Source organism: Streptomyces sp. NPDC002676, from assembly GCF_053592455.1.
This window is the reverse complement of record NZ_JBSFVT010000002.1, coordinates 282,798-392,873: the sequence shown is the minus strand read 5'-3', so window position 1 is coordinate 392,873 and position 110,076 is coordinate 282,798. Positions and strand designations below refer to the sequence as shown.

The following is a 110,076-nucleotide window of genomic DNA, read 5'->3' as shown; positions in this document are numbered from 1 at the left end:
CGCCCGCCGTGTCGGGGACGTTGGCCTTGTGCGGTGCGTGGGTCATGGCCGGGCCCCCTCGGTGGCGTCCGTGGGCAGGATGCGCGGCAGCGCGTCGACCAGAGCGGTGAAGTCACGGACGACCGACTGCGGCCGGTCCGCCGACAACAGGCACAGGCCCGCCATGGTGTTGGCCCCGGCGGCAGGCTCGTAGACCGGCACGGGGGCCCCGTCCGGCAGAGAGCTCTCGCGGACGACGGACAGCGTGCTGCCGGCGCCGACCGGCGCCGAGCGGACGACCGCCGAGGCGTCCCATCGATGACGGCGGGGCCAAGGGGTGCCGTCGCCCTGCACGGCGAGGACCACCAGCGATCCGGCCGCGCCCGTGGCGTCCTCGGGCGTCAACGCCCGTGCGGGCCAGGCGGGTGAGCCGCCGAGCAGCTGGTGGGTGAACATGCCGACGAGATCCAGGCCGAAGACCTCCTCGATCTGCGGCACCGTCATCGCCCCGCCGAACCGCGCGGCCGTCTCGATGACCCACATACGGCCTTCCCTGCCCAGCTTGATCTCTGTGTGGGTGCCGCAGTTCTCCAGTCCCAGGGCGTCCACGGCGCGCCGGGCGAGGTCCACGATGACGCGCTGCGCCTCGCGTCCCACGGCGGCCGGGGTGATAGCGGCGCGTTCGGTGAAGGGCGTCACCGTCGGCATCCGACCGCTCAGGCAGACCGGGCGGAAGACTCCGTCGACGACCACGCCCTCGACGCTGACGTAGTCACCCCAGCCCGGGCCGTCGAACCACTCCTCGGCACATCCGCTGACGATCTCCTCGACGATGAAGTCCTCCGAGGCGCCGGGCACGTGCAGTTCCGCGAACCCGAGCAGTGCGGACTCGGCCATCACCGCGCGCGACCGCTGCCAGGCGTCCAGCGCGTCCGCGGGCCGCTCGATGATCTGGTGTGCGGTCGAACCGGCGCTCCAGGCCGCCTTTAACAGAAGTGGACATGACAACTCGATGGTCGCGCGCTCCAGTTCGGCCGCGCTGGTGACGGCGCGGAACCGTGGCTGCGGTATGTCGCGGCGCTTCCATGCGGCGCGCATCAGGCGTTTGTCGCGGGCGAGGGCGGCGGCGGGCCCGGCACCCCTCAGCCCGAGCTGCCGGGACGCCTCGGCGACCGCGACCACCGCGTACTCCGAGAAGGTGAGAACAGCGTCCGCCCCCACCTCGCGGGCTCGGGCGGTGATGAGTTCGACCAGGTCGCCACCGCGGGCGTCGAGGGGTGTGACGACCGACGCGTACAGCTGCGCCGCGTCATGGGCCACGGGGGCGGGCAGCTCGCTGAGGGCCAGTAGGTGCACCGCGGACCTCGCGGCCACCCGTGGCAGGGCATGGCCCACCGGAGGACCGCCCTTGGCATGCACGTACAGCACCTTGCTCACGGAACTCCAACTCCTTTGATGTCGTGGGGCGGCCAGGGGGCCGCGCCAGTGTGTGGTCCGCGGCTGCGTCGGTACATCGACCACTGTCACGCCGTCTCCTTCAAGCGAACCAGCACCCGTCCGCGTCCGAGGCGCCGAGATTCCCGAACCACTCAGGCAAATGCCTTACTGCCGCCACCGATCCGCGCCTAGTGAAGGTGTGGTCATGCGCTAGCGCCGCCGACGCCACGGTGCGTCTTCCTTGCTCGCATGCCCCATCCCTTACGGGATACGCATGAGGTATCACCCAAAGTGATGTGGTGCAGGGTTGAAGGAGTTGAACGTGGACGAAGCCGATTTCAAGGCGCTGCTCGCGCCTCTTGCGGTGTCATGGTGGGAAGCCGACAGCGGCCTGAGCGTGGTCGACAGCGGGGGCGCCGCGTTCGACGACCGGCGCGCCACCCGCCGCTTCCTCGAGGCCCTCCACGCGGACGGCGGCGGCCCGTCCAGCGCGTCCGGCTGCGGCCCGTACCGCGCGTATTTCGAGGGCAGAACCTTCCACGTCCACTGGCCGGAACTCGGCGGCGGCCCGGAACGGCACGGCAGCAGGGGAGTGGCGATCGAGGTGGTCGACCGGCCGGACGACGACCCGTACGCCACGTTCGCCGACCTCGCCCCGGCCGCGGCATTCGTACGCGACGCCACAGGCCGTTACCTGTGGGCCAACCACGCCTATGCCCACCTGTACGGCACCACGCGCGACGCCGTGATCGGCCGTCACCTCGCCGACGTCGACGAAGCCGGTGACATCGCCCGGTTCCTCGCCCTCGACCAGCAGGTCCTGACGCGCGGCCGGCCGGTGCGGCACACTCTCACCTACCGGCGTGTCGACGGTTGCCCGGGTCGTGCGGCGGGATACCGCTTCCCCGTCCGCTGGGGCGCGGTCCGGTGTGTCGCGGGCATCTACGTCGACGTCACCGACTACGCCCAGGTTTTGGACCAAAGACACCGGGCCGAGGCCGACTTACAGGCCCTGCGCGACCACAGCGGACTGCTCTGCGTCCGCCTGGATCCGGATGGCCGGGTCAGCGAGGCCGGCACCGCGGTCGCCGATGTCCTGCGCATCCGGCTCTCCGACCTGATCGGCCTGCCGGCCGACACCTTGCTCGCCAGGACACCCGAACGGAGCACCCTGCACCGGATCTGGGACGACCTGATCAGCGGCCGGTGCCGAAGCGCCCGCACATGTGCCGTACTCGTCGACCGGGACGGCTGGCAGCGCCGGGCCCGAATCCATCTGAGCACCGTGTGTGGTACGACACCCGGTGTGTCGGGCGTGTGGGCCGTCGGCACTCACCTCGGCCTGCGTCATCAGGCCCGACCGGATCTGACGGCCGCCCAGGTCCGCATACTCGCCCTGCTGGCGGCCGGGCACAGCAACGCGGACATCGCAGCGACGCTGCGCCTGTCCCGGCAGACGCTGGACTACCACCTGAGCCGCCTGCGCGCCCTGCTCGACGCCGCCACCCGCCCGGCGCTGGTCGCCCGAGCCTATGTGCTCGGCATCCTCTCATCACAGACCTGGCCGCCCCGGTCCTCGACAGCGGCGAACCCCGCAAGCCCGGTCTGAACGCTGCGCTGCCGTCCGGGCACCGCCCCAAGTAACGTACGGGCCCGATCCGTCGATGTCGGCGTGTCGCCGAGCAGCACCACGGCGTCGCCTCCCAGGGGAGCGATGGTGGGGCAGACCTGCTGACGGGCGGTCGGGAGCGGTCGTCGGCGTGCAGTTGCTGCGAGGCGGCAGTTTCAGCTCTGCACTGTGGTCGAGCGGCGACCGGAGGAGGTGCGCTGGGAGTGGCGGAGCCGTTGCTTGGGGTGCCATGTGCGCCGCTTCCTGGTGCGCGGTGGTGGTCCGGCAAGCAGCCCGACCCGTAAATGATGCTCGCGATCCACCGAGAACGGCTGCCGGACCTGGGGGCGCTGAGCCTCGCGGGGCGTGGATGGTGGTGCCGGACACGGTAAGCAATCGTCGCAAGGTGATCGGCGCCCTGGGCGTGTTGGGGCTGGGCGCACTCGCGCCTACCTGCTCGGGCAGGGCGGCGTCACCCCAGTCGTCTATGCCGCGGCCGGAACTCTCCTCGTCAGTAAAGTCAGCATTGGGTCAGCATTCGTCCGGCCAAAGTTGCCCTTAGATGCCCAGACCTTGGAAACGCGGACAGCCTCGGAGGAGCCCGTGCGGCAGCATCCAAGGGCCCGCGTCACCAGGGGTCCTCGTGGCCGGACAGGCGTAGAAGCGGTCTCGAACTCCCTGGAGGGGAGAATTGGGTTTTCCCAGGTCAGCGCACCCTTCCGCGTGGCTTCAACGGCACCGACGGCAGCTCGGGTGCGGGCAGCGGACCCCCGGCGTAGCCCTTCACCTCACCGAAACGTGCCCCCTTCATCCAGTCCTCGCGAGCCTGAACGATGTCGTCTTGCGAACGCCCGATGAAGTTCCACCACATCACGATCTCCTCGCCGAACGGCGTTCCGCCGAGCAGCACGACGCGCGCCATGACGTCCGACTCGTTGACGAGCACGAGGGTGTCGCTGCCGTCCGGTACGTAGCCCAGCTCTGCCGGTTGCAGCGACGTACCGGCGACGGTGACCCGGCCCTGGTCGACGAGGACGCCGTGTTCGAAGCCGGGGTCGACCGTCAGGGCGAGGGACGCGCGCGGTTCCAGGGTGATCTCCGCGCCGAGCAGGGGCGTGAAGGTCGGCACGGGGGAGACTGCTCCGGCGAGGGAGCCGAGGAAGACGCGCAGGACGGCGCCGTCGAGCCGCACGGGCTCCGGGACGTGATGCCGGAAGTCCGGGGCGGTGTGCCGGTGCTCCTCGGGCAGCGCGACCCACAGCTGGACGCCGTGCAGCACCGTGGTCCCGGGCGTGGAGACCTCGGAGTGGGCGATGCCGTGCCCGCTCGTCATGAGGTTCACCTCGCCGGGCCGCACGAACGCGTGGCTGCCCAGGGTGTCCCGGTGCTCGATCTCGCCGCTGAACAACCAGCTCACCGTCTGCAGCCCGGTGTGGGGATGCGGGGCGACGTCCATGCCGCCGGTGCGGCTGACGTCGTCCGGGCCGTAGTGGTCCGCGAAGCACCAGGCGCCGATCAGGGTGCGGGCCCGCTGCGGCAGGGTGCGCCGTACCGGCATGGCGCGGGGCCCGCCGAGCGGCACGTCGCGCGGCGTGAGCACCTCGACCCGGGGTGTGCCGGCGGACCGGTGCTCGTCGGCGGGGGAGCCGCACACCATCTCGACGGGCCGCGTTTCGGTATTGCTCATCAGGCCCACCTCCCATCATGATAGTTTTAAGTTCAACAATCATGGCGATCATAGACCCAATGGCGGCGCCGCGCACGCGAAACGGTACGCGGGCCGCCCGCGGGATCCGGAGGAGGCAAGGGTGACCAGTTCCGTACCGGCCGGCGACGCGCAGCGGATCTTCATCGACAAGCAGAGCCCGAAGGCCTACCACGCGCTGGTGCAGACGTCCGAGGCCGTCCGTACCGTCGCCGCGGAGGCGGGCCTCGACCGCACTCTGGTGGAACTGGTCAACCTCCGCGTGTCGCAGCTCAACGGCTGCGCCTACTGCCTGCACGTGCACACCCGGGCCGCGCTGCGGGCGGGCGACACCCCGCAGCGGCTCGGCGTGCTCGCCGCCTGGCGGGAGACCGAGGTGTTCACCGAGGCCGAGCGCGCCGCCCTCGCCCTGGCCGAGGCGACCACCGATGCCGCCGACACCGCCGCGCAGGACACCGCCTACGAGGCCGCGCGCGAGGTCCTCACCGACGACCAGATATCCGCGGTGATCTGGGTGGCCGTCACCATCAACGCGTTCAACCGCGTCTCGATCATGAGCCGGCATCCGGTACGGCCGGAGGCGTGACCCCGTTGCGATCGAATTCCGGGAGCGAACGAAGATCGCGGATGGACGTGTTCGGTGCTGCTCGCATAGCGTTCGGTACATGACAGAACGGCGCGCGATCCTCAGCGGCTCGACGTTCGAGGAGCAGATCGGTTATGCCCGCGCCGTGGTCGACGGCGACTGGGTGCATGTGTCCGGCACGACCGGTTTCGACTACACCACGATGACGATCTCGGACGACGTGGTGGAGCAGGCCGAGCAGTGCCTGCGCAACATAGAGGCCGCCCTGGCCGAGGCGAAGTGCACCTTCGCCGACGTCGTGCGCGTCCGCTATCTGCTGCCCGACCGGGCGGACTTCGAGCCTTGCTGGCCCGTCCTGCGCCGCTGCTTCGGCGAAGTCCGCCCGGCGGCCACGATGATGATGTGCGGCCTGGCCGACCCCCGTATGAAGATCGAGATCGAGGTGTACGCCCGCCGCAGCGAGGGCTGAACCTCACATCCCGCCACTCATGCCGCGACGGGCTGTGCGGTGGGCACGGCCAGCCGGCCGGTACGGGAGAGGCAGCCCACGCAGGCCGCGCAGGCGAGGCCCGTCAGGGCCAGGGCCGACCACGCGAGCCAGCGGACGTCGTGCTGTCCGGAGAAGCCCCACAGGGCCCCGGTGCCGAGGTTGCCCACGGTGATGCCGATGCCGGAGACGGTGTTGTAGAAGCCGTAGTGGGTGGCGACCAGGCGATCGCCGGACAGCGTCACCACGGTGTCCATCTCGAAGGGGTAGACGATCGCGCCGCCCACCGCGAGCAGGACGACGGAGAGCAGCAGCGCGGCCAGCGCCTCCGGTGCCCGACCCGCCGGGACGAGGGCCGGCGGGACGAAGGCGAGGCCCATCGCCGCCAGCCCGCGTACCAGGGCCTGGGCCGGTCGCCAGCGCTGTTCGGCCCAGCCGGTGAGCCGCAGCTGCCCGACGGCGGACACCGCCGCGGAGACGACGAACAGCCCGCTCGTCACCGCCGTACCACCGGACCCGAGAACATCGGAAGCCGCCAGGGGCAGCGCCAGATAGACCTGGAAGGTCAGGACGTACGAACCGGTCATCGCGGCGGCGAAGAGCAGGAAGGGCCGGTTGGACACGACCGTACGCCAGTCGGACAGCACGCCCGCCCGGCCGGTGGCGGCCCCTGCCCGCTCGGCGCGGCGCGTGGGCAGGCAGCGCCACTGCAGCGCCGTGAGGAGCGCGAAGACGGCCGCCGCCACCCCGCACACCAGACGGAAGTCGGCGGCCAGCAGCGCGAGTCCGACCGGCGGGCCCAGCAGCATTCCCGCCTGGTAGTAGACGTTGAAAAGGGCGAACGCGTCTACCCGGCGGGGCCCGGCCTCCACGGCGACATACGCGCGCACCGCCGGATTGAACAGCGCGCCCGCGAAACCGGTCGCGGCGGAGGCGGCGACCAGCGTCGGCAGGTCGCCGACCCAGCCGAGCAGGCCGAAGCCGACGGTCCGCAGGAGAAGGCCGGCCATGATGGGAATCTTGTAGCCGAGGCGGTCGGCGAGCGTGCCGCCGATGAGGAACATCCCCTGCTGCGAGAAGTTGCGCACCCCGAGCACCAGCCCCACCGCCCAGGCGGCGAGCCCGAGTTCGCCCGCCAGATGGGCGGCGAGGTACGGCATCAGCATGTAGAAGGCCAGATTGATGAGGAACTGGTTGGCCATCAGCAGCCGTACGGCCGGCGGGAAGGAGAGCGTCTGCCGCCACAGGTGCCTCATCGGGTGACTCCCGTCAGCTCGTGCGCCGCGCGCCCGGCGGCCAGCGGGTCGACCACATGGGTGCAGCGGGTCCAGCGGGTGACGGTCCGCTCGGCGGGGTGGGCGATCCGGTCCGGTTCGTCCGCGGGCGGGTGCCCGAGCAGGCCGTGCCGGGCGCAGAAGGTGTCGTCGAAGACCGTGCCGACGTAGCGCTGCGGGCCGTCGGGGAAGACGGCGACGATCCGGTTCCCGGCGGGCAGGGTGCGCGCCAGCCAGCGGGCGACCAGGGCGACGGCGCCCACGCTCCAGCCACCGGTGGCATAGTGCGCCCGGGCCAGGTGCCGCGCGGCCCACACGGCCTCCGCCGCGGCGACCCAGTGGACCTCGTCGAACAGGGCGTGCACGACGTTGCGGGGGTGGATGCCCGACCCCAGGCCCCGCATGAGGCGGTCCCCTGGAGGCTGCCCGAAGATCGTGGACCCGGTCGTGTCCACGCCCACGACCCGCAGCCGCGGGAAGTGCGCGCGCAGTACGGAGGCGATGCCGGCGGAGTGGCCCCCGGTGCCGACGGAGACCACGAGGGTGTCGATCCGGTCGAGCTGGACGAGGAGTTCGCGGGCGAGGGGAGCGTACGCGGCGATGTTGTCGGGGTTGTCGTACTGGTCGGGACACCACGCGTCCGGGTGGACGGCGAGCAGCTCCGCCACCCGCAGGCGGCGGGCCCCCTGCCAGCCGCCCTCCGGATGCGGAGCGGCGACCACCTCGATCTCGGCGCCGTAGGCGGTGAGCAGACCGGTCATCAGCGGCTCCATGCCGGGGTCGGTGACCACGGTGAGCGGATGTCCGTGGATGATCCCGGCGAGGGCCAGACCGAGGCCGAGGGTGCCGGACGTCGACTCCACGATCCGGGCACCCGGCGCCAACTGCCCGCGCTCACGGGCGAGGCGGACCATGTACAGGGCGCTGCGGTCCTTGATGCCGCCGGGGTTGTGGCCTTCGAGCTTCGCCCAGAAACCGCGGCCGTCGGCGGTGAAGGGCTCCCCGATCCACAGCACGGGGGTGTCGCCGACGAGCCCTGCAGGGGTGAGCGTCCGGCTCGTGGCGTACGCCGGTGACTCGGCGAGGCGGACGGAGAGGGGCGTGGGGGTGGGGTGTTTCATGGCGTGCTTCTCCTACGGCCGGCGCTGTGCGCGGCGGCCGGGCGTTCGCGGTGCGGGAAGTGTGAGGCTGAGCCGAACGGACGCCGCGCGCACGCCGGATGCGTGCGCGCGACGTGGTCCGCTCAGGACCGCCAGACGCCGAGAAGCGCGCGTGAGGGACCGTCGGAGGAGGCCCCGGCGGGGAACGGCGATCCGCGACGCTGCGCGGGGCCTACGCCCGTGGGAGCGCCCGGGTCATCGGCCTGCGGGACGACGTGGAGGGGCGGGGAGGCCAGGTCCTTGTGACGACGGGGGGCCTGGAGAGCAGCCTCGCCCGAGCCGGGACAGCAGTGCGCGCCGTCATGGCCGTCGGGATCGGCGTCGAAGGAGGACGGCGTTCCCGCCACGGCCGCGACAGGCGCCGAGGGCGTGCGCGGAAAGGCATCGATGCGTTCGGCGGCGCCGACCGCCGGTCCGTGGGCGCAGGCCAGCACGTGCAGGAGTGCGGCCAGCAGCAGCGCGAACACCGCCCCGGTCCCCGACCGGGAGCGGCACCGTCGCAAGACCGCACCGGACCACATGAACGCACACAGTAATCAGGCGACTTCACGAGTTCCGTCCGATATCGGCCTCTTTTGCCTGGACCGGTCACACATGATCACCGCATCAGGTGAATCGGATGCGCTGAACGGCCCGGCTCAGTACGAAAACGCCGACCACGATCAGCAGGGCACCGAGCACCTCGGGCACCAGCCACCAGCCCGTGCGGATCCGCTCCCCGAACAGGGTGATGCCCAGGGTCAGGCTCACCACCGCGTCGCCGATCGTCAGCGCGGGCTGCGCCGCGGCGAGCGGGCCCGCCTGGAGCGCGTTCTCCAGCAGGATCACGGAGGCCACGCCGGCCAGCGCGAAGCCGTACGTCTGCCAGGAGCGGAGGAAGGCGAGGAAACCCTCGTCGGCGAAGGTGCCCGTCGCCGACTTCAGCAGGGCGGCGGTCAGCGCGTTCCCGGTCGCGGACGCGGCGGCCAGCAGCGCGGCGCGCCGGGCGGGCCGAGCGCCCGGGCCCCGGCCGGCCAGCAGGACGGCCGCCGCCATCCCGCCCGCGCACAGGCACAGCGCCGGGATCCAGCGCGCGAGCGGCGCCTGGTGGGTGACTCCGTGCGGGGCGGCGGCGAGCAGCAGTGCCGCCAGGCCCGCCACACAGCCGCCGACACCCCACCAGCCCCAGCGGGGCAGCCGACGGTGCATCAGCGGGGCGGCGACGAGCAGGGCGAAGGGCAGCTCCAGGATGAACAGCGGCTGCACCAGCGCGAGCGGCCCGTTGAGCAGGGCCAGGCTCTGGAACAGGGCGGCGCCGATCACGCCCGCCATGCCGAGCAGCCAGAACCGCCGGCGCACCAGTTCCGCCAGCAGCCGGATCCCGCCGCGGCTGCTGGCGGACGCCGCCTTGCGCTGGAACGCCGTGCCCACGGCGTTGCTCGCCGCTCCCGCGACCGCGAACGCCGCGGCCAGTTCGATCACGGCCTCAGCCTAGCGGCGATCACGTTCACCGCAGGTGCCTGCTGCAGCCTGGTCATGTTGTTGAAGATCCAGATGGGAGCCCCCCGGTCAGGGACCCGACTTGATCGTCTTCATGGTCAGGTGCGAGTCGATGCGCAGCACGCAGGGATGGTTGCTGAGCTTCTCGACGAGGAAGGCCTCGTAGGCGGCGTGGTCGGCAACGGCCACGCGCACGAAATAGTCCGGGCGGCCGTACATGCGCCGGAACTCGACGACCTCCTCGTAGGCCGCCACGAGCTCCTCGAACTCCAGGAACGTCGTGCGGTCGTTCGCGCTGACCTCGATGTCGATGAGGACCTCCAGACCGCGGCCCAGCGCCTCGGGATCCACCACGGCCCGGTACCCGGCGATGACACCGGCCTCCTCCAGCCGCTTGACCCGGCGCAGACAGGGCGGCGGCGTCAGGCCCACCCGCTGGGCCAGCTCCACGTTGGTCAGCCGCCCGTCCTGACGCAGGTGAAACAGAATGTCCCGATCGACGCCGTCAAGCCTTATTTCATTGCGCACAGGACCATCGTAGAGACATTTTCCGCAACCATATGACGTGCGATTCTTCCTAAAATGTCGCCATGCCCATATCTCCCGCCGTCGCCGACGGCCTCCCTCGGCCTGCGCCCCCGCCCGCACCCCGGATGTCTTCCGAGGCGCGGGCCGCGTTCGCGGACTCCGCCTCCGTGGGCCTCGGCTTCGTCCCGCTCGGCATCGCCTTCGGGGTGCTCGTCGCGCACTCCGGGGTCGACTGGTGGTGGGCGAGCCTGTCCAGCGCGCTGGCCTACGGCGGGTCGTTCGAGTTCCTGCTGATCGGCATGGTCACCGCCGCTGCGCCGCTGGTGTCCGTCGCCGTGTCGGCGTTCCTGGTGAATGCACGACACGTCTTCTACGCGTTGTCCTTCCCGCTGCACCGGATCGACGGCCGTCTCGGCAAGGCGTACGGCACGTTCGCGCTGTGCGACGAGGCCTACGCGCTCACCTCCGGGGAGCAGGCCCGTGGCTGGTCCGGCCGGCGCATCCTGTGGCTCCAGCTCTTCATGCACCTGTACTGGGCGGGAGGCGCCACCGCAGGAGCGCTGCTCGGCTCGCTCGTCCCCAGCGGGGTCACCGGCCTGGACTTCGCGCTCACCGCGCTGTTCACCGTGCTCGCCCTCGACGCCGTCCGCGGGCTGCGGGCCGACCCGCCCACGCCCCTGCTCGCCCTGCTGAGCGCCCTCGTTGCCCGGCTGCTGTGCCCGGGGCAGCTGCTCCCGGTCGCCTTCGCCCTGTTCACCGCGGCACTGCTGGTCCGCCACCGCTCGACGCGCCGGGAGCCGCGCCATGCCTGACACGACCTACCTCGTCGCGGCGGTCCTCGTCGCCGCCGCCGTCACCTGGGCGCTGCGCGCCCTGCCCTTCGCCGCGCTCGCGCCCCTGCGGGCGAGCGGCACCGTCAGGTACCTGAGCACCCGGATGCCCGCCGGGATCATGGTGATCCTCGTCGTCTACTGCCTGCGCGACCTGCCCGTGACCCACGCCCGCGTCCTCGCCCCGCTCGCGGCCCTCGCCGTCACCGTCGGCCTTCACCTGTGGCGCCGCAACGCCCTGCTGAGCATCCTCGGCGGCACCGTCGTGCACGTCGTGCTGGCCAGCACGGTCTTCGCCCGCTGAGGACGGGCACGGGCGGCGGACATGGATGTGCCCCCGGGGGCTGCCCGGGGGCGGATCAAGGCGCTGGGATCGGCGCCGGTATCAGGTGCCGCTATCAGGCCGAGAGGCGCTGCGCGAGCTCCTTGGCCTTGACGGCAGCCTCCTCGAGGGCGCGCTCACGGGAGGCCTCGTACAGCGGGACCAGCTCGGCCATCGCCGGGTTGGTCGGGGCCATCGTCAGCTCGGGGACGATGAAGTCGACGTCCATGCCGAGCATGTCGGTGAGGATCGCGTTCAGGTAGTTCTGCACGTACTCGTACGCCTCACGCGGGGTGCCCGGACCGTACGCGCCGCCCCGGCTGGCGACGACGGTCACCGGGATGCCCTTGGTGGAGGGGTTCTCACCCGCGGTGCGGCCGAACAGGATCACGTTGTCCAGCCACGCCTTCAGCGTGGAGGGGATCGCGAAGTTGTACATAGGGGCGCCGATCAGTACGGCGTCGGCCTGCTCCAGCTCCTCGATCAGGCGCTCGCGCTCGGCGAACGCGGCGGCTTGGGCCGGCGTGCGGGACGCCGCGTCGGCGAAACCGGCCAGGTGCGCGTCAGCGGTGATGTGCGGGACAGGCTCGGCCGCCAGGTCGTGGTGGACGACCTTGCCGTCCGGGTGCTGCTCCTGCCAGTGCTTGCGGAACTCCTCCGTCACGGCACGCGAGGCCGACCCCATGAGGGGGAAGACGGACGAATCGATGTGCAGCAAGGTGGCCATGGGTGTCTCCAGGCAAACGAAGGGGGTAGCCCAACGCCGTAGGCGCGGGCTGATGTTTCGTACTCAACTATTGATAACACAGGGACTTACTTTTTTTCATCCCCGTACGGCCGGGTAGTACGATGTGCGCATGGGGGCTCACCGAAACCACGACAGCGCAGCGTGCAAGCGCGTGGACGAGGACATCACCCGCGTCTTCCAGTTGCTGGGCAAGCGCTGGAACGGCCAGATCGTGGCCGTCCTGATGGAGCAGGCTGCGTACTTCGCCGACTTGCGCCGGGCGATTCCCGGCATCAGCGAGCGCATGCTGTCCGACCGGCTCGCCGAGCTCGGCGCGGTGGGCCTCGTGCTGCGCGAGGTGGACGAGGGGCCACCGCTGCGCGTGTCGTACCGGCTGACCGAGGCGGGCGCCGCGCTGGAGCCCGCGATGCGGAAGCTGGGGGAGTGGGCGATGACGTACCTGCCGGGCGCAGGTCCCTGTCCTGGCGTGGAGCCGGACCGGAGTGCCGCCTCGACGTAGCCCGCCCGCCTCATTCGTGTAAGGCGGCGTGTACGCGCCGCCCGGGTCACGCTCCTCGCCTATCGTCGGCCAGACACCGACATCCGGAGCGATGATGGAAAAAACGGATGAACTGGTTGGCGTGGCGGAGGGTGCGGCAGAGGGTGTAGCCCTTCTCTCCGCAGACCCGGCTCCGCACCCGTCCCCGGCCTCGCCCCTGCGTCGCCTCAGGCCCTGGCCGTACGGTGCCGCGATCACGGTCGCAGCCGGTGCGGCGGCCGTGTTCCTGCTCGCGGGCACCGAGTGGCTGAACCAGCCGGCCGTTCAGGCCTGGCGCACCGTCTGCCTGGCCATCACCGTCCAGGCGCTCCCGTTCCTTCTCCTGGGTACCGCCCTGTCCGGCGCCATCAACGCCTTCGTGCCGGCGGACCTGTTCACGAAAGTCCTGCCGAAGCGGCCAGCGCTCGCCGTGCCGGTGGCAGGGGCGGCCGGAGCGGTCCTGCCGGGCTGCGAGTGCGCCTCCGTACCCGTGGCGAACAGCCTGATCCGCCGGGGCGTCACCCCGGCCGCCGCCTTCGCCTTCCTGCTCTCCGCCCCCGCCATCAACCCCGTCGTGCTGACCGCCACCGCCGTCGCCTTCCCGGGCAACCCCGCGATGGTCGCCGCCCGGCTGCTCGCCTCGCTCGGCACAGCCGCAGCGATGGGCTGGCTGTGGCTCTGGCTCGGCCAAGAGAAGTGGCTGCGCCCCGTCGTACGGCAGCGGCACGCCGGCCACCAGCACGGACACAGCCGCTGGACCGAGTTCCGGCTCGGCTGCCAGCACGACTTCCTGCACGCCGGCGGCTTCCTCGTACTCGGCGCCATGGCCGCCGCCACCTTCAACGTCACCGTGCCGCGCTCCGTGCTCGACACCTTCTCCGGCTCGCCCTGGCTGTCGGTACTCTTCCTGACCGCCCTCGCCGTGCTGCTGGCGGTCTGCTCGGAGGCCGACGCGTTCGTGGCGGCCTCGCTCACCGGCTTCTCGCCGACCGCCCGGCTCGCGTTCGTGGTGGTCGGCCCCATGGTCGACCTGAAGCTGATCGCCCTCCAGGCGGGCACGTTCGGGCGCGCCTTCGCCTGGCGCTTCTGCGCGGCGACCACCGTCGTGGCCGTCGCCGCGAGCGTCCTGATCGGAGGCGCACTGCTGTGAGACGCCCGGTACAGGCGCTGCTTCTGCTGCTGACCGGCAGCGGCCTGCTGCACGCCGCCCTCTTCACCGACACCTACCTGCGCTACGTCAAGCCCGGACTGCGCCCCCCGCTCATCGCCTCCGGCGCCGTGCTGCTCGTGCTCGGTGCGGTGGGGGCGGCCGGGGTGGCGAGGGCGGCTCGGGTACGGCAGAGGCAGGCGACTCCTGCCCCCGGCGATCACGGAGAGGACGGTCACGCGCATGGCCACGACCACTCCACCGCCCCGCATATCGCCTGGCTGCTGTTCCTCCCGGCGCTGAGTCTGCTCTTCTACGCCCCGCCCGCACTGGGCGCGTTCACCGCGGCTCGCTCGAACAGCAAGGCGGTCGCGGTGCAGAAAGGATTCGCCGCACTGCCCGCCACCTCACCCCTGCCGATGACCCTCACGGGCTTCACCTCGCGGGTCCAGCAGGACCGCAGCCGGGCCATCAAGGGCCGCAGCGTCCAGCTGACCGGCTTCGTCACCCCGGCCGGCCAGGGCGGTGGCTGGTACCTGACGCGGATCATCTTCACCTGCTGCGCGGCGGACTCACAGTCCGTCAAGGTCCGCATGTACGGCACCGACGCGCCGCCCGCCGACACCTGGCTGTCGGTGACCGGCACCTGGCACGCCAAGGGCGGGCTCGGCACGAAGACCGCGGAGGCCGCCCTCGACGTCACAGCCGCCCGCCCCATGTCGCCGCCGGTCAACGCCTACTCGGACGACCTGCCGCTCACACCTTCGTAGGAGACCTGCCGTAGGACTTACTGCGGCGCGTCGTCCCCGACCAGCTCCGCGAGCGTGAAACGGGTGCTGAACGACTGCCAGGCACCGTCGCTGACCAGCAGAAAACCGTCGCCGTGCCGGAAGAGCCGACGGCGCTTGGGCATCCTGGGGTGCTCCGGTACGTAGTTCCGGGCACGCGTCTCCAGTTCGCGCAGCGCCTCCTCGCGCGTGCCCTCCATGTGCGTCAGCACGTAGGTCTCGATGTGCTTGCGGTCCGACGCGCCGACGGTCGTCTCGACGATCAGTCCCCAGGTCGCCATGTGTTCCCCTCCCATGTTGATCACGGCACAGCATAGGAGGCCGAGTTGAGGGGTGTGCGGGTGGCATGTGGGTGCGTCCGCACGGGCCGCCCGTGCCCTGTCAGCCGGCGCGCCAGCCGGGCACCGTCGGCAGGACCTTCTGGGCGATGCGGAACAAGGCCGCGTCGTCCGGCGGCACGTCGTCCTGCCGCCAGATGGAGATCGCGAAGGAGCCGCCGCCGTCCTTCGCGCCCTTGGCCACCAGCAGGCTGCGGGCGATACCGCCGGGCCCGGCGCCGACCTTGCCGCGGTTGACCGTGAAGCCGATGGTCCGGTCCGAGTGGAGAACCGCCGGGTGCCCCAGCACCGTTCTCGACTCGGCGTCCTTGCCGAGCAGGCGGGCCGTCTCGCCGACCGAGAGACCGTCGTAGGAGTCCGAGAGCTTCACGGAGTACGTCTCGAACGTGACCGTCGCCTCCGGGGCGGCGATCTTGGTGCCGTCGGCGAGGGTGATCCAGCCCCCGGACGGGTCCGCGCTCTCCGCTTGCTCATCCGGCGTACCGAGGAGTGCCGGCAGGTCGGAACGGTTCAGCGCCGCGCAGAGCTTGGCTCCGGACACGTACTTCGACGGCAGCGCGTGATGCGCCTGAGACGAGCACGCGGCCGGCCGCCGGTCATCGGACTGGTCGGGCAGCGCCTCCGCCAGCCCCCACGCGCCGCCCACCGCGCCCGCGACCATGACCACCGCCGCCACGGCCTGAACCCCCGCTCTCGGCGCCTTCTTGGACGCGACGTCGTCGCTCATGCCCCCACCCCCGTTGATCGCCCCCGATGCGAGCGGGAGCATAACCGGTGCTCATCCTGCGGGGAAACGCCATTCCAAGAGCCTGTTCGAGGTGTGGCCCCGAGGTTCATTTCGGCGGCAGCGTCGCCGCGAACGCACGCCCCTCGTCGATCCACGAGGTCACTTCGGCGTCCTCAGCGACGGCCTCGGCCGCGACGACGATCCAGCCGCGCATCGGGCGGCCGGTCATGTCGAAGAGCCGTGCCCCCGGCCGGGCGAGCGCCGCGTCCGTGGCATCCGGGCCGACCCGGACCATGAGATCACTGCCGGTCACCCCCATGGCCATGTTTGCCCTGGTACAGGAAGGCGAGGCCGCCGAACATCCCGGCGCGCGGCCCCGGAGGCCCAGCATGCCCGGGGTCGGCGCGCGCCGCAGACGCACCCCGGTACAGCGGTCGCCCACCCTGGAGACACAGTGCTAGAAAAGGGACATGCGCGGACGTCCCCGCCGGCCTTGGGCGAAAGCGGCGCCGCCGCTCAGCGCGGGGCCGCCATCCGATCGGTCCCCTCGCCCCGGGCCCCGGCCGGCACCAGGACGCCGCTTCGCGCCGTACCTGAGGGTTCGCACCCTCGCCGCGCAGGTCTTCCTGCTCCAGGCCCTCATCATGCTGGTCCTCGTGGCCGTGGGGACGACGGCCCTGGTCGTGCAGGGCTGGTACAACGGCGAGCGCGACGCCAGGAACCGTTCGCTGGCCGCGGCCGAGGCCTTCGCCCACGCACCCGGCACGGCGACGGCGCTCGCGTCGCCGGAGGCGACGGCCCGCCTCCAGCAGGCCACCGAGCGGGCAAGCAGCGGATCCGGCGTCGACTTCATCACCGTGCTGAACAAGCAGGGCGTGCGGGTCGCCGACTCCGACCCCAAGCTGATCGGCACCAAGGCCGAGGGCGTGGAGCGGGCGGCGGCGGGGGAGGCGTTCACCGAGACGTTCCACGGCAAGCCGACCGACGCCGTGCGCGCGGTGGTACCCGTGACGGACGCGAGCCGGCGGGTGATCGGCATGGTCGGCGCCGGGGTCAGGTTCGAGACCCTCGGCCGGGTGCTGAACCAGCAGCTGCCGATCGTGGTGGGCGCCGCGGTGGTCGCGCTCGCCCTCGCCACCGCGGGCACCGCCCTGGTCAGCCGGAGGCTGCTGCGCCAGACCCACGGACTCGGCCCGGCCGAGATGACCCGGATGTACGAGCACCACGACGCCGTCCTGCACGCGGTGCGCGAGGGAGTCGTCATCGTCGGCGACGGAAGGATCCTGCTCGCCAACGACGAGGCGCGCCGCCTGCTGGACCTCCCCGCCGACGCCGACCAGCGGCAGGTCACCGACCTGGGCCTCGGCCCTCGGCTCACGCGGCTGCTGGCATCGGGCGAGACCACGTCCGACGAGGTCGTCGCGGCCGGCGACCGCCTGCTGGCGGTGAACACCCGGCTCACCGCGCCCCGCAGCGACGCACCGGGCCTGGTCGCCACCTTCCGGGACACCACCGAACTGCGCGCCCTGACCGGCCAGGCCGAGGTGGCCCGCGGCCGGCTGACCTTCCTCTACGAGGCCGGCGTACGCATCGGCACCACGCTCGACGTACGGCGTACGGCGGAGGAGCTGGCCGAGGTGGCTGTCCCCCGGCTGGCGGACATCGTCACCGTGGAACTCCTCGACTCCGTGCTGCGGGGCGAGGAACCCACCGGTGCCGTCAACCGGATGCGGCGCACTGCACTGAGCGAGGCACGGGCCGGGCACCCGCTGCAGCCGGTCGGTGACCTCATCCGGTTCGTGGTGGCCGACACCCCGATGGTGGCGGCCCTGCACCGCGGCAAGGCCGTGCTCGTACCCGACCTGCACACCGCCGAGGACTGGCGGGCCCAGGATCCGGAAGGAGCGCGGCAGGCGCTGGCGTACGGCATCCACTCGCTGATCACGGTCCCACTGCGCGCCCGCGACGTCGTCCTCGGCATGGTCAACTTCTGGCGGATCACCGGCTCCCCGCGCTTCGAGGAGGAGGACGTCGCCGTCGCCGAGGAACTGGTGGCCCGCGCGGCCGTCGCGATCGACAACGCCCGCCGCTATTCCCGCGAGCACGCCCTCGCCGTGACCCTCCAGCGCAGTCTGCTGCCCCAGGACCTCCCGGAGCAGGACGCGCTGGAGATCGCCACCCGCTATCTGCCCGCGCAGTCCGGCGTCGGCGGCGACTGGTTCGACGTCATCCCGCTGCCCGGCTTCCGGGTCGCCCTGATCGTCGGCGACATCGTGGGCCACGGCCTGCATGCCGCGGTCACCATGGGGCGGCTGCGCACCGCCGTCCTCAACTTCTCCTCGCTGGACCTCGCCCCGGACGAACTGCTCACCCACCTGGACGAGATGGTGATGCGCCTGGACACCCAGACGGACACCGCCGACGGCGACCGTGCCCCGCTCACCGGCGCGACCTGCCTCTACGCCGTGTACGACCCGGTCGGCGGGCTCTGCACCCTCGCCCGCGCCGGTCACGTCGCCCCGGCCGTGGTCGACCCCGAGGACAGGGTGACGTTCCCCGACATCCCCGTCGCGCCGCCGCTGGGCGTCGGCGGCCACCCCTTCGAGGCGGGCGAGCTGCACCTGCAGGAGGGCAGCCGGCTCATCCTCTTCACCGACGGGCTCATCGAGGCCCACGGGCGGGACATCGACCAGGGCCTGGAACTGCTCGCGACGACCGTCGCCCACGCGGGCCAGACCCCGGAACAGACCTGCCAGGCGCTGGTGGAGACGATGCTGCCCGAGCACCCCGGCGACGACGTGGCCCTCCTGGTCGCCCGCACCCGGCTGCTCGACCCGAGCCGGGTCGCGGCCTGGGACGTGGCGTTCGACCCGATGGCCGTGTCCCAGGCCCGCGCGGAGGTCAGCCGCCAACTCGAGGAGTGGGGCCTGGAGGAGTCGGCGTTCACCATGGAACTGATCCTCAGCGAACTGCTCACCAACGCGATCCGCTACGGCGCTCCGCCCATACGCGTCAGGGTCATGCTGGGCCGCACCCTGGTCTGCGAGGTGTCGGACGGCAGCAACACCTCACCCCGTCTGCGGCGCGCGGCCACCACCGACGAAGGGGGCCGCGGCCTGTTCCTGGTCTCGCAGTACGCGGACCGGTGGGGCACGCGCTATGCCGCGAAGGGCAAGGTGATCTGGGCCGAAGTGTCGCCGGGCGAGCCGGCAGAGCTCGACGCGAACGCCCTGATCGAGCAACTGGCCTTGTGAAGCTGTTCAGGCCAAATTCCGACTGTCCGAGCCGCGCCATACCCTATCGGGGTATGCTCGGCGAGAGCTGCGTGCAGAGCACGCAGAGGCACCGGAAGGGTACAACAGGCTGTGGACGGCGGACTGGCAGGCAGGCGGGGCGTCGCCCGGCTGCTGACGCTGTGCGCGGTCCTGCTGGGCCTGTTCCTCATGCACGGCGCCCCGAGCGCCGCCGCCGCGGGCTGCCACGGCGCGATGGCGGCCATGGACGCGCCGATGCCGGACGGGGACCACTCCACGACGCTCCACGGGGACCACTCCGCGACCGGGCGGACCATGGCCCGCGCCGGTACGACCTCCCACACGGCCCACGCCGGTACGACGACTCCGGTCGCCGAGGCCGTGGACGCGTCGGGGATGCCCGGCGAGCTGTGCGTGTCGACCCCGGCGCACGAGCGCATCCCCGTCCCGGCCCCGGCTCTGTTCGCCGTGGCCGCCGCAGCCGCCCTCGTCCTGTGGTCCCCGACGCTGCTGCGGTCGGGCCGGACCATGCGGCGCGGGCCGCCTCCCGCCGGACGGACCCTACTGCTCCAGGTGTGCGTCGCGCGGACGTGACAGGCACCCTGCCGGACCGGCCGCAGGCCGGGACCCGGCGCCGTGTCCTGCCCTTCCGCGCACCACCGGTGTGGTGCGCCCACCCGGAAAGACCAACAGACAGATGTTCACCTCCAAGCGTTTCACCGGCCGCACCCTTGCCGTGGCCGGCACCGCCGCCGCCCTCGCGCTGACCCTGGCCGCCTGCGGCTCCTCCCACGACTCCATGTCCGGCATGGACCACGACAAGAAGACGTCCATGCCCGGCATGGGCCACGGCGGCAAGTCCGCCACGCCGTCGGCCGGCAGCTCCTCGATGGAGGACATGCCCGGCATGGACCACATGGCCTCCGGCAAGGGCCTGTCCGACAAGGAGGACGGCTACAGCCTCACCTCGAAGGACCAGCAGCTCGCCGCCGGCAAGCAGGCCGCGTACCGCTTCACGGTCACCGGCCCGGACGGAAAGCCGGTCACCGGCTTCGCGGTCGACCAGACCAAGCAGATGCACTTCTACGCCGTCCGCTCGGACCTGACCGGCTTCCAGCACGTGCACCCCACCATGGCCTCCGACGGCACCTGGACGGCCCCGCTGACCCCGCTCGCCTCCGGCTCGTGGCGGGTGTTCGCCTCCTTCACCCCCGACGCCGGAGCCGGCAAGGGCGAGGACTTCGTCCTCAGCCGTTCCGTCACTGTCCCCGGCAAGTCCGCCAGGACCGCGCTCCCGGCTGCGTCCGCCACCGCCGAGGTCGACGGTTACCAGGTCACCGTCAAGGGCGAGCTGATGGCGGGGATGGCGCATCCGCTGACCGTCTCGCTCTCCAAGGACGGCAAGCCCGTCAAGGACCTCCAGCCGTACCTGAACACCTACGCCCATCTGACCGCGTTCCACGAGGGGGACCTTGCGTTCGCCCACCTCCACCCGACCACCGAGGTCACCGGTGACAACGGCGGTCCGGACCTGTCCTTCCACGCCGAGCTGCCCGACGCCGGCAACTGGCGGTTGTTCCTGCAGTTCCGGACCGGAGGCAAGCTCCACACCGCCGCGCTGACGCTGCGCGCGAGCTGACAGCGGGCGGGGCGCCGCACCACGAGCGGCGCCCCGCGGCCGTACCGACACGCTCGGGCGCCGAGCCCGTGTCGTGCGAGGGTGCGCGGCAACCGGACGGGAAGGCTGCACAGATGCACGCCGTACTGCACGCCCTGTCCATCACCGGATCCATGACCTGGGAGATCACCTGGGCGCTGATCCTGGGCTTCGCCCTGTCCGCCGTGGTCCAGGCCCTGGTCCCCAAGTCCACGATCGTCTCCCTCCTCGGCGACGACCGTCCGCGCACCCTCGCCACCGCCGCCGCCCTCGGCGCCGCCTCCTCGTCGTGCTCGTACGCCGCGGTCGCCCTGGCGCGCTCGCTGTTCCGCAAGGGCGCGGACTTCACGGCGGCGATGGCTTTCGAGATCGCCTCCACCAACCTCGTCGTGGAGCTGGGCGTGATCCTCGCGCTGCTGATGGGCTGGCAGTTCACAGCCGCCGAGTTCATCGGCGGCCCCGTCATGATCGTCCTGCTGGCCCTCCTGTTCCGTCTGTTCCTCCGGGACGAGCTGCTGCGCCAGGCGCGCGAGCAGGCCGAGCGGGGGCTGGCGGGATCGATGGAGGGCCATGCGGCGATGGACATGTCCATCCGGCGCGGGGGCTCCTTCGCCGGCCGGCTGCTCTCCCGGCAGGGCTTCACCGCCACGGCGCACGTCTTCGTCATGGAGTGGGCGGCGATCCTGCGCGACCTGGTCCTCGGCCTGCTCATCGCGGGCGCCATCGCCGCCTGGGTCCCCGACTCCTTCTGGCAAGCCTTCTTCTTCGACGGCCACCCGCTCGCGGCCCGGCTGTGGGGTCCCCTCGTCGGCCCGTTGGTGTCGATCTTGTCGTTCGTGTGCTCGATCGGCAACGTGCCGCTGGCGGTCGTGCTGTGGAAGGGCGGCATCAGCTTCGGCGGTGTCGTGGCGTTCATCTTCGCCGACCTGCTGATCGTGCCGATCCTCGTCATCTACCGGAAGTACTACGGCGCCAGGATGGCGCTCTTCCTCCTCGGCACCTTCTACGTCGCCATGGTCATCGCCGGATACGTCGTGGAGTTCGCCTTCGGCGGCCTGGGCCTCGTCCCCGACCGGGGCCACGCGCGGATCCCCATGGGGGGCATCTCCTGGAACTACACCACCTTCCTCAACATCGCCTTCCTTCTCCTGGCCGCGACCCTGGTCGTCCGCTTCTTCCGCACCGGGGGGCTGTCCATGCTCCGCATGATGGGCGGATCCCCCGAGCCCGGCAGCGGCCACGATCATGGCCACGATCACACCCACCACCCGGCCGGTCCGTGAGCCGGCGCCGTGGCCCGCACGGCCGGTCGTCACAGACCCAGGGCAATGGCCATGCGCGTCAGCTCGGCGGTGTTGTTGATGTTGAGCTTGGCCCGGATGCGGCGCAGATAGGCGTCGACCGTGTGCTGGGAGAGTCCCATGTGGCGGGCGGTCTGGAGATAGGTGCGCCCGGCGGCGATGTGCCGGAGCGTCTCCCGCTCGCGCGGAGCCAGCGCGGGGGCGGGGGCTTCGACGTGCTCCGTGGTGAGGGAGAGGCTCATGGGATTCTCCGGCTGATCTGTGGGCTTATGCCCGTTTCAGGTGCTTTGCCTGATTTCAGACTGCTCGCCGGATTTCATGGCCGTGTCAGCCGACTGTCACAGGCGCGTCACAGCCCCCGGGCCGGAGTTTGACGTGACCTTGGTGCCGTCCGGCATGAGGGCGAGGAGCTGCTTGGCGTGGCCGGGCAGCTCCACCTCCGCGAGGCCCGTGAGGAGGTCCCTCAGTGGCAGCGGCTGATCGACCAGGAGCGTGTCGTGGGACAGCAGCCGCGTGGGTACCGGTGTGTCCAGCTCGGCCTCGCTCAGTGCCGGTCCACCGAGCGTGCAGAGGGCGTCCCCCTGGACCCGGATGCGCTCCCGGAGCCCCGCGTTGCCGCCGGCGAGCGCGATGAGCCGCTCGATCGTCCAGGTGTCGAGGGCGAGGCGGTTGTCGTACGTCGTATGGGCTCCCGAGGTGACACGGGAGACGGCGGCGACGGTGGCCGCGGTGACGAGGGAGACGTGCGCCAGGATCTGGTCGGCGTTCCATTCGCCGGCCGGCGGGACGAGGTCGCCGTCGCCGGAGCCGTCCACCGTTGCGGCTGCGTCGAGCAGGGTGCGGTAGGCGTCGCGCAGCGGGGTGGTGTCCATCGTGTCCTCTCCTCTTCCTCTCTCTTTTCTCGGTTCGCTCTGCTCGTGTACTGCCGTCTCAGGCGTGCGCGTTGCCCATCTCCCACGGGGCCTGCGGGAGGACGTCGCCGGTCTCCAGCAGCGACTTGAGGTTCGCCAGCACGGCGGGCCAGCCCTGTGAAATGCCGTTGAACATGTCCAGGTTGGGGAGGTTCTCGTGCGTCACGGTGAGCCGGACGATGTCCTTGTGCGGTTCGATGGCGAAGGTGACGACCGACGGCTCACGCGGCTCTTCGGCGTCGGGGGTGTCCTCGAAGGTGATGACCAGGCGGGTCGGCGGCTCCGTCTCGATCACCCTGCCGACGACATCGACCTTGCCTGAACCGTCGACGCGCCGGTGCTCCCAGGCCGAACCCGGCTGCCAGTCCGAGACGTTGGCGTGTCCCCAGTACTGCGCCGTCAGGTCTGCGTCCGTCAGTGCGTGCCACACCTGCTCCGCGCTCGCGCGGATATAGGTGACGTAGACATAAGTCGGCACGGAAACAGGTGCGTTGCTCATGGCGTACTCCTCTGCCTTGTGCTTGATGGCACTGATCGCCTGCAGGCGGGGTCGGTCGAAACCGGAGATCCAGCGTTCCTCGATCTCGTGGATCGGCGCCGGGTTGAGGTAGTGCAGCCGCTCCCGTCCGCGCCGTACGACGGTGACGAGGCCGGCGTCGACGAGAACGTCGAGGTGCTGCGTCACCGACTGGCGCGCCATGGCGAGCTGCTCGCACAGCTCCCGGAGCGTCTGCCCGTTCTGCTCCCGCAGACGGTCGAGCAGCAGCCGCCGGGTGGGGTCGGCCAGCGCCTTGAAGACGGGGTCCATCACGGTTGCCTCATCGCTCACACCAGCATTATGCAGGTATCTACCTGCATAACGTCAACCGGAGCCCGGGATCATTGCGTATGTGCGGCCGTGCCGGACAGGATCACGGGCCAGTCCTGGCCAGTGGCCCAGTCGGCGAAGCTGTGCCAGCCGACCTCGGGGTGGTCGCGGCGCAGCGCGGCGATGTCGACGTCGAGGCCGGTGGTGCAGAAGTACTCGAACATCGCTGCCAGGTCGGCGGAACGGGTGCGTACGGCGTGCAGGGGTACCTGCCGGTGTTCGATCGGGCCGCCGGTGGCCGTGGCGAGGATCGCCGCGATCTCGGCCGGCGTGCGCTCGTCGGAGGCGATGTCGATGCGGTGGCCGGTGAACGCCTCACGGTGCTGGAGGACCAGTGCGGCGAACGCGCCGATGTCGGTGGCGGGTATGAGGGTGAGCGGCCGGTCGGCGGGCATCGGCCAGGCGAAGGTGCCCGCGCGCAGCCCGTCGAGGGTCCAGCCGCTGGTGTAGTTGTCCATGAAGGCGGCCGGTGCGATCACCGTCCAGGGCACGCCGCCGGCGCGCAGGTGCCGCTCTATCAGGTGCTTGCTCTCGTAGTGCGGGATGCCGGTGCCGCGGTCGGCGTGGGCGGCCGAGGTGAACACGATGTGCCCGACGTGCGCGGCTGCCGCCGCGTCGACCAGGGCGATGCCGTGCCGCGTCTCGGTGTTGGTGTCGGTGCCGAACGGGGTGGTGACGGCGAAGAGGGAATCGGCTCCGGCGAGCGCGGCGTCGAGGGAGGCGCGGTCGTCGAAGTCGGCGTGGCGCACGTCGGCTCCGAGGTGGCGGAGGGTCTCGGCGGCGGGGGAGTGCGGGTGGCGGGTGAGCGCCCGCACCCGATGGCCGGCCGCCAGGAGGGCGCGGGCGGTGGCCCCGCCCTGGGCTCCGGTGGCTCCGGTGACGGCGATGGTGAGCATGGGGTCTCCAAAGAGAGTAGTCTGCTGCGTGACGCATTGACTGCGTCACGCAGCAGACTAGCGGAGTCAATGCTGCGCCGCGCAGCGAATTAGGGTGTGATCCAGATGGCGAACCCACGTCGGGCCCGGCTCTACGACGAGATGTCGATGACCTCCCGCCGCTACCTGGCGGCGTACACGCTCCTCAACCAGGCCATCGCCGACCACCTCGGCCTCCACCCGACCGACGTCCAGTTCCTGAGCCTGCTGACCGCCGAACCGAACCCCCTGACGGTCAGGCAGATCGCCGACATGACCGGCCTGACCACCGGCTCGGCCACCCGCCTCGTGGACCGGCTCGAGCGCGAGGGCTACGTGTCCCGCACGGCCGACCCGCACGACCGCCGCCGGGTACTGGTCGCACCCGTACCGGAGCGCATCGCCCGCGTCACCGCGGTCTGGGACGACCTCGGCGAGGCGTGGCAGGCGCTGCTCGACGAGCACACCGAGGACGAACTCGAGGTGATCACCCGTCACATGCGGCGCGCGCACGACCTCAGTCACGACCAGATGCGCCGCCTGCGCTCCCGGCCGAAACCGGCCTGAGGCGGGCAGCCGCGATCAGTTCATTCGGGCCGCGGTACCAGGCGGTGCAGGCCCTTGCGGTCGTAGTAGCGGGTCATCGCGAAGCCGAAGACGAGGGAGACCGCGAACCCGATCGCGATCATCGTCCAGCCTCGGGTCAGGCCTGCGTCCGCCCGCGCGTCGAAGTACAGGATCGCCCGCACCCCGCCGACGACCTGGCGCATGGGCTCGAAGACCCCGAGGAAACGGTAGAAACCCGGAACTGCCTCCAGCGGCACCGTGGCCCCCGACGACGGCAGCGCCAGCGCGATGAAGACGAACATGGCGACCAGCTGGCCGATGCCGCCGAAAGCGGCGTTGATGGCCTGGACGCCGAGGCCGACCGTGAGGGTCGCGCAGTAGGAGAACACCCACAGCAGCACGAGGTGAGGCGCATTCATGCCGAGGACGGCGATGGTCGCGACCATGATCAGAGTGGTCGTCAGGACGGACAGCCCCGCGGTCATGCCCATTTTCACCAGCAGGGTCTGGGTGCGGTCGATGGGCAGGGTGGGGCGGCGGGTGTGCCAGGGGCCGATCTCGCTGTCCGCGTAACCGAGCGAGGTGTCCACGCCGCTGTGGACGAAGTTCGCGCTGAGGAACCCGGCGAGCACCAGCAGCAGGGTGTAGTAGAAGGCGCTCAGTCCGAGCCCGCTGTGGCTGCCGATCGGGTGCCCCACCTGCGTCCGGACCGCGACCGGGTCGGCGAGCAGGACGCGGGTGGTGGCGCTCGCGTGCGCCAGGGCCGGTGAAGCTGTCAACTGCTTGCCGATGGACGACGACGCCTGATGGGCCGCCTTCTGGGTGATCTGGCTCGCCAGCGAGGAGCCCAGACTTCCCAGCCCCGGGTTGGTCAGGACGGTCAGCGTCGGCCGGACGGTGGCCTGAACGGTCGTCAGCCGCCCGACGTCGGCGGTGAAGCCGGCGGGGATCACCAGGGCGCCGTATACCTTGCCGGACGACAGCTGGTCCTGGGCCTGCGCGCGGCTCAGGCGCCGCCACTGCACCCGCTCGGGCGGGGTGGAGGCGACGATGGCGGCGCTGATCTGCGTCCCCAGGTTGGTGCTCCGGCCCGGCAGCGGCGGGCTGGTGTCCGCGTTCACCAGGGCGATGGGCAGGCGGTGCAGGCTGCCGCTGGGAGTGAGGATGCCGCCCATGTAGAGCAGCGAGAGCAGCAGGGCGATCAGGGCACTCAGCACACCCGGAGCGAGCCACAGTTTCCAGCGGCGCAGTACACGGCCGGCCGATGCCGGCGGACCGGGGATGCGCGAGGGGATCCCGGATGCCATACCACTCCACGAGAGTTGCGCCGACGGCGGTCCCGTCGACCATAGGGCGATCGCGGGCAATGCGGGCGACACGACACCTGCTTGCGCCACGGAGGCCAGGTGCGGCACCCCTCCGCTGTGGGTAGTCGACCGGAGAAGGGGAGAGAAGACGGCAGGGTGGAGGGAGGGCCGAGTCATGACACTGGATCAGGCTGCCACGGGCGTAGTGCAGGCGGTCGTCGCGTACGACGGACGGCTGCTGCTGGTGGCGCAACACGACCGCTGGGGGCTGCCATCCGGTACGCCGCAACCGGCCGAGTCTGCGGAGGCCGCCGCGGGGCGCATCGTCTACGAACTCACCGGTTACCTCGTGGACGGCTCCCAGGAGCTACAGCCCTCGGAGGCAGGGCAGGCGGACGCGGTGTCAGCCGTGGTGTGTCAACTGCTGAGCGAGAGCCCGTCGGAGGGTGGCAGCCTCGCCCCGGAGGAACTGCGCTGGGCTCCGTTCGCGCAGACCGCTGACGCCGACCTGCCCGACGTCGTGCGTGCGTATCTCCAGGGGCACACACCGGTGTGACCCGGAGCCAAAGTGGCCTGCGCTCGCCTATCCGACCGCCGGGTCGCGTACCGCCGCCAGGAACCGCTGCCGGTCCACGACCGTCCGGTCGATCTCGCCGGTCGCGACCAGTTCGCCCGAGCCGTCGACGGCCCGCACCAGGAAGGAGAGGCGCCGGCCCGTCGCGACGGGTGAGGGTTCGGTGGCCTCGGCGGTCACCTCCACCGAACCGCCCACACCCGTGGCGCGCAGGTGCCGGACGCGGACCGCGGTGCCCACCGTCGTCTGACCCGTCCCGGTGAAGGGCGCGGCAGCCCGCACGGTCGCCGCCTCCATCCACGCGATGAGCCGGGGCGTGGCGAGCACGGGAACATCGCCGCTGCCGACCGCAACCGCGGTGTCGGCATCGGTCACCTGATGACGCATCACACCACGCTAGCCCCACGCACCCCCGGGCGACAGGGCCCGGCGTCGGTCAATTTCCCGAGGAATTCAAGGCGGGACGGACGATGAGGGGATAGGCGGTGGTTATCGGCCGCGCGAGATAAGCGGCGCCTATCGAGTCATCGGCATCACCTCTTTGACATTTCTTGAGGGGTGGGAAGAAGCTGCCCCGCGGCGGGATTGCGATATCGCGGAAAGAGGCAGAACGGAATATGAGGAGCATCGAGGACCCGGGCGACGAGCTCTCGGTCACCGCGCCGAAGCGGTGGGCGACGGGCGTGCCCGGGGTGACGCATGCACTGGAGTACTCCCTCGGCCAGACTTCCGTACGGCGCACCGCGTTGACGTTGCTGAACATCAACCAGGTCAAGGGATTCGACTGCCCCGGTTGCGCCTGGCCGGAGCCCGCGCCGGGCAAGCGGCACCTCAACGAGTACTGCGAGAACGGCGCCAAGCACATCAACGACGAGGCGACCTTGCGCAGGGTCACCGCCGATTTCTTCCGCCGTCACTCGATCGCCGAGCTGGACCAGAAGTCCGACTACTGGCTCAACCAGCAGGGCCGGCTGACCGAGCCCATGGTCAAGCGGCCCGGCGCCGAGCACTACGAGCCGATCGGCTGGGACGAGGCGCTCGACCTGCTCGCCGGGGAACTGCGCCGCCTGGAATCCCCCGACGAAGCCCTCTTCTACACCTCCGGCAGGCTCAACAACGAAGCCGCCTTCCTCCTCCAGCTCTTCGCCCGCGCCTACGGCACCAACAACCTGCCGGACTGCTCCAACCTGTGCCACGAGTCCAGCGGGAGCGCGATGAAGGAGACCCTGGGCATCGGCAAGGGGAGCGTCTCCCTGGACGACATCCATAACGCCGACCTGATCTTCGTCGTCGGCCAGAACCCGGGCACCAACCACCCGCGCATGCTCTCCGCCCTGGAGGACACCAAGCGCAACGGCGGACAGATCGTGGCGGTGAACCCGCTGCCCGAGGCCGGACTGATCCGCTTCAAGAACCCGCAGAAGGCCCGCGGAGTGATCGGCCGGGGCACGCAGATCGCCGACCAGTTCCTGCAGATCCGGCCCGGCGGCGACCTCGCCCTCTTCCAGGCGCTCAACCTCATGCTGCTGCAGGCCGAGGACCTCGCGCCGGGCACCGTGCTCGACCACACCTTCATCGACACCCACACCACCGGCTTCGCCGACTTCGCCGAACACGCGCGGAAGGTCTCCTGGGACGACATCCTCACCGCGACCGGGCTGACCCGCGAGGAGATCGAAGGCGTCCTCGAGCGGGTCCTGGCGAGCAAGAAGATCATCGTCTGCTGGGCCATGGGCCTGACCCAGCACAAGCACGGCGTTCCCACCATCCGGGAAGTCGTCAACTTCCTGATGCTGCGCGGCAACATCGGCAGGCCCGGCGCGGGCGTCTGCCCGGTACGCGGCCACAGCAACGTCCAGGGCGACCGCACCATGGGGGTGTGGGAGCGGATGCCCCAGACGTTCCTCGACGCCCTGGGCGGTGAGTTCGGCTTCACCCCGCCCACCCGGCACGGTCTCGACTCGGTCGACGGCATCAGGGCCATGCGCGACGGCACCGCGAAGCTCTTCGTCGGCGTGGCCGGCAACTTCGTACGGGCCACGCCCGACAGCCGGGTCACCGAAGAGGCGATGCGGAGCTGCCGGCTCACCGCGCACATCTCCACCAAGCTCAACCGCTCGCACACGGTCTGCGGCGAGATTGCCCTGATCCTGCCCACCCTCGGCCGCAGCGACCGGGACGTCCAGGCCGGCGGCGAACAGTTCATCACCGTCGAGGACTCCATGAGCGAGGTGCACGCCTCCCGCGGACGCCTGGCACCGGCCTCCCCGCACCTGCTCAGCGAGGTCGCGATCATCGCCCGGCTGGCCCGCAGGACCCTGGGCGACACCCCGGCCATCCCCTGGGAGGAGTTCGAGGCGGACTACGGCACCATCCGCGACCGGATCGCCCGGGTCGTGCCGGGCTTCGAGGACTTCAACGCCCGCGTCGCCGAGCCCGGCGGTTTCAGGCTGCCCAACCCGGTCAACCAGGGAGTCTTCCCCACCCCCAGCGGCAAGGCCGTGTTCACGTGCAACGAGTTCACGATGCCGCACATACCCGAGGGGCATCTGCTGCTCCAGACGCTGCGCTCCCACGATCAGTGGAACACCGTTCCGTACGCGATGAACGACCGCTACCGCGGCATCCACAACGCCCGCAGGGTCGTACTCGCCAACCCCGACGACCTCGCCGCCCTCGGATACGCCGACGGTGACGCCGTGGACCTGGTCACCGTCTGGCACGACGGCCTGGAACGCCGCGCGGAGAACTTCCGCGTCGTCGCCTACCCGACCAGTCGAGGTTCGGCGGCCTCCTACTACCCCGAGACCAACGTACTCGTACCGCTGGACAGCGTCGCCGACATCAGCAACACCCCGACCTCCAAGAGCGTCCTGGTCCGCCTGGAACCCGCCCGCGCCGCCGCGGAAGGCTGAAACCCACAACAGGAAGGCAGGACAGGACCATGGGACGAGTGACGGCGCGGCGGCGCGTGCTGCGCATCCGCGACGGGGTGCCGACGCACCGCCCTGACACCCTCGCGGCCGAGGAGCCGATGGAGATCCGGGTCGGCGGGCGCCCGCTCACCGTGACCATGCGCACCCCCGGCGACGACTTCGACCTCGCGGCCGGGTTCCTGGTCAGCGAGGGCGTGGTGCACACCGCCGACGACGTGGCCGGTATCCGCTACTGCGCCGGCGCCACCGCGGACGGCGGCAACACCTACAACGTGGTGGACGTCGTCCTGGGCCCAGGGGTGTCCGCCCCCGACGCCTCACTGGAGCGGAACTTCTACACCACCTCCTCCTGCGGCCTGTGCGGCAAGGCCAGCCTGGACGCGGTGCGCACCACGGCGGCCTGGTCCGTGGCCGAGGACCGTCTGACCGTCGGCCCCGACCTGCTCGTGGCGCTCCCCGACCAGCTCCGGGCGGCGCAAAGGGTGTTCGACAGCACCGGCGGCCTGCACGCCGCCGGACTGTTCACGGCGCAGGGGGAACTGCTGTGCCTGCGTGAGGACGTGGGCCGGCACAACGCCGTGGACAAGGTCGTCGGACACGCCCTGCGGTCCGGGCTGCTTCCGCTGCGCGGGACCGTCCTGATGGTCAGCGGCCGGGCCTCCTTCGAACTGGTGCAGAAGGCGGTGATGGCCGGCATCCCGATGCTGGCGGCGGTCTCCGCCCCGTCCTCATTGGCCGTGGACCTCGCCGCCGAGAGCGGACTGACCCTGGTCGGCTTCCTTCGGGGCACCTCGATGAACGTCTACACCGGCGCCGAGCGCCTGCAACCCCAGCCCGTCGGCTGACGTGCCCTGACCGGGCGAAGCTGCCGGCAATCCCTGCAGGCCGCTCCGGTACAGGCCACTGACCGCCTCCGCCGCGTCCGCGACCGCGGCACGCAGCCCGGGCGGCGCCAGCACCTCCACGTGGGGGCCGAGGGAGAGCAGCCGCGTCGCGAGCCTGTCGTCGTGGCGCAGGCCTGCCATGACGTGGCCGTCGGAGTCCGGATCGTCCATGGAGGTGAGGAGTGCGGCCAGCTCTGCGTCGGCCCGGAGGAGTTCCGGGCCGGGCCCCGTCAGCCGGATCCGCGCCCACTCCGGTCCGCCGTCGGGTGAGGGTGCCGTACTGCCCGAACGCTGTGCCCACCACAGACGCAGCTGGAAGCCGCTGACGTGGTGGAAGGGCCCTCCGGCCGGCTCGACGGCGTGAATCCCGGCGACCGGGCGGCTGGTCACAGCCTCTCCGTCATGGGCGACGAGGTACCAGGCGCCGGCCTCAAGGACGAGGCCCAGCGGGGACAGGAGCCTGCCGTCACCCGCTTCCGCGTCATCGCCTCCCTGCCGGATGCGGACCGCTTGATCGTCCTTGATGGCCTGTGTGAGTGCCGGCAGGTGGGCGGAGCCCGGGGTGTCCCGCCGCCAGGAACTCGCGTCCAGCAGGAAGCGCGAGCCGATCCGCGCCGCATGCTCGCCCACCGTGGCGGGCAGCGCCGCGGCGACCTTGAGCTGCGCGCTGGCGAGGTAGGACCCCAGCCCGAGCTCGGCCACAGGACCGGCCGGACCGGCCGGCCCCGAGTCCGGGGCCAGGAACAGTGATTCCGCCTCGCAGCTGGTCAGCCCGGTGAGCCTGGTGCGGTAGCCGTCGAGCAACTGGTAGCCGCCGTCCCGGCCGCCCTCGCCGTACACGGGAACACCGGACGCGGACAGGGCCTCGACGTCCCGGTACACCGTACGGACCGACACCTCCAGCTCCTTCGCGAGTTCGCGGGCGGTCAGCCTGCCCCTGTTCTGCAGCAGCAGGACGATCGACATCAGTCGGCTGGCGCGCATCCCCATCCCCCTTCGGACCGACTGACACAGGGTGTCAGTCGGTCCAACCTACGGTCCACGCATGGCGTTTCGAGACAAGCACCTGCGCGGGCATGCGCCCCTGACCATCGACCACTGGCAGCTCAAGGCCTACCACGTCCTGCGCGACCCGGACCGGCCGCTGACACCCGAGATCGTCGCCGCGGCGTACGACACCGCCCGCTCGATGCTGCCCGAGCCCGACCACGAAATGCCGGCAGCCGGGTGGCTGGTGCTGCACGAGGGCGGCAACGGTGCGATGTACCTGTGCGTCTACACATGGGTGTGGGGCAACGTCGTCCACGCGAGGACGGCAGCCGCGGGCGAACCGTTCGTCGGCTGCCCCGACGACGACCCGACGCACTACGTCATCAATGAGACGCCGTACGCCGGCTGCGTCTGGGAGCTGCCGACGCTCGCCCATGAGCGCACCGCTTGGGTCCGCCACATGCTGGCACCGGACGTACCCGATGTGACCTCCTACCTCGCTGACACCCTGCCGGACGGCCCGATCGGAGGTTTCCAGGGACTGTCGTCGGCGGTCACCGGATCCGGGGTGGTGTGACTACGGGCTGTTCGGCAAGAATCACGGATTGCAGGTTCGCACCGGTACCGAATCCCAGGGCGGGGAGGGCAGCTGTCATGGACGGTCTGTACGAGGTGAGTGCCAAGCTGGACGAACACGCGCGTGAGCGTCTGCTGGCCCCCAACTTCTGGCACCTGGCCACGGTCGGCCCGGACGGGATGCCGCAGGTGTCGCCCATGTGGGCGGACCTGGAAGGCGAGTACGTCATGGTCAACACGTCCATCGGGCGGGTGAAGGAGCGGAACCTGCGGCGCAACCCGTGGGTGTCGCTCTCGCACCACGACACCGCGAACCCCTACGACCGGGTGGAGATCCGGGGGCGGGCGGTGCGCTTCGTGGAGGGGGAGGAGGCGGGGCGGGCGATGGACCGGCTGACCCGGAAGTACATCGGCGAGGAACGGTATCCGTGGCTGCTGCCGGGGGAGCGGCGGGTGATGGTGCTGATCGAGCCGGTTCGGGTGCGCAGGGTGGTGGGGGTGGAGCCGTTCAGCCCGTGAGGTTCGGTGTGTCGGACGAGCCAGGCGTCCAGGGCTCAGTGTCCTACGGCAGTCCCGGGTCGCCGGGCAGGCGTTCCAGGGCGGCGGCGACGTCGGTGTTCCGGGCGATGTCCGTCAGCGCGCGTGCCATGATCGACCCCGGTTGCCGGGCGGTCGTGACCAGGCCGACCGGGACCGACCACTCGGGTTCGACCAGCGGCACCGCGCGCATGCCGTGCGGGACGCCGAAGACATGGAGCCAGGCGTGCGCCACGATGCTGGCCCACCGGCCTGTCCTGACATGGGCGAACAGTGCGGCCACGGAGTCGGTCTCGACCCGGGGCGAGGGTCGCGTGCCCGCCTTCGCGAAGATCTCGTCGAGCACCCGGCGCCCGTGCATCGCCTGGGTCAGCAGGCACAGCGGCAGCCGTGACGCCTCCGCCCAGGTGGCCGTCGTCCGCAGGGCCAGCCCGTCGGCAGCCGTCGTCAGCAGTACGTATCGCTCCTCGTACAGCGGAACGGTATGGAAATTCTCCGCCAGATCCTCATGCAGATAGCTGATCGCGGCATCGATCTCGAAATTCTGCAACTGGCGGAGAATGTCCGTCGCCTGGAGGTCCGCTATCACCTCGACGGTGACCAGCGGATGCGCCGTGCAGAAGGGGCCGGTCAGCAGGGAGACCGCGCCGGACGCGGTGGGGACCGAGCCGATCCGCATCCGGCCGCTCAGCCCGCTGCGCAGGGCGCCGACCTCGTCCTTGAGGGCATCGCGGTCGGCCAGGATCCGCTGCGCCCAGATGACGATGCGCTCGCCCTCCGGCGTGAGGCCCTCGTACTTGCGGCCACGCCGGACGAGCGGCACGTCCAGCTCCTCCTCCAGCTTGCGGATCGCCTCCGACAGTGCGGGCTGGGAGACGTGGCAGGCCTGGGCGGCGCGGGCGAAATGACGCTCCCGGGAGAGGGCCACCAGGTACTCGAGTTGGCGAAACAGCACGTCATGGGTCTACCCGACAGTTCCGAGGAACGCGAATCCGGGCCACGTGTCGCCTGTGCAGCCTGCGGTGGATGTCTGGAATGTCCGGAGGTACCGTGTCTAGGCGATCTATGTGAGGAGGCCCGCATGTCCTCGAAGCGACGCCGTAAGAAGAAGTCCCGCCGTAACCACGCGGCGAACCACGGAAAGCGGCCTCAGTGCTGAGCTGGAGCCGTGTGGTTCAGCCGGTCTTGCGCGCCACGCCTGCGTAGAACCCGATCTCCTGCATCACCGTGCTGCTCCTCAGGTTCGACCCCAAGGTCATTGTCAGTGGCTGCTCGTACGGTTCAGGCAGTGGGACCCGCCGGAACGGCCGAGGGTCCGTCCTGGGGAGGGGTGTGTCATGGCTGTCGGGGCTGCGGTGTCGACGACGTATCTGGAGCTGTCGGAAGACGGCGGCGGCGCGCACAAGTTCTACGAGGTGAGTGTCGCCGGCCAGGTGGTGACCGTGCGGTACGGGCGCATAGGTGCCGCCGGGCAGACGCAGACGACGACGTTCCCCAGTGTGGAGAAGGCGCAGGCCGCTGCCGCGAAGAAGCTGGGGGAGAAGGTTCGTAAGGGGTACGCCCCGGCCGTCCAGGGGCAGCGCGCGCCCCGGGCGGTGACCCGCCGTCAGGTGGCCTCGGCGCCCTCCACCGCCCGGGCCGTGGCACCCGTGCTGTGGCGGTTCCGCACCGGCTCCGCGGCGTTCGGCATCCACATCGACGAGGACCGCTGCTGGGTGGGCAACCAGGCCGGTGACGTCTTCACCCTGGACCACGAGGGCGCCGTACTGGCCCGGTTCAGCCTGCCGGACGGTGTGAAGTGCCTGGTGGCCGACGACTTCTGGATCTACGCGGGCTGCGACGACGGCAGGGTCTACGACCTCTCCGCCAAACTGCCGTTCGCCGCCTACGACATCGCCGCCGACGTCGACATCTTCTGGCTGGACATCCACGAGGGCGTCCTCAACGTCTCGGACCGCGCGGGCAGGCTCACCGTCATCGACCACGAGGACGAGTACCAGTGGGCGCGCCACAGCCAGGGTGAGCACGCCTGGATGGTCCGCGCCGACGACCGTGCCGTCTACCACGGCCACCTCGGGGGCGTCACCGCCTACGCGCCCGACGGCGGCGGCGAGTTGTGGCACACGCCCACCCGGGGCGGGGTGCTGTTCGGGTGGCAGGAGGACGAGGCCGTGTACGCGGGCACCGCGCACCGCGTGGTCCAGCGGCTGTCGAAGACGAGCGGCGCGATCGAGGCGACGTACGCCTGTGACAGCGCCGTGTACTCGTGCGCGACCTCGCCGAACGGCCGGTTCGTCTTCGCCGGTGACGCTTCGTCGTCCGTCTACTGCTTCGACCAGGACGGTACGCGGCTGTGGAAGCTCGGCACGGGCGGTGGCTCGGCCTTGTCGATGCAGTACCGGGACGAGCGGCTCTACTTGGTGACCACCGACGGACTGCTGGTGTGCATCGACGCGAGCGCCACGGCCGTCTCCGCGGCCCAGCAGGGCTCGGTGCCGGTCGTTCGGGACGTCAAGCTCGCGGCGGCCCTGCCGACGTACGCGCCGGCCACGGCCGCGACGGCGGTGGCCACCGTGGCGCAGGCTCCCGTCGGAGCGGTCGTGGTCGAGTGCGTGCAGCAGGCCGGCCGGCTGCGGATGCACGTGGTCTCCGAGGGCTACGACGCCTCCTGGAACGTCCAGTTCCCGCGCGCGATACGCGAGCCAGGAGCGCGCTACGTCGTGGACGCCCTGCACCCGGCGGCCGGTGGCTTCTACCGGGTGCGGGGCGACATCCGACGGCTGCTGTGACCGGCAGACCGGGCCACGGACCGGGCCCGGTCGCCCGGGGTCACACCGGCATGGCCGCCGCCCGGTCCAGCAGGCGCCGGGCGGCTTCGACCGTCTCGGCGCGGTCCGAGGCGACGAGGCCGATGCGGGTGCGGCGGTCCAGGAGATCCGACTCGTCCAGCGCGCCCTCGTGCAGCGCCGCCCACAGGAGTTCGGCGCCGGTGGCCGGGTGGCCCGGCAGCACCGGTTCCGCGAGGACGGGGTCCTGCGCCGCGAGGGCGTGGACGGCCACGGCCTCGGTGCCGTAGCGGCGGATCAGGTGGCGCGGCGCGGGCAGGCTGCGCAGCTGCTCGGGTGACGCGGCGCCGACCAACGGCAGCGCGGCCGTGGTCGAGGGGCCCGCGTGCAGGCCCCGGGCCGCGACCGCCGCGTCCACGGCGTCCTGCGCCATCCGCCGGTAGGTGGTGAGCTTGCCGCCGACCACCGTGGTCACGCCGTCGGGCGAGGTCAGCACCGCGTGCCGGCGCGAGATGTCGGCGGTGCGGGTCGGTGCGGTGTCCGGGCCGGCGGGCGCGGAGGTGTCCAGCAGGGGGCGCAGTCCGGCGAAGGCGCCGACGACCTCGTCCCGGGCCACGGGTGTGTCCAGGACGGAGCCCAGGACATCCAGCAGGAAGCCGATGTCCGTCTCGGGCACCTCCGGTACGTCCGGGATCGTGCCCTCGACCGGCTCGTCGGTGAGACCGACGTAGACCCGGCCGTCGCCCTGGGGCAGGACCAGGACGAAGCGGTTGGTCTCCCCGGGGACGGGGATGTGCAGGCCGGCCGACAGAGCGCCGAGCCGCTCCGAGCGCAGGACCAGATGGGTGCCGCGCGAGGGACGGATCCGGATGCCCTTGACGAGGTCACCCGCCCACACTCCGGTGGCGTTGATCACGGCCCGCGCGCGGATCTCGCCCTCCTCGCCGGTGAGTTCGTCCCGGATCCGGGCGCCCGTCCCGGTCGCCTCCAGCACCCGGACCCGGGTCAGCACCCGTGCGCCCTGCGCGGCGGCCGTCCGGGCCAGCGCGGTCACCAGGCGGGCATCGTCGGTCACCTTGCCGTCCCAGGACAGCAGCCCGCCGCGCAGCCCGGCCGCGCGCACCGGGGGTGCCAGGTGCCGCGCCTCCGTGGCCGACAGCCGGCGCGGGGCGGGCAGGACCTGCCGCGGGGTGCGGGCGGCCAGGCGCAGCATGTCACCGGCCCGGAACCCGGCCCAGGACAGCGCCGTCTGGGCCCTCGACACCATCGGGGTCAGCGGCAGCACGAACGGCTGGGCGGCGACCAGGTGGGGCGCGGTGCGGGTCATCAGCACACCGCGTTCGACCGCGCTCTCGTGCGCGACGTCGAACTGCGCCGAGGCCAGATAGCGCAGCCCGCCGTGGATCAGCTTGGAACTCCAGCGGGAGGTGCCGAAGGCCAGGTCGTGGGCGTCCACCGCGACGACGTTCAGCCCGCGGGCGGCGGCGTCCAGGGCGACTCCGGCCCCGGTGGCCCCGAGGCCGACGACCAGGACGTCCGCCACCCTTCCGTCCGTGGCCTCGGCCAGTTCCCGGAGGCGCCGGGGCGCGCTGAGGGACGAGTCGGGTACGGCCCTGGTGTGGCTCATGGCGTCAGGGTCCTCTCCAAAAGGGTGCGCAACTCGGCGAGGAACGCGGCGGAGTCCAGCTCCGGGTCGTCCTCGTCGGTCATCGTGCGCAGGGACAGGGTGAAGGACTGCACGGTCAACAGCACGACGCGGGCCTGCCGTTGGGTGTGGCCGGTGCGCACCGAACCGTCCGCGTGGCCCTCTTCGATCGCGTCGGCCAGCAGCGCCAGCAACGCCTCCTGGCTCGCTCCGCGCCGGTCGAGCACGTAGGGGAGCAGCAGTTCCGGATCGACGTCGACGATCTTGCGGAAGAGCGGGTGCGCGCGGAACGCCTCGACCCCCGTGACAAGCCCCTCCACGATCCGGGTGCGCGTGCTGATGCCGGGGGTGCGTCCGGGGATGGCCCGCGTGGCCACGTCGATCCACTCGCGGGTCATCAGATCGCCCACCAGCGTCTGCAGGTCCGGCCAGCGCCGGTACAGCGTCATCCGGGAGACCCCGGCGCGGCGGGCCACGTCGGCGAGGGTCGTACGGCGCATTCCGACGGCCAGCACGCAGTCCCGTACGGCGTCGAGAACCGGGTCGCTGTCCGAACCGTTGTGACGAATAGGCGTCATGTGTCACAGTGTAACGCCCCGGGGGCCGGGCGGAGACGCCGCATCGCGAACCGAGCACACCGATCTGTGAGGACGACCCTTCGATGGACATGCTGTGGAACGGCTGGGGCGACCCGGCCAAGGCGGCACCGCTGCCCGACACGGTGACCGGACTGCTGCGCGACCTGCTCGGCGTGAAACCGCGCACCGCACCGGCGCCGGCCCTGGAGGACATCCGCCTGCCCGAGACCACGGCGGAGCCCGCTGCCCTGGCGGCGCTCGCCGAGGCGGTCGGCGGGGCGGAGCACGTCCGCACGGATTCCGAGAGCCGGATCCGCCACACCCGCGGCAAGTCCACCCCCGACCTGCTGCGCATCCGCGCCGGTGACTTCTCCGACGTCCCCCAGGCCGTGGTCCTGCCCGCCTCCCACGAGGAGGTCCTCGCCGTACTGCGGGCCTGCGCGGCCCACGGCCTGGCCGCCGTCCCCTTCGGTGGCGGCACCTCCGTCGTCGGCGGACTCGCCCCCGAGCGGCGCGCCTTCGTCGTCCTCGACCTGCGGCGCATGAACGGCCTGCTCGACCTGGACCCGGTCTCCCGCACGGCCGTCCTGCAGCCCGGCCTGCGCGCCCCGGAGGCCGAAGCCCTCCTCGCCGGGCGGGGATTCACGCTCGGACACTTCCCGCAGTCCTTCGAGTGGGCCACCATCGGCGGCTTCGCCGCCGCCCGCTCCAGCGGTCAGGCGTCCGCCGGGTACGGGCGCTTCGACGAGATGGTCCTCGGCCTCACCCTCGCCACCCCCGAGGGCACCGTCGAGACCGGCCGCGCCCCCCGCTCGGCCGCCGGCCCCGACCTGCGCCAGCTGTTCCTCGGCTCCGAGGGCGCCTTCGGCGTGATCACCTCCGTCACTGTACGGATCCGCCCGCTGCCCGAGGTGCGCGTCTACGAGGGCTGGCGCTTCGCCTCCTTCGAGGAAGGGTCCGCCGCACTGCGCCGGCTCGCCCAGGACGGACCGCGGCCCACGGTGCTGCGCCTGTCCGACGAGACCGAGACGCTCATCGGCCTGGCCCAGCCCGACGCGATCGGCGCCGGACTGGACAACAGCGGCGCCGGATGCCTCGCGATCACCGGCTACGAGGGCACCCCTGAGGACACCGCCCAGCGCCGCGAGCAGGCGGCGGCCGTGCTGCGCGCCTGCGGCGGCACCCTCGTCGGAGCCGAGCCCGGCGACCGCTGGGCCCACGGCCGCTACTCCGCGCCCTACCTGCGCGACTCCCTGCTCGACGTGGGAGCCTTCGCCGAAACCCTGGAGACGGCCGCCTTCTGGTCGCGCATCCCCGAGCTGTACACGGCCGTCCGCACCGCGCTCACCGACACCCTCACGCAGGCCGGCACCCCGCCCCTGGTGATGTGCCACATCTCCCACGTGTACGAGAACGGCGCCTCGCTGTACTTCACCGTCGTCAGCGCCCAGGGCGAGGACCCGGTGGCACACTGGGCGCCCGCCAAGCACGCGGCCAACGAGGCCATCCTGGCCGCCGGCGGCACCATCTCCCACCACCACGGGGTCGGCACCGACCACCGGGACTGGTACGTCCGCGAAGCCGGCCCGCTCGGCATCGAGGCCCTGCGCGCGGTGAAGCACCGGCTCGACCCCGAGGGCCTGCTCAACCCCGGGGTCCTGCTGCCCATCGACCAGCCGTGACCGGCCAGGCGTAGTCGGGCGGTCAGCCGTATTCCGTCGGCTGACCGCCACCCCGTAGGTTCTTCTCCCCACCCAACCGTCCCCGCCCCAACCTTCCAGCGCCCCGGAGGCACACCGATGCGACAGTTCACCGCCGTCGTCAACCCGACCGCGGGCGGCTCGACCGGGGCGGCGACGCTGCTCCAGGTGGCCCGGCTGCTGCGCGAGGCAGGTGCCACGCTGGACACCGAGTACAGCCAGAGCCTTGCCCACGCGCAGGAACTCGCCCGCCGGGCCGGGGAGCGGGGCCGTGTGGTGCTGGCGGTCGGCGGCGACGGCATCGTCGGCGGCATCGGCGGCGCGCTCAGCGGCACCGACACCGTCTTCGGCCTCGTCCCCGCCGGCCGCGGCAACGACTTCGCGCGGGCGCTGGAGCTGCCGCACGAGCCCGAGGCCCTCGCCCGCATCCTGCTGCACGCAGAGCCGCGGCGCGTCGACACCATCGAGGTGGAATCGGCGGTCCACCAGCGCACGGTGGTCCTGGGCAGCGTCTACGCCGGCGTCGACGCGCTGGCCAACAAGCACGCCAACCAGGCGCGGCTGCTGCGCGGTTCCGCCTCCTACTACGCGGGCGGCCTGCGCGCGGTGACCAGCTGGCGCCCGGCGGACTACCGCATCACCCTCGACGGCGAGGAGCACGAGCACCGCGGCTATACGGTGGTCGCCGCCAACTCCCCTTATTACGGCTCCGGCCGCCTCATCGCCCCCGCCGCCCGGGTCGACGACGGCCTGCTCGACATCGTCATGATCCGCGAGGCACCCAGGCACCTCTTCTTCACGCTCATGAACGAGCTCAAGACGGGCGCCCATGTGCACCGCCCGGAAGTCCGCGTCCTGCGCGGCCGGGAACTGCGCATCGAGGCCTCCCGCCCCGTCCCGTACGGCGCCGACGGCGAAGTGGACGCCACCCTGCCGGTGACGGTGCGGGTACGGCCGGGCGACCTTGCGATGCTGTACTGACCCGAAGGCGGAAATTTCGGTTTCCGCTTCGGAGCCGACGCGGACAACGACTTCACCGGTGGCGACTCCGGGTCGGCCAAGGCTCAGGCTCCGATCGAGAAGCACTTCGCCGAGCGGCAAGGGGACACGCCGACCCTCGCGATCAAGGCGGAGAATGGGATCGACGACCCCACCGCTCGGCAGAAGATCGAGAAGGTCATCGCCGGCCTGGACGCCCGTACGACTGGCACTGGCCGGTGTGGTCCTCGCCGCGCCGGCCATGGCCCGCTCCCGTCGCGCCGTCGCCTGCCCCGGTCTCACGAACGACGACGGCAACGACGACCAGTGTGCTCTCGACCACGACGGCGGCTCCGCCTGGCTGACGCTCTCCGTCACACACGGCACGGGCGGCCCGATGCCGGGGCTGCACCCGAGGCCCTTCGACCTCGTGCCCACCGGATACGACAGCAACCTGCTGTTCCGCGACCCGGTCTGGGGCTGGCAGGCCAACCAGGGGAAGACCGACCCCGACGGCTACTACTTCAAGCAGTGCGCCGGGCCCGAGCCCTGCACCGACCAGGCCATCGACGAGGACCGTATCGGCTGGGACCTGTTCGAGATCTTCGGCCTCTGCGGCGGTGATCCGCCCACCGGCCACCGCAACTGGTTCCCCACGCTCCTCGGGCAGCCCAGGACCACCAAAGCGACCGTGACCTGCACGGACGCGGACCGGCACACCTGCACATGGTCGGTGCCGCCGCCACCGGGGATCGGTACGTACAAGGTGACCATGACCGCGACCGACCGCGCCGGCAACAAGGAGACGGCCGGCAACGGCATCCACATCACCGTCGGCCGGCTGCTCCTGTAGCCGGCGGCTCTGCCCCCGCCGTGTAGGCGGGGGCATTTCATCTGCTGATCAGGGGCGCCGCGTCAGGAGTGCGGCGTCCCGCGCAGGGTGTGGAAGAAGGCCCGGATGTCGCCGGTCAGCAGGTCAGGTTCCTCCATCGCGGCGAAGTGGCCGCCCCGGTCGAACTCCGTCCAACGGACGATGTTGTAGGTGCGTTCGGCGATGTGGCGCAGGGCGATGAAGTTCTCCTCCGGGAACACGGCCAGCGCGGTCGGCGTCGTCGACGGCTCGGGCGGGGCACCCCAGTACGCCGCGTGGGCGCGCTCGTAGTAGATGCGCGCGGAGGAACCGGCGGTCCCGGTCAGCCAGTACAGCATCACGTTGGTCAGCAGATGGTCGCGGTCGACGGCCTCCTCGGGGCTGTCGCAGGAGTCCGTCCATTCCTTGAACTTCTCGGCGATCCAGGCGAGTTGCCCGACCGGTGAGTCGGTGAGCGCGTAGGCGAGGGTCTGCGGACGGGTGGACTGGAGGTCGGCGTAGCCCTGCTTGTCGCGCAGCCACGCCCGCGTCCGTTCCCAGGAGGCCCGGGTGCGCTCCCGCTCCGCGGGGCTGAGCGCGGCGAGTTCCTCCTCGGTCGGTTCGGCCGATGCCCCGGCGCCGGGGATCAGGTTCACGTGGACGCCGATGACCTGCTCCGGGCGGATGCGGCCGAGTTCGATGGAGACGGCCGAGCCCCAGTCGCCGCCCTGGACTCCGTAGCGGTCGTAGCCCAGGCGGCGCATCAGCTCGGCGAAGGCGGCGGCGACGCGGCGGTACTCCCAGCCGGTCTCGCGGGTGGGGCCGGAGAAACCGAAGCCGGGGATGCTCGGCAGGACCAGGTGGAAGGCGTCCGCGGGGTCGGCGCCGTGGGCCCGGGGGTCGGTGAGCGGCCCGACGATCCGCTCGAACTCGACGATCGAGCCGGGCCAGCCGTGCGTGACGATCAGCGGTGTGGCATCCGGTTCGGGGGAGCGGATGTGCGCGAAGTGGATGTCCGCGCCGTCGATCGTGGTGATGAACTGAGGCCACTCGTTGAGCCGTGCCTCCGCGGCCCGCCAGTCGTACTCGTGGCGCCAGTACTGCGCGAGTTCCTTCAGGTAGTTCAGCGGGATGCCGTAGTCCCAGCCGACACCTGGCAGTTCGTCCGGCCAGCGGGTGCGGTCGAGGCGGTGGTACAGGTCTTCCAGCTCGCTGTCGGGGATCTGGATGTGGAAGGGCCGGAGGCTGTCGTCAGGCGTTGTCGTCACATCGGCGCAGCTTAGATGTCCAGGCCCGATCCCGGATCAGGTGAGGCTGAGGTCGTCCGCGTAGACGGCGCCCTGGCCGTACCAGCCGTGGACGTACACCGTGACCGTGCCCGAGGCACCCGTGGTGGAGGGCACCGTCAGCTTCGACAGAGCGAGCCCCGCGGAGGCGGCCAGGGTGGCCACGCCGGTCAGCAGGGCGCGTATGGATCTCAGACGTGTCATCGGGTACTCCCGGATAGCGAACGGCAGGAGATCGAGCGGGGTTTCGCATGTGAGCCCGGCCCGGGCTATTGGTCTGGATCAGGCGCCGGTCAAGGTGTCGGGCAGTCTTTTGCGCGTTCGTGGGGGAGTGGGTCAAGCGCCGGTGCGCCTGGGGTGACGCTCTGTTCGGCCTCCTGGGCCGGACGCCGGCGGCAGGCAGTCCCTGGCTAGGCCGGTTCGCTCGGCTCGTCAGGTGGCATGACGATGCGTCGGGTGATGCCGTTCCGGGAAGGTGCGGCCTCGGGCAGCGCAGGCGCGCCCTCGGGGCGTAGTCCGTGGAGGTAGACGGCGAGATGGCGGGCCGCGAAGGCCGCGCTCGCCTCGGGCGGCAGGTGCGGCATCGGGCGGCAGGCCATGGCAGCCGCGATGACCAGGTCCTCCGCGGTCACGTCCGCCCGCAGGACACCGGTGGCCCTGCCGTCCGCGAGGAGCTGCTCGGCGGCGTCGAGGATGGCGTACTGGAGTTCCTGGACCCGCTCGTCGCGCACGGTGGGGCCGCCGAGCATCGGGAGCACGAGGCGTTCGCGCTGCTCGACGATGCGCCGGAAGAAGCGCGCCAACGCCTGGGCCGGATCGGTTACTTCCTGGCGCGCCGCAGTCAGTGCCGAGAGGCAGATCTCGAAGCTGTCGACCATGACCTGCCGGATCAGCGCGTCCCGGTCGGGGAACCGGCGGTACAGCGTGCCCGGGCCCACTCCGGCGCGGCGTGCGATGTCGTCCAGGGGCACCGCGGTGCCGCGCTCACGGAAGAGTTCGCAGGCCGCGGCGAGGATGCGCTCGCGGTTGCGCTGGGCGTCGGCGCGCAGGGGTGGCTCGGTGGTCATGGGGTGATGCTAGGCGACCTCCAATAACCGGAGAATTTTCTCCGGTAAGCGCGTAGGGTTGGTCAGGCCATCCGGCGTCATGCGACCCGCGAGGAGGACTCACCCATGTCCATTCACCGCTTCTTTCTGCTGGAGCCCGGAGAGACCCGGCCGACCCGGGTCCCGTTGCCGCCCGGCCTCGGTGTCAAGGTCGGTACCGCCGACAGCGACGGCCGGCTGTCCGCCATGGAGAACCAGTTGGACATCGACATCCCGCCCCATGTGCACGAGCGGACAGACGAGTTCGTCTATGTGCTGGAGGGGGAGATGGAACTCGACCTCGGGGGCGAGACCCACCGGCTGACGGCCGGCGTGTGCGCACTGCTGCCGCGCGGCGTCCCGCACGCCCTGCGCAACCGCTCCCAGCCCCCGGCCCGGGCCCTGCAGGTCTCCACACCGGGTGGCTGGGACCAGTTCGTGGGAGACCTCTTCGCGGCCGGACCCGCCATCAGGACCGCCGACGGCGCGATGGACCTGGAGAAGGTGAACGTGATCGGCGAGAAGTACGGCATGCGCTACACCAAGGGCACACTGGTCGTCGACTGACCGGTCGAAGGTTGTCGAGGGGGTGTCGAGCGGTTGGTGACGGCGATGACGAGTGCGGCTGTACGTATCCGTCGCGTTGTCGAGTTTGTCGAGACGTCTTCCCGTCACGAGCCACCATCAGGCCGAACCCGCGCTGCAGCCTCCCCTGGCCCGGCACGTGTCACGGCACGCCCGGCGCGCCCTCCCACCTGCCTCACGGGTAGCGGGGCGCAGCACGAGCACCACACGAGTGTGGCCGGATCCGTCATCTGACGCGTGTGCGAGCACGGCGATACTCAGGTCTGGGCAATCCGCCCCAATTCCTATGTCCGGAGGCCATCCATGCCCCAGACCCACGTGTCCCACACCGCCGTGCTCGAAGCCTGGCTGTCGGGCGCCGAGAGCGCGTTCGGCCAGTCCAATCCGGCCGGGCCTCTGTACGTCGGCGGCAGCGCCGCCGAGGCCGCGCTCACCGACCCGAGCGACTCCCTCTACGGCTTCTGCTCCAGCCCGTCCGGTTCGCGCGGCAGTTGGTGCTGCTGACCGTCTCTCCGCCGGAACGCGCTTCCTGAGTGCGCTCCGGCGGAGAGCGGAGTGAGGTTCCACGAACAGGGGCGTGAGGGATCGTTTCACCAGCCTGGTGGAACGATCCCTCACGCCCCACCTCAGGCGCCCTGAAGGCGCGACGCGGCGGGACGGGGAAGGTGGACGGTGAGCGGATCAAGGCCGGAGGCGTCGAGTCCGGAGGCATCGGGGCCGGAGACATCAGAGGCGGAGGACAGAGACCAGGCGGACAGAGACCAGGCGGACTGGTTCGCCCAGCCCGTACGGAGCATCGCCCGCCCCTGGCGGGACGAACTGGCCCGGCGGCTCGCCGCCGTGGACGGTCTGGGCCGGGAGGAACGGGATCTGGTGCTGGACGCCGGGCACACGGCCCTGCTCAGGTCCCTGCACGCGAAACTGTCCCGCCTGTTTCTGATCGAACTACACGCGCTGCGCCTGGTCACAGACGGCCGGCCACCGGCCGCGGGCACCGCACCGGACACCGCCACCTGGGCCGCGTACATCGAGCAGGCCGGCCGAGCGGGCTACCTCGACGAACTGGCGGTCCGTTACCCGACCCTCGGCGCGCGCATCGCCTCCGTGGCACGGCTCTCGGTGGCGGCAACGGCAGCCTTCGCGCACCGGCTCGCCGCAGACCGCGCCCTGCTGCACCCCCTGCTGGGGGCGGAGGCGGGGGAGTTGCGCGCCGTCACCTTCGGGGCGGGCGACAGCCACCGGGGCGGACTCACCGTCAGCCGTGTCGACTTCGCCGGCGGCAGCGTCATGTACAAACCCCGGCCGTCCGAGACCGATGTGGCGCTCGGTGGCCTGCTGGACGAGCTGTTCGCGGACTTCCCCGCCGCCCCGGCGCCGCAAGCGCGCATCCGGGTGCCGCGGACGCTGGCGCGTGACGGCTACGGCTGGGCCGAGTTCGTCCGCCACCGCTACTGCGCGGACGACGCCGAACTCGCCGCCTTCTACCGCGGCGTCGGGCACTGGCTGGCCGTCCTCCGCTTCACCGGCGGCACCGACATGCACGCCGAGAACATGATCGCCGCGGGTCCGGTGCCGGTGATCGTGGACGCCGAGACGCTCTTCGACGCCCCCGCACCCTTCCCGCCCAGCAACCAGGGCGACGCGGTGGACGTGGCGGCTGCGGCCATCCGCCGTACTGTGCTGCGCACCGGGTTGCTGCCCGTACGCGGCACCGGTTTCGCGCTCGGCGGCGTCGACATCTCCGGGGTCGGGGCGCTGCCCGGACAGCAGCCGCTGATCCCGAACCCGGTGATCGCGGACGGCGGTACCGCAGCGGCCCGCTTCGAGGTCGACCTGGTGGCCATGCCCGCCGCGGCCAACCACCCCAGCCCCGCCCCGGTGCTGAGCACGTACTGGGACCGCATCCTGGCCGGCTTCCAGGAGATGACCGCGCACCTGCGCCGGCCCGGCCGGGACCCGTACCGGCTGCTGCGCCGCTTCGAAGGCGCCCAGGCACGGCGGATCCTGCGGCCGACTCAGGCGTACGTCGACATCGGCCGGATGCTGTGGCACCCGGCGTCCCTGCACGACGAGCCGGCGGCCGTCGAACGGGCCCGGGACATCCTGCGGCGCAATGCCGAGGTGCTGCCCGGCGCGCCCACCGACCGCGCGGCCATCGACGGCGAGATCGCCGACCTGCTGGCAGGCGACGTACCGATGTTCACCTTCACCGTGGACGCGAGCGCCGTACGGAACACGGTCGAGGACTGGCGCACCGCCGACCTGCCGCTGGAGGAGGCGGTGATCCAGGACGCGCTCGTCGGCGCCTACCTCAACGAGCGCTCGCTGCCCGCGCGTGTGCAGGCAGCCGCCCGCGAGCCGCACGCCCGTGACCGGGAGCGGCGCCGCCGCGACCTGGCCGCGCAGATGGTACGGCGGCTGTGCGACGGGGCGGTTCGCGGCGAGGACGGCACGGTCACCTGGATCAGCCCGGTGTTCACGCCCGCCGGATGGTCCATCAGGGTGCTGCCCGCCGACCTCTACACGGGGCAGGGCGGCGTGGCCCTGACACTCGCGGAGTACGTGACCGAGACACGGAACGGCCGGGCGGACGAAGTACCAGGCGCCGCCGAGACGTTCGAGGGGGCGCTGCGGGTGCTGGTCGCCACCGAGGACCAGACACCGACGCCCTCGGCCGGGGCGTTCAGTGGTGCCGCCTCGCAGGTGTGGACCTGGATGGCGCTGCACCGGGTGCTCGGCGAGGACTGGCTTCTGGAGCGGGCCGCCGAACGGGCCCTGCTGCTCGCGCAGGGCGGGCTGGTCGAGGACGACATCGAGGTGGACCTCCTCAACGGGGCCTGCGGCGCCGTCGTCCCCCTGCTCAACCTGGCCGACGCGACCGGTCAGGACCGCTGGCTCGGTGCCGCCGCCCGTATCGGCCGCCGGCTGACCGGGCTCGCCACGCTCGACGAGAGCGGCGCCCGCTGGACGACCCGCCTCAACCCCGAGGGCATCGGCGGCTTCGCCCACGGCGCCACCGGCATCGGCTGGGCCCTGGCCCGGCTCGCCCTCAGCGACGCGGGCAGCGCCGCCGAACGCCGTGGCTGGCACCACCTCGCAGGGCGGGCCTTCGCCTACCAGGAGTCCCTCTACCGGCCCGAGCACGGCAACTGGCTCGACGTCCGGGTCGGCGCCGAGGACGACTTCTTCACCAGCTGGTGCCACGGCAGCGCAGGGGTCGGCATCGGCATGCTCGACCTCCACCGACGCACCAGCGACCCCGCCCACCTCGACATGGCCCACCGCGCCGCGCGCGCCTGCGCCGCCGAGGGCTTCGGCTGGAGCCACACCCTGTGCCATGGTGACCTGGGCCTCTGGGAGTTCCTCACGTCGATCGGCCACGGCGACCCACGGGACCTGGACGCGGAGATCCTCACCGGCCTCGAACAGCGCGGCCCCGTGGGCGGCCTGGCCCGCGAGGCGTTCTCGCCCAGCCTCATGTCCGGCCTCGCCGGAGTCCTGCACACCCTCCTGCGCATGCATCCCGAGGCCGATCTGCCCAATCCGTTGCTCCTGGACTGACGCTTCCGGCCCACGGCGGCGGGAAGAGCCGCCGTGGCCGAACACCCGAGCCTGCCGTACGACCTCCCCGATCCCGCGGTGCGCTGGACCTGGCTCCCGCGGCCGGCACTGCGTGCCAGGCACGCAGTGCGTGTGGCGCGGAAGCGTCTGACCTGCACCGTCGGCCGCCTCGGTTGCCGGGTGCACGGTGGCACAACCACACTTGTGGTAGAGGCAGGTGATCGGCCATGAGTCCGTCCGCAGACAATCCTCGCGACTCTGACACTCCTCGAGCCTCGCGCTTCACCAGCGCCGGCCGCGTCCAGCGCGCGATGCGCGCCGCCGAGCATGCCTGGGCCGCCGACTCTCCCACCGGGGGCACCGGCCTGCAGGCCCGCCGCTGCGGCGACGTGCTGCGGCCCGCCAATCCGCCGCCCGCGGATCTTCCGGTGGCCATGTGTCTGTCGGGCGGCGGCTTCCGGGCCACCCTGGCCGCGCTCGGCTTCGTCCGGATGCTGGCCGATACCGGGATGCTGACCGGGCTGCGGTACGCATCGTCGGTGTCCGGAGGGTCGATCGCCAACGGGGTACTCGCCACCGCCTGGCCCGAGCTGCAGAAGCGCGGCCTCACCACCACGGCGTTCGACGAACTCGTGTTGAAACCGGTCGTCCACAAGGTCTCGTCGAAGTCGCTGAAGACATCCCTCATCCTGGGCCTGTGGCAGACCCTGGGCCCGATGACCCGCACCGAACTGCTGGCCCGAAGACTCGACGAGTGGTTCTTCGACGGCACGGAACTGGAACAGCTGGATCCGCAGGTCCGCTGGATCTTCAACGCCGCGAACCTGACCACCGGCGTGCGGTTCGGCTTCGAGCGCGACGTGTACGGCGACTACGTGACCGGGCTGGCACCCACCGCAGGCAGAGGGCTGACACTGAGCCGGGCCGTCGCCGCCTCCGCCGCCGTTCCCGGAGCCTTCCCGCCGCTCGTGCTCGACCGAACCCCCTTCCCCTGCGCGGCATATGACCCGGCCCTGCTCGACGGGGGCACCTACGACAACACGGCGACCGAGGCGCTCGACAGCGAGTACTACCGGCCCGACTTCCTGTTCATCCTCAACGCCGGAGGCCTGCTCCACCCCGGCCCGTACGGCCGTGTCCCCATCGTCCGCGACCTGGCCCGGGCGAACTCGCTGCTCTACCGGCAGAGCACGGCCCTGCGGACCCGTGTGATCGACGAACGCTTCCACGCCGGTCTGAAACCGGGCCAGGCCGACGCTCCGGGCACCCGCCACGGAATCCTTGTGGAGCTCGCCACCGACTTCAGCGACGTCGGGAAGCCGGGGCTGAACACCTGGCGCCAGAGGTTCGAGGAGCGCACCGACTGGGGTGGGCGTCATCTGGCGAGCGTGCCGACGGTCTTCGACCGCTTCGACCTCGGTCTGTGCCAGGCGCTGGTGTATCGCGGCTGGTGGCTCGCGGGCGCCGCACTCTCCGCCTTCCACCCCGAGCGCATGCCGAACATCGACTCGCTGGAGCCGCCCCAGCTGTGACACGGGAGGTTCGCTTGCCGTCCGAAGCAGACATCCTGGCCCCGCCCCAACAGATCGCCACAGGCGTGGCCCGGTGGGAGGCAGCGCTCGATCAGGTGATGCCGGCCAAGGCGGCGGGTGCGAATCTGCTGGTCGCGACGTGGAATCTGCGGGCGTTCGCGGATCTGACGAAGGCGTGGGAGACGGGCGCGGGGATGTCACCGAAACGGAACTTCGCCGACCTGCACCTCATCGCCGCCGTCATCCGCCGGTTCGACGTGGTCGCGGTGCAGGAGGTGCACGGCAATCTGCGGGCTCTGCGGCACCTGCTGAAGGTGCTGGGCGACGACTGGGCGTTCATCCTCACCGACGTCACCGCGGGGAAGGCCGGCAACGACGAGCGGCTGGCCTTCCTGTTCGACACACGCCGGGTGAAGCCGTCCGGGCTGGCGTGCGAACTGGTCGTACCGCTCGAAGCAGGCGCGGGCGTGACGGCGCAGGCACTGGACCGGCAGTTCGCCCGTACTCCCTATGCGGTCAGCTTCCTCGCCTCGGACCAGACGTTCACCCTGGTGACCCTGCACGTCGACTTCGGCGGCAAGGCCGTCGACCGGGTCCCCGAACTGAAAGCGATCGCACAGTGGCTGGCCGGCTGGGCCGAGCGGGAGTTCGGCTGGGACCACAACCTCGTCGCCCTGGGCGACTTCAACATCGACCGCGCCGGCGACCCGCTCTTCGACGCGTTCACCTCCACCGGACTGGCCCCCGCACCGCCGCTGGCCGGCCTGCCGCGCACCATCTTCGACAAGCCTGGCGCGGGGCACTTCTACGACCAGATCGCCTGGTTCACCAAGGACGAGCAGGACCGGCCCGTGCTCACGCTGGAGTGCACCGGCGGCGGCCAGGTCGACTTCGTCGGCGAACTGCGAGGCGACCGCACGCTGACGGAACTGTCCTGGCACATCTCCGACCACTACCCGCTGTGGGTCGAATTCGGCATCCCCGCATGACTCGTCCCGCAGTGCCAGGGGCTGATCCCGACCGGTGGTCCGTCTACGTCGAGGCCAGGGCACGGTACGTGCGGACGGGAGGATCCGTCGGCCGGATCCTCCCGGAACGTGGGCTCAGCAGGCCTTAGTTCACGTGGAACGTCAGTTCACGTGGAACGTCGCCTCGACCGGGTAGTGGTCGCTGGGCGCGTTGGTGTCGATCTGGCCGGGGGTCCAGCCGGCCTGCGGGTCGAAGTCAACCGTGACCTCGGACATCGCGGTCGGCGTCGGGCGCCCCGGCGCGTTCAGGTAGCCGATGTAGTCCAGGTCGTCCCGGTAGTCCTTGGGGAAGGTCTCGACACCGGACATGTACTGGCACCAGGCGGCGACGGCACAGTCCATCGTCCGCAGGGTCTGGCCCGGGTCGGTGGCCGGAGTACCGAGCACGCCGTTCGCCGCGGCCTGGGCGTTGGCGTAGTCGCCGCGGGCCTGGTCGCCATAGTACTCCACGTTCATGTCTCCGCCGATCAGCACCGGCGCGCTCGTGCCGGCGATGCCGTTGACCCAGGTGCGGATCTCGTTGAGCTGGGCGAGCCGGGTGGACTGGGTCGTGTCGGTGGAGGTGCCGTCCTCGTCGGCCTGCAGGTGGGTGCCGACCACCCAGCTCTTCACGCCGCCCTTGTCGATCTGCACCAGCGCAGCGCCCTTGTTGGCGTGGTAGTCCCAGGTGCCGTACGTGGAGTTGCTGAAGACGTGGGCGTACTGGGCGGTGATCGGGTACTTGGAGAGGATCAGCGTGCCGCCGTTGATGACGAACCACGAGTTGGAGCAGTCGCCGCTGATGCCGTTCCAGCCGCCGCCGGAGCAGGTCTGGCCGACGACCGGGGTGCGGTAGGGGTAGAGGTCGGCGAGCTTGCTGATGATGTCGGCGGTCGAGCTGTTGTTGAAGTCCTCGTCCAGTACGACCACGTCCGCGTTGTGCTTGCGGATGATGTCCTCGATGACCGGGGTGCGCTGCGCGGCCTTCTCGTTCTGGGTGCTGTCGACGACCGGGGTGGCGAGGTCGACGTTCCAGGCGAACACCGAGAGGTCGGTGCCGGTGGCCGCGCTCGCGGCGGGAGCCGCGAAGCTGCCGGAGCCGAGCAGTGCGGCGAGGGCCGCCGCGGAGGTGAGAGCGGTCGCCGTACGACGGGTGACCATGCGTTCTCCTGGGGGTGAGTCCGGGTGCCCGCTGGATCGGGGGTTGGGAACCAGCGGGGCGCGTACATGACAGCGCTGGACTTTAGTCGGATGCCGGTACGGCTGGGGGAACGTTGACCGATCGGTTCGTGGAGAAAAGGTGTATAGACAAGTTCGGCTCGACGCGGGCTGCTTCCGCCGATGGTCGGCGCCGGCGGCCGGCTTCCAGTGCGCAGCCTGCCGTACCCGCGTCCTCGGTCAGCTGCCCGCGGCGGACTGCGTGAGGAGGCGTCGGAGCCAGCGGGTACGGGCGTTGCGGGCGTCCTCGCTGAGCGCTGCCCGTGGTGCGACGGTGTCGAAGCCGTGGAAGGCGCCGGGCCACACGTGCAGTTCGGCCTGGCCGCCGGCCCGCCAGATCGCATTTGCGTAGGCCACGCCCTCGTCCCTGAAGGTCTCGGCCGACCCGACGTCGATGTAGGCCCAGGGCAGCTGTGAGAGGTCCGTGGCGCGGGCGGGAGCGGCGTACGGAGGCAGGTCCGCCGCACCGTACCGGTCGCCCAACAGCGCCTGCCACGCGGTCGAGTTGGAAGTGCGGTCCCAGAGGTCGACGCCCGCCATCTGCCGGCCGGAGAACGTGTCGTTGCGGTCGTCGAGCATCGGGCACAGCAGCAGTTGCCCGATCGGCCTGGGCCCGCCCCGGTCACGGGCGAGCAGGGCGAGGGCCGCGGCGAGGCCGCCGCCGGCGCTCTTTCCTCCGACGATGATGCGGTCCGTGTCGATACCCAGGGCGGCAGCGTGCCCCGCCGCGCCAACGAGCCCGGCGTAACAGTCCTCCACCGGTTCCGGGTACCGCGCCTGCGGCGCCAGCCGGTACTCGACGGAGATGACGGCCAGCTCCAGCGGGAGAGCCCACTCGCGCAGTAGCCGCGGAAGTACGGACCATGCGTTGCCCGTGATCATTCCGCCGCCGTGCATGTAGTAGAGCAGCGGCAGCGGCCGGGCGATGCCGGAGGGCCGTGCGCACACGAGCGTGACGTCCGGCCCGCCCGCCGGGCCCGGTACGCGTAGCTCCTCCACCTCGAAGCGGCCGTCGGCCCGCAGCTCCCGGACCGTCGGCCTGGGCCGGGCCGCGGCATCCCGCTCCTGCCGGGCCGCAAGGTTCTCGGGGGTGTACGGCTCGCTCGCCTCGTCCCCCAAAGCGGCCAGTGCGACGGCCAGTTCGGGGTCGAAACGGGGCGCGCCCCTGGCTATGTCCATGCGACGCAGTCAATCACCCGCCAAGTGGCGGCCCCAGCCCCCAACACGCGCTGTCACCACACACCCTCGGCCCAAATGAGACGTGGATCACTCTCATGGCTGTCACATCGCAGCGCCGTGCTTTGTCAGTGAGGTGTGACCGCCCGCACCCAGCAGGCCGCCGGTGACTGCCAGCCCGTTCAACAGGGTTGACAAGACTCCCGGCGCCGGAGCAGACGTTGAATCCCCCGACAGCGAAGGCTCCGGCGCCGGGTCCTCCAGCGGTGGCCGGTGGTGTCCCCGGCGCAGGTCCGTAAGCTCCGGGCATGAAACTCTTCAGATCGCGCGGCCGGAACAGCGCCGGACAGACGGCGAGTTCCCCTCTGGCCCAGGCCATAGCCCTGTACCAGGCCGGGCGTTATGCGGAAGCGGAGGCCGAGGCCCGCGCCGTGGCCGCGGCCCGGCCCCGGTTGCGCGACGATCCGTACGCACCGCTGGCGTTGAGCTTGGCCGCGCTCGCGACGCGCGCCCAGGGTCGCTCCGCCGAGGCCCTGGCCGCCTACGACGAACTGCTGCCGGTGTTCGGCCGGATCTTCGGTGCTGAGCACGCGCACACGCTGAAGCTGCGCTCGGACCGCGCCCAGACACTGGGCACGGTCGACCGGCACGCCGAATGCGAGCTGGAGTGCGCCGCCGTGGCCGCGGCCGCGGCCCGCGGCACAGGGCCGGAGATGCTGCTCCTCGCGGCGGCTGCCCGCAACGGACAGATCTACGCCCTGACCGCGCAGGGCCGCCACTCGCAGGCCGAGACGCTCGCCCGCGAGGCCCTCGCCGCCCATCCCGAGCCGGACCGGTTGAACCTCGTCCAGCGGCTCGGACTGGCCCGCAGCCTCAACGGCCAGGCCCGCCACGAGGAGGCTCTCGCCGAGGCCGAGCGCGCCGACGAGCTGCGCCGCAACCTGTCCGAGGAGGTGCGCCACCCGGAGACCGGCGCCGTAGAACTGGCCCTGGCCAACGCCCTGCTGGGCCTGGGCCGCCGTACCGAGGCCCACGCTCGGGCCACAGCCGCCCACGATGCCTGCCTGGCCGCTTTCGGCCCGGACCACTACCGTACGGCCGAGGCCCGGGCGCTGCTCGACCGCATGCACGACGCCTGACCGACGGCACCCCGGAGCCTCAGCGGATGCCCGAGTCGAAGTGGATCACGACCTTGGTGAACCGCCCGCTGGTGACGGTGACGGTCACCGGTTGGGCGATCGGGGTGACCGCGCCGGTGAGGTTGGCGGGGTGGATGGTGTAGGTGCCTGGCGGCAGCGAGATGCGGAAGTGGCCGTCCGCGCCGCTGGTGGTCCCGGTGATCTTCTGTTCGGGATCGCCGCGGGTGATGGTCAGCCGGGCGCTCAGGGGACGGTCCGGGCAGGGGCTGTGCTCGCGGACCACCGGGCAGCCGCCGTCGACCAGGGTACGGCCCTCGATCCCGGAGCCGGACGCGGTCGGCGCTGCGGCTCCGTGAGAGTCCCCGCATCCGGCGGCCGACAGCACGGCGGCCAGCGCCAGGACGGCGAGCGCGGTGCGAAGGGGGCACTTCATACGGGTTGGACTTTCCAAGGTGCGGGTCGGTTTCGCGGGCGAGGCGGCCGGAGGCCGGGCGGAGAGGTTCCCGCCCGGCCCGGGCCCCAAGCCGCGGGTGATGCTAGGAGAACAGGATGTTGTGCGGCTCGGGGTAGGCCCCCGTGGCGCCGCAGTTCCCGCCCTTCATCGCGTAGCCGGCGGCGACCCAGCGGGTCGGGTCGGCCTGGTAGGTGCGGACGGTGAGGTAGTCGCCCCAGCGGGGCAGGCCGGCGTAGGTACAGGTGTTTCCGGCGCCCCACAGGTAGTAGTTGGCGCTGGTGTCGATGGCGTTGGCGGGCTGGGAGTTGATGCCGCTGCCGGGGTAGTAGTGCGTGGTGCCGGTGCCGCCGCCCCAGGCGAACTCCAGGCCCACCCGGCCCAGCGAGTTGGGCGCGAGCGAGGCGAACTGGATGGCGCCCCAGCTGCCCCACAGGTCACCCGAGCCGTTGAGGTTCTTGTCGGACTCGTTGAACCAGACGAACCGGGTGTAGGGGAACGGGTGGCTGCTGTCCTGCTTCGCGTTGAAGGAGAAGCCGATGAGTCCGGCGGTGCGGTAGGCGCCGAGGACGCGGGAGTCGGCGTACTGGCACCAGTTGGTGACCACGCCGTCGGCGCTGGCGCAGTTCTGGCCGCTGTTACGGGTGTAGAAGCCGTACGACGGGACGGTGCGGTCCCACCACGAGTAGTTTCCGGAGTTCTCCGCCCATGCGAACACGCGGAAGGAACTGCCGTTGGTCTGGCCCCAGTTGCTTCCCCAGTACAGGGTGTCGGTGGAGCCGGGTACGAGCTTGAAGGTGAGGTTGTCCGTGCGGGTCAGGTAGTTGTAGCTGAAGCCGCTGCAGGTGCTCATCGGACTCTTCGGCAGCCGCAGTAGTCCGGAACCGCTTCCCCCGGTGCTCGGGAAGAAGTTGGTGGAGATGTTGACGTTGCTGTTGGTGATGGACATGTCGTTGAAGTCCAGCGCCGTGGTGCTCGCCAGACCCATCCAGCCCGGGGTGATGCTCCAGTAGCACCAGCCGGTGTACGCGCCCGGGCCGGAGGCCGAGGCGTTGGCGATCACCAGGTGGTCGCTGAACTGCAGCAGCCAGAACTGCCTGCCGGTCGCCGGGTCGTACTGGGTCACCTGGTCACAGCAGAACCCTGACCCGAACAGCGAGTACGGGTCGAGGTACGACCAGGTCGCGCCGTTGTCGGTGGAACGGGTGGCGTACCAGTTGCCCGTCTGGAAGATGTTGGAGCCGTTGGCGTCGGTGCTCGGCTCCTGGGTCGACGACAGGGAGGAGGCGCCGCCCGATATCCCGGAGGTCGGGATGGCGCTGTCGCGCCCCACGGTGGCGAAGGACCGTACCGAGGACGGCTGGGCGACCGCGGCGCTGAGCGGGGCGTGCTTGGGCTGTTGCCCCGCCTTGCCCTTGTCCATGGTGTCCTCGTCGTACATACGGGCGTTGAGCTGGGCCAGCTCGTCGGCCGTGTACTGCCGCGGCTTGTCGAGGACGGCAGCCGTCACGGAAGCGCCGCCGCTTGCCGCGGCCCGGGCGGCGTTGCCCTGACCGTGGGTGACGGCGGACGCGGGCGTGGACGCGATGCCCGCCAGTCCGAACGACAGGACCATCAGCACAACCGCCCAGACGGACGATCTTCGCCATCTGCCCCCGGCCAGGGACATGCGAATGGAACCGGACATGCTGAACCCCCCTTGAAGATGGGCGAATCGGACGCACGACGGCATCGATCGCCACTCCCCCCACCGGTGCCGGGCAGAGCGCTGCCGCCGCACGCCAGCGAAGGTAGCTGTCCGGGACCGGCCCACCAAGAGCCTGGGGAAAGGAACCCAAAGAGGTCCGAATTCCCTGTCTGTGAAAGGGAACTGAGGTATCACCAGGCCCGCAGGACGGCGGCGGTTGCGACGCCTGGGGGTGGCAACAGCACATAACGGCCAAGTTCTCACCGCACCGCGTTTCGGCTGCCGCTCAGTCGTCCGTGTCCGGATCGGTGGCCAGCGGGACTTTGCCGGCGGATCGTTGCCCGGTCGCCCGCGACGGCGACCTCCTCGGGCTGGAACTGGGTGGTGCGGTCGGCCGCAAGCGTCCGCCAGAAGGCGAGACACGCCTCCCGGCCTTCGTAGCGTTCACCGTCCGGTGCCGGCTGGACCGCCTCCATGATGCAGTCCTCGCCGACCAGATCGTCGAGCGCGTCGGGGTCGTGGTGGACGAACGCGTGGTTGAAGCGTCGATGACAGCGGCGGTCGTACGAGGCGGCATGGGCGACTGCCGGCGGCGGCGCAGGAGCTGACGTACCGCCATGGCGTCGGTGCGGGCGTGGACGCCCTGCTCAAGAGCGCGAACGCGGCCCGTCGGTTCCCTCTACGAGCACTTCGGCGGAAAGGACGGCCTGATCGCAGAGGTCCTGCACCGTAGCGCCGCCGAGGACGAGGCCGGCTATGAGCAGACCATGCGGACGGCGGGCGACGATCCGCCCGAGCGCCTCCTGGCCGTCTTCGACAAGCTCGCCACCGTCGTCACCGAGCCGGACTTCCAAGGCTGCCGGTATCTCGCTGCCGACCTGGCCCTGGCCGACCCCGCCCATCCGGGACACGCCGTCACGCGTGAGTACCGGCAGCGCGTGAGCCGGCTCCTGACGGGCGAGCTGGTCAGGCTCGGCCATCCGCGACCGGCCCACGCCGCCGACCCGCTTCTGCTCCTGATCGACGGAGCCTTGGCGGCCGGAGTCACCCGCCCCGACACCAACCCTGTCGCGTCCGCACGGGAGTTGGCCGAACAGATCCTCGCGCAGGGCGGCAACCAGGACGACCCGGCACGCCCGGCCAGGCTCGCCCCCTGACGGCAGGCCGGCGAACGAATCGCCGTGGCCTGACGAGCCGGCTCACCTGACAGTAGCGCGGCTGCGGTTGGGCGTATTGTGCCCGGGCACAAAACCGGGGCGCAGAATTCCGGCGACCGCCCGTTGTGCCGATGGCCGTGTACACGCCACGCTGCTGCGCGGTGCGTTGCGTTGCGACTGCCGCAGTGTGACGCCCGGACGGTCGTCGTAACGGGAAGGGCATCGATGGAACGTGAACCAGGGCAGCAGGAGTTCGGTCGGCGCCGGTTCCTTGGATATGTGCTCGCCGCGTCGACGCTGACCGTCGCCGCCCAGCTGGGGGAGACCGCCGCGGCCCCGGACGCCGCTGCGGCGGTCCCCGGGGTGCCGGAGCCCGCCGAGCTCTACGACCTCAACGACATGCTGACGGACGCGACCCTCCCCACCGCGAACCTGATCACGATCCGGGTGAACCCGGACGGGACCGCGTCGTTCGCGCTGCCGCGCGCCGAGGTCGGGCAGGGGATCACCACCTCCACCGCCATGCTCATCGCGGAGGAGCTGGACCTGCCGCTGGACCGGGTCCGGGTCTCGCTCGCCGACGCCCGGCCCGAACTGCTCTTCAACCAGCTGACCGGCGGCTCCAACACCACGATCTCGACGTACACCCCGATCCGGGTGGCCGCGGCGACGGCCAGGCACCGCCTGCTGCAGGCCGCTGCCGACGAGCTGGGCGCCCCGCTGTCCGCCCTCTCTGTGCTCCAGGGCGTGATCACCGCGCCGGACGGCCGGGGTATCAGCTACGCCGACCTCGCCGTCAGGGCCGCGAGCCTGACGGACCTCAAGGTCACCGTCGAGCTGAAGGCGGCCTCCGCGTTCACCGTCATCGGCACTCCGCAGAACCGCGTCGACGCGCTGGCCGCCGTCACCGGCCGCAAGCAGTTCGCCATGGACGTCAAGGTCCCCGGCGCCCTGCCCGCGATGATCTGCCGACCGCCGACGATCAACGGCACCGTGCGCTCGGTGCAGAACCTGGCCGCTGTCCGGGCCATGCCCGGCATCACCGACGTCGCCGTGGTCTCCACCGGCGTCGCCGTGCGCGGACGTACCTTCGGACAGTGCATCGACGCCGTCCGCGCGCTCCAGGTGACCTGGGGGCCGGGCAGCGAGGACGCCGCGACCGACGCCACCGTGCTGCAGGAACTGCGGGCCGCGGAGAACCCGCTCACCGTGCCGCCGCTGCCCCTGCTGACCAAGGCCGTCGACGCCCGTTTCACCTTCCACTTCGCCAGCAACAGCGCCCTGGAGACCAACTGCGCCGTCGCCGACGTGGGTTCGGGCAGCGCCGAGATCTGGGCCTCCGTCAAGTCGCCGATCACCGCGCAGGAGGAGATCGCCGCCAAGCTCGGGCTCCCCGTCGGCGCGGTGACCGTGCACGTCACCGAGGGCGGCGGCTCCTTCGGCCGTAAGCTCTTCCACGACGCCGCACTGGAGGCCGCCGAGGTCTCGCAGAAGATGGGCAAGCCGGTCCGGCTGATGTGGCACCGCACCGACGACTTCCGGCACGGCCGCGTCCACCCGATGTCCACCTCGCGGGTGCGCGCTACCTACTCGCTCGGTCAGGTGCTCACCCTCGACCAGCGGCACACCTCGGTGGCCACCGAGTTCGGGCACGGACTCGGCGAGATCATCACCGCCGGCGCCGCCAAACTCCCCGTCGGCGGGCTCGCCTTCTCCGAGACCATCTTCACGCTCACCCAGCAGACCCCGTACAACTTCGGTGTTTCCACCCAGCTGCTCACCGAGGTCGACAACGGCTTCCACACCGGCAGCATGCGCAACATCTACTCGCCCAACGTCCGTTGCGCGCAGGAGCTGATCGTGGACCAGCTGGCCGAGGCCATGGGCAGCGACCCGTACCGGTTCCGCCGCCAGTTCCTCAAGGGGGACCGCGCCCGGGCCGTGCTCGACAAGGTCGCCGAGGTCGGCAACTGGGGACGTACGATGGCCCCCGGCACCGCCCAGGGCATCGCGATCCACCCCGAGTACCACGGCTTCGTCGCCGTCCTCGCCGAGATCGACTGCACCCCGGCCACGGTGAACCGCAAGGTCCGCGACGCCGTCACCGGCCCCCGGGTCACCAAGGTGGTGTGCGCCGTCGATGTCGGCCTCGCGGTCAACCCGCGCGGCCTGGAAGCCCAGATGATGGGCGGCATCATGGACGGCATCGCCATCACCCTCACCTCCAGCCTGCACCTCAAGGACGGGCACTTCCAGGAGGGGAGCTGGGACAACTACTTCTACACCCGGCAGTGGAACACCCCGCCGGAGCTGGAGATCGTGGTGATGCCGCCGACCACCGGAACCCCGGGCGGCGCGGGGGAGTTGGCCGTCGCCGGCGCGATGGCCGCCGTCGCCTGCGCCTACGGCCGGGCCACCGGGACCATGCCGACGAGCTTCCCGATCAACCACGAGGCGCCGCTCGCCTTCGACCCGCTCCCCACCGTCCCGCCGATCCCGCAGTCGCCCACCGACGGCCTCAGCCGCACCTTCTAGGAGCAGACGCCGTGCCTCAGCACACCTTCATCCTCAACGGCAAGCAGGTCACCGTCGACGTCGAGGACGACGTCCGGCTGCTCTGGGTCCTGCGCGACATCCTCGGCGTCACCGGTCCCAAGTACGGCTGCGGGCTCGGCGTCTGCCAGGCCTGCACCAGCCACATCAACGGTAAGGCCTTCAACCCCTGCTGCGTCCCGGTCGGCGAGGTCAAGGCCGGGGACGAGGTCACCACCATCGAGGGGCTGCCCGCCACCGTCGGCAAGGACCTGCACCCGATGCAGGAGGCCTGGCTGCAGCTCGACGTCCCGCAGTGCGGGTACTGCCAGCCCGGCCAGATCATGACCGCCGTCGCCAAGGTCCTCCAGGCCCGCGCGGACGGACGGAACTTGACCGACGCCGACCTCGACGAGATCCGTAACATCTGCCGCTGCGGCACCTACCACCGCATCCGCGAGGCCATCATGGCGGCGCAGAACAAATTCTGACGAACCGCCACTCGCACCCGACGTCCGCGCTAAAGAGTCCACGAGAGAGGAGACACCCGGCGCCGCCTTCTCGGCGCCGGGCTGCTGCCCAGTGGCCCGCTCAGCCGCGCAGCGCGGAGGCGAAGATGCCCGGGAGGGCGGTCGCTCGCGGTCGGGCAGCGAACGCGGTGAGCCGCCGGGCCGTCGTCGCCGCGGTGCGGTTGGAGACGAACCAGAGCGGCTTGGGGGACAGCGCGAGTTCGCCGTTCAGGACCGAGCGCGGGGCCGGGCGGAACGGGCCGCGTACGACGGTGCGTTCGGGGGAGTCGAGCAGGACCGCGTTGTGGACGACTCCGATACCGCTCTGGACATCCTGGAGCGTGTGGCCGGGGAAAGCGCCCCAGGTGGCGGTGGGGGTGAGGTAGCCGAGGGCGGTCCAGGCGTTGACGGCGACGGTGCCGTAGCGCAGTTCGGCGACGGCGGCGTCGAAGGCCGGGCCGAGCTCGCGCAGGGTGCGCGGGTCGCAGATGACGTTGGCGCCGAGGGTGCCGAGGAGTTCGTCGTTGGCCGCCTTCACCGCCGCTTCGAGGAACTGCGCGGGTGTGCCGGGTAGTTCGACGATGCCGAGGACGGGGGAGAAGTACTCGGTGGTCAGCGCCGACTCGTTGTCGCCGGGGTGCAGCCCGGGCAGCAGGACCCGTCCGTGGGCGAGGCGTTCCGCGCCCGGGTGGGTCTCGACGGCTCCCGCCACCCGCGAGTCGCTGCCGGGGTAGTAGGCGGGCCGGGCGGGTGCGGCGGCCAGGGCCTGTCGCAGCAGCTGCAGGAAGCGGTCCTTGAGCGCCCAGTCCTGACTGACCATCACAACCTGTCCGGCGACGCAGTTGTAGCCGCCGTTGTGCAGCCGCTGCGTTGCCACGTGTTCGGCCTGGAAGCGCAGGTCGGCCTCGGACCAGTCCCCGGGGACGACGATGACCGGCGACACGCCGCCCAGTTCACTGGTGACCGGCTTGTCCAGCAGCGGCGTTCCGGCCGCCTTGCGCTCGGCCGCCTCGGGGCCGGTGCCGAAGACGATGGCGTCGTGCGTGGCGGCGCTGCCCGTCATGTGCACGTGGGCGACCCGCGCATGGTGCACGAGGTAGCCGCCGACGTCCGCGCCGCCGGTGACGATGCGCACCGCGCCGAGGCTGATGAACGGTGCCAGCACCGCCCGGAAGACCTCCAGCATCGGGTCGGTGATCGGGTTCAGCTTCAGGACGACGACGCGGTTGTGCGCGTACAGCTCGTAGAGCACGTCCAGGACAGGGATGGAGGTGATGTTGCCCGCGCCCAGCACCACGCCGATCCCGCTCGTCGCCGTGGGTGTGCGCTGCGCCAGGCCGGCGCGCTCGCGCACCTCCTGGGCGCTGGTGCCGGGCCGCATCCACACCTCGGCGGTGAAGCCGCTGAGCAGCAGCTTGTCGTAGATGCCGTGCGGCAGGACCTGCACGGCGACCCGGCCGCCCGGGGCCCGGCCGAGGGTGTAGTCGTCGACGGGGCTGCGGCCCGACTCCAGCGCCCGCACCGTCGCGGCCAGCGCCGCCGCACCGGTCAGGACGGCGTACGGTCCGGACGTCCACTCCTCGCCCAACAGTACGCTGTCGGCGGGCAGTTGCTTGAAACGGGCGGCGGCGTCGACCCACGCCTGGGCCTGAGCGGCCGTCGCGGCGTGCACCTGCTCCAGCAGCTCCCGGCGCCGGGCCAGACCGCAGGCCGCCCAGGCGGCCTCGCCCTCGGCCAGCTCGGCCAGCACCTGGTCGATCCGGTCCGCCTGGGCGGTCCCCGGCTGCATGGATGTGGTCATCGGGTGGCTCCCTTGATCAGGTCGGCCGCCTTCTCGGCGGCCATGAGAGTGGGGGCGTTGGTGTTGCCCCGTGGCACGGTCGGGAACACGGAGGCGTCCACCACGCGCAGGCCCGCGACGCCCAGGACGCGCAGCTCGGGGTCGACCACCGTGCCGATCGCGCAGCTGGAGGTGGGGTGGAACAGGGTCATGCCGGTGCGGCGCGCCCAGGCGAGGATATCCGCCTCCGAGTCCGAGGCGGGCACGCTGAACCCGGTTGTGGCGAAGTCTGCCAAGGGCTTTGCCGCCACGATCTCCAGAGCGGTCCGGACGCCCGACACGATGGCGGCGCGGTCCTCGTCCGTGGTCAGGTAGTTGTGGCGGATGCGGGGCGCGGCGTCCGGTCGCGCAGAGCGCAGCGTCACCTCACCGCGGCTCGTCGGCGCCAGCACGCACGGCGCGAGGCCGAAGCCGTGCTCGGTCACCACCCCCAGTCCCTCCTCATGGAAGAGGACGGGGGCGAAGTGGAACTGCACATCCGGCGCGGCCAGTTCGGGGCGGCTGCACACGAAGCCGCCCGCTTCACCGATGTTGGAGGTGAGCGGGCCGCGGCCCTCGCGCTGCAACAGCTCGGCGTTGGCCGGGCTTGCTGCCGTGTAGAGCGACTCGGCGTCGGTGCGGTAGTTCAGCAACGCCATGAAGTGGTCCTGGAGACCTTGACCCACCGGCAGATCGGCGACGACCTCGATCCCGTACGCCGAGAGCGCCTCGGCCGGCCCGAGACCCGAGAGCATGAGCAGCTTGGGCGACTCGTACGCACCGGCGGAGACCACCACCTCCCGTTCCGCACGCAGCAGTTCGGCCGAGGATGATCCGGCCGACCGTACCTCCACGCCGGTCGCCCGGCCCGCGTCCAGGACGACACGCAGCGCCTGTGTGTGCGGGAACACGGTGAGGTTGGGCCGGTCCAGCGCCGGGTGCAGCCAGGCCGCCGCGGCGCTGTGCCGCATCCCGTTGCGCTGGGTCAACTGATACTGGCCGAAGCCGAGTTGACTGTCCCCGTTGAAGTCCTCGGCGCGCTCGTGGCCCGCGCGCACCGCCGCCTCCACGAAGGCGGCTGCCAGCGGGTGCCGGGAGCGGCCCTCACTCACGCGCAGGGGGCCCCCGACGCCGTGGAACGCATCCGCACCGCGCTCGTTGTCCTCGCAGCGCCGGAAGTACGGCAGCACCTCCTCGTACGACCAGCCGGCCGCGCCCGCGGCTGCCCACCCGTCGTAGTCGGCTCGGTTGCCGCGGATGTAGATCATCGCGTTGATCGAGCTGCAGCCGCCGAAGACCCGGCCCCGGGGGAGGTAGGCCCGCCGGCCGTCGAGCCCGGGCTCGGGCTCGGTGTCCAGATCCCAGTCGAGGTCGCTCTTGAACAGCTGGCTGAAGGCGGCAGGCACGTGGATCTCCTGCGCCGTGTCCGGGCCGCCGGCCTCCACCAGCGCCACCCGCACGTCCGGATCCTCGCTCAGCCGGGCCGCGAGCACACAGCCCGCCGATCCGGCTCCGACGACGACGTAGTCGTAGCTCATGCCCTCATCCACGTGATCTCCTCGACCGACCGGCAGAGAGCGCGGAGACTGTGCCTCCGCACCAAGCGCATGGCGGCTCCACTGCGCGCTGACCGCGATCGTCCTAGCAGGGGCGGGGATTTGACCATAGGCGGTCGGTGAAGATGTCGTCGACATGCTTGTGCGGCCGCACAAGCATGGGGCAGCCTGCCGCCATGCAGCCGCACCTCGCCTCCGAGCCGCACGTCGCGGGGCTCGTCGCCCGCCTCCTCGGGGCGGTGGACCCATTGGCCGACGAGCTGACCGAGGGCATCTTCCTGGGCGAACTGGCCTATGCCCACAACCCCCGGCTCACCCACGACCAGCTGCGTGGCGCCGTCTACGACAATCTGCGCACGCTGCTCTCCGCCCTGCAAGGGTGCCCGATGAGCCTGGACGCCGCCCGCGCGGCCGGCCGTCTCAAGGCCGAACAGGGGATCCCCCTTGCGGCCCTCCTGCACGCCTACCGGCTGGCCGGCCGCTTCATCTGGGAGCGCCTGCTGACCGTGGCCGAGGCGGAGGGGTGCGCCACCGAACTCCTGCCGGTCGCCTCCGACGTCTGGCTGATCATCGACGAGTTCTCCAGCGCCGCCGCGGACGCCTACCGGGCCGCTGTCGAGGAGCAGGCCCGGCACGACGCCGAAATGCGTGGAATCCTGCTGACCGGGCTCCTGGACGGCAGCGTCGGCAGCGGCGTCCGCGCTGCGGAGGTCCTGCGCACCCTGCGCCTCGACGGCCCTGGTGTCCTGCTCGTCGTCCATGCCCTGACCAGCACGCCGCTGCTTGCCGAGAACCGCCTGCGCGCCTCGGGAGCTGCCGGGGTGTGGGTGCAGCAGATCGGGGCCCGCGTCGGCGTGCTCGCCGCCGTCGACGAACAGGCGGCCACGGCTCTCGTCGAGCACCTGGACGCAGCGGCCGACTGCCGCATCGGGGTGAGCCGGCCCTTCGCCACCCCCACCGACGCCCCGGGCGCCTGGCGACAGGCCCAGCAGGCCGCACGATGCCTTCCCCGAGGGGTCAACGGCTGCCATGTCTATGGCAGTTCACCCATCACCCTGCTCGCCGCAGCCTCCCCGGAGGTCGCCGCCGAGGTCGCCGCCACCGTCCTCGGCGGCCTGCGCTCCCTGCCCGAACCGGAGCAGCAGGTGCTGCTCGACACCCTCGACGCCTGGTTCGCCGTCGGCGGCTCGACCACCCGCGCAGCCGAGCACCTGCACTGCCACCGCAACACCGTCCTGTACCGCATCAACCGCATCCAGGAACTCACCGGCCGCGGGATCGCCGACGCGGTCTCGACGGCCGAGCTGTACGTCGCCCTGCATGCCCTGAGTATCAGCGGTGCGTGAGTGTTCCCAGTGCGGCTGTTGAGCCCGGACGGTGGCCGTGGGCCAGGCAACGCGGCCTGGTCCACGGCAGGTTCGCACGCTCAGCTCACGGCGGCGCCGAACCACCGGGGCAGTCGGCTGAGCAGATCCTGCTGATCCTCACCGACCCACGCCACGTGACCGTCCGGCCGCAACAGCACTGCGGGCGCGTCCAGTTCCTCGCTGACGTCGACGACATGGTCGACCCGGTCCGCCCAGCCCGCCACCGAGAGCCGGCCGGTCTGGTCGAGCAGCAGCCCACGACCGGCATGCATCGACTCATACAGGCGCCCCTGCTTCAGCTTCACGTCCCGCATGCGCCGGCCGAGCAGTTCGTGGCCCTCGCCGAAGTCGTAGCGGACCCCGACCGCGGTGATCATCTCGGTCACGTACCGGTTCACCTCCTCGAAGTCCATCAGCTTCGAGAACAGCTCCCGCAACGCGGTCGGACCCGGATCGGACCCCAGCAGCGTCATCTGCGCGCGGGTGTTGTTCAGCACGCGGGCGCCCACCGGGTGCCGTTCGCAGTGGTAGCTGTCCAGCAGCCCCTCCGGTGCCCAGCCGCCGACCGCGGCGGCCAGCTTCCAGCCCAGGTTGAACGCGTCCTGGATACCGAGGTTGAGCCCCTGACCGCCGGTCGGCGGGTGGATGTGCGCCGCGTCGCCGGCCAGCAGCACCCGGCCGACCCGGTAGCGCTCGGCCTGCCGGGTGGCGTCGCCGAACCGGGAGAGCCAGCGCGGCGAGTGCGCCCCGAAGTCGGTGCCCGCGAAGGCCCGCAGCTGCTTCTTGAACTCCTCCAGGGTCGGCGCGGTCACACGGTCCTCCGCCACGCCGTCGGCGGGCACGACGACGCGATACGCCCCGTCCCCGAGGGGAATGGCACCGAACCGCGGTTGGGTCCTGCGGACCTCGTCGACGATGGCGGCAACCTTCTTGGGATCCTCGGTCAGCCGCAACTCACCCAGCAGCGTCTCGACCCTGGCGGGCTCGCCGGGGAAGCCGACGCCGAGCTGCTTGCGCACCATGCTCCGGCCGCCGTCGCAGCCGACGAGGTAGCGCGAACGCAGGTGCGAGCCGTCCGCCAGCTCGACGGTCACCCCGTTCTCGTCCTGGCTCAGCCCGACCGCTTCGCAGCCGCGCCGGATCTCGGTACCGAGTTCGAGGGCACGCTCGTTGAGCAGCCGCTCGGTGACCGGCTGCGGGGTGGCGAGGCCGTACGGGTGAGCCGTGTCCAGCCGGTCCGGCCACGGCTTGGCGATGCCGCCGAAGAGACCGCCGACCTGGAACTTCTCACTGACCGCGCGGAACCGGTCCAGCAGGCCGCGCTGGTCCATCATCTCGACGCTGCGCGCGTGCAGGCCCTGTCCGCGGGACTGCTCGGTCGGTTCGGTCAGCTTCTCCAGCACGACGACGTGGACACCGTGCAGCCGCAACTCGCAGGCCAGCATCAAGCCGGTCGGTCCGCCGCCGACCACGATCACGTCAGTCATCAAAATCCCCGTTCAACGCGATTGGATTCATCAGCAAAAGAGCACGTACTTCGCGAATCGCTGATTTCCGTAGTTTCTGGCTTCGGCTGGAGATTCTGCAGCACGACCAGGGCCTTGCCGCAAGGCCCCCCGTGCGCTATATGTTGAGAGTGGCAAGGAGTGGGTAACCTCCTTGCCTTTGCTGTTTGTCGTTCAGCCGGCGCAGCGGCTGACGCCGTCGGGGTGCAGGACAGGCATGGCCGCATGCTTCCCTGCCACGTAATTCCCCTGACAGTGGATGTCAGGGGAGTGTCCCTAACCTGCGGTGCATGAACGACTTCGACTTCCTGCACGGTTCCTGGGACGTGGCCAATCGCCGTCTCACCGCACCGCTCGGCCCGGGCCCCGCCACCTGGGCGGAGTTCCCCGGTCACGCGGTTATCCGGCCGCTGTTCGGGGGCGCCGGCAACATCGACGAGATCACCTTCCCCACCCTCGGCCGCCAGGGCGTGACCCTGCGACTCTTCGACCGCGAGACGGAGCGCTGGTCGATCCACTGGTCCGACAGCCGGACGGGCCGACTGGATCCCCCGGTGGTCGGCGGCTTCACGGGCGACCGTGGTGACTTCCACGGCGACGACACCTACGACGGCCGCCCGATCCGGGTGCACTTCACCTGGTACCGCCTCGGCCCCGACGCCGCGCGCTGGGAGCAGGAGTTCTCCGCCGACGACGGCCGCACCTGGGAGATCAACTGGATCATGGACCTCACCCGTACCGGGGCGGCCGGCGCATGAGCATCGTCGAACTCCGGCAGTACACCCTGCATCCCGGCGCCCGGGAAACCCTGATCGAGCTGTTCGAGCGCGAGTTCGTGACCGGCCAGCACGCGGTCGGCATCACCGTCGGCGGACGTTTCCGCGACCTGGACGACCCGGACCGCTTCGTCTGGCTGCGCGCGTTCCCCGACATGACGCACCGCCGGCGCGCGCTGGAGGCCTTCTACACCGGCCCGGTCTGGCGCGAGCACCGCGACGCGGCCAACGCCACCATGATCGACAGCGATGACGTCCTGCTGCTGCGCGGCCCGGGCTTCGCACCGGAGCCGGGCACCCGCGAGGTGGTCGCCACGGTCTGCCGGCCGTCCGACGCGGCTGCCTTCGACGCGTACGCCGCCCGGCACCTGACCCCGGGCCATGCGCTGCACCGCACCGAGCACACCGAGAACGACTACCCCCTCCTACCCGTCCGCACCGGAGAGGACGTCCGGGTCTGGTTCGGCCTGTCCGAGCCACCGCCCTGGCCGATCCGGCGGCTGCGGCTGGAACCCGTGACGGCTTAGCCTCGCGCCCCGGGGCACGAGCGCACGGGGGAGATGCGCCCGTGGAGGTACTGCCATGCCCGCCCAGCCCCTTGACCCCCGGCCCGTCGACCCGTCGGCCCGACCGAGGTCAGCCCGGGCGCCCCCCGCTACGAGGCGCTGCGCCGGTGGTCATGCGGGTCAGCTCCAGTGGCCCGCGGCGGCGGTCTCGGCGACGTAGTCCTGGAACGACCTGGGCGGTCGGCCGAGCGCCCGCTCCACGCCGTCGGAGACCCCCGCGCCCCGGCCGTCACGGATGTCCACGAGCAGGCCGGTGAGCAGACGCGCGACGTCTGCGGGCACGCCTTCGGCGACCATACGGGCCACGAAGACATCGGGGTCGACGTCGAGGTGACGGACCGTCCGGCCGGTGGCCGCGGCGATCAGGTCGGCCGCCTCGGCGAAGCTGATCGCCTGGGGGCCGGTCAGCTGGTAGGTCTGTCCGCTGTGGCGGTCCTCGGTCAGCGCCGCGGTGGCGACCTCGGCGATGTCCTCGGCGTCGACGAACGGCGTGCGCCCGTCACCGGTGGGCAGGGCGAGGGATCCGGCGAGGACGCCCGACAGCCAGAAGGACTCGCTGAAGTTCTGTGCGAACCAACCGGGTTGCAGGATGGTCCAGTCGATGCCTGAGTCGCGGACGGCCTGTTCGGCGGCCTTGAGCGGGTGGCCGTCGTCGGCCCGGCCGACGCCGTGGGCCGAGAGCAGGACCAACCGCCGCACGCCCGCGGCGACCGAGTCGGCCACCAAGCGCGGGATGCGTGCCTGCCGGTCCATACCGGACCGGAGGTTGGGCTCCACGAGGTAGACGGCGGCGGCGCCGTCGAGGGCGGGCGCCCAGGTTGCCGGGTCGTCCAGGTCGAAGTGGACGTCGCCGCCGGTGCGGGACGCGGTACGGACCGGCCGGCCGATGGCCGTCAGCCGGCTGGCGATACGGCGGCCGGTCTTGCCGGTCCCGCCGAGGACGAGGATGTTCTTCATGCCCTCCAGACAACCCCGGCAAGCACAGACGATCCATGGGAGACAGTCGCCCATCCCTTTGTGATCGTCTAGCGTGGGCCGGCATGGACGTCCTGAGCGATCTTCTGCACCGGGCCCGCGCCAGGAACGCGAACATCAGGCAACTGATCCAGCGGCCACCCTGGTCGATGACCTTCGCCGGTGCCCCACCGCTCACGGTCGTGGCCACCCTCGGCGGCCACGCGTCGGTCCGGCTCGACGACGACCCGCAGGCCACGCCGGTGCGGCTGGCCGCCGGGGACATCGCTCTCATCAGCGGCACCGATCGGTACACCATCGCCGACGCCCCGGACACCCCGCCGCAGGTGGTGATCCGCAACGGAAGCAAGCACGTCATCGACAGCGAGGCGGCAGCCCGGCACCACCTGGCACCCCGCACGTACGGCGACGGACTGCCCGGCGCCACCACCCTGCTCCGCGGTGCCTACGAACTCCGCGGCGACGTGGGCGAGCGCCTGCTGGACATGCTGCCGCCCCTGGCCGTCGTACCCGCCGGGCCGCGCACCCGGGCGGCACTGGACCTGCTCGCCGCCGAAGTGGCCCACGAGGAACCCGGCCAGGACGCCGTCCTGAACCGGCTGCTGGACCTCGTACTGGTGCTGGCGCTGCGCGCCTGGTGCGCCCGGCCGCAAGCCGAACTCCCTGCCTGGCACGGTGCTTTGGCCACCCCGGCAGTCGGCGACGCGCTGCGCCTGCTGCACGAGAACCCCGCGTACCGGTGGACCGTCGCCGAACTGGCCGCGCGGGTCGGCCAGTCCCGAGCCACCTTCGCCGCACGCTTCACCGGCGCGGTCGGCGAGCCCCCGCTCACCTATCTCACCGGCTGGCGGATGGCCCTGGCCGCTGATCTGCTGCGCGACACGGACAAGACTGTTGCCGCGGTGGCGCACGAGGTGGGATACGAGGACGCGTTCGCGTTCAGCGTGGCGTTCAAGCGGGCGCGCGCAATGAGCCCGTCGGACTGGCGGCGGCAGGTGCGGTCGGGACAACGGGTCGATTCATGACGCCGCAGTGGCCTGTGCCGCCGCATCCTGATCGTTGCCACTGAAGATCGATACCCCCTAGGTTCGTGTGAACGAGGTTGGACCGGCTTGGTTCGCGCGTCAGGAGCGGCAGGGTGACTGAGACTGATCTGGAGCTGAGCGACGGCCGTAGGCTGCACGTCTACGACACCGGTGGGGATGGCTCCGATGACCGGCTCGTAGTCTTCTGGCATCACGGCACGCCGAACATCGGCGCACCCCCTGAGCCTCTCTTCCCGGCCTCCGCCGATCTCGGGATCCGCTGGGTGTCGTACGACCGGCCCGGTTACGGCGGGTCGACGCCGCGCCCGGGCCGGGACGTGGCGCGGGTGGCCACCGACGTCGGCCACATCGCCGATGCGCTGGGCATCGACCGGTTCGCGGTCATGGGGCATTCCGGCGGCGGTCCGCACGCCTTGGCTTGCGGCGCCCTGTTGCCGGAGCGTGTCCTCGCCGTGGTGAGCGTGGCGGGACTTGCTCCCTTCGGCGCCGAAGGGCTCGACTGGTTCGCGGGTATGACGGAGTCCGGCGCCGCGGCTCTGAGGGCCGCGGCTGACGGGCGTGCGGCGAAGGAGAAGTACGAGGCGAGCGCCGAGTACGACCCGGACATGTTCACTCCGGCCGACCATGCCGCGCTCTCCGGCGCATGGTCCTGGTTCGGCAGCGTCGTCGGTCCGGCCGTGGAGGCGGGCCCAGGCGGGCTGATCGACGACGATCTGGCGTACGTCGCCCCGTGGGGCTTCGATCCCGCGCAGCTCAGCACGCCGGTCCTCTTCCTGCACGGTGACCAGGACCGGATCGTGCCCAGCACGCACAGCCAGTGGCTTGCTAACCGTTGCCCCGCGGCAGAGCTGCGGCTGAGCGCCGGCGACGGGCACATCTCCGTTCTCGACGCCGGCGCCTCCGCCCTGCACTGGCTCTCGCATCATTCAGGCCGCTGATCCCGTCGGCGTGATGGCGCCCCGGCCGCCCTGTGCTCCGCGGCGGCTGGATCAGCCGTCGGACCGGTACGGCAGCAGGTGTCGTCCCCGAGGTTGGCCGCCGCGTTCAGGGCGCGTTGAGTCTTCGTCCCAGTTCAGCTCGGGAGTACCTCCGGTCACCCCCGGCGGCCCTGCCCCCAGCGCGGCGAGCGCCGTTGACGATCGCGGTGGTGGCAAGACTCGTCACGGTAGCCGACGTGTGCGGAGCCCTGCCGAGGAGAGGATCGACGCTCGGCCTGGCCTTTCGGCGCCAGGCAGGAGAGGGCGCGTGTGTGACTCGCTCTGGAAGATCGGCTGGAGATCACCGAACGGCACCGCCGTGCGCACCGTTGGCGGGTGGCGGATCAGCCACCGCAAGGTGACGCTACGCCGTACTCCCCTGAGCGGCGTGACGAAGTCCGGCTGAGCAGACCGTTGTTCAGAGTGCGCGGGAGCTCATCTGCTGCACGTGCTGCCACTTCGGCGGGCCACGTCGGCAGGTGTGAGGGCAGTGGCCGGGTGACGGCGTGGCGCCGGTGATGGAATGATGAGCGATGACATAAGGCGACGGCGGTCCGAGGAAGCCGGTGTGAATCCGGCGCGGTCCCGCCACTGTGACCGGTGAGCAACGCCCCGGGAGCCAGAAGACTCACGCGGTCGCCTCCTCAAGGAACACCGGGGCGGATCTCCCCGGGAGGGGAGTGGCGCGGCGTGCCCAAGAGGCCGAAGGAAAAGGCATCAGGCCGGGCTGTGAAGGGGAGCGATTCGGCGCCGTGCCGGGTCGTCGTGTGCCGGGACTGCTGCTGCGGCAGTCCCAAGGTGACAGGGGTCGATCACGCGGCGCAGACCGCGCGTCTGCGGGCTGCGGTGCCGACGCGCATCTCCGACTGCCTCGACGTGTGCGATCAGGCCAACGTCATCGTCGTACAGCCGTCCGCCGCGGCTCGGGCCGCCGGTGCGCGGCCGGTCTGGCTGGGGCTCGTCAACGATGCGGACGCGACCGAGGACATCGTCACCTGGGTGCGTGCCGGCGGCCCGGGCGTGGCGCCTCAGCCGGACATCCTCGACCTGTACGCCTTCAAGCCCCCGCGGCGCCGAGCGAAATCCTGACTTTCGGCACGCTGCGGTGCCCTGAAAGAGCCTCACGGCGGACACCACGCCTGCCGACCGCTCGAAGGACCACGCCCAGACCTGACTAGTCGAGTTGGCCCGGGTCGCCCAGCATTCTCGCCACGGCTGCGCGAGCATGACGGGCCGGGGCCGGGTCGCCACTGATGCCGGCCGTCACGATCGCTCCCTCGGCGAGGAGGACGACGGGTTCGGTGACCGGCACCCCGGAGGCACGGACCCACAGCGCGATCTGGTCGTGGAACGCCTGCTTGTGCGACCGGACTTCGGCGAGCACCGCCTCGGACGACGAGCCGAGTTCGCCGTAGGCATTGACCCACGCGCAGCCGCGGAAGCCGGGCTGGGCGAACCACTCCCCAAGCCAGTCGAAGATCGCCAGGACGCGCTCGCGAGGATCCGGGACCTGTTCCACGTGAGCGGCCAGGTCTCCCCGCCATCGTTGGTCGCGGCGTTTGAGCATCGCCACGACGAGCTCCTCCTTCGCCGCGAAGAGGCGGTAGATCCGCTTCAGCGGCAAGCCGGAGGCTGCGCGGACCTCGTCCATGCCGACGGCCTGGATGCCTCGCTCGTAGAAGAGCCCCTCCGCCGCGTCGAGCAGTGCCGCACGGTCCAGGCGGTTCTGTTCCTCGGTGACCGGGGCTGGCATGCGGGGCTCCTTGACGTCGAGAACGATCGTTCCCTACTTTAGTCGTCCACCGACCGAGAACGCACGTTCTCAATGCGAGGAGGTTGCAGTGCCGGAAGACCGCCCGCCCTGTCCGCCCTTCACCCGGGAGACCGCCCTGCAGAAGGTCCAGGCCGCCGAGGACGCCTGGAACACCCGCGATCCCCAGCGCGTGGCACTGGCCTACACGCCGGACTCGACGTGGCGGAACCGGGACACGTTCGTCAGAGGCCGCGAGGAGATCGTCGCCTTCCTGACGCGGAAGTGGGAACACGAACTGGACTACGCGCTGCGCAAAAGCCTCTGGGCGTTCGACGAGAACCGGATCGCCGTCCGATTCCAGTACGAGTGGCACGACGCCGCGGGCCAGTCGTGGCGCAGTTACGGCAACGAACTGTGGGAGTTCGACGAGCGCGGCCTCATGCGGCGCCGCGAGGCCAGTATCAACGACGTCGCCATCAGCGAAGCCGACAGGCGCATCCACGGTCCGCGGCCCGTGGACGACCACGGGATCGACATCCCGCTCCAGTAGCGCCCGCCCGTTTACCTCTCAGGTCATCGACCCCGGTGCGCCCGCCTGACAGGATGATCGGCGTACGGAGTCGAATCGAACCGGAAGGACGTCATGCCCGCCTACGCCATAGCCCACCTGCAGGAAGCCGCCCCGCACCCGGAGATCGCCGAGTACATCGAGCGCATCCCCGGCACCTTCGAGCCCTACGGCGGCCGTTTCCTGGTGCACGCCATGCCGCACGAGGAGAAGGAGGGCAGCTGGCCCGGACATGTCGTGGTCATCGGCTTCCCCGGGATGGACGAGGCCCGGGCCTGGTGGGACTCGCCCGCGTACCAGGAGATCGCACCGCTGCGCTCGAAGCACATCGCGGGCGACATCATCCTGGTACCGGGCGTCCCCGAGGACTACGACTCCGCCGCTACCGCACAGGCGATGCGCGAGGCCATGTCCGCTCAGTAGCGTCAGAGCTTCGTACCGAAGTCCTGCGTCCACCACGGGCCGCCCGTGCCCTTGTGGACGCCCACGCCGATGTTCTTGAACCCGCAGTTGAGGATGTTGGCGCGGTGGCCGGGGCTGTGCATCCAGGCGTCCATCACGGACTGCGCGGTCTGCTGGCCCCGGGCGATGTTCTCCCCGTACGTGGACCAGCGGTAGCCCGCGGCGGTGATGCGCTGCCCCGGGTCGGCGCCGTCCGGGTTGGTGTGGTCGAAGAAGTTGCGCGCGGCCATGTCGTCGGAGTGGGCCTGTGCCGCCTTCTCCAACTGCGGGTTCTCCGTGACGGGGCCGCAGCCTGCCGCCGCCCGCTCCTTGTTCACCAGCGCGACCACCTGCGTCACGGTGTCCGAAGGGGCCGCCGGCACCTGTGGGGCAGGGGGTGCGGTCCGAGTGGGCCGGGCGGTCTGCGCGGGAGCGGATGCGCTCTTTTTGGCGGGGCGCGGGGTCTTCTTGGCGACCGGTGCCTTTTTCGTTGCCGACGCGGTCGGCGTGGGAGACGGCTTCCGGGACGGCGCAGAGGTCTCGACCTCACGAGGGGCGGAGAGGTCCGCGACGGGATCGCCGGGGGTCTGTGCGGTCGTCGCGCCGGCGGGCCCCGTCCCGGAGCCGGTCTCGAAGTACCAGAGTCCGCCGCCCGCGACACAGGCCGCGATCACGGCGCCGCCGACGGCCCGGCGTCGTATTCGCCGACGTCGGCGCGCCTCGCCGCGGGAGCCCGCCCGGCCACGGGCGGCCCGGCGCCCGGTCGCCGGGCCAGTAACGGCGTGCCCCGCAGACGTACCCCCTGCGTCTATCGAGCCTGCCGTCGCTGCGTGTGCCGAGCCCGCCATCGCCATGCTGCCCGCGGTGGGACCCCACTTGGCGAGCAGCGCGGCCGACAACGGGACCAGCGCCAGGCCGGCCAGGAGCCCCTCCGCGGGCATCAACCCGCTCCACAGGCCGGAGCAGCGCATGCAGCCGCGGGCGTGCCGGGCTATTCGCTTGCGCCAGAGTGCCGAGGGCCGGCCGTCCCAGACAGCCACTACGCCTCGGAGTTCCTCGCACGGCGGCTGTGTGTCGAGCGCCCGCACCACCACGCGGGCCGCCTCCAGTTGCGCCTTCATCCGCTGCACCCGCACCGCGGCGTGCTGCGGCGAGAGTTCCAGGGCCGCCGCGACCTCGTCGCGGGTCAGCTCACCGGCGCACTCCAGCCACCACAGCGACAGCAGTCCCCGATCGTCCTGATCCAGCCAGCGAGTTGCGCGCGCGGTCTCCTGGCGCTGGCCGGACAGCTGGAGCTGCACCATCGTCAGGTCCACGAAGTCCGCACCCGGGTCCGCGACATCCCCGGCTTCCTCCATGGCGTCCGGTGCGGACTGCCGGGACTGCCAGTGCGCACGGACCTGGTTCATCGCGATCGCCACGAGCCAGGAGCGGAAGCGCTCGGGCGTACGCAGATCGCCGAGCGCGCCCAGGGCGCGGAGCATCGTGTCCTGCACCACGTCGTCGACGTCGACCGAGCCGTTCAGAGCACGGCCCACGATGTTGTAAACCAGCGGAAGGTACGCGCTGACCAGGGCGTCCTGGGCCGCCGGGTCGCCTGCTCGGGCAGCGGTCACCAGCGCTGCCGACTCCACCGTGTGCTCTGTACTCATCAAAAGCTTCCCTGTCCTCGAAGCCGGACGGCTCTGCCCGACACATGGGAGACCGCCCGGCGAGCCCCGGATAACGCTTTTTCGGAGACTCGTTCGAGGAGAGGTTCGTCGCACCGGCCGACGACCGCAATGGAAGGGATCACAGTGAGGGCCGTTGTGGGTGCTTCAGAGGGTGCTTGAGATGGGCGACGGGACGGCGTCCCGGGTATACCCGGGACGCCTGGGAGTTGCCACCTGTACCGCGGGTACCGTCATGAGCTACGGCGACGGCGTGCGACCAGCATGGTGCCGGCGCCCGCTGCGACCAGAGAAGCCGCAATACCACCCATGATCAGCTGCTTCGTGCCGTTGTCGCCGGTGTTCGCGAGGTGCCCGCGTTCGTGCCCGCGTTCGTCCCCGCGTTCGTGCCCGGGCTGCCCGTGGTGTCCGTGCTCCGGCTTCTCGTGGTGCCCGTGCTCCTCGTCGTGCGGGTGGTGCGGCCTCGGCGGCTTCGGCGGGTAGGGGGGATAGGCGGTCTTGGTCGGGTGCGGCCCCCCGTACAGGGTGTGGTCCCGGGCGTGCGCGGAGCCCGCGTTCACCAGTGGGGCGGTGACCAGCAGTGCAGCCACGGCGGCTGAGGCCAGAACAGATGGCCGTCTCGGCGATGTCGTCATTCTCTCCACTTTCCTCGGACTGATCAGAGCTTGGCGGCAAGGTCAGTACTAATAACTGGATAGTGGAACAAACAGGAAATGCACGGCCTATCTGATGCTGTGGCGCTCATAAGCCACCGGATGGTGTAGTGCGCGGGGGGCCGGGCCGCACGTTTCGAGCCTTGTAGAAGCGCCGGATCAGCGACGGCAGCACATGGAAGTGCTCGGGGTGGAAGGACGGCGAACATCAGGTCCGGCCCGTAGACGCGGCGCAGCCAAGGCCGGCCCGGCGCGGTGGCCGGCCCACATCATGGGCATGCCGTCCGGGACTGTGAGACCGGATCTGATCCGTCGAGCTCTGCCTTTACCTGGTCGTACACCCACCGGTACGTCACCTCCAGGCCCTGCGCGAGCGAGGTCTCGGGGGTCCAACCGAGTTCCTTGCGGATCCGGGTGTTGTCACTGTTGCGCCCACGCACCCCGAGCGGGCCGGGGATGTGGCGGTGGCGCAGCCGGACGCCCGCGATCTGCTCGACGAGCGCGTACAACTGGTTGATGGAGACCAGTTGGTCCGAGCCGATGTTGAGCGGGTCGCTGTGCTTGCTGCGGGTCAGACGCAGGGTGCCGTCGACGCAGTCGTCGATGTAGGTGAAGCTCCGGGTCTGCTCGCCGTCGCCCCAGATCTCGACCTCGTCGGCGCCGGTGAGCACGGCGAGGGCGACCTTCCGGCAGGCCGCGGCGGGTGCCATTTCCCGGCCGCCCGTCCAAGTGCCGTGCGGGCCGTAGACGTTGTGGTAGCGCGCGACGCGTGTGGCCAGCCCGTAGTCCTCGCGGAAATGGCGCGTCATGCGCTCGCTGAACAGCTTCTCCCAGCCGTAACCGTCCTCGGGCATGGCGGGGTAGGCGTCCTCCTCGCGCAAGGGGAGTACGTCGGCGTCGGTCTGCTTGTCGGCGGTGTACACGCAGGCGGATGACGCGTAGAAGTAGCGGCCGACGCCGACGTCCCTGGCGGCGAGCAGCATGTGTGCGCTGGAGAGGACGGAGAGCGTGCAGGCGGCCTTGTTGTTCTCGATGGAGCCCATACCGCCCGTGTCGGCGGCGAGGTGGTACACCTCGCCGGCCCCGCCCACCAGGACATCGGCGCAGGTGTCACGCAGGGACACGTCGGCGACCACGTTCTGCGCCCCGTCGTGGACCTGGTACCACGCGTGCAGCGGCTTGCGGTCGACGGTCCGCACGCGGCGGCCCTCGGCGAGCAGGGCCCGAGTCAGATGCCCGCCGATGAACCCTCCGCCTCCGGTCACCACAGCATCGATGGAACCCACAACCCACTCCTACCACTAGCTTACTCAGGGCAGGAGATACGGTTACGCGCTAGACATCCTTTATCACCGCATTTAGGAATGACTCTCTGACAAGCCCACCCTCCTGGCGGAGCGGCGCGGAGGGCAGGCGAGTAGCTCGATCGGCTGCGACCGGTTGCGGCAGCCGCCTTTCCGGGATAACCGCAGTCATCGCGGCTGCCGACACCGGGCAGCCGCTCGGTGCCGAACGCAGTCGTGGCTCAGCCGAGGTCGTAGTCGAACCAGATGCGGTGTGTGCCATCGGCGTCGACGGCCATCCCACCCGCGCCGGTGATGCCGGCCAGCTCGCCGATGCCGCTGGAGGGCACGATGGTGAAGAACTCCGCGGTGCGGTCGCTGCCGGACGTGGTCGCCGAGTGTACGAAGTTGAAGGCACCGTTCCTGCCGTTGAGGGAGCCTTCGAACGACTCCATGGCCACGTAGGTGCCGACGCCGGTGTTCTGGTCGAACGCGGCGGTGAAGAGCGTCGCTGAGCGTCCCGCGACCTCTCCTTCGTAGTGCTTCTCCATGGTCGCGACGCCTACCGGAAGCCCGGTGGAGATGGCTGGTTCGGGCTTCATCTCGGTCGGGGCGAAGGCCTTGGCGGTGAAAGTTCCATCAGCTCTCATGCGCCGACAGTACCGGTGGGGTCTGACAACCGCGGCCGGTCGCCGGGGCGTCCGGCCCCGCCGCGCACGCCACGGGGCCGGAACGGACGTTTGAGGAACCAGAGCAGTTGCCGGTCGCGTAGGTGGTGATGTGCACCTCGCCCTGCCACCACCAGTTGCTGTCGAGGCTGTCCCAGCCGGGAGTGGCCACGCAGTGGCCGACCCACTGGCCGTAGTGGTTGGTGCTTCAGCACACCCGACGCGCAGCGCACTATGCAGGAGCTTGATCATGTGGAAAGGACCTCCCTCTGGTCTCACCCGTAAGGCGCTGCCGGCGTGCGCCGACGGGCAGTCGCCGAGCACACTGACGGAAAACGGGCCCCCGACCGCGCGAACGGAGCCGGAGCACCGCGATGACCCAGCCGATCCCCGTGACCGAGGCCGACCGTCCGGCCGTGACGGGGAAAGTCCCCGACGACCTGCTGCGGGTGAGCGACCTCGACCCGCAGACCCTGGAGGGGCTACTGGATCTGGCCGAGGGTATGAAGCAGGAGCCGTTCGGGTGGGAGCGCGATCTGCGGGGCGGCGCCATCGGATGCGTCTTCGAGAAGCCGTCCACGCGGACCCGCACATCCCTGGCCGTGGCCGCCCACCGGCTCGGCATGGCGGCCATCGTGCTGAACCGCGAGGACCTGCAGTTCGGTCACGGTGAGACCGCTGCCGACACCGCCCGCGTCCTGTCGTCCTATCTCGACGCGATCTCGGTGCGCACCTTCGACCACACGACGGTGGAGCAGATGGCCGACGCCTCGACGGTGCCGGTCATCAACGCCCTGTCCAACACCCACCACCCTTGCCAGTCCCTCGCCGACCTGCTCGCGCTGCGCGAGCACTTCGGCACCCTGGAGGGCATGACCGCGGCCTTCATCGGGGACGGCACGAGCAACACGTGCAACTCGTTCCTCGCGGCGTGCGCGGCCTCAGGCATGCACCTCGCGATCGCCACCCCGCCCGGCTACGAGACGGACGAGGACATTCTCGGCGAGGCGCGTGAACTGATGGCGCAGACCGGCGGTTCCGTGTCGCTCATCACCGAGCCGATCGACGCCGTCCGCGCCGCGCAGGCCGTCTACGCCGAGGTGTGGGTGCCCATGGACAGACAGCAGGAATGTGCCGAGCGGATGGAACGCCTGGCCGCGTACCGGGTTGACGACGCCCTGCTCGCCCATGCGCCACGCGAGGCGGTGGCCATGCACTGCCTGCCCGCCGTCCGCGGGCAGGAGATCACCTCGGAGGTGCTCGACGGCCCCCGGTCCCTGGTCTGGCGCCAGGCCGCGAACCGGCTCCCCACTGCCCAGGCGGTGCTGCACACCCTCATCGTCACAGCCCGCCGCCGCACCACCTGACCGGTCAGCCGATGAGTGAGCGGAACTGTTCGATCGTACGGCGTCGCATGGTGAGGAAAGCGAGCCAGGAGCCGTCGGCGTAGTGCAGTCGGAAGCGGGCCATCAGCTGCGTGCGGGGCCGGCGTTCGACCCGGGTCACCCAGGCCCGCGGCACCTCCCACACGGGGGTGCCGTCCAGGGGACGGACGAGTCCGACCCGCTGGTCGGTCACGCGCAGCAGCAGCGCGCCCGAGGTGTGCGGCATTTGTGCGGCGATGCTGCCGGCTGCGCCGGACTGCGCGCCGACGGATCCCATCAGCTGGTTCGCGAGGGACCCGCCGATGTTCACGCTGACGCCTTTGGCGCTCTTGGCGGGGACGACGGAGCCGTACCCCAACAGCTGCTCATAGGGGGCCAGTTGACTGAGGGCGGAACGCTCTTGAAGGGCGGACATGCCCATGATCATAGGCGGCGGGGCTACGGCAGACCCACCAGGCCCCAGCCACGGCGGGCCGTCTCCCTCACCACCTCGGCCCATTCGCGCAGGAGCGCGGTGAACTCTTCGAAGCTGTCCGGGCGGCCTGCCCAGCCCTCGCACTCCGCACGGAACGGACCGCGCAACTCCTCCAGGCGCGGCTCCACCCGCTCCCAGGCCTGGACCTTGCCGGATACCGCCTCCGGCGGGCAGACGAGAAGGATGTGCGGGCGCCAGCGGTCGGCGGCGGGCGGGAAGATCCCCGCGCCGCCGGTCAGTGCAGGGTCAGCGGTCGGATCCTCGTCCCAGATCAGGCCGTTCAGGAACCCGTCCATCGCCTCGCACACGGCTGCGTCCACGAGCGCCCGCATGTCGTCCCAGGCGTCGCCCGCGCGGGCATGCGGCCTGTAGGAACCGCTGGTGCTGAGGAAGTGGTACTCGGCGCACCATGCCGACTCCTGATCCGGCTGATCCGGCGGCCAGATCGCGTCGTCCAGTGCCTGGATCCGGTCCTCGACGGGGACGGCCCGCAGCCGTTCCCAGTCCACCATGCACAGGTTCAGATCCAGACCCATTGCGGCAGCATAGACGGGTCAACCACGGCGCTCACGTGGCCCATTGAAGAGCTCAGGTCCGGGACTGGTGGACTAGTGTCCTGTGGTCCCGCGCGAGTCCTTCGAAGGAGCGCCATGTCCTTTCCCGAGCTTCCCCAGCCTGCGCCTGGTGAAGTGCTGTTGCTCTGCACGTGCTACGAGGAGGGCAAGGCCCTGTGGGGCGGGCTGCTCCATGAGATCGGGGGCCGCCGGGAGTGCGACGTGCTCGTCCTCGGGGACAGCGGGGTGCGGCTCCGCCTGGTCGAGGGCAGCGGATGGAACTTCCTGCACGGCGGGAACGTACCGGCGCTCATCCCGGGCGGCGGCCTCGTACCGCCGGTCGCCGTACTGGTGGACATCCCTGTCGTGTACGGCGGGGACGGGCCGTTGCTGGTGGACCTGGCGGCGATACCCGGGCGCGGCGTCCGGGTCCCGTCGGCCCGGCTCGGCGAGATCCTCGCCGCTCTGCTGGGCGGCACGCTCGCGTTCGACGACCTGGTGCGCGGCATGGACAGGTTCGGCATGTACCAGGGAGACGGTGGCCGGCCTGCCTTCCTCACGCCGACGACGCAGCCGCGCCGGTCCTTCCCGACGCTGCCCCCCACCGCCGCGGCCCTGCTGGTCCGAACCTCCTTCGACGACGAGGAAGGCTGGCGCGCCCTGCTCGACGAACTGGGCGGGGCCGACGAGGAGGGCTGGATCGGCACGGAACTGGACCCGGACGAGATCGACGAGGACCACTACCCGCTGACGGCTCTGGTCGTCGACGACCGGGCCTTCGACGGCCTCCCGCCGGGCCAGGTCCCTGCGCTGGTCCCGCCCGAGGAACACACCACGATGGTCGCGCTCGCCGACGCCAGGACCTTCGCCGAGCCCGGCCGACCGCTGACCGTCGTCGACCTGTACGACACCCCGGGGCACTGTGCCGTCCTCCCGTGCCGCGAGGTCGGATCGATGGCGTGCAACCTCGAGATCAGCAACATGGACTTCCACGACTTCATCGCCGTGGAGGCAGCGAAGTCCTCCCACACCGCTCCGATAACATGATCGGTCTCACGACGAGCGCCCCATCGCCCGTACTTCACCGGTAAGCCGTGCTATCCGGCATGAAAAGTGATCTATTCGACCAATATCTAACAAATCGGCCAAATAATTGATATCCAGAATTGATTTTGCCGCGTGGCGCCAACCACGGACGATGCTGTGGTGCGCGGCGGGTGTGGTGGTCCTCGGATTCCTCGTCGCGCTGGAGATCGCGTCGCGTCACTACGGCCTGCCGGGGCCGATCACCAATCAGGTGCGAGAGGTGATATTTCCACCCAAATCGGGTTTCCTCCTGTACGCCAGTATGGGGTTGATGATGGTGGTGCTCACCTGGCGGCAACGGTTCATTGCAGCCGGTGTCGCGATCGGCATCGATGTCGCCTTCGTATTGGCGCGGTGGGCGCTCGGCGTCGAAGTGACCGACGGCCACCCCTTCGGCAACGGCGCGTTGTGGGTGATGTTGGGCTGTGCGGTCATCGCGGTCACGCGCCGCACGGGCCAGGAACGTGTCCTGCTGTTGAAGGGCGTCGGGCTGGGCCTGCTGCTGGTGGCCGGCCGAAAGACCGGTGACACCTGGCTGCTGATCACGTCGAAGACCCGCCCGGCGGTGCTCGACCAGTACGTGGCGACCGCCGATCACGCGCTGGGCAACCCGTCGTGGCTGGCAGGCAGGATAGTCAGGGCCACCGGTCCGATCGGCCCCCATGTTCTGGACTTCGTCTACGTTCAGCTCGCGGTGGCCGCGGTCGTCGTCGCGCTGTACCAGCTGCGCAACGTGGCGGTCGAGCGCCGCTTCCCGAGCCACCATCTGGTGCGCACCTTTCTGGCGATCGGCCTCCTGGGGCCGGCCATCTACATGCTCTTCCCGGTGGTCGGACCGGTCTTCGCCTACGGCCCCGGCGCCTTCGGCACCGGCGGCGGGCACTGGGCGTTGGCCAACCTGTGGCCGGACACGCCGCCGCCGATCAACGCCCCGCACCAGATGCTGTTCGACGAGGTCACCCCACGCAACTGCATGCCCAGCCTGCACACGGCATGGGCCACCACGATCTTCATTCATTCCCGCAAGGGCCCACGGATTCTGCGATTCGCAGGCGTGTTCTGGCTGATATCGACACTCGGCGCAACGCTGGGATTCGGCTATCACTACGGCGCGGATCTCATAGCCGGCGTGGTGTTCGCGCTCACGGTCGAGGCAGCCCTGCGCTCGGTCGAACGCGGCTGGGATCGGTCACGAATCCAGCTGGTCGCCCATGGCGCAGCGGTCTTCGCCGCGCTCCTGGTGTCGTATCGCTATCTGCCGATGCAGATGGCCGAACATCCGTGGGTGTTCGGACCACTTCTCATTCTGGCGATGACCTCAGTGGTCTACGGCTACGTGCAGACCACCAGACTGTGGGAACCGAAGGCCGCACCGGTGCGGCAATTGGAACCGCAACCCGAACCGGTTTGAGTCACATCGTGAAGTGGTGCAGGGGAACCTGCACGACGGCGAGGGACGTTGCCGCGGCCGCAAAGCCGAGGACCGCGCCGGCCGCGACGTCGCCGGGGTAGTGCACGCCCGTGTGGACCCGGGAGTAGCCGACGGCGACCGCCAGCGCCCCGAGCGGCACCGCGGCCGGGGGCAGCACGACTCCGACGGCGGTGGCGAACGCGGTCGCCGATGCCGTGTGGCCGGACGGGAAGGACGCCGACTTCGGCATGGGCACGTGCCGGTCCACGGCCACCCGGGCCCGTTCCCGGTCGGGCCGCCGCCGACGGACCAGCCGCTTGCCGAACAGGTTCGCCGCGGCCGAGGCCAGCGCGACCGCGCCGACCCCGGCCACCGCCGCGCGACGGGGACGGCCGGGCCTGAGGGCGAGGCCCGCCGCGACGGTCAGCGAGATCTTCGAGTGGTCGGCCGCGTGCGACAGCCGCCGCAGTGCGCGGTCCAGCGTCGGCGTGGGGGTGGCGGCCACCGCCGCGTACAGGGCCCCGTCGATCGCACGGAGGTCGCCGAGCACGGCGGCCACGGTCCGGCGGACCGATGCGGTGGGCGGGGCGGTGTTCCCGTCAGGCACGGGTCTCTCCTTCGGACGTTCGCTCGGTGCGGCCGAACGCGAGGTCGACGAGCTGCCGCCAGTTCACGGGCGGCGCGGGAACCACGACGCCCGGACGGTCACGCGGTACCAGGACCCGCAGTGCGCCCCGGCGCAGCGAGCACCCGACCGGCGTGGGCATCTGCAGCGCCTCGCCGTCCACCGCCACGGAAATCTCGTCCGCCTCGGCGGTCACCTCGACCCGCTGCGCGGTCATGACGGTCAGCCCCGTGGAGCGCGAGCCCCGTACGGCCAGGTCCGCGGCCTGCGCCGCCCCCTCCACCCGGATCCCCAGCACGCCCAGCTCACCGCCGTCGAGTCGGGGCCGACGGGCGCCGCTGAGCTCGTCGGGGGAGGCGTACGGGTTGTTGCTGACCAGCAACGCCTGCTGGGACAGGAGCGGGGTGTCGTCCACCCGTGCGTCGAGCAGCCGTACCCCCTCGCCGACCAGCAGGTCCGGCATGAGGTTCAGCACCGTGCCCGCCTTGTCGTCGCGGTACTCGGGGCGCTGCACGACGTCCGCGTACACCCCGAACGACACGGTGTTGACGAAGGCGCGGCCCGCGACGTCGCCGAGATCGACCCTTAGCTCCTCGCCGTCGGTCAGCGCGTCGAGGCAGCGGGTCGGGTCGGACCGGTCGAGGCCGAGGTCCATGGCGAAGTGGTTGCGGGTGCCGGCGCTGACCACCAGGAACGGCAGGTTGTGCTCGGCGGCGACCGCCGCGACCGGCGCCTGGGTGCCGTCGCCGCCCGCCACGCCGAGCAGGTCCGCGCCCTCGGCGACAGCCTTGCGCGCCAGCGCGGCGACGTCGGTCGGGACGGACGGGTCGAACAGGATCACCCGTGCGCCCAGCTCCTCCGCCCGCTCGACGAGCCCGAAGCGGTCGACCTTCCCGCCCCCGGACTTCGGATTCATGATGAGGACAGGCCGCTTCGGCCGGGCCGCGGCAGTCGCCCGCATGGGCTGCTCCGGACGCGACCTGCGCAGCGCCGCCCGGGCACAGGCCAGCGTCGCGCTCCAGCACAGGCTCGAGATCAGTGCCGTCAGCCACAGGCTGCCCTGCACGAAGAGCACCAGGACGCCGATGGGTGCGGCGACCGCGACGAGCGCCCCGAACAGCCGCACCGCGCCGCGGTGCGCCAGGAACCACCAGACGCCACAGGCGCAGACGATCAGGCCGAGGAACCCGGCCGCGATGAGCCACAGCCCGCCCTCTGCCAGCGCGATCAGCAGCACGACCACGGCGCCGATCGCCGCCAGCACGGCACAAAGCGCGAGCAGCCGCGCGGCCCGGCCCTCGTCGTGGCCCCTCATCCGCGTCCTGTCTATGTCGTCCTCCCGACGTCGTGTTCATCGTCTTACAGCAGCAGACCGCCCGCGCGTCGCCGTCCGGGTTCATCCCCCACTGGCGATCGTGGGGGCATGCCGGCCCGGCGGGAGTGTGCAGCGGGGGACACCCTCATGGGTGCCCCCCAACCTGCCGCACCGGGTCAGGCGCAGCTGTTGGCGTGCCTGACGTCGAGGACGAAGCGTTCCGGGGAGTGGAGCTTGAAGGTGTGGTAGTCGGGCTTGGTGTGGAAGGCGGCTCCGAAGCCGACCACCCCTTCGAAGTCGCCGGTCAGGGCGAGGCCCCTGAGCTGGGGAAGGCGGATCTTCACCAGCCGGGGTCCTCGGTACACCGACTGTCCTGCCGCGTTGTGCGCGGCGGCTGGAGCGAGCCTTATCTGAAGGAAGTGCTTGCCGGGCAGCGGGACCCGCTCCCCGGAGGCGTCGTAGCGCAGTTCCTTGACCGGAGCCACGGTGACCTTGGGCATGCTGCCGCGGACGTCGATGACGAGCCGGTCGAAGGTGCAGTGCCCGCCCCATCGGGCGTTGACGACGAGTGCGGTTGCCGGGGCCTGCGTGGTTGACCCGGTCTGCGTGGCGGCCGAGGCGGGAATCGTGGCGCCGACGGCTGCGGTGAGAAGGAGGCCCGCGGCGACGGCCGCGCGGCGCGGGTGGTGTTGCATATCGCCCCCCGATCTTCCTGTATGGGGACAGTGATGTCACTATGGGGGACATTCGGCTGAACCATACGGTTGCATCGCGTTGCGGACATACTTGGCCGCGTCCCATGATCCAGCGACGGCGCCTTCACCGTGCGCCTGCCCCGCGACGGGCCATTGTTACAGTCTCCGGATGGTGAGCTGGGACGGGGACGGCGTACGCGCTCGGATACGGGAGATGGCGGCACGGGACCCGCGGCGGGAGCGCTTCGGGGCAGCCACGCACCGGTACGAGCTGGCGCCTGCGCTGCCGGAGGCTGAGATCCGGGCGTTCGAGGAAACCCACGGCATCGATCTGCCGACGGAGTACCGGTCCTTCGTCACGGAGGTGGGCGACGGTCCCGCCGGCCCCTGCCACGGGTTGATGCCGTTGACCGTCCCTCGCCCGGAGGCCGGCGAGGAGTGGGCGGTGGACGATGAGTGGGAGGAAGACCGTCTGCCGGGCCGACTTGCCAAGCCGTTCCCCCTCACCGGACCCCTGCCCGGCCGGATGGGCGAACTGGCCGCTCTGCTGCCGGGAACGCTCATGCTGGCCGAACAGGGCTGCGGCATCTACCTCCGGCTGGTCCTGAACGGCCCCCGAGCCGGTGAGATCTGGCAGATCGATCCGGACTGGAGCGGCTTCGTCCCGGTGAGCCCCAGCTTCCGCGCCTGGTACACCGAATGGCTGGAGAGCCCGTGCGATGGGGACCGGGCGTTCCACTGACCGGGACGCTGCGGGCTTCTGCCGGTGGATTGTCAGTGGGCCCTCCTATGGTGGAGCCATCGCTCGACCTCACAGCACGGGGGAACCATGTCCGCGACCAGCGTTGTCATGCCAAGCCACGCACTGCATCCGTCGATTGTCCACGAACCGACCCGCCGAGCCCTGGCCCAGGGTGAGCGGTTGGACGGCCACGGTCTGGTCAACTTCCGCCCGCTCACCGGGCCGTCGCTGCTGACCATTCGTGAGCATCTGACCGTACTGGGCGGTGACCCCGCGGAGCTCGATCAGGATCTCGCGGGGCTGCTGTTGATCGGCCACCTGATCGTCGAGGGGGATGAGGAGGGCGAGGAGGTCGTCCTCGATGGCGTCACCGGCCGAGTGTTCAGCATGTGGCTCTACGAGAAGTCGCCGGGCGGCGCGGAGCTGTTCCCGCTGGCACCGTCGGTCGGGGCGCTGGCCCGTTTCCTCGCCGCGGTGGACGAATTCCGGGGCCTGCGCGGCAGGTTCGCCGCCCTGGCGGGGCGGTCGGGCCCCGAGGTGGTACGGGAGGCGGAGCGGCTGCTGACCGCGGTGTTTGCCGCGGAAGTATGGGACGAGGACGGCTGGGGTCCGGCCGCCCGGCGGTCCGACTGGGACAATCCGATACCGGCGTTCTGGCGGATCGCGGCGGTGATGCGTCCGCTCGGCCTGATCGCCGGGCCTGGGCGGGGGCTGGCACTGGAGCTGCCGGAAGGTCTGCTGGACGGGGTGTTCGGGGCCCAGAACATGGTGCGGCTCACGGACGACCAGCTGCCGTCTGCCCTCACCCACACGCCGACCCGCCGCTTCCTGACCGAAGTGGGCCTGCCCGGCGGGGGGTTCATGTTCTACGGCCCCGAGCCGGAGCCCCTGGCCACGCTCCCGCAGGACTGGGCCGAGTCGCAGGGCAATCCCCAGCACGCCCATCTGTGGGACGGCAGCGAGCAGTTGCCGCCGGACGCGGAGCACCTGGTGGTCCTCGGCGGGCTGGTCCACGACCTCGACCTCCTCATCGACGGCCGGACCGGTGCCCTGTTCTACACGGAGCTGGGTGCCGACCACATCGTGCCGGTCAACGCCGACATCTCCACGCTCGCCTTCACGCTCTGGCTGCACCAGCGGGAACAGGACCTCGACAAGGAGCACAACTTCACCGGGGACTTCTATCACCAGCTCGCAGACACCATGATCGAGGTGCTGGCTTCGGTCGACCCGATAGCCTGCCGCCCTGCCGAGGGCCCGGACGACTACCGGTACTGGCCGGAGGTCTTCCACGATGAGGCCGGCGGCGTGCTCTGACACGGCTACGCATGGTGGTTCTCATGCAGGCAGATACGCCTCGGTGATCGCCAGGGCCGCGGCCATGACGCTCAGTTGGGGGTTGACCTGCGGGCAGCTGGGGAGCACTGAGGCATCCGCGATCAGTACGCCGTGCACTCCGCGGAGCCGGCCCAACGGGTCGGCGGGAAAGTCCCGCGCGTTCGCGCCCGCGGCAACCGTCCCGGTGGGGTGGTAGGCGGACAGATGGAGGTGCCGCACGCTCGTGCCCGCGAGGACGGCGTCCAGTTCCGCGAGGCTGCCTACGCGAGGTGTGGTGGGGATGCCGGTGAGTACTTCCTCGGCACCCGCCGCGAACAGCAGCTCGCCCATGGTGTGGACGGCCCGTATCAGGCGCCCCGCGTCGCGGCGGTCCACGTCGTAACGGACCAGCGTGCGGTCACGGCCGAGGACACGACCGGAGGGGCGGTCGGCGATCATCGCGCCGAGGGTGGCGAGACGGTCGGCGTGCTCCAGTTCGCGGCGCAGTTCGTCGCCCAGTCCGGGGAGGACGAAAGAGCCCATGCCGGGCGGGGTGGCGGTGGCCTCGATGAGGACGCCGTCCGCGTGATGCTCCTCCACTCCGACGCTCTGCAGCACGCCCTCCCAGGCGGTCACCGGTTCGGCGAAGCGCCCGGCGACGCTCGTGGCCGGGTGGACGCTGAGGTTGCGGCCGAGGCGAGGGTGCCGGCCGAGGCCGGAGCGGCGTAGCAGCGGCGGGGACTGAAGCGCACCTGCCGCGACGACCACCAGAGGGGCGAGGATCTCGAACTCGCCGCCCTCCCGTCGTACGCGCACCCCTGCCGCCCGCGGGCCGCCCGGACGGTCCGCGTCGACGAGGATGCGCTCCACCCGCGCTCCCGTGACGATGCGGGCCCCGGCGGCACAGGCGTCGGGCAGCACGGACAGCTGCACGCTCTGTTTGGCGCCGGTCGGGCAGCCGACCACGCACTGACAGGAGCCCTGGCAGCCGGGTGCGTTGCGGCGCAGGGGTGCCGCCTGCCAGCCCAGCTCGCGGGCGCCGGTGAGCGCGATGCGCCCGTTGTTGCCGAGGACGTCGACGGGTTGGGTGGCCACTCGCAGGGTCCGCTCGACCTCGTCCAGATGGCGGTCGAAGCCGTCGGCGAGCGTGAATCCGAGGTCGTTGCTCCAGTGGGCGAGGACCTGGCCGGGAGTGCGGTAGCAGGTACCGGAGTTGACGACCGTGGTGCCGCCGACGGCTCGGCCCGTCGGCAGCAGCAGCGGTGGTCTCCCGACGGCGACACTCGCTCCACCGTCCCGGTACAGCGCGGTGAACCGGTCGAGGGGCGTGCGCCGGCCGAACGACTCGGTGGAGTGGTGCAGACCTTCTTCGAGGACGACGACGTCGAGTCCGGCCCGCGCCAGGGTCCGCGCGGCCATCGCCCCGCCCGCGCCCGAGCCGATGACCACGGCGTCGGCGGTGGAGCGAGCGGGCCAGTCGGGAGCGGGTGTCAGGTCGAGCGGCAGGTCCTGGCGAGTGAGGCCGCGCGGGGCGGGACCGGCCTGGAGCATCCGCTCGGTCCCGGCTGCCAGAAGGACGGGCACCTTGAGGACGTCCAGGAGGGGGAGAAGCGTCGGCCGGGCGGCCAATTCGCCCAGTACGGACTCCCGTTCGGACGTGGTGAGCCCGGCCAGGGTGCGACCGGTGCGGGCCATGGCGTAGGCGTCCACCCCGCGCGCCGCTGCCCGGAGGCCGGTCCGGGCGGCGAACGGCATCGCGTCGAGGACCTTCTCCAGTCTGGCGGGGACACGCCGAGGCCAGTCGGCGGTGCCGTCGTCGGCGATGAGGGCGGCCACCAAGCCGGTGAGACTCATCGTGTACCCACCTCCGCGTGGGCCGTGCCGTCCAGCGTCCATTCGGCCTCGGTACGCCAGCCGCCGAACCACCACCGCTCGAGCAGGACGTACGCGTCGGCGCGTTCGCTGTTGCGGCACGTCGCGTGCCGGCCGTCGGGGTCGGTGTAGTCCAGGGCGAGGGTACGGTCCGCGGGCTGGGTCACCTCGACCCGGATCCGGCGCAGACCGGCGCGGCCCGTGACTGTCCAGGTGGGCAAGGAGATGCCGGCCCGGAAGCGCCACACGCCGGCCCACCCGACGGCCGGCCGCTCGGGCCGACGGGGCCAGGTGCGGCCCTTCCGGCGCAGCCGGAGGAAGACCAAAGGGGGAAGCGCACGTAGGCCCGGGCGCATCGAGACGGCGGCCACGATCTCCAGGACGTCTCCGCCGCCGAGGTCGGCGTGCAGCCAGGCCCAGCGGCGGGCGTTGCCGTGACCGTAGATCCGGGCCGAGGCACCAGGGGCCGCGGCGAGCGTCAGCGTTGTGTCGTCAAGGGTGAAGCTGCCGTCGTAGAAGGCTCGCGCGCCGGGCAGCATCTGGGCGGCAGGCAGTAGCGGTCGGCGCCAGGACCAGCGTGGGAAGGTGAACAGCGGCTCGTCCGCGATCCGTTCGGTCAGGTCCCAGCGCAGCGCACCGCCCTCGGCCGTTCCGGACAGGCGACCGTGCCGTACGACGCACCCGGCGGCGCTGAAACCGGACTCATCGGCACTCCATTCGGCGGGGCCGAAACGGGCGTGCCGTACGGGGCCGTCCTTGGGGAAGACCGCGGCCCAGCCGTGGGCGTAGGGCGCGGACCCGTCGGCGGGCGCGGTCAGTTCGTGGTGCAGCCACAGCCCACTGCCGCTGTCCGGGTCGGTGAGGGTGGTGTACCAGACCTCGGTACGGCCCGGCTCGCCACGCCAGCGGGGCGCGAGGAACGCATCGGGATCCTCCCGGCGCGGGAAGCGGAAACTGGCCAGGAACGGGAGGAGTTGCGTGCCGAGGGGAAAGCGCAGGGTGCCCGTGCCGAGCCGCGCGCCGTCCTCGTAGAGGGTGTACGGCAGTACGGTCATCGAGGCCACGGGCCGGCGCGCGGTGATGGACTTCCAGCCGTCGAGGGTGAGCCGGCGGCCGTCGGCGGTGAATGCGATGCGGTAGCGGATACGGCGTCGCGCCAGCGGCGAGATCTCCAACTCGCCCTCGGCGTACGGGTCGGCGGCCCAGTCGGCGATGCGTATCCGGCCGGTGGCGCGGGCCTTGGTCGTACCGAGGAGCCGCAGGAAGCCGTCCGCCGAGACCGTCAGATCGAGGCGGACCCGGCGGGTGCGAGCCTCGTCGTCCAGGCGCAGGGTGCCGAGCATCGTCTCGCTGAAGACTGTGCCGCGGGCGGGGGAGCCGTTGCCGGCTCTCGTGAGTGAGGTCGGGTCCGCGCTCATGCCAGCCCCTCCAGCATGATCCGCTCGGTCGCGCTCAGATACTGCTCGGCCGCGGCCCGGGCGCCGGGCTCGTCACCGGCCACGACGGCATCGACCACCAACTCCAGGCGGCCACGGGCCACTTCGGCGTCCGTGAACGGCCCCCTGAGCGCGGCACGCACCGGCAGATAGGCGTTGAACAGAGTGTTGGTCAGCAGGACGTAGACGCGGTTACCGGTGGCGCGGGCCAGGGCCCGGTGGACCTCGATGTCCGCGAGCTGTACGGCATCCGGGTCCGCCGCTTCCCCCACGGCTGTCAACAGGGTGCGCAGTTCGGCCCGTTGCCGGTCGGTCGCCCGAGCCGCGGCGCGCTCGGCGATCAACGCTCCGATGCTGCGCCGCACTTCGAAGACCTCACCGATCCAGTCGGGGCTGTGCCGTACGAGCATCGGCAGCAGGTCGGCGCCGCCGAGGCGCAGGTAGTCCCGTACGCGGGTGCCCACGCCGTGCCGGGTCTCCAGCAGTCCGGCCTGCGCCAGACGCCCGAAGGCGTGCTTGAGGGTGGTGCGGGTGACGCCGTAGCCGCCTGCCAGTGTGCGCTCCGGGGGCAGGTAACTGCCTGCCGGGTGGCGTCCGGTGAGGATGTCCTCACGCAGACGGTTCTCCAGGACATCGACGATGGTCTCGCGGGGGAGTGCCTCCACGCCGTCCTCCAGTGGCTGAGTGGATCAGCCACTCAACCAACAGGCGTCGGCGGAGTCAATGGCCGTGCACCGGTCAGATGCACTTCCCGCGGCCCAACTCGCCGCAGACCAAGGTCGGATGAACCTCAGCGGCGCCGCCCACGGGCGACACGGCCCAGCGGCCGAGGCGGCCGGGCCGTGTCTGTCGCCGCCGACGGGGCCGGCTGCGACCTCAGTCCGTCCCGGACGAGGCTCGACGCGGCAGCTTCCAGCCGGGGCGCGGGAAGTGGCACGTGTAGCCGTTCGGGTAGCGCTCCAGGTAGTCCTGGTGCTCGGGCTCGGCCTCCCAGAAGTCGCTCACCGGCTCGACCTCCGTGACCACCTTCCCCGGCCACAGCCCGCTCGCCTCGACGTCCGCGATCGTGTCCACGGCGACGGTGTGCTGATCTTCGTCGGTGTAGTAGATGGCGGACCGGTAGCTACGGCCGATGTCGTTGCCCTGGCGGTCCTTCGTGGTCGGGTCGTGGATCTGGAAGAAGAACTCCAGGATCTCGCGGTAGCTCGTGGCCGTGGGATCGAAGAGGATCTCGATGGCCTCGGCGTGGTCCCCGTGGTTACGGTACGTGGCGTTCGGCGTGTCACCGCCGGAGTACCCGACACGGGTGGACACCACGCCCGGCTGCTTGCGGATCAGGTCCTGCATACCCCAGAAACAGCCACCCGCGAGCACGGCTCGCTCGGTTCCCACTGTCATCGTCTGCTCCCTCGTATTCGAGCCGACCCGGCACGGTCGCTGACGTGCCCACTGCACGTTCATCCACCTTACTGCGATCTACCGGCGCAGTAAGCAAGCGCTTAGTATCATGGGTGGGGCGGACAGTCCGCGTGACAGGAGGACAGCCATGACGGTGTCGGAAGCCGAGGCCTTCTACGAGCGGGAGGCAACGGACCGCTTCGTGCCCACCGCTTACACCCGGGGGCCCTGGGACGCAGCCTCCCAGCACGCCGGCCCGCCGGCCGCACTGCTCGCTCTCGCCGTCGAGCAGCGGCCGGGCGGTCGGCCGGACATGCGGGTCGTCCGGCTCACGTACGAGATCATGCGCCCGGTCCCGATACGGCCGCTGACCGTGGCCACGCGCGTGCTGCGCGCCGGGCGCAGCGTCGAGCTCGTGGAGGTCACTCTGACACCCGACGGCGGCCAGGAGGTGATGCGGGCGACGGCTCTGCTGATGAAGACCGCGCCGGGGTCGGTGCCGGAGGTGGCGCGGGGCCCGCAGGTGCCCGGGCCCGGGGCCGCATCCACGCAGGCGTTCTTCCCGGTCCCGTGGGACCAGGGCTATCACACCGCCATGGAACTGCGCTTCGCCGCCGGTTCGTTCCTCGAGTCCGGCCCGGCCACAGCGTGGATGCGCATGAGGGTGCCCCTGGTCGCGGGCGAGGAGATCACGCCGCTCAGCCGGGTGCTGACGGCTGCCGACTCGGGCAACGGCGTCAGCGCCGAGCTGGACTTCCGGCGCTACGTCTTCATCAACGCCGACCTCACCGTCAGCCTGCACCGCCACCCCGTGGGCGAGTGGGTCTGCCTGGACGCCCGGACGATGGTGGACGGCGCGGGCACCGGCCTCGCGGAGTCGGCCCTGCACGACGAGAAGGGCCCGCTCGGCCGCAGTACCCAGAGCCTGTACGTGGCCGCGCGCGACTGAGACCACTCAGGGCCGGCTGGACGGGCGCGATGCGTGTCGGCCTGTCCCGCCGCGCCCAGCGGCGCCCTGGGCCGTTCGCTGAAGACAACGAGCCGAGCCCGGGGCGCCCACTGAGGCGTCGAGCCTCAGGTCTGTCAGGGCGTGGTGGTCAGGTACATTCCCGAGGTTCCGGCCCCGGGTGTGTTGCGGCAGCTGTGGTTGCCGCCCGGCGTCCCCGCGTAGGCCAGGGTGAGGCAGCGGCCCTGAGCGAGCTGGCCGTAGTAGTTGGGGTGCATGGACTCCTGGACGGGGCCCTGGGTCTCGTTGCTGTCGATCCAGCGGGCCCACTCGCTGCCGGTGGCGGACGGCGCCTGCGTCGAGGTGACCAGGCTGCTCGTCCTGGCGCACACCTCACGGCCCTGGAGCATGTCGCTCAGGTCGAGGAACTCGACGCCCTTGGAGGTGGCGACCTGGCGCAACCGGCCTGCGATCTGCGGGACGAGGGAGTCGCGGGCCCAGTCGGAGTCCTTGTTCCAGAACGGGCAGCCGCCGGTGTTGACACGGGACCAGCCGCTCTCGCTGTAGCGGTTCTCGGTGCCGCGCGGGATGGGGGAAGGGTAGGACTGGAGGATGATCCGGTACGAACCGGAACCGTATCCGGCCGCGCTCATCACCGTACGGATCTCGTCGATGCTCTTGCCGACATCGGCCATCGCGGCGTCGATCTTCGAGTCCACGACCGCCTGCTGGTCGTCGTAGCAGTACGAGTACCAGACGATGTAGTCCTTCGCGCACGTCGCTATGACGTCGCTGAAGCCGAGGTCGTTGCCGCCGATGGACAGGGCGATGGCCTTGACGTCGTACGACTGGGCGACGGTGGCGAGGCGGTCGGCCTGTGGCGCCTCGCCCTTGTACGACTGGCCACCCGCGACGGAGCGGAAGACGTTGGCCGTGGTCGCGCCGGAGCAGGCGAGGTTGACGGACGCTTGGACCCCGGTGCCGGTGGCGCTGTCGACCTCGGCGGAGTCGGAGCGGTCACAGCCGTTGGCGGCGGTGTCGCCGTACACGAGCGTCGGATCGTACGTGCTGCCGGTCCAGGCCCGGTCGGTCCCGTTGCGGCTGCCGCTGTTGTCGAGGCTGTTGCCGCGCCACCGGCCGGCCTCGCCGGATATGTAGCTGTCGCCCATGGAGACGATGGCGGTGGGCCCGTTTCCAGGGCTCGCAGAGGCAGACGGGGCGGCGGCCAGCCCGGCGCCGACCAGGGACGAGGCGGTCAGGGCGATGAGGAACCGTCTGCGGAAGCGGGCGCGGCCCCGCGCTTGGGCGCGGGCCAGGGAGGGCAGGAATCCGGGCACGGTGAACTCCGTCGTTCGGCCATGCCAGGGCATCTCCAGACAGGCAGGGAGATCCCCTGGACGGGGTGGCGCGCGGGTGAGGGTGGAGCCGCCGGCCGGTGGCAGGCAGGAATCTGACATGCCGAGCCTTGTTACCGCTAGGTAGCGGACGGCTGCTTTTCGACCACGTGACCAACTTGTTTTCCGCAACGAGGCAGAGCGAAAGTCGGTAAAGGAAGTCACTGTCGGCGTCGATGCGCCACCACGGCCACCGCACCGGGGGCGACCAGGTGAAGGCCATGGCCCACCACCCCGTGGGGGAGCCGGTGCAGCCCCCACGGGGAAGTCTCAGCGGTTCTACAGCTGCGGCTGCGGCATCCGCTGCCAGCTGAAGGGGCCGTAGGTGGTGTCGGTGACGGCGTAGTTGGCGTTCGGGTCTGCGGTCAGCTTCAGCCACTCCAGCGGGGTGGTGCTGCCGTGCACGACGATCCGGTGGAAGTTCGAGACGTTGTAGTACGGGTGCTCGTTCCACGCGTTGTTGTCCGGGTCGTGCGCGCACACACCGGCGCCGGTGGCCGGGTCCGTCTCGCCGGTGCACGCCGCCGTCGGCGACAGCGGGTTGTCCGAGCGGTACAGGTGCGAGTCGCCGTTGAGCATCAGCACCGGGCGGCCGAACTCGGTGGTCTTCGCCGCCACCTCGTTGATGATCGGCTCGTAGTTCGTCAGGTGGCTCTTGGTCTTGCCGTCGAGGTCCCACATGTCGGCCTGTGCCGTGATCACCACGGCCTTCGCGTGCTGGGCCTGCGCGTCGGCGAAGGCGGCATCGAGCCAGCGGACGTCGGCCGCGGTCCGGTCGGTGCGCTCGTCGGTCTGCGCCTGGGTCGCGGAGGGCGCCTTGTACCAGGGGTCGGAGTCGTTGTTCGAGCCGCCCGGCACGTTGATGGTCACGAACACGATGTCGTTCTGCGCCCACATCACGTTCTCGACGTACTGCGCGTCGCCCGGGTGGTTCGGGTCGTAGGCGGTGGCCTGGGAGACCACGTTCAGTGTCCCGCTGCCGAGGGTCTGGCCAGGCCGCGCGAAGAAGTCCTGCCGGACCTTGGCGAGGTTGTCGAGCGGGTTGCCGCAGTGGTAGCTGACGCAGTCCGCCGTGTTGGTCGACAGGCCGTTCGCGCCGATGTAGTTGATCGCACCGGAGGCCGAGTCGTAGAAGCCGCCGCCCTGACCGGGCGAGGTGAGACTCGACGCCTTGTGGCAGTCGGCCCACTCGTTGTCGCCCGGCGTGTAGACGAGCGGCTTGGTGAAGCCCTGCCACGCGGACGCGATCGAGGCGTCGTAGCCGTCGGTGCAGAACTCCTTGCCCGAGTGGATGTCGCCCACGTGGATGACGTCGCTGACCGTCGGGTCACTGTTGATGGTGCCGATGAATGCCGGGGTCTTCTGGAACTGCGAGGTGTCGGCGGTCTGCCCCGCGGGCGCGTACGCCGACTTGCCGTACGGGGAGTCGCCGAACACGGCGAGTGTCAGGGGGGTGCCGGTTGCCGATGCCGTGGTGTTCGACATCACGGTAGAGGCCAGGCCGACGGCGGCGAGCGTGACAAGCCCGCGCTTCAGCATGCGTCGCGACATGCGTCCCTCTTTCAGGTCCGGTTGAGGGGGGCGCCTCAGTGAACGGACCTTCAGGGAGCGTGACATGGCATCAATGGCGGCCTGGAGATGACGAGCAGGCGAATCTTCGACCCGCCCGCGCGGAAGTGAGCCGCGGGCAGGTTCGCTCAGTAGCGGTCGAGGATCAGCTGGGTCTTGAGGATGTCGCCGTGCGCGTCGGCGGTGGCGATGGCGTCGGCGTGGAGCTGGGCGGCGTCCGCGTAGTAGTTGGTCGCTGTCGAAGCCTTCCAGATTCGCCTCGTTCAGGGCGGCGCCCGAAGGCCGCCTTCACGGCCGCGGTCGGGGCCCTCGTACGTCGGCACGGCGTTGGCGGCGGCGTACGCCGGGCCAGCCGGCCGCCAGCTCGCCCTGGTCCTCGTCACCTGGCTTCGGGTACCCGCAGGAATAGTAGCCATGTACATAGTAGCCATGTATTGTAAGTGCCATGAGTTCAGCAGCTGAGAACGCCCCGGCGGGGTTCCTGGTCTGGCGCTTGTCCATGAAGTGGCGGGTAGCCGTGGACCGGGCGGTCGCGCCGCTGGGCCTGACCCATGCCCAGTACGCGTTGATGGCGTCGCTCTACGGCATGCGGCGCTCCGGGCTGCAGCCCAGCCAGCGTCGGCTCGCCGACCACACAGGGCTCGAGCCGCTGTACGTTTCCAAACTCGCCCGCGCCCTGGAGTCCGCCGGATTCGTCGCCCGCACCCGGGACCCGGACGACCCACGCGCCATGCAACTGTCGCTCACCGAGCAAGGGCTCGACGTCACAGGCCGCGCGATCAAGGTGGTCCACGGACTGCTGGACCAGTTGCTGGAGCCGCTCGGGGGACAGGACAGCCCGCGCACACGGCAGTTCACCCTCGAGCTGGCGACTCTGCTCGACGCACCTCTTGATCCACACATCGAGAACGACAAGGAGCAGTCATGACCACCACCGCACCCATGGTCAATCCCCGGGTCATCGCCCTGGCGCACTATGCCGGGCGTGCTCTCCTGGAAGGCGTACTGGCCCGCCACGGCGCCACGTTCCACCAGAGTGTGACGCTCCGGGCCGTCAAGGTCGCGGGCGAGTCCATCGGCCGCGAGGAGCTCGTGGCCGACGTCACCGGCTCGCTGAAGACCGACGAGTCGGTCGTGCGTGGCGTAATCGAGGAGCTGACGGCCACGAAGCTGCTGGAAGAGCTCCCGGCTGAGGCGCCCCGGATACGACTCACGGACGCCGGACGGGAGTTGCACGAGACCACCACTGCTGAGACCGCCGAGATCTCCGCCCGGCTGTACGCCGGCATTCCGGCCGAGGACCTGGCGGTCGCGGGCCGCGTGTTGGCCCTGATCACGGAGCGCGCGAACGCCGAGTTGGCCGGCGTCTGAGGTTCTGTCCCGCCTCTCACGATCGGAGCATCGGCATCTACCGCTTCGTACACTCACCGCATGAACAACTACACATGCACCCAATGCGGCACCGTCGGTCTGGCGGAAGGCTTCATCGATGACACCGGCGAGCACTCGCGCGGGTACGCGCGATGGATCGAGGGTGCGTTGGAGCTGGGGTTCTTCGGTGGCGCCAAGCGGATGGGCCGGCCCCGGCGGCAGATAGAGGCGTTCCGCTGTCCCACGTGCGGCCACCTGGAGCTGTTCGCCACCAGCGAGGTGTAGCGGGCCTTCGTTGCCCCGGACACAGAGTGGCACTCAGCCCTGCTGCCCGCAATGGTAGAGGGCGAAACTGCCCCTGGTGCGCCAGTGGTAGGCCCCGGAGCGGATGCGCGTGCAGTGCGACTTCACCCAACTCGTGGCGGGGGTGGTGGGACGCCGAGGAGTGAGCAGCACGTAGCTGAGTTGGTGAGTGGTGACGAGGGTGCCCAGTTGCTGGGCTGTGGGGTAGGGGGTCTTGCCGGTGAAGCCGCCCATGACGAGCGTGGGGTGGGAAGCGGCGCGCAGAAGGCGCTCCGCGGGGTACGCGGCCTGGGTGGCGAGCAGGTACTTCTCGCCGTGGCGGTGCGCGGTGAGGTAGTCGAGGAGGGCGGTGTCGCGACCGCTGGGCCGGTCGAGCTCCACCCGGCGGAGAGCGGATCGGTGGTGAACGGCTTTGTGGTACGTCTTGCCGACCGGACCGGCGGTCGGCGAGGTGGAGGCGCCCGCGTAGAGCGGATTGAGGCAGGAGACGGCCCAGCCGGCAGGTACGAGCAAAGTGGCCGCGATTCCGGTGGCCAGAGAGCCGTGCACCATCCGGCCGGAGGCGTGCGGCCCGAGGCTCCACAGGCCCAGCGCGCCGCACATCGCAAAGAGCACGGCGAGCAGCAGCAGCCAGGAGACGAACTCGCTCCGCCAGTCGAGCACCAGCGCCCAGACCGCCGTCAGCACGATGGCCGACGGAAGTGCCATGCGCCGCCGACCGCCCGCCTCGTACTCGGACCGGAAGAGGGCGAGCCCGCCGCCGGCAAGCGCTGCGAGCGCCGGGGCGATCACGGCGGTGTAGTAAGGGTGGTTGCCGTTGGAGACGCTGAACACCAAGGCGTGTACGGCCAGCCAGCCGCCCCAGAGGAGAAAACCGGTACGCAGCAGGTCGGTTCGCGGTTCACGGGCGCGCCAGACGAGGCCCAGTACGGCGGCGAGCACGGCGAGCGGCAGGAACCAGGCGATCTGCGGGCCGACCGTGTGGTTGACCAGCATTCCCCAGCCGGTGTTTCCGGTGGTCCGGCTGGCATCGGTGCCCGCAACGGCACCGAACGAGGTGGGATCGCCGCTGAAGCGGCTCATGCCGTTGTATCCGAAGACCAGGCTGAACGGATTGTTGTTGGAGGTGCCGTCGAGGTAGGGGCGGTCCGCGGCGGGTGTCGCCCAGGCCAGCAGCACCCACGAGCAGGAGACGGCCAGCGCGACCATGCCGCCCAGCAGGAAGCGCAGAGCCCGCTTCAACGGGGCACCGGGCGCGGTGATTTGGTAGACGACGGCGAATACCGGCAGCACCAGCCATGCCTGCAGCATCTTCGCCTGGAAGGCGAGCCCGACCCAGATGCCGCAGGTGATCAGCGGCAGCAGCCGCTCGGTCCGCGCCGCCTTCTGCAGGGCGCCGGCAGCTGCCACCAGCAGCAGAGTGAGGGTGGTGTCCGGGATGGTGGCCCGGTTGAGTACCACGGTGACCGGGCTGAAGGTGAGCGTCAGCGCGGCGATCAGCGCGGCGAAAGGCCCCGCCCAGGCCCGCACGATCCGGTGCAGCAGCCAGACGGTGAGCACGCCCTCGATGACCTGTGGCAACGCGGCTGCCCACGTGTGCGGGCCGAAGAGCCAGACGCTGACGGCCTCGGGCCAAAAGGCGCCGGGCAGCTTGTCGATGGTGATCGAACCGCTGGGATCGAGTCCGCCGAAGAAGAAGGCGCGCCAGCTGGTGGCCATCGACCGTATCGCCGCGCTGTAGTAGGGGTGAATCGCGGCGTGCCCGATGCCCCAGCCGTACAGCAAGGTGGCGACGACCAGGACCGCGGCGAGCGCCGGGCGCTCCCAGCGCGCAGGAGCTTCCGGCCTGTCGCCGCGGCGGCGCGATGTCCGGTGGCGCTCGTTGGAGCCGGTGGACTGGGCGGTGGGAAGGGTGGCCATGGGGAAGGTCCTTGGATCAGTGGTCAGGCAGGGCGGCGGGTTGCGGGCGGCGGGCTGCCCGGAAGCCGCAGGGCATGGTCGGTGGCGTCCAGCAGCACGCGGCTCGACAGACCATGCATGATCGGGGTGTTGGCGGCAGAGCGGCTGGAGCCGAAGCGGCGGCGACGATGGCGGCCAGATTCTCTAAGACGGCGAACAGCCGTTGCCGCACCGACAGATCGGGGGCCTGGGGCTGGTACGGGTCGGCATCCACGCTGCCGGCGGGCAGCGTGCCCTTCGGGCGGAGGGTGCGGTGTCGGCGTGATGCCAGAGAATCGGTGGCCAGGGCAGCGGATCCTCTCTCAAACGGCGACAGTGCTCGCCTGCTCGACGAGTTCACACATTATCCGCATGAGGCCACGTGACAATCACACTTGCATTCCTTCGTCATACCTGCGAGGGGAGCCCTGATCACTTCCCGAACGGAGAACGGACCTCTCATACGAGGCCCGTTCTCCGGATGTCCGGTCAGCGGACGAAGGAGATCTCCGGGTAACTCCTCGCCGGTCCGTCCAGCAGGGTGCTGTGCTTCTTGCGCAGCTCCTGGCCGAAGAAGGCGGCGACGTAGACACGCTCTATCTTGATCGCTCGGTTGGGGTCGATCGTGCCGTACCGCTGCTGCAGCTGAGCCTCGGAGAGCCCGAGCAGGCCCGCCTCCTGCCGCACCATCGTCTCGTTGTCACTGAACGACAGGTGCTTTGAGCCGTGGAGCTGGATGTCGACCCGGTAGCCCTTGAGATGGGGCCACAGGGTGCGCCACGACGAGTCGTTGTTCCGGTTGTGGCCGCCGGAACTGAAAAGCATGAAGGGGCGGCTCAGGTCCTTGCTCGTCGCCGAGCCGAAGAACTGGCCGTCCAGGTTGGCGCCGGCGTCGATGCGGTGGTCGAGCTGCATGGCGGTGTCGACCGCCGCGCCGCCCAGCGACCAGCCGAACATCCCGATGCGGGACGTGTCCACGGCGTGCGACAGACCGGAGGGGAGCCTGGCGTGGTCGACGTCCGGGTTGCCGCCGTTGGCGATGGTGCCGAGCTTGTTGATGACGAAGCGGATGTCGTGGGCGCGCACGTTGACCGTGTCGGAGGAGTGCGTGCCGGCCGGCATGGCGCCGACCTCGAGCCGCCCGCCCGGGAACTCGACCTCATTGGCGTCGTGGGTGTGATCGACGGTGACGACGAGGTAGCCGCGGCTGGCGAGGTCCTGGACGAGCGCGGTTCCCATCGCGCGGGGCGAGTGCAGCCCGGTCGAGTACAGCACGACGGGCAGCTTGCCGAGCGAAGTGTCGACCGGGGCGAGGACGTGGCCGGCGGTCTGCGGCAGCGTGACCCGCTGCGGCGACAGGCCGCGTGAGTAGAGGAAGTGAGCTCCCGACACCGACGGCATCCACGGTGCCTGGGCGCGCCCGGACGTGGAGGAGGCCGGATACCAGTACGTCACCATCAACTCACGCGACCTGCTGCCGCGTACGTACGGGTCCGGGCGGGACGTGTCGACGAGGTGCTGGCTGAACGTGCCCACTCGGTAGCGCCCGCTCGGCGCGGGAAGGGTGAGCTGGAGAGCGGAACTGAGCCCCTTCTTGGGCGTGAGGGCCGGGTGGACGGACTTCTGCGGTGGCGTGCTGTCGTTCTCGGGCGCCCAGTCCGGGGTCTGGGCGGGCGCGGTGGCCGCGGCCTTGTGAGGCGTCGTCCCCGTGGCCATGGCCGACGTGAATCCGGCGCTTGCCGCGATGGCCAGTACGCCTGCGATACCGACCACTCGTGCTATACGTCTGCTGCGGTGGCGCGGTCGGCGGTGTTGCATGGAACTCCCCTGGTTGGTCAAGGCCACGGGCCGAACGAATGTGTGCGGCACACCGTACCGCTGCCCGGGCAAAGGGAATTCGGGACTCCCTATTTTGTCTCGGAGACCCGCGACCCCGGGGGAGGGCTGCCCGCGGCCGGGATCACCGGTCGGCGGCATGCCCCTGGACGAGCAGGAAGACGAGGACATCGTGCGGGGCGGCGTGCGTGAGGTTGCTGGGGAGCACTCCGGACAGGACGAGTACGACGACGCCTGCGAAGGTGGGGCCGCACAGCAGGCCCAACGACGCCACAGCGTCCAGGTTCAATCTTGCGCCGCGTGTCACCAAGGCCGACTTGGCAGAGAACTTCGGCCAGTTCCTGGACCGCCTCGACCTTCCGGACGCCGGTGCTGACTATCCCCAAGAGAGCCCCCGACAACTGCCCCGTGTGTCATTGTGGGGAGGTCCGGCCCGTAGCTCTCCCCCGTAGCGACGGGCCGGACACCCTCTCTCGCCGCTGGCATCGGTGGCTGTTTCTGCGGTCGCCGCTCAGGCGAGCGTCGAGGTGTCGATGACGAAGCGGTAGCGCACGTCCGAAGCGAGCATCCGCTCGAAGGCTTCGTTGATCTTCGCGGCCGGGATGATCTCGACCTCGGCGCCGATGCCGTGTTCGCCGCAGAAGTCGAGCATCTCCTGGGTCTCGCGGATGCCGCCGATGAGTGACCCGGCGCAGATGCGGCCGTTCATGACCAGGGAGAACACGTTCAGTGAGAGCGCTTCGGGGGGAGCGCCGAGGTTGATCAGGGCTCCGCCCGGCTTCAGCAGCCCGAGGTGGGAGTCCAGGTCGACTCTCGCGCTGACTGTGTTGACGATGAGGTCGAAGGCACCGGCGAGCCGCTCGAAGGTGGCCGGGTCGCTGGTGGCGAAGTACTGGCGTGCGCCGAGGCGCAGGCCGTCGTCCATCTTCTTCAGCGACTGGGACAGGACAGTGACCTCGCCGCCCAGGGCGTGGGCGATCTTGACCGCCATGTGACCGAGCCCGCCGAGCCCGACGACCGCGACCTTCTTGCCAGGGCCTGCGCCCCAGCGGCGCAGCGGGGAGTACGTGGTGATGCCCGCGCACATCAGTGGAGCGGCCTCGTCCAGGGCGAGAGCGTCGGGGATACGGACGACGAAGTCGTCGTTGACGACGATGTGCGTGGAGTAGCCGCCCTGCGTGAGGGTGCCGTCCTTGTCGACGGAGCCGTACGTGAGGGTGTTGCCGTTCAGGCAGTACTGTTCCTCGCCCTTCAGGCAGGGTTCGCACACTCGGCAGGAGTTGACCATGCAGCCGACGCCGACTCGGTCGCCGAGAGCGTACCCGGTGACTTCGGGGCCGACCTCGGCGACGACGCCGGCTATCTCGTGGCCGGGGACCATCGGGTAGGACGCCGGGCCCCACTCGCTCCGGACATTGTGGATGTCCGAGTGGCAGATACCGACGTACTTGATCTCTATCAGGATGTCGTGCGGGCCCAGGTCCCGTCGTTCGACGGTCGTGCGGGCGAGCGGTTCGGTCGCGGACGTCGCGGCGTAGGCGGGAACGGTGAGCACGTCGTCTCTCCCGTACTTCGAGGGTGCGTGGTACGCAACGGCGGAATGCCTGCGTGGCCGCGTGCAGCTGGGCCACAGGTGACATATCCACCCTGCGCCACAACCTGGGCCAGAGCCACCTGACAGTGCGCCGGGTGGCGCTGTCACCACTCGTCGTGGTCCCTGATCACCATGAAGCTGCCCACGACACCATCGTCACCGAAGACGCCCCCGTGGTCGGTACGGGTCACGGTGCCATAGGTCTCGCCGTGGGGACCCACGATGGCGACCGGAGCGCCGCCGTCACAGGCAAGGCCTCGGAAGACCTCGACGGTCTTCCGGCTGTCATTGACAACACTGAAGCTGCTGGAGCTGGTCGCAGTGATGCAGCCCTCGGCGGCGGCGGAGTACGAACGTTCGTTGAAGTAGATCCATCCGACTTCTTTATGGCCGTAGTCGCGTCCGCCGCCGCCGTCGCGGCCCTCGTTCCTCTCTCCGCTTGCGCTGCCACCGCCCGAGGGAGCCGTGTCAGGAGCGGCTCGTTGCACAGGCTGGGCCGCCCGGTGGACAGGGCGAGCCGCCCGGTGGACAGGCTGGGCCGCCCGGTGGACAGACGGGGATGCCGGGGAGGATCCGGCGGTCGAGGCGTAGGTGACGCCGGCGGCTACAAGGGCGGTCGCGCCTACTCCGATGCCGACCACAGCAAAAGTACGCGGGGGCATGTCACTTCTCTCTGTCTCACGGACGTCGGCCGGGCGACCGACCTGCGATGAACGTACCGACAGCTCTTATAACTGTCATTTCGGACATAGCCCTGGTGTGACGCCTTGAGTCCGATCAGGTGTGACGGGTTCACGAGTCGGAACCCTGTGCCGAACTAGTGTGACCCTGCTCCGTTCCAGTTACCGCTGCCGGCTCCGTTTGGCCGAGCCCGCAGCTCCTCCGAAAGGCATGTCCCGATGAAGACGCCCGACCGCAGTGACCGCAGCGACCACACCGACCACGCGTTTGATGCCACCTCGGTCGATCACCGCACGGCGGTCGCGGCGGAGACCGCCAGGTTCGTCGCAGTGGTGAAGGACGCCGACCTGGCCACGGCGGTCCCCAGCTGCCCCGGTTGGTCCCTGGCCGACCTCGTCAAGCACGCCGGCAGCGTCCAGCGCTGGTTCTCGGTCCTGTTGCGGGCGCGCATCCAGGAGCCCCCGCGCAGCCGTGACGTGGACCTTCGCCTGCCGGAACAGGAGGCCGGATACCCCGATTGGCTGGCCGAGAGCGCGACCGTGGCCGCGGGCGCCTTCGCGGACACCGACCCGGATCTGCCGATGTGGGCGTGGGGTGCCGACCAGCACGCCCGCTTCTGGGCGCGCCGGATGCTCTTCGAGACCCTGCTGCACCGGGCCGACGCCGAGCTGGCACTCGGCCTGCGGCCTTCGATCGACCGCCCGCTCGCGGTCGACGGGATCGACGAGTTCATCGTCAACCTGCCCTTCGCCGCCTTCTTCGCCCCCAAGGTGGCCGACCTGCGCGGACCCGACAAGACCATCCGCTTCCAGACCACGGACGGGGACGACACCTGGCTGGTCCGCCTCCGGCCTGACGGCTTCGGGCTCGACACGGCCCACCCGAGCACGGCCACCGCCGACGCGACCGTCCGGGGAACCGCGGCCGACCTGCTCCTGCTCGTCTACGGCCGCCTGCCCTACACGGCCAAGTCCCTTGCCCACGAGGGGGACGAGCAGCTGCTGGCCCACTGGTTCGCCAATTCGGCCTTCTGAGACGCCAGATGGGCTGCATCCGGCCGGCTGCAGCGGCCTGCTGTTCAGCCGCGGCCGGCGGCGAAAGCGTCGGGTGAGGGGACGCGGGCTGCCGGTTCGGTGCCGGCTGCCTTCGACCGGTCGGCACGTATAAGTCACTTCGGCAAATTGGTATCGGCCCGGATCCCCTTGGCCGTTCGCCGGAACGCGTGCCGTATCGTTACGGCGCATGTGGCCAGGAGAGCAGTCGCCGGGGGGCGGACAGTATCCGCAGCAGCCCCCGGTCGGACGCGAGTCGAACCCGTACCAGCAGCCCGGTCCCGGCCCGTACCAGCCGAACCCCTACGGGCAGCCTCAGCCCTGGCAGTTGCCCACGCAGCCGGCCGCCGGAGCACCCGTGCCCCCGCCGAGGGGCGGCGGCCGGAACCGGACCGGGCTCGTCGCCGTCATCGCTGCGGCGGCCGTCGTGCTTGCGGCGGGCGTCACCGGATTCCTGGTGCTCGGCAGCCACAAGAACGACGAGCCCGACCCCAAGCCGACCAACACCGCGTCGCCGTCGCAAAGTTCCGCCGACCCCCGGGACTCCGACACCTCGACCGCCACGATCAAGGGCTGGACGGTCGTGACGAATTCGACCCAGGGAATCGCGTTCGACGTCCCGCCCCAATGGGGGGTCCAGTCCGCCGACTGGGTCTCGTATGTCTCCAAGGACGGGGACCCGGACGACAAACCCCTCATCGCGATACGCAATGTCGCGATGCTGAAGAAGAAGTGGTGTTCCTCGGACGAGGACCGGGACGGCACGGTGCAGGACACGCCACTGGCCCAGGTGGGTACGAGGGGCAACCACGGTTACGGAAGCACTCAGGAGATCGCCGGTTCGGACCCGGGGACCTGGGTGTACGGGGGGTATGCGCAGCCGGACAAGACGAAGGTGAAGTCCGGCACCGTCGAGGAGTTCACCACGAACTCCGGCCTCACCGGCAGGCTGGGCACTGCCTGGTCCGTGGGCGTGAAGAAGTCGAAGAAGTGCGACACGGACGGCAAGGCATGGACCTTCGCCTTCAAGAACGCTGCGGGAGAGCTGGTCTCCTGGTCGTTCTTCGGCGCCAAGAACGTGCCCGACGAGGTACCGGACGCGACCATACGGAAGATCGCCTCCACGGTACGGCTCTACAAGGCCCCTTCGGGCTCGTGAGCCCGACCCGGAACCCTGCGTGAAGGGGGACTGGCTGCTGGGACGGCTCGCAGCGGCACCTCCCCGCGTCGGCAGGGAGGGCCCGCGACGGCTGCTGCTGTCTCCCAGGGAGGTGGGCACTGCGAACCCGAGCGTGCGCCCACTCAGCCGCCCCGGCGTGCGCGACGCCGGCCGTCACTACGCCGGCGGCTTCGCCTCCGGCTGGGCCGCCCGCAGGTCGGCGAGCAGTTCCGCCTGGCCTGCCAGTACGCCGGAGAGGATCGAGCGTGCCACGCGCAGCAGTTCCGCGACCTCGGGGCTGGCCAGGGAGTAGTAGACGTTCGATCCCTCCTTGCGGGTGCGCACGAGGTTCGCCCGCCGCAGTACGGCCAGCTGCTGGGACAGGTGCGCGGGCTCGATGCCCACCTCGGGCAGCATCTCGGCGACCGCGTGCTCGCGCTCGCTCAGCAGCTCCAGGACGCGGATGCGGGCCGGGTGGCCGAGCGTCTTGAAGAACTCGGCCTTCAGCTGGTACAGCGGCGTACTCACCGTGCCGCCCCTTCCCCGGTACGGCGCGGTCTGACCGGCCGGTTCACTCGGCATCGCATCCATCCACTCGTCAAGAACATGCGTCCCATCCTCGCGTGCGGCACGGGCAGAACCGAACCGGAGGGCTGGGTCAGACCTTCTTGACCACGCTGGACTTCAGCTTCATGGCACCAAAACCTTCGACCTTGCAGTCGATGTCGTGGCCGTCCACGGCGTCGACGAGCCGGATATTGCGCACCTTGGTGCCTGCCTTGATGCCGGTCGGGCTGCCCTTGACCTTCAGGGTCTTCACCACGGTCACGGTGTCGCCGTCGGCGAGCACGTTGCCGACCGAGTCCTTGACGACCTTCTCCCCGCCCGACTCGGCGGATGCGTGGGACGGCGACCACTCATGGCCGCACTCGGGACAGACGAGAAGGGCACCCATCTCGTAGGTGTACGCGCTGGAGCACTCGGGGCAGGGGGGAAGAGTTTCACTCATGGGACCAGTGTCTTTCTCTCAGTGAGCTGATACGAACGCGGGGGTCAGGCGGGCCAGCCGTCGGTGCGCCACTCCTGCTGCCCGTCCGCGGGGGCGGAGGGGCCTCGGCCGTGCGCGGCGAGGGCGGCGGCCAGGTCGCAGTGCACCGGGATGTCCGGGCAGTCGGCCGCCGGGACCAGCGAGCCGTCGGCGGGGATGGCGGCCAGCTCCAGGCTCCGCCCGGAAGCGGCGAGACGGCGTGCGGTCTCGGTGATGGCCAGCTGGCCCTCGGCGGACCAGCCGCGCAGCTCGGTCAGGTCCAGGACGACCGGCCCGGTGCCGCGGGCGACGACCCAGCCGATCGCGCCGGTGAAGCGGCGTACCGCGTCCGGGCCGAGATAGCCGGCGACGGAGAGGACGCCGAGGTTTTCCTCGATGGTGTAGCGCCAGTCGATGGTCATGGGGGCGGAACTTCCTTGTGCTGCTGTGGGCGGGGTGGGGCGGGCCGGGGTGGGCCGGGGGTCACAGAGGCAATGTGATCCAGACGCTCTTGCCTTTGCCGTCGGCGTCGCTCCGGACGACCGCGGTCCCGCCACAGCCGTGGACGAGTTCCATCACGGTGCCCAGGCCGCCGGTGTGGGTGCCGGTGACCGACGCGTACAGCGGGGGTTGATAAGGGTGACGGTCGTGGACGCCCAGGGCCAGGCAGTCCCTGCCCGCGGCGTAGAACACGGTGAGCTGCGGGGAGAGGACAGCGGCGTGCCTGACGCTGTTGGTGACCAGCTCGCTCAGGATCAGCAGGGCGGGATCCACGGTGGGGTGCCGCAGCCCGATGCGCCACTCCACCAGGACCTGCTCGGCGGTCTCGCGGGCCAGGCGGACGGCTGCCGGCACGGCGGGCAGGGTGAGGACGTGGCGGTGCGGCAGCGCCTCCAGTTGCGTGGTCATCGGCTCTCCGACCCCCGGACGAGGCGGAAACCGGTGACCGTCTGCGGGCGGAGGCGGACGAGGGTGTCGTGCGGGCCGTGCGTCCAGCCGGGCAGCGTGCGCCGGTAGTGGGCGGCCTCGTCGGGATCGGTGACCAGTTCAACCGGCCCGGAGGCGGTCACCGTCCAGCCGGTGCCGGTCGCGGCCTTGATCTCGTCGGTCTGATAGGTGGCGCTCAGCGGGATGGCGGCCGGTTGCACGGGGGTGCGCACGACCAGCCGGCCGTACTCCCACACGTGCCGGGCGGGCCGTACGACGGCCAGCTCACGCTGCATGAACACCAGCTGCCCCAGCTCCGCTGCTTCCAGCAGCCACAGCGCCTCCGCGCCGGAGACCTCGACCATGCGCTGGGTGCTGGCAGGCGTGTTCATCGGGCTCGTTCCTCGCTGTTGTCGGCGTTCTTCGGGCTCGTCTTCTGTGCCGGGGCGGCGGGCAGGACTCCGGTCGTCTCCAGGTGACCGCGTGCGGCGCGGATCGCCTCAGGCGTGGTGGCGTACTCCCGGCCCTCGTGTTGCAGCAGACCGAGGGCACCGACGGAGTCGAGGACCTGCCGGTGGCCAGGACGTATGCCGGAGGCCAGGACGAGGATGCCGCGCCGGTGCAGCTTCTCCACCGCGTCCTTCAGGACGAGGGCGCCGGTGGCGTCCACCGTGGAGACCCGCGACATCCGCAGGATGACCACCCGGACGTCCGCGACCTCGGTCAGCTCCAGCAGGAAGCGGTGCGCGGCGGCGAAGAACAGCGGCCCGTCGATGCGGTAGGCGACGATGTGCTCGGCCAGCAGCTGGTGCTCCTCGGCGCTGTGGTCACCCTGGTCGAGGGGCACCTGGCCGAAACGGGCCTGTTTGGCCACCGCCCGCAGCGCGAGGGCTCCGGCGACGACCAGGCCGATGATCACCGCGTACACCAGGTCCAGCGCCAGCGTCGCCGCTGCCGTCAGGACGAGTATCAGCGCATCGGACCGCGTCGCCTTCGCCATCGCTTTCAGCGAGCCGACCTCGACCATGCGGATCGCGGTGGCCAGCAGGACGCCTGCGAGCGCCGCCAGCGGGATCTTCGACACCAGGGGAGCCGCCGCGAAGACGATCACCGCGAGGACGGCGGCGTGGGTGAGGGCGGCCAGCCGGGAGCCCGCACCCGTGCGGACGTTGACGGCGGTTCGGGCGATGGCTCCGGTGGCCGGGACGCCGCCGAACAGCGGGGCGGCGATGTTGGCCAGGCCCTGGCCGAGCAGCTCCCGGTCCGGGTCGTGCCGTTGTCCCACCGTCATCGCGTCGGCGGCGGCTGCGGACATCAGCGACTCAAGCGCGGCCAACGCGGCCACCGCCACCGCCGGGGCGAGCAGCGAGCCGAGCGAGCCGGGCTGGAGGAAGGAGAAGGAGGGTGCGGGCAGTCCAGAGGGCAGGTCGCCGATCGGCTTCGCGTCCAGGTGGGCGACCTGAGCTACGACCGTGGCGGCGATCACGGCGACGATGGAGAACGGCACGGTCGGCCGCCACCGGGCACCGGCCAGCATGAGCACGACCACGCAGGCCGCGAGAGCGACGGCGGTCCAGTGCGGTGCCTTCACGAACTCCTCGACCGCGTGCCAGGCGACGACGAGCACCTTGTCGCCCTCCGGCTTGGGCACGCCGAGGGCGTTCGGCACCTGCTGGAGCCCGATCACCCCGGCGATGCCGAGCGTGAAGCCCTCGATCACGGGCGCCGGCACGTACCGCATATAGCGCCCGGCCCTGAGCACGGCGAGGACGACGAGCATGGCGCCGGCCATCAGCCCCACCGTGAGCACGGCGCTCGCGCCGTACTGGGCGACGATCGGCACCAGGACCACCGTCATCGCGCCGGTCGGCCCCGACACCTGCAGATTCGACCCTCCGAACACGGCGGCGAGTGCGCCGGCGACCACCGCGGTCGCCAGACCCGCC

Annotated in this window: 110 protein-coding genes, 1 pseudogene and 1 riboswitch (2 of these 112 running past the window's edge); of the genes and pseudogenes, 50 read left to right on the top strand and 61 right to left on the bottom strand. The window is 70.9% G+C overall.

All coding sequences use genetic code 11. The features are described 5' to 3' along the window. Together ACWD3E_RS08870 and ACWD3E_RS08865 are read right to left on the bottom strand one after the other, a co-directional pair. Positions 1-46, bottom strand: partial view of a PEP/pyruvate-binding domain-containing protein gene (locus ACWD3E_RS08870; RefSeq protein ID WP_451386846.1) — the 5' end (the start) only. Its footprint begins 1,967 nt before the window's first position; only the first 46 of its 2,013 coding nucleotides appear in the window; it begins with the start codon at positions 44-46; its stop codon lies beyond the left edge, outside the window. Then, positions 43-1,416, bottom strand: a complete 1,374-nt coding sequence (locus ACWD3E_RS08865) for an ATP-grasp domain-containing protein (RefSeq protein WP_451386845.1) — start codon at positions 1,414-1,416, stop codon at positions 43-45. The genes ACWD3E_RS08870 and ACWD3E_RS08865 overlap by 4 nt, the downstream gene beginning before the upstream one ends. A gap of 322 nt (positions 1,417-1,738) precedes the next feature. On the opposite strand from ACWD3E_RS08865, the gene ACWD3E_RS08860 reads away from it, so the two are divergent. Next, the gene (locus ACWD3E_RS08860) at positions 1,739-3,025 is read left to right on the top strand and encodes a PAS domain-containing protein (protein ID WP_451386844.1); all 1,287 of its coding nucleotides are present in this window, start codon (positions 1,739-1,741) and stop codon (positions 3,023-3,025) included. Positions 3,026-3,731: 706 nt separating this feature from the next. Here ACWD3E_RS08860 and ACWD3E_RS08855 read toward each other — a convergent pair. Beyond that, positions 3,732-4,712 carry a pirin family protein gene (locus ACWD3E_RS08855; protein ID WP_451386843.1) on the bottom strand — a complete coding sequence of 327 codons (981 nt, stop codon included), beginning with the start codon at positions 4,710-4,712 and terminating at the stop codon, positions 3,732-3,734. Between the two features lie 121 nt (positions 4,713-4,833). On the opposite strand from ACWD3E_RS08855, the gene ACWD3E_RS08850 reads away from it, so the two are divergent. After that, positions 4,834-5,316: a carboxymuconolactone decarboxylase family protein gene (locus ACWD3E_RS08850; protein ID WP_451386842.1), complete on the top strand. Its 483-nt coding sequence runs from the start codon at positions 4,834-4,836 to the stop codon at positions 5,314-5,316. Between the two features lie 79 nt (positions 5,317-5,395). Further along, positions 5,396-5,785, top strand: a complete 390-nt coding sequence (locus ACWD3E_RS08845; RefSeq protein ID WP_451386841.1) for a RidA family protein — start codon at positions 5,396-5,398, stop codon at positions 5,783-5,785. Between the two features lie 17 nt (positions 5,786-5,802). On the opposite strand, the gene ACWD3E_RS08840 is transcribed toward ACWD3E_RS08845, so the two are convergent. The 5 genes from ACWD3E_RS08840 to ACWD3E_RS08820 form a co-directional block, all read right to left on the bottom strand. Next, the gene (locus tag ACWD3E_RS08840) at positions 5,803-7,059 is read right to left on the bottom strand and encodes an MFS transporter (RefSeq protein ID WP_451386840.1); all 1,257 of its coding nucleotides are present in this window, start codon (positions 7,057-7,059) and stop codon (positions 5,803-5,805) included. After that, positions 7,056-8,198, bottom strand: a complete 1,143-nt coding sequence (locus ACWD3E_RS08835) for a PLP-dependent cysteine synthase family protein (protein WP_451386839.1) — start codon at positions 8,196-8,198, stop codon at positions 7,056-7,058. Before ACWD3E_RS08835 ends, ACWD3E_RS08840 begins: the two co-directional genes overlap by 4 nt. A 122-nt stretch (positions 8,199-8,320) precedes the next feature. Next, entirely contained in the window at positions 8,321-8,704 is a 384-nt protein-coding gene (locus ACWD3E_RS08830) for a hypothetical protein (RefSeq protein WP_451386838.1), read from the bottom strand. 139 nt (positions 8,705-8,843) lie between these two features. Next, on the bottom strand, positions 8,844-9,698 hold the full coding sequence (locus ACWD3E_RS08825; protein WP_451386837.1) for a DMT family transporter: 855 nt from the start codon (positions 9,696-9,698) through the stop codon (positions 8,844-8,846). Between the two features lie 87 nt (positions 9,699-9,785). Then, positions 9,786-10,244, bottom strand: coding sequence for an Lrp/AsnC family transcriptional regulator (locus ACWD3E_RS08820; protein ID WP_451386836.1), 459 nt, complete (start codon positions 10,242-10,244; stop codon positions 9,786-9,788). A gap of 62 nt (positions 10,245-10,306) precedes the next feature. Between ACWD3E_RS08820 and ACWD3E_RS08815 the strand changes: the two genes are divergently transcribed. After that, a complete protein-coding gene (locus ACWD3E_RS08815; RefSeq protein ID WP_451386835.1) occupies positions 10,307-11,056 on the top strand; it encodes an AzlC family ABC transporter permease in 750 nt (249 codons plus the stop codon). Beyond that, positions 11,049-11,378, top strand: coding sequence for a branched-chain amino acid transporter permease (locus ACWD3E_RS08810; RefSeq protein WP_451386834.1), 330 nt, complete (start codon positions 11,049-11,051; stop codon positions 11,376-11,378). The genes ACWD3E_RS08815 and ACWD3E_RS08810 overlap by 8 nt, the downstream gene beginning before the upstream one ends. 94 nt (positions 11,379-11,472) lie before the next feature. On the opposite strand, the gene ACWD3E_RS08805 is transcribed toward ACWD3E_RS08810, so the two are convergent. Then, entirely contained in the window at positions 11,473-12,123 is a 651-nt protein-coding gene (locus ACWD3E_RS08805; RefSeq protein ID WP_451386833.1) for an FMN-dependent NADH-azoreductase, read from the bottom strand. 130 nt (positions 12,124-12,253) lie between these two features. On the opposite strand from ACWD3E_RS08805, the gene ACWD3E_RS08800 reads away from it, so the two are divergent. The 3 genes from ACWD3E_RS08800 to ACWD3E_RS08790 all read left to right on the top strand — a co-directional run bounded on the left by ACWD3E_RS08800 (position 12,254) and on the right by ACWD3E_RS08790 (position 14,578). Then, positions 12,254-12,643, top strand: coding sequence for a winged helix-turn-helix transcriptional regulator (locus tag ACWD3E_RS08800; RefSeq protein WP_451386832.1), 390 nt, complete (start codon positions 12,254-12,256; stop codon positions 12,641-12,643). A 259-nt stretch (positions 12,644-12,902) separates the two neighbouring features. After that, the gene (locus tag ACWD3E_RS08795) at positions 12,903-13,811 is read left to right on the top strand and encodes a permease (RefSeq protein ID WP_451387118.1); all 909 of its coding nucleotides are present in this window, start codon (positions 12,903-12,905) and stop codon (positions 13,809-13,811) included. After that, positions 13,808-14,578: a TIGR03943 family putative permease subunit gene (locus ACWD3E_RS08790; protein WP_451386831.1), complete on the top strand. Its 771-nt coding sequence runs from the start codon at positions 13,808-13,810 to the stop codon at positions 14,576-14,578. The genes ACWD3E_RS08795 and ACWD3E_RS08790 overlap by 4 nt, the downstream gene beginning before the upstream one ends. 17 nt (positions 14,579-14,595) lie before the next feature. On the opposite strand, the gene ACWD3E_RS08785 is transcribed toward ACWD3E_RS08790, so the two are convergent. The 3 genes from ACWD3E_RS08785 to ACWD3E_RS08775 form a co-directional block, all read right to left on the bottom strand. Beyond that, positions 14,596-14,877 (bottom strand): hypothetical protein, encoded by a 282-nt coding sequence (locus tag ACWD3E_RS08785; protein WP_451386830.1) that lies wholly within the window; start codon positions 14,875-14,877, stop codon positions 14,596-14,598. A 100-nt stretch (positions 14,878-14,977) separates the two neighbouring features. Beyond that, on the bottom strand, positions 14,978-15,661 hold the full coding sequence (locus tag ACWD3E_RS08780; protein ID WP_451386829.1) for a DUF6215 domain-containing protein: 684 nt from the start codon (positions 15,659-15,661) through the stop codon (positions 14,978-14,980). 106 nt (positions 15,662-15,767) lie between these two features. Continuing rightward, on the bottom strand, positions 15,768-15,986 hold the full coding sequence (locus ACWD3E_RS08775) for a hypothetical protein (RefSeq protein ID WP_451386828.1): 219 nt from the start codon (positions 15,984-15,986) through the stop codon (positions 15,768-15,770). A gap of 145 nt (positions 15,987-16,131) precedes the next feature. On the opposite strand from ACWD3E_RS08775, the gene ACWD3E_RS08770 reads away from it, so the two are divergent. The 4 genes from ACWD3E_RS08770 (at position 16,132) to ACWD3E_RS08755 (ending at position 21,855) form a co-directional block, all read left to right on the top strand. Continuing rightward, positions 16,132-18,915: a SpoIIE family protein phosphatase gene (locus ACWD3E_RS08770; RefSeq protein WP_451386827.1), complete on the top strand. Its 2,784-nt coding sequence runs from the start codon at positions 16,132-16,134 to the stop codon at positions 18,913-18,915. A 111-nt stretch (positions 18,916-19,026) separates the two neighbouring features. Then, on the top strand, positions 19,027-19,509 hold the full coding sequence (locus tag ACWD3E_RS08765) for a hypothetical protein (protein ID WP_451386826.1): 483 nt from the start codon (positions 19,027-19,029) through the stop codon (positions 19,507-19,509). Between the two features lie 103 nt (positions 19,510-19,612). Continuing rightward, entirely contained in the window at positions 19,613-20,554 is a 942-nt protein-coding gene (locus tag ACWD3E_RS08760; protein WP_451386825.1) for a hypothetical protein, read from the top strand. A 113-nt stretch (positions 20,555-20,667) separates the two neighbouring features. Next, on the top strand, positions 20,668-21,855 hold the full coding sequence (locus tag ACWD3E_RS08755) for a permease (protein ID WP_451386824.1): 1,188 nt from the start codon (positions 20,668-20,670) through the stop codon (positions 21,853-21,855). Between the two features lie 29 nt (positions 21,856-21,884). Here the strand turns inward: ACWD3E_RS08755 and ACWD3E_RS08750 are convergent, their stop codons facing one another. From ACWD3E_RS08750 to ACWD3E_RS08735, 4 genes are all read right to left on the bottom strand, one after another. Next, the gene (locus ACWD3E_RS08750) at positions 21,885-22,115 is read right to left on the bottom strand and encodes a response regulator transcription factor (RefSeq protein WP_451386823.1); all 231 of its coding nucleotides are present in this window, start codon (positions 22,113-22,115) and stop codon (positions 21,885-21,887) included. Between the two features lie 96 nt (positions 22,116-22,211). Continuing rightward, positions 22,212-22,745 carry a hypothetical protein gene (locus tag ACWD3E_RS08745; RefSeq protein WP_451386822.1) on the bottom strand — a complete coding sequence of 178 codons (534 nt, stop codon included), beginning with the start codon at positions 22,743-22,745 and terminating at the stop codon, positions 22,212-22,214. A 58-nt stretch (positions 22,746-22,803) separates the two neighbouring features. After that, the gene (locus tag ACWD3E_RS08740) at positions 22,804-23,592 is read right to left on the bottom strand and encodes an ArsR/SmtB family transcription factor (protein WP_451387117.1); all 789 of its coding nucleotides are present in this window, start codon (positions 23,590-23,592) and stop codon (positions 22,804-22,806) included. Positions 23,593-23,663: 71 nt separating this feature from the next. Continuing rightward, positions 23,664-24,548: an NmrA/HSCARG family protein gene (locus ACWD3E_RS08735; RefSeq protein WP_451386821.1), complete on the bottom strand. Its 885-nt coding sequence runs from the start codon at positions 24,546-24,548 to the stop codon at positions 23,664-23,666. 105 nt (positions 24,549-24,653) lie between these two features. On the opposite strand from ACWD3E_RS08735, the gene ACWD3E_RS08730 reads away from it, so the two are divergent. After that, complete coding sequence (locus ACWD3E_RS08730) at positions 24,654-25,133, top strand: MarR family winged helix-turn-helix transcriptional regulator (protein WP_451386820.1); 480 nt, start codon at positions 24,654-24,656, stop codon at positions 25,131-25,133. 20 nt (positions 25,134-25,153) lie between these two features. Here the strand turns inward: ACWD3E_RS08730 and ACWD3E_RS08725 are convergent, their stop codons facing one another. Further along, positions 25,154-26,440: a YhgE/Pip domain-containing protein gene (locus ACWD3E_RS08725; protein WP_451386819.1), complete on the bottom strand. Its 1,287-nt coding sequence runs from the start codon at positions 26,438-26,440 to the stop codon at positions 25,154-25,156. Positions 26,441-26,615: 175 nt separating this feature from the next. On the opposite strand from ACWD3E_RS08725, the gene ACWD3E_RS08720 reads away from it, so the two are divergent. Next, positions 26,616-26,996 (top strand): NUDIX hydrolase, encoded by a 381-nt coding sequence (locus ACWD3E_RS08720; protein WP_451386818.1) that lies wholly within the window; start codon positions 26,616-26,618, stop codon positions 26,994-26,996. Between the two features lie 27 nt (positions 26,997-27,023). Here ACWD3E_RS08720 and ACWD3E_RS08715 read toward each other — a convergent pair whose 3' ends face one another. Next, positions 27,024-27,401, bottom strand: coding sequence for a thioesterase family protein (locus ACWD3E_RS08715; protein WP_451386817.1), 378 nt, complete (start codon positions 27,399-27,401; stop codon positions 27,024-27,026). A 230-nt stretch (positions 27,402-27,631) separates the two neighbouring features. On the opposite strand from ACWD3E_RS08715, the gene ACWD3E_RS08710 reads away from it, so the two are divergent. Together ACWD3E_RS08710 and fdhD are read left to right on the top strand one after the other, a co-directional pair. Next, positions 27,632-29,929 carry an FdhF/YdeP family oxidoreductase gene (locus ACWD3E_RS08710; protein WP_451386816.1) on the top strand — a complete coding sequence of 766 codons (2,298 nt, stop codon included), beginning with the start codon at positions 27,632-27,634 and terminating at the stop codon, positions 29,927-29,929. 29 nt (positions 29,930-29,958) lie between these two features. Next, a complete protein-coding gene (gene fdhD, locus ACWD3E_RS08705) occupies positions 29,959-30,795 on the top strand; it encodes a formate dehydrogenase accessory sulfurtransferase FdhD (protein ID WP_451386815.1) in 837 nt (278 codons plus the stop codon). Here the strand turns inward: fdhD and ACWD3E_RS08700 are convergent. Continuing rightward, positions 30,679-31,818, bottom strand: coding sequence for a helix-turn-helix transcriptional regulator (locus ACWD3E_RS08700; RefSeq protein ID WP_451386814.1), 1,140 nt, complete (start codon positions 31,816-31,818; stop codon positions 30,679-30,681). The two genes, fdhD and ACWD3E_RS08700, sit on opposite strands and share 117 nt — an antisense overlap. Positions 31,819-31,879: 61 nt before the next feature. Between ACWD3E_RS08700 and ACWD3E_RS08695 the strand changes: the two genes are divergently transcribed. Continuing rightward, the gene (locus tag ACWD3E_RS08695; protein ID WP_451386813.1) at positions 31,880-32,401 is read left to right on the top strand and encodes a hypothetical protein; all 522 of its coding nucleotides are present in this window, start codon (positions 31,880-31,882) and stop codon (positions 32,399-32,401) included. A gap of 77 nt (positions 32,402-32,478) precedes the next feature. Next, positions 32,479-32,919, top strand: a complete 441-nt coding sequence (locus ACWD3E_RS08690) for a PPOX class F420-dependent oxidoreductase (RefSeq protein WP_451386812.1) — start codon at positions 32,479-32,481, stop codon at positions 32,917-32,919. Positions 32,920-32,962: 43 nt separating this feature from the next. Here ACWD3E_RS08690 and ACWD3E_RS08685 read toward each other — a convergent pair whose 3' ends face one another. Then, on the bottom strand, positions 32,963-33,892 hold the full coding sequence (locus ACWD3E_RS08685) for a LysR family transcriptional regulator (protein WP_451386811.1): 930 nt from the start codon (positions 33,890-33,892) through the stop codon (positions 32,963-32,965). A gap of 382 nt (positions 33,893-34,274) precedes the next feature. On the opposite strand from ACWD3E_RS08685, the gene ACWD3E_RS08680 reads away from it, so the two are divergent. Next, positions 34,275-35,726, top strand: a complete 1,452-nt coding sequence (locus tag ACWD3E_RS08680; protein ID WP_451386810.1) for a WGR domain-containing protein — start codon at positions 34,275-34,277, stop codon at positions 35,724-35,726. Between the two features lie 40 nt (positions 35,727-35,766). Here the strand turns inward: ACWD3E_RS08680 and ACWD3E_RS08675 are convergent, their stop codons facing one another. Together ACWD3E_RS08675 and ACWD3E_RS08670 are read right to left on the bottom strand one after the other, a co-directional pair. Beyond that, positions 35,767-37,350, bottom strand: a complete 1,584-nt coding sequence (locus ACWD3E_RS08675; protein WP_451386809.1) for a glycerol-3-phosphate dehydrogenase/oxidase — start codon at positions 37,348-37,350, stop codon at positions 35,767-35,769. Next, the gene (locus ACWD3E_RS08670; protein WP_451386808.1) at positions 37,347-37,946 is read right to left on the bottom strand and encodes a TetR/AcrR family transcriptional regulator; all 600 of its coding nucleotides are present in this window, start codon (positions 37,944-37,946) and stop codon (positions 37,347-37,349) included. The genes ACWD3E_RS08675 and ACWD3E_RS08670 overlap by 4 nt, the downstream gene beginning before the upstream one ends. A gap of 83 nt (positions 37,947-38,029) precedes the next feature. Between ACWD3E_RS08670 and ACWD3E_RS08665 the strand changes: the two genes are divergently transcribed. The 3 genes from ACWD3E_RS08665 to ACWD3E_RS08655 all read left to right on the top strand — a co-directional run bounded on the left by ACWD3E_RS08665 (position 38,030) and on the right by ACWD3E_RS08655 (position 41,477). Then, complete coding sequence (locus ACWD3E_RS08665; protein ID WP_451386807.1) at positions 38,030-39,628, top strand: FAD-binding oxidoreductase; 1,599 nt, start codon at positions 38,030-38,032, stop codon at positions 39,626-39,628. A 117-nt stretch (positions 39,629-39,745) separates the two neighbouring features. After that, positions 39,746-40,627 (top strand): YegS/Rv2252/BmrU family lipid kinase, encoded by an 882-nt coding sequence (locus tag ACWD3E_RS08660; RefSeq protein ID WP_451386806.1) that lies wholly within the window; start codon positions 39,746-39,748, stop codon positions 40,625-40,627. A 154-nt stretch (positions 40,628-40,781) separates the two neighbouring features. Beyond that, a complete protein-coding gene (locus ACWD3E_RS08655) occupies positions 40,782-41,477 on the top strand; it encodes a hypothetical protein (RefSeq protein ID WP_451386805.1) in 696 nt (231 codons plus the stop codon). Between the two features lie 62 nt (positions 41,478-41,539). Here the strand turns inward: ACWD3E_RS08655 and ACWD3E_RS08650 are convergent, their stop codons facing one another. From ACWD3E_RS08650 to ACWD3E_RS08640, 3 genes are all read right to left on the bottom strand, one after another. Further along, entirely contained in the window at positions 41,540-42,742 is a 1,203-nt protein-coding gene (locus ACWD3E_RS08650) for an epoxide hydrolase family protein (protein WP_451386804.1), read from the bottom strand. A 36-nt stretch (positions 42,743-42,778) separates the two neighbouring features. After that, positions 42,779-42,964: a hypothetical protein gene (locus ACWD3E_RS08645; RefSeq protein ID WP_451387136.1), complete on the bottom strand. Its 186-nt coding sequence runs from the start codon at positions 42,962-42,964 to the stop codon at positions 42,779-42,781. 206 nt (positions 42,965-43,170) lie between these two features. After that, positions 43,171-43,827 carry a TetR/AcrR family transcriptional regulator gene (locus ACWD3E_RS08640; RefSeq protein WP_451386803.1) on the bottom strand — a complete coding sequence of 219 codons (657 nt, stop codon included), beginning with the start codon at positions 43,825-43,827 and terminating at the stop codon, positions 43,171-43,173. A 105-nt stretch (positions 43,828-43,932) separates the two neighbouring features. Here ACWD3E_RS08640 and ACWD3E_RS08635 point away from each other — a divergent pair, with 105 nt between their 5' ends. From ACWD3E_RS08635 to ACWD3E_RS08615, 5 genes are all read left to right on the top strand, one after another. Further along, positions 43,933-44,412, top strand: a complete 480-nt coding sequence (locus ACWD3E_RS08635) for a cupin domain-containing protein (RefSeq protein ID WP_451386802.1) — start codon at positions 43,933-43,935, stop codon at positions 44,410-44,412. 321 nt (positions 44,413-44,733) lie between these two features. Then, positions 44,734-44,934, top strand: coding sequence for a DUF6229 family protein (locus ACWD3E_RS08630; protein ID WP_451355422.1), 201 nt, complete (start codon positions 44,734-44,736; stop codon positions 44,932-44,934). A 168-nt stretch (positions 44,935-45,102) separates the two neighbouring features. Then, positions 45,103-47,991: a type 2 lanthipeptide synthetase LanM family protein gene (locus tag ACWD3E_RS08625; protein ID WP_451386801.1), complete on the top strand. Its 2,889-nt coding sequence runs from the start codon at positions 45,103-45,105 to the stop codon at positions 47,989-47,991. 227 nt (positions 47,992-48,218) lie between these two features. Beyond that, a complete protein-coding gene (locus ACWD3E_RS08620) occupies positions 48,219-49,523 on the top strand; it encodes a patatin-like phospholipase family protein (protein ID WP_451386800.1) in 1,305 nt (434 codons plus the stop codon). 14 nt (positions 49,524-49,537) lie between these two features. Next, the gene (locus ACWD3E_RS08615; protein ID WP_451386799.1) at positions 49,538-50,512 is read left to right on the top strand and encodes an endonuclease/exonuclease/phosphatase family protein; all 975 of its coding nucleotides are present in this window, start codon (positions 49,538-49,540) and stop codon (positions 50,510-50,512) included. Positions 50,513-50,653: 141 nt separating this feature from the next. Here the strand turns inward: ACWD3E_RS08615 and ACWD3E_RS08610 are convergent, their stop codons facing one another. Together ACWD3E_RS08610 and ACWD3E_RS08605 are read right to left on the bottom strand one after the other, a co-directional pair. Further along, complete coding sequence (locus ACWD3E_RS08610) at positions 50,654-51,691, bottom strand: sphingomyelin phosphodiesterase (RefSeq protein ID WP_451386798.1); 1,038 nt, start codon at positions 51,689-51,691, stop codon at positions 50,654-50,656. Positions 51,692-51,928: 237 nt separating this feature from the next. After that, on the bottom strand, positions 51,929-52,927 hold the full coding sequence (locus ACWD3E_RS08605) for an alpha/beta hydrolase (protein ID WP_451386797.1): 999 nt from the start codon (positions 52,925-52,927) through the stop codon (positions 51,929-51,931). Positions 52,928-53,232: 305 nt separating this feature from the next. Here ACWD3E_RS08605 and ACWD3E_RS08600 point away from each other — a divergent pair, with 305 nt between their 5' ends. After that, entirely contained in the window at positions 53,233-54,063 is an 831-nt protein-coding gene (locus ACWD3E_RS08600) for a tetratricopeptide repeat protein (RefSeq protein ID WP_451386796.1), read from the top strand. 19 nt (positions 54,064-54,082) lie between these two features. Here ACWD3E_RS08600 and ACWD3E_RS08595 read toward each other — a convergent pair whose 3' ends face one another. From ACWD3E_RS08595 to ACWD3E_RS08585, 3 genes and pseudogenes are all read right to left on the bottom strand, one after another. Further along, the gene (locus ACWD3E_RS08595; protein ID WP_451386795.1) at positions 54,083-54,496 is read right to left on the bottom strand and encodes a carboxypeptidase-like regulatory domain-containing protein; all 414 of its coding nucleotides are present in this window, start codon (positions 54,494-54,496) and stop codon (positions 54,083-54,085) included. A gap of 103 nt (positions 54,497-54,599) precedes the next feature. After that, entirely contained in the window at positions 54,600-56,201 is a 1,602-nt protein-coding gene (locus ACWD3E_RS08590; RefSeq protein WP_451386794.1) for a hypothetical protein, read from the bottom strand. 260 nt (positions 56,202-56,461) lie between these two features. Further along, positions 56,462-56,701: pseudogene (locus tag ACWD3E_RS08585) on the bottom strand (nuclear transport factor 2 family protein); the annotation flags it as partial. Between the two features lie 117 nt (positions 56,702-56,818). Here ACWD3E_RS08585 and ACWD3E_RS08580 point away from each other — a divergent pair. The 3 genes from ACWD3E_RS08580 (at position 56,819) to ACWD3E_RS08570 (ending at position 60,381) form a co-directional block, all read left to right on the top strand. Beyond that, positions 56,819-57,358, top strand: coding sequence for a TetR/AcrR family transcriptional regulator (locus ACWD3E_RS08580; RefSeq protein WP_451386793.1), 540 nt, complete (start codon positions 56,819-56,821; stop codon positions 57,356-57,358). 225 nt (positions 57,359-57,583) lie between these two features. Beyond that, positions 57,584-59,893, top strand: coding sequence for a molybdopterin cofactor-binding domain-containing protein (locus ACWD3E_RS08575; RefSeq protein ID WP_451386792.1), 2,310 nt, complete (start codon positions 57,584-57,586; stop codon positions 59,891-59,893). 11 nt (positions 59,894-59,904) lie between these two features. After that, positions 59,905-60,381 (top strand): (2Fe-2S)-binding protein, encoded by a 477-nt coding sequence (locus ACWD3E_RS08570; RefSeq protein ID WP_451386791.1) that lies wholly within the window; start codon positions 59,905-59,907, stop codon positions 60,379-60,381. Positions 60,382-60,481: 100 nt separating this feature from the next. Here ACWD3E_RS08570 and ACWD3E_RS08565 read toward each other — a convergent pair whose 3' ends face one another. Beyond that, positions 60,482-62,200 (bottom strand): aldehyde dehydrogenase family protein, encoded by a 1,719-nt coding sequence (locus ACWD3E_RS08565; protein ID WP_451386790.1) that lies wholly within the window; start codon positions 62,198-62,200, stop codon positions 60,482-60,484. After that, on the bottom strand, positions 62,197-63,756 hold the full coding sequence (locus tag ACWD3E_RS08560) for a GMC family oxidoreductase (protein ID WP_451387116.1): 1,560 nt from the start codon (positions 63,754-63,756) through the stop codon (positions 62,197-62,199). The genes ACWD3E_RS08565 and ACWD3E_RS08560 overlap by 4 nt, the downstream gene beginning before the upstream one ends. Positions 63,757-63,950: 194 nt before the next feature. Here ACWD3E_RS08560 and ACWD3E_RS08555 point away from each other — a divergent pair, with 194 nt between their 5' ends. Further along, entirely contained in the window at positions 63,951-65,120 is a 1,170-nt protein-coding gene (locus ACWD3E_RS08555; protein WP_451386789.1) for a PucR family transcriptional regulator, read from the top strand. 80 nt (positions 65,121-65,200) lie between these two features. Here the strand turns inward: ACWD3E_RS08555 and rox are convergent, their stop codons facing one another. After that, on the bottom strand, positions 65,201-66,628 hold the full coding sequence (gene rox, locus ACWD3E_RS08550) for a rifampin monooxygenase (RefSeq protein WP_451386788.1): 1,428 nt from the start codon (positions 66,626-66,628) through the stop codon (positions 65,201-65,203). Positions 66,629-66,936: 308 nt separating this feature from the next. On the opposite strand from rox, the gene ACWD3E_RS08545 reads away from it, so the two are divergent. Together ACWD3E_RS08545 and ACWD3E_RS08540 are read left to right on the top strand one after the other, a co-directional pair. Next, entirely contained in the window at positions 66,937-67,404 is a 468-nt protein-coding gene (locus tag ACWD3E_RS08545; RefSeq protein ID WP_451386787.1) for a hypothetical protein, read from the top strand. Beyond that, positions 67,401-67,949 carry an NIPSNAP family protein gene (locus ACWD3E_RS08540; RefSeq protein ID WP_451386786.1) on the top strand — a complete coding sequence of 183 codons (549 nt, stop codon included), beginning with the start codon at positions 67,401-67,403 and terminating at the stop codon, positions 67,947-67,949. Before ACWD3E_RS08545 ends, ACWD3E_RS08540 begins: the two co-directional genes overlap by 4 nt. 159 nt (positions 67,950-68,108) lie before the next feature. Here the strand turns inward: ACWD3E_RS08540 and ACWD3E_RS08535 are convergent, their stop codons facing one another. Continuing rightward, entirely contained in the window at positions 68,109-68,945 is an 837-nt protein-coding gene (locus ACWD3E_RS08535; protein ID WP_451386785.1) for an NAD(P)H-binding protein, read from the bottom strand. Positions 68,946-69,028: 83 nt separating this feature from the next. Between ACWD3E_RS08535 and ACWD3E_RS08530 the strand changes: the two genes are divergently transcribed. From ACWD3E_RS08530 to ACWD3E_RS08520, 3 genes are all read left to right on the top strand, one after another. Next, positions 69,029-69,988 carry an AraC family transcriptional regulator gene (locus ACWD3E_RS08530; RefSeq protein ID WP_451386784.1) on the top strand — a complete coding sequence of 320 codons (960 nt, stop codon included), beginning with the start codon at positions 69,029-69,031 and terminating at the stop codon, positions 69,986-69,988. 113 nt (positions 69,989-70,101) lie between these two features. After that, complete coding sequence (locus tag ACWD3E_RS08525) at positions 70,102-70,947, top strand: alpha/beta fold hydrolase (protein WP_451386783.1); 846 nt, start codon at positions 70,102-70,104, stop codon at positions 70,945-70,947. 571 nt (positions 70,948-71,518) lie between these two features. Continuing rightward, a riboswitch (cobalamin riboswitch) is annotated at positions 71,519-71,636 on the top strand. A gap of 79 nt (positions 71,637-71,715) precedes the next feature. Next, complete coding sequence (locus ACWD3E_RS08520) at positions 71,716-72,075, top strand: (2Fe-2S) ferredoxin domain-containing protein (protein ID WP_451353934.1); 360 nt, start codon at positions 71,716-71,718, stop codon at positions 72,073-72,075. Between the two features lie 85 nt (positions 72,076-72,160). On the opposite strand, the gene ACWD3E_RS08515 is transcribed toward ACWD3E_RS08520, so the two are convergent. Then, the gene (locus ACWD3E_RS08515; RefSeq protein ID WP_451386782.1) at positions 72,161-72,739 is read right to left on the bottom strand and encodes a TetR/AcrR family transcriptional regulator; all 579 of its coding nucleotides are present in this window, start codon (positions 72,737-72,739) and stop codon (positions 72,161-72,163) included. An 88-nt stretch (positions 72,740-72,827) separates the two neighbouring features. Between ACWD3E_RS08515 and ACWD3E_RS08510 the strand changes: the two genes are divergently transcribed. Then, positions 72,828-73,289 (top strand): nuclear transport factor 2 family protein, encoded by a 462-nt coding sequence (locus ACWD3E_RS08510; protein ID WP_451386781.1) that lies wholly within the window; start codon positions 72,828-72,830, stop codon positions 73,287-73,289. Between the two features lie 93 nt (positions 73,290-73,382). Beyond that, the gene (locus tag ACWD3E_RS08505) at positions 73,383-73,730 is read left to right on the top strand and encodes a DUF1330 domain-containing protein (protein ID WP_451386780.1); all 348 of its coding nucleotides are present in this window, start codon (positions 73,383-73,385) and stop codon (positions 73,728-73,730) included. A 2-nt stretch (positions 73,731-73,732) separates the two neighbouring features. On the opposite strand, the gene ACWD3E_RS08500 is transcribed toward ACWD3E_RS08505, so the two are convergent. The 4 genes from ACWD3E_RS08500 to ACWD3E_RS08485 form a co-directional block, all read right to left on the bottom strand. Then, positions 73,733-75,400 (bottom strand): sigma-70 family RNA polymerase sigma factor, encoded by a 1,668-nt coding sequence (locus ACWD3E_RS08500; protein ID WP_451386779.1) that lies wholly within the window; start codon positions 75,398-75,400, stop codon positions 73,733-73,735. A gap of 251 nt (positions 75,401-75,651) precedes the next feature. After that, positions 75,652-76,008, bottom strand: coding sequence for an LPXTG cell wall anchor domain-containing protein (locus tag ACWD3E_RS08495; RefSeq protein ID WP_451386778.1), 357 nt, complete (start codon positions 76,006-76,008; stop codon positions 75,652-75,654). A gap of 332 nt (positions 76,009-76,340) precedes the next feature. Continuing rightward, positions 76,341-77,357 carry an NAD-dependent epimerase/dehydratase family protein gene (locus tag ACWD3E_RS08490; protein WP_451386777.1) on the bottom strand — a complete coding sequence of 339 codons (1,017 nt, stop codon included), beginning with the start codon at positions 77,355-77,357 and terminating at the stop codon, positions 76,341-76,343. A gap of 239 nt (positions 77,358-77,596) precedes the next feature. Beyond that, entirely contained in the window at positions 77,597-78,004 is a 408-nt protein-coding gene (locus tag ACWD3E_RS08485; protein ID WP_451386776.1) for a DUF3224 domain-containing protein, read from the bottom strand. A 392-nt stretch (positions 78,005-78,396) separates the two neighbouring features. Between ACWD3E_RS08485 and argF the strand changes: the two genes are divergently transcribed. Then, entirely contained in the window at positions 78,397-79,389 is a 993-nt protein-coding gene (gene argF, locus ACWD3E_RS08480; protein ID WP_451386775.1) for an ornithine carbamoyltransferase, read from the top strand. A 4-nt stretch (positions 79,390-79,393) separates the two neighbouring features. Here the strand turns inward: argF and ACWD3E_RS08475 are convergent, their stop codons facing one another. Together ACWD3E_RS08475 and ACWD3E_RS08470 are read right to left on the bottom strand one after the other, a co-directional pair. After that, positions 79,394-79,822 carry a hypothetical protein gene (locus ACWD3E_RS08475; protein WP_451386774.1) on the bottom strand — a complete coding sequence of 143 codons (429 nt, stop codon included), beginning with the start codon at positions 79,820-79,822 and terminating at the stop codon, positions 79,394-79,396. Positions 79,823-79,845: 23 nt separating this feature from the next. Then, entirely contained in the window at positions 79,846-80,418 is a 573-nt protein-coding gene (locus tag ACWD3E_RS08470; protein ID WP_451386773.1) for a hypothetical protein, read from the bottom strand. A 114-nt stretch (positions 80,419-80,532) separates the two neighbouring features. Here ACWD3E_RS08470 and ACWD3E_RS08465 point away from each other — a divergent pair, with 114 nt between their 5' ends. Continuing rightward, positions 80,533-81,483 carry a DUF6924 domain-containing protein gene (locus tag ACWD3E_RS08465; protein ID WP_451386772.1) on the top strand — a complete coding sequence of 317 codons (951 nt, stop codon included), beginning with the start codon at positions 80,533-80,535 and terminating at the stop codon, positions 81,481-81,483. A gap of 151 nt (positions 81,484-81,634) precedes the next feature. Next, positions 81,635-82,933, top strand: coding sequence for a phosphatase PAP2 family protein (locus ACWD3E_RS08460; protein ID WP_451386771.1), 1,299 nt, complete (start codon positions 81,635-81,637; stop codon positions 82,931-82,933). A gap of 1 nt (position 82,934) precedes the next feature. On the opposite strand, the gene ACWD3E_RS08455 is transcribed toward ACWD3E_RS08460, so the two are convergent. The 3 genes from ACWD3E_RS08455 to ACWD3E_RS08445 all read right to left on the bottom strand — a co-directional run bounded on the left by ACWD3E_RS08455 (position 82,935) and on the right by ACWD3E_RS08445 (position 85,568). Continuing rightward, positions 82,935-83,540: a phosphatase PAP2 family protein gene (locus tag ACWD3E_RS08455; RefSeq protein ID WP_451386770.1), complete on the bottom strand. Its 606-nt coding sequence runs from the start codon at positions 83,538-83,540 to the stop codon at positions 82,935-82,937. After that, entirely contained in the window at positions 83,533-84,873 is a 1,341-nt protein-coding gene (locus tag ACWD3E_RS08450; protein ID WP_451386769.1) for a diacylglycerol/lipid kinase family protein, read from the bottom strand. Before ACWD3E_RS08450 ends, ACWD3E_RS08455 begins: the two co-directional genes overlap by 8 nt. Positions 84,874-85,049: 176 nt before the next feature. Further along, positions 85,050-85,568, bottom strand: a complete 519-nt coding sequence (locus tag ACWD3E_RS08445) for an AMIN-like domain-containing (lipo)protein (protein ID WP_451386768.1) — start codon at positions 85,566-85,568, stop codon at positions 85,050-85,052. Positions 85,569-85,737: 169 nt separating this feature from the next. On the opposite strand from ACWD3E_RS08445, the gene ACWD3E_RS08440 reads away from it, so the two are divergent. Together ACWD3E_RS08440 and ACWD3E_RS08435 are read left to right on the top strand one after the other, a co-directional pair. After that, entirely contained in the window at positions 85,738-86,310 is a 573-nt protein-coding gene (locus ACWD3E_RS08440) for an SMI1/KNR4 family protein (protein ID WP_451386767.1), read from the top strand. Between the two features lie 108 nt (positions 86,311-86,418). Beyond that, the gene (locus tag ACWD3E_RS08435; RefSeq protein WP_451386766.1) at positions 86,419-87,627 is read left to right on the top strand and encodes an SUKH-4 family immunity protein; all 1,209 of its coding nucleotides are present in this window, start codon (positions 86,419-86,421) and stop codon (positions 87,625-87,627) included. A 21-nt stretch (positions 87,628-87,648) separates the two neighbouring features. Here ACWD3E_RS08435 and ACWD3E_RS08430 read toward each other — a convergent pair whose 3' ends face one another. The 4 genes from ACWD3E_RS08430 to msrA form a co-directional block, all read right to left on the bottom strand. Beyond that, complete coding sequence (locus ACWD3E_RS08430) at positions 87,649-89,481, bottom strand: GMC family oxidoreductase N-terminal domain-containing protein (protein ID WP_451386765.1); 1,833 nt, start codon at positions 89,479-89,481, stop codon at positions 87,649-87,651. Continuing rightward, positions 89,478-90,917 carry a hypothetical protein gene (locus ACWD3E_RS08425; RefSeq protein WP_451386764.1) on the bottom strand — a complete coding sequence of 480 codons (1,440 nt, stop codon included), beginning with the start codon at positions 90,915-90,917 and terminating at the stop codon, positions 89,478-89,480. Before ACWD3E_RS08425 ends, ACWD3E_RS08430 begins: the two co-directional genes overlap by 4 nt. Beyond that, complete coding sequence (locus tag ACWD3E_RS08420) at positions 90,914-91,600, bottom strand: FadR/GntR family transcriptional regulator (RefSeq protein WP_451386763.1); 687 nt, start codon at positions 91,598-91,600, stop codon at positions 90,914-90,916. The genes ACWD3E_RS08425 and ACWD3E_RS08420 overlap by 4 nt, the downstream gene beginning before the upstream one ends. 211 nt (positions 91,601-91,811) lie before the next feature. Continuing rightward, positions 91,812-92,333 (bottom strand): peptide-methionine (S)-S-oxide reductase MsrA, encoded by a 522-nt coding sequence (msrA, locus tag ACWD3E_RS08415; RefSeq protein WP_451386762.1) that lies wholly within the window; start codon positions 92,331-92,333, stop codon positions 91,812-91,814. Between the two features lie 148 nt (positions 92,334-92,481). Here msrA and ACWD3E_RS08410 point away from each other — a divergent pair, with 148 nt between their 5' ends. Continuing rightward, the gene (locus tag ACWD3E_RS08410) at positions 92,482-93,282 is read left to right on the top strand and encodes a thioesterase family protein (protein WP_451386761.1); all 801 of its coding nucleotides are present in this window, start codon (positions 92,482-92,484) and stop codon (positions 93,280-93,282) included. Positions 93,283-93,416: 134 nt separating this feature from the next. On the opposite strand, the gene ACWD3E_RS08405 is transcribed toward ACWD3E_RS08410, so the two are convergent. Both ACWD3E_RS08405 and ACWD3E_RS08400 read right to left on the bottom strand, forming a co-directional pair. After that, on the bottom strand, positions 93,417-94,616 hold the full coding sequence (locus ACWD3E_RS08405) for a GDSL-type esterase/lipase family protein (protein WP_451386760.1): 1,200 nt from the start codon (positions 94,614-94,616) through the stop codon (positions 93,417-93,419). A 336-nt stretch (positions 94,617-94,952) separates the two neighbouring features. Beyond that, the gene (locus ACWD3E_RS08400) at positions 94,953-96,224 is read right to left on the bottom strand and encodes a hypothetical protein (RefSeq protein WP_451386759.1); all 1,272 of its coding nucleotides are present in this window, start codon (positions 96,222-96,224) and stop codon (positions 94,953-94,955) included. 463 nt (positions 96,225-96,687) lie between these two features. Between ACWD3E_RS08400 and ACWD3E_RS08395 the strand changes: the two genes are divergently transcribed. From ACWD3E_RS08395 to ACWD3E_RS08385, 3 genes are read left to right on the top strand one after another with little or no spacing between them, the layout of a single operon-like run. Then, positions 96,688-97,170 carry a MarR family winged helix-turn-helix transcriptional regulator gene (locus ACWD3E_RS08395; protein ID WP_451386758.1) on the top strand — a complete coding sequence of 161 codons (483 nt, stop codon included), beginning with the start codon at positions 96,688-96,690 and terminating at the stop codon, positions 97,168-97,170. Further along, on the top strand, positions 97,167-97,613 hold the full coding sequence (locus ACWD3E_RS08390; protein WP_451386757.1) for a MarR family transcriptional regulator: 447 nt from the start codon (positions 97,167-97,169) through the stop codon (positions 97,611-97,613). The genes ACWD3E_RS08395 and ACWD3E_RS08390 overlap by 4 nt, the downstream gene beginning before the upstream one ends. 60 nt (positions 97,614-97,673) lie before the next feature. Beyond that, on the top strand, positions 97,674-97,898 hold the full coding sequence (locus ACWD3E_RS08385; protein ID WP_451386756.1) for a hypothetical protein: 225 nt from the start codon (positions 97,674-97,676) through the stop codon (positions 97,896-97,898). Between the two features lie 33 nt (positions 97,899-97,931). Here ACWD3E_RS08385 and ACWD3E_RS08380 read toward each other — a convergent pair whose 3' ends face one another. The 5 genes from ACWD3E_RS08380 to ACWD3E_RS08360 all read right to left on the bottom strand — a co-directional run bounded on the left by ACWD3E_RS08380 (position 97,932) and on the right by ACWD3E_RS08360 (position 103,946). Continuing rightward, positions 97,932-99,836 (bottom strand): ArnT family glycosyltransferase, encoded by a 1,905-nt coding sequence (locus ACWD3E_RS08380; RefSeq protein WP_451386755.1) that lies wholly within the window; start codon positions 99,834-99,836, stop codon positions 97,932-97,934. Between the two features lie 507 nt (positions 99,837-100,343). Beyond that, the gene (locus ACWD3E_RS08375; RefSeq protein WP_451386754.1) at positions 100,344-101,570 is read right to left on the bottom strand and encodes an alpha/beta hydrolase family protein; all 1,227 of its coding nucleotides are present in this window, start codon (positions 101,568-101,570) and stop codon (positions 100,344-100,346) included. A 244-nt stretch (positions 101,571-101,814) separates the two neighbouring features. Beyond that, entirely contained in the window at positions 101,815-101,964 is a 150-nt protein-coding gene (locus ACWD3E_RS08370; RefSeq protein ID WP_451386753.1) for a hypothetical protein, read from the bottom strand. Between the two features lie 237 nt (positions 101,965-102,201). After that, positions 102,202-103,245, bottom strand: a complete 1,044-nt coding sequence (locus tag ACWD3E_RS08365; protein WP_451386752.1) for an NAD(P)-dependent alcohol dehydrogenase — start codon at positions 103,243-103,245, stop codon at positions 102,202-102,204. Between the two features lie 143 nt (positions 103,246-103,388). Beyond that, a complete protein-coding gene (locus tag ACWD3E_RS08360; RefSeq protein ID WP_451386751.1) occupies positions 103,389-103,946 on the bottom strand; it encodes a hypothetical protein in 558 nt (185 codons plus the stop codon). A gap of 237 nt (positions 103,947-104,183) precedes the next feature. Between ACWD3E_RS08360 and ACWD3E_RS08355 the strand changes: the two genes are divergently transcribed. Together ACWD3E_RS08355 and ACWD3E_RS08350 are read left to right on the top strand one after the other, a co-directional pair. Continuing rightward, a complete protein-coding gene (locus ACWD3E_RS08355) occupies positions 104,184-104,999 on the top strand; it encodes a maleylpyruvate isomerase family mycothiol-dependent enzyme (protein ID WP_451386750.1) in 816 nt (271 codons plus the stop codon). A gap of 208 nt (positions 105,000-105,207) precedes the next feature. Next, on the top strand, positions 105,208-106,176 hold the full coding sequence (locus tag ACWD3E_RS08350) for a hypothetical protein (RefSeq protein ID WP_451386749.1): 969 nt from the start codon (positions 105,208-105,210) through the stop codon (positions 106,174-106,176). 177 nt (positions 106,177-106,353) lie between these two features. Here the strand turns inward: ACWD3E_RS08350 and ACWD3E_RS08345 are convergent, their stop codons facing one another. From ACWD3E_RS08345 to ACWD3E_RS08320, 6 genes are all read right to left on the bottom strand, one after another. Beyond that, positions 106,354-106,704, bottom strand: coding sequence for an ArsR/SmtB family transcription factor (locus ACWD3E_RS08345; RefSeq protein ID WP_451386748.1), 351 nt, complete (start codon positions 106,702-106,704; stop codon positions 106,354-106,356). A gap of 130 nt (positions 106,705-106,834) precedes the next feature. Further along, on the bottom strand, positions 106,835-107,185 hold the full coding sequence (locus ACWD3E_RS08340; protein WP_451386747.1) for a zinc ribbon domain-containing protein YjdM: 351 nt from the start codon (positions 107,183-107,185) through the stop codon (positions 106,835-106,837). 44 nt (positions 107,186-107,229) lie between these two features. Continuing rightward, positions 107,230-107,625, bottom strand: a complete 396-nt coding sequence (locus tag ACWD3E_RS08335; RefSeq protein ID WP_451386746.1) for an anti-sigma factor antagonist — start codon at positions 107,623-107,625, stop codon at positions 107,230-107,232. Positions 107,626-107,686: 61 nt separating this feature from the next. Next, positions 107,687-108,112 carry an ATP-binding protein gene (locus ACWD3E_RS08330; protein WP_451386745.1) on the bottom strand — a complete coding sequence of 142 codons (426 nt, stop codon included), beginning with the start codon at positions 108,110-108,112 and terminating at the stop codon, positions 107,687-107,689. Further along, positions 108,109-108,522, bottom strand: a complete 414-nt coding sequence (locus tag ACWD3E_RS08325; protein ID WP_451386744.1) for a pyridoxamine 5'-phosphate oxidase family protein — start codon at positions 108,520-108,522, stop codon at positions 108,109-108,111. Before ACWD3E_RS08325 ends, ACWD3E_RS08330 begins: the two co-directional genes overlap by 4 nt. Beyond that, positions 108,519-110,076, bottom strand: the 3' portion of a protein-coding gene (locus ACWD3E_RS08320) for a SulP family inorganic anion transporter (RefSeq protein ID WP_451386743.1). The gene runs 179 nt beyond the window's last position; the window shows 1,558 of its 1,737 coding nt (coding positions 180-1,737); its start codon lies beyond the right edge, outside the window — the gene reads right to left on this strand; it ends in the stop codon at positions 108,519-108,521. The genes ACWD3E_RS08325 and ACWD3E_RS08320 overlap by 4 nt, the downstream gene beginning before the upstream one ends.

Coding starts and splice junctions, on each gene's coding strand:
- ACWD3E_RS08680 (WP_451386810.1), top strand. CDS start 34,275: ATGGCTGTCGGGGCTGCGGTGTCGACGACGTATCTGGAGCTGTCGGAA.
- ACWD3E_RS08380 (WP_451386755.1), bottom strand. CDS start 99,836: ATGGCCACCCTTCCCACCGCCCAGTCCACCGGCTCCAACGAGCGCCAC.
- ACWD3E_RS08665 (WP_451386807.1), top strand. CDS start 38,030: ATGGACATGCTGTGGAACGGCTGGGGCGACCCGGCCAAGGCGGCACCG.
- ACWD3E_RS08425 (WP_451386764.1), bottom strand. CDS start 90,917: ATGAGCGCGGACCCGACCTCACTCACGAGAGCCGGCAACGGCTCCCCC.
- ACWD3E_RS08355 (WP_451386750.1), top strand. CDS start 104,184: ATGAAGACGCCCGACCGCAGTGACCGCAGCGACCACACCGACCACGCG.
- ACWD3E_RS08635 (WP_451386802.1), top strand. CDS start 43,933: ATGTCCATTCACCGCTTCTTTCTGCTGGAGCCCGGAGAGACCCGGCCG.
- ACWD3E_RS08470 (WP_451386773.1), bottom strand. CDS start 80,418: ATGGGTCTGGATCTGAACCTGTGCATGGTGGACTGGGAACGGCTGCGG.
- ACWD3E_RS08450 (WP_451386769.1), bottom strand. CDS start 84,873: ATGAGGGGCCACGACGAGGGCCGGGCCGCGCGGCTGCTCGCGCTTTGT.
- msrA (WP_451386762.1), bottom strand. CDS start 92,333: ATGACAGTGGGAACCGAGCGAGCCGTGCTCGCGGGTGGCTGTTTCTGG.
- ACWD3E_RS08500 (WP_451386779.1), bottom strand. CDS start 75,400: ATGAGTACAGAGCACACGGTGGAGTCGGCAGCGCTGGTGACCGCTGCC.
- ACWD3E_RS08735 (WP_451386821.1), bottom strand. CDS start 24,548: ATGCTCACCATCGCCGTCACCGGAGCCACCGGAGCCCAGGGCGGGGCC.
- ACWD3E_RS08505 (WP_451386780.1), top strand. CDS start 73,383: ATGCCCGCCTACGCCATAGCCCACCTGCAGGAAGCCGCCCCGCACCCG.
- ACWD3E_RS08620 (WP_451386800.1), top strand. CDS start 48,219: ATGAGTCCGTCCGCAGACAATCCTCGCGACTCTGACACTCCTCGAGCC.
- ACWD3E_RS08330 (WP_451386745.1), bottom strand. CDS start 108,112: ATGACCACGCAACTGGAGGCGCTGCCGCACCGCCACGTCCTCACCCTG.
- ACWD3E_RS08460 (WP_451386771.1), top strand. CDS start 81,635: ATGCTGTGGTGCGCGGCGGGTGTGGTGGTCCTCGGATTCCTCGTCGCG.
- ACWD3E_RS08835 (WP_451386839.1), bottom strand. CDS start 8,198: ATGAAACACCCCACCCCCACGCCCCTCTCCGTCCGCCTCGCCGAGTCA.
- ACWD3E_RS08430 (WP_451386765.1), bottom strand. CDS start 89,481: ATGAGTCTCACCGGCTTGGTGGCCGCCCTCATCGCCGACGACGGCACC.
- ACWD3E_RS08390 (WP_451386757.1), top strand. CDS start 97,167: ATGACCACCACCGCACCCATGGTCAATCCCCGGGTCATCGCCCTGGCG.
- rox (WP_451386788.1), bottom strand. CDS start 66,628: ATGACTGACGTGATCGTGGTCGGCGGCGGACCGACCGGCTTGATGCTG.
- ACWD3E_RS08750 (WP_451386823.1), bottom strand. CDS start 22,115: ATGAGCCTCTCCCTCACCACGGAGCACGTCGAAGCCCCCGCCCCCGCG.
- ACWD3E_RS08595 (WP_451386795.1), bottom strand. CDS start 54,496: ATGAAGTGCCCCCTTCGCACCGCGCTCGCCGTCCTGGCGCTGGCCGCC.
- ACWD3E_RS08555 (WP_451386789.1), top strand. CDS start 63,951: ATGCAGCCGCACCTCGCCTCCGAGCCGCACGTCGCGGGGCTCGTCGCC.
- ACWD3E_RS08855 (WP_451386843.1), bottom strand. CDS start 4,712: ATGAGCAATACCGAAACGCGGCCCGTCGAGATGGTGTGCGGCTCCCCC.
- ACWD3E_RS08640 (WP_451386803.1), bottom strand. CDS start 43,827: ATGACCACCGAGCCACCCCTGCGCGCCGACGCCCAGCGCAACCGCGAG.
- ACWD3E_RS08540 (WP_451386786.1), top strand. CDS start 67,401: ATGAGCATCGTCGAACTCCGGCAGTACACCCTGCATCCCGGCGCCCGG.
- ACWD3E_RS08770 (WP_451386827.1), top strand. CDS start 16,132: ATGCGCGGACGTCCCCGCCGGCCTTGGGCGAAAGCGGCGCCGCCGCTC.
- ACWD3E_RS08715 (WP_451386817.1), bottom strand. CDS start 27,401: ATGCGTCATCAGGTGACCGATGCCGACACCGCGGTTGCGGTCGGCAGC.
- ACWD3E_RS08340 (WP_451386747.1), bottom strand. CDS start 107,185: ATGAGTGAAACTCTTCCCCCCTGCCCCGAGTGCTCCAGCGCGTACACC.
- ACWD3E_RS08360 (WP_451386751.1), bottom strand. CDS start 103,946: ATGCCCCCGCGTACTTTTGCTGTGGTCGGCATCGGAGTAGGCGCGACC.
- ACWD3E_RS08785 (WP_451386830.1), bottom strand. CDS start 14,877: ATGGCGACCTGGGGACTGATCGTCGAGACGACCGTCGGCGCGTCGGAC.
- ACWD3E_RS08845 (WP_451386841.1), top strand. CDS start 5,396: ATGACAGAACGGCGCGCGATCCTCAGCGGCTCGACGTTCGAGGAGCAG.
- ACWD3E_RS08445 (WP_451386768.1), bottom strand. CDS start 85,568: ATGCAACACCACCCGCGCCGCGCGGCCGTCGCCGCGGGCCTCCTTCTC.
- ACWD3E_RS08710 (WP_451386816.1), top strand. CDS start 27,632: ATGAGGAGCATCGAGGACCCGGGCGACGAGCTCTCGGTCACCGCGCCG.
- ACWD3E_RS08800 (WP_451386832.1), top strand. CDS start 12,254: ATGGGGGCTCACCGAAACCACGACAGCGCAGCGTGCAAGCGCGTGGAC.
- ACWD3E_RS08385 (WP_451386756.1), top strand. CDS start 97,674: ATGAACAACTACACATGCACCCAATGCGGCACCGTCGGTCTGGCGGAA.
- ACWD3E_RS08670 (WP_451386808.1), bottom strand. CDS start 37,946: ATGACGCCTATTCGTCACAACGGTTCGGACAGCGACCCGGTTCTCGAC.
- ACWD3E_RS08530 (WP_451386784.1), top strand. CDS start 69,029: ATGGACGTCCTGAGCGATCTTCTGCACCGGGCCCGCGCCAGGAACGCG.
- ACWD3E_RS08535 (WP_451386785.1), bottom strand. CDS start 68,945: ATGAAGAACATCCTCGTCCTCGGCGGGACCGGCAAGACCGGCCGCCGT.
- ACWD3E_RS08605 (WP_451386797.1), bottom strand. CDS start 52,927: ATGGACATAGCCAGGGGCGCGCCCCGTTTCGACCCCGAACTGGCCGTC.
- ACWD3E_RS08700 (WP_451386814.1), bottom strand. CDS start 31,818: ATGCGCGCCAGCCGACTGATGTCGATCGTCCTGCTGCTGCAGAACAGG.
- ACWD3E_RS08660 (WP_451386806.1), top strand. CDS start 39,746: ATGCGACAGTTCACCGCCGTCGTCAACCCGACCGCGGGCGGCTCGACC.
- ACWD3E_RS08465 (WP_451386772.1), top strand. CDS start 80,533: ATGTCCTTTCCCGAGCTTCCCCAGCCTGCGCCTGGTGAAGTGCTGTTG.
- ACWD3E_RS08745 (WP_451386822.1), bottom strand. CDS start 22,745: ATGGACACCACCCCGCTGCGCGACGCCTACCGCACCCTGCTCGACGCA.
- ACWD3E_RS08565 (WP_451386790.1), bottom strand. CDS start 62,200: ATGACCACATCCATGCAGCCGGGGACCGCCCAGGCGGACCGGATCGAC.
- ACWD3E_RS08655 (WP_451386805.1), top strand. CDS start 40,782: ATGGGATCGACGACCCCACCGCTCGGCAGAAGATCGAGAAGGTCATCG.
- ACWD3E_RS08435 (WP_451386766.1), top strand. CDS start 86,419: ATGCCAAGCCACGCACTGCATCCGTCGATTGTCCACGAACCGACCCGC.
- ACWD3E_RS08840 (WP_451386840.1), bottom strand. CDS start 7,059: ATGAGGCACCTGTGGCGGCAGACGCTCTCCTTCCCGCCGGCCGTACGG.
- ACWD3E_RS08440 (WP_451386767.1), top strand. CDS start 85,738: ATGGTGAGCTGGGACGGGGACGGCGTACGCGCTCGGATACGGGAGATG.
- ACWD3E_RS08675 (WP_451386809.1), bottom strand. CDS start 37,350: ATGAGCCACACCAGGGCCGTACCCGACTCGTCCCTCAGCGCGCCCCGG.
- ACWD3E_RS08610 (WP_451386798.1), bottom strand. CDS start 51,691: ATGGTCACCCGTCGTACGGCGACCGCTCTCACCTCCGCGGCGGCCCTC.
- ACWD3E_RS08410 (WP_451386761.1), top strand. CDS start 92,482: ATGACGGTGTCGGAAGCCGAGGCCTTCTACGAGCGGGAGGCAACGGAC.
- ACWD3E_RS08815 (WP_451386835.1), top strand. CDS start 10,307: ATGCCCATATCTCCCGCCGTCGCCGACGGCCTCCCTCGGCCTGCGCCC.
- ACWD3E_RS08560 (WP_451387116.1), bottom strand. CDS start 63,756: ATGAGCTACGACTACGTCGTCGTCGGAGCCGGATCGGCGGGCTGTGTG.
- fdhD (WP_451386815.1), top strand. CDS start 29,959: ATGGGACGAGTGACGGCGCGGCGGCGCGTGCTGCGCATCCGCGACGGG.
- ACWD3E_RS08545 (WP_451386787.1), top strand. CDS start 66,937: ATGAACGACTTCGACTTCCTGCACGGTTCCTGGGACGTGGCCAATCGC.
- ACWD3E_RS08720 (WP_451386818.1), top strand. CDS start 26,616: ATGACACTGGATCAGGCTGCCACGGGCGTAGTGCAGGCGGTCGTCGCG.
- ACWD3E_RS08775 (WP_451386828.1), bottom strand. CDS start 15,986: ATGGCCATGGGGGTGACCGGCAGTGATCTCATGGTCCGGGTCGGCCCG.
- ACWD3E_RS08375 (WP_451386754.1), bottom strand. CDS start 101,570: ATGGCCACGGGGACGACGCCTCACAAGGCCGCGGCCACCGCGCCCGCC.
- ACWD3E_RS08485 (WP_451386776.1), bottom strand. CDS start 78,004: ATGAGAGCTGATGGAACTTTCACCGCCAAGGCCTTCGCCCCGACCGAG.
- ACWD3E_RS08730 (WP_451386820.1), top strand. CDS start 24,654: ATGGCGAACCCACGTCGGGCCCGGCTCTACGACGAGATGTCGATGACC.
- ACWD3E_RS08575 (WP_451386792.1), top strand. CDS start 57,584: ATGGAACGTGAACCAGGGCAGCAGGAGTTCGGTCGGCGCCGGTTCCTT.
- ACWD3E_RS08475 (WP_451386774.1), bottom strand. CDS start 79,822: ATGTCCGCCCTTCAAGAGCGTTCCGCCCTCAGTCAACTGGCCCCCTAT.
- ACWD3E_RS08755 (WP_451386824.1), top strand. CDS start 20,668: ATGCACGCCGTACTGCACGCCCTGTCCATCACCGGATCCATGACCTGG.
- ACWD3E_RS08645 (WP_451387136.1), bottom strand. CDS start 42,964: ATGACACGTCTGAGATCCATACGCGCCCTGCTGACCGGCGTGGCCACC.
- ACWD3E_RS08690 (WP_451386812.1), top strand. CDS start 32,479: ATGGACGGTCTGTACGAGGTGAGTGCCAAGCTGGACGAACACGCGCGT.
- ACWD3E_RS08515 (WP_451386782.1), bottom strand. CDS start 72,739: ATGCCAGCCCCGGTCACCGAGGAACAGAACCGCCTGGACCGTGCGGCA.
- ACWD3E_RS08760 (WP_451386825.1), top strand. CDS start 19,613: ATGTTCACCTCCAAGCGTTTCACCGGCCGCACCCTTGCCGTGGCCGGC.
- ACWD3E_RS08590 (WP_451386794.1), bottom strand. CDS start 56,201: ATGTCCGGTTCCATTCGCATGTCCCTGGCCGGGGGCAGATGGCGAAGA.
- argF (WP_451386775.1), top strand. CDS start 78,397: ATGACCCAGCCGATCCCCGTGACCGAGGCCGACCGTCCGGCCGTGACG.
- ACWD3E_RS08725 (WP_451386819.1), bottom strand. CDS start 26,440: ATGGCATCCGGGATCCCCTCGCGCATCCCCGGTCCGCCGGCATCGGCC.
- ACWD3E_RS08695 (WP_451386813.1), top strand. CDS start 31,880: ATGGCGTTTCGAGACAAGCACCTGCGCGGGCATGCGCCCCTGACCATC.
- ACWD3E_RS08400 (WP_451386759.1), bottom strand. CDS start 96,224: ATGTCGCGACGCATGCTGAAGCGCGGGCTTGTCACGCTCGCCGCCGTC.
- ACWD3E_RS08325 (WP_451386744.1), bottom strand. CDS start 108,522: ATGAACACGCCTGCCAGCACCCAGCGCATGGTCGAGGTCTCCGGCGCG.
- ACWD3E_RS08630 (WP_451355422.1), top strand. CDS start 44,734: ATGCCCCAGACCCACGTGTCCCACACCGCCGTGCTCGAAGCCTGGCTG.
- ACWD3E_RS08600 (WP_451386796.1), top strand. CDS start 53,233: ATGAAACTCTTCAGATCGCGCGGCCGGAACAGCGCCGGACAGACGGCG.
- ACWD3E_RS08580 (WP_451386793.1), top strand. CDS start 56,819: ATGGCGTCGGTGCGGGCGTGGACGCCCTGCTCAAGAGCGCGAACGCGG.
- ACWD3E_RS08395 (WP_451386758.1), top strand. CDS start 96,688: ATGAGTTCAGCAGCTGAGAACGCCCCGGCGGGGTTCCTGGTCTGGCGC.
- ACWD3E_RS08740 (WP_451387117.1), bottom strand. CDS start 23,592: ATGGACCCCGTCTTCAAGGCGCTGGCCGACCCCACCCGGCGGCTGCTG.
- ACWD3E_RS08780 (WP_451386829.1), bottom strand. CDS start 15,661: ATGAGCGACGACGTCGCGTCCAAGAAGGCGCCGAGAGCGGGGGTTCAG.
- ACWD3E_RS08350 (WP_451386749.1), top strand. CDS start 105,208: ATGTGGCCAGGAGAGCAGTCGCCGGGGGGCGGACAGTATCCGCAGCAG.
- ACWD3E_RS08805 (WP_451386833.1), bottom strand. CDS start 12,123: ATGGCCACCTTGCTGCACATCGATTCGTCCGTCTTCCCCCTCATGGGG.
- ACWD3E_RS08335 (WP_451386746.1), bottom strand. CDS start 107,625: ATGACCATCGACTGGCGCTACACCATCGAGGAAAACCTCGGCGTCCTC.
- ACWD3E_RS08810 (WP_451386834.1), top strand. CDS start 11,049: ATGCCTGACACGACCTACCTCGTCGCGGCGGTCCTCGTCGCCGCCGCC.